This window comes from Brucella sp. NBRC 12953 (assembly GCF_040369775.1).
GTDB classification, from domain to species: Bacteria; Pseudomonadota; Alphaproteobacteria; order Rhizobiales; family Rhizobiaceae; genus Brucella; species Brucella pseudogrignonensis.
In genome coordinates, this window is sequence record NZ_BAABSV010000007.1 from 115,344 (window position 1) to 230,686 (window position 115,343).

Consider the following 115,343-nt stretch of genomic DNA (forward strand, 5'->3'; position numbering starts at 1 on the left):
GAGCGCGACAAGGATGGACGCACCAATCCAATGGTCAATGCCGGAGCGATTGCAACGACAAGTCTAGTCCCGGGAAAGACCGAAGCAGAGAAGTGGCGTTTCATTCAACAAGGACTGTCTCGTTTTGCCGGGCGCGATCTTTCCGTCAATGAAGAGGTCTATGTTTCAGCTTCGGAAACGAATTTCCGCAACCGGAGCATTGCCTGGATGCTGGAAAGCACAGGTCGCATATACAGCAATCCCGTCGAGGCTGTGGAGCTCTACACGCGGCAATGCTCGCTGAACGTGAGTGCCAGAGACCTCGCAGTTATGGGTGCCACCCTGGCGCATGGGGGCGTCAATCCGCTCACAAAGGAACAGGTGGTCAAACCTGATGTCTGTCACTATGCCCTTGCGGTTATGCTCACGGCCGGGCTTTACGAGACGTCAGGAGACTGGCTCTACGAGATCGGGCTACCTGGCAAAAGCGGCATCGGCGGCGGTATTGTCACTGTATCGCCCGGCAAAGGCGGTCTGGGTACCTTCGCCCCTCCGCTCGATGAAGCCGGAAATAGCGTCAGGGGACAACTGACCGCGCAATTTTTGTCGCAGCGGCTTGGGCTCGATCTGCTCATGTCATCACCGGCAAGCTAGAACTGGACTGAATACATTGATCTGGCTGATGGCGAGAGGGGATATCGGCAATGACAGTTTCTACACCCGCTTCACACTCCGAAGAACGCAGTTCTTGGATTCCAATGGTCGCCATCGCTTTCGGTCAGGCGATCATGTCTTTCAATGTTGCCTCCCTACCGGTCGCCTTGGGCGGCATGGTCGAGAGCTTCGGCGTTGCGCCAACGGTCGTGGCTACGGGCATCGTGGCCTATTCGATGATCGTCGCAGGCTTCGTGATGCTTGGTGCCAAACTTGTGCAACGTTTTGGTGCCTTGCAAGTCTTCCGACTGGCCGTCATCCTATTCGGGCTTGCGCAGATCCTGATGACATTTAGCCCCAACGCAACCGCCATGATTGCGGCGCAAGCGCTGTGTGGCTCAGCAGGTGCCGTCATCGTCCCTGCACTCGTTGCCCTGATTGCGGAGAATTACCAGGGCAATCAACAGGCAACCGCGCTCGGGGCCCTCGGCTCTGCGCGCGCTGGTGCCGGCGTCCTGGCCTTCCTGATTGGCGGCGTGCTTGGCACCTATATTGGCTGGCGTCCCGTCTTCGGCATCCTGATTGCTGTATCCGCGCTGGTTCTGGTTCTCAGCTTTCGGCTGAAGCCAGATCGGGGACGACCAGACGTGAAAATCGATATGGTAGGCGTTGTCTTCGCTGCGGCAGCCATCATCTCCATCAGCTTCGGATTCAACAATCTGAACGGCTGGGGACTGATGCTTGCACGCCCGACAGCTCCCTTTGATGTCTTAGGTCTCTCCCCTGCACCGATCCTCATCCTGCTCGGAATTGTCCTGGGACAGGCTTTCTTTCTTTGGACGCGCCGCCGCGAAGCCAATAACAAGACGCCTCTGCTGCCGCTGCAGGTGCTGGATTCACCGCAGGAACGTGCTGCGGTATTCGCCATGTTTGCGGTTGTCGCGCTGGAAGCCGCACTGAATTTCTCGGTGCCGCTTTATATCCAGATCGTCCAGGGACGCTCGCCACTTGCAACTGCCGTCGCCATGCTTCCGTTCAACCTGACGGTCTTCTTCGCAGCAATGCTGATCGTGAGGACCTATGGAAAACTCACACCACGACAGATCGGTCGTTTCGGCTTCGGGCTGTGTGCCGTGGCTCTTATCTGGCTGGCCTTTGTCGTCCGTAACGACTGGAGTTCCGTTCCGGTCCTTTTCGGCCTGATCCTGTTTGGCATCGGACAAGGTTCACTCGTCACGCTTTTATTCAATGTGCTGGTTACCGCATCGCCAAAGGAACTTGCCGGAGATGTCGGTTCCTTGCGAGGAACCACCAACAACCTTGCAGCCGCAGTCGGTACTGCCGTTGCAGGCGCTCTCCTTGTCGGCCTGCTCAGCAGCGCCGTCATGCGGCAACTGGCTCAGAACCCGACCTTGCCGATAGAGATTCAGTCGGAGGTTAATCTCGACAGCATCACCTTCGTCAGCAATGATCAGCTGGAAACTGTCATTAATGCGACATCGGCTAGCCCGGAGCAGAAAGCCGAAGCATTGCGGATCAATACCGAGTCTCGCCTGCTCGCCCTTAAGATCGGCTTCCTCATCATGGCGGGTCTCGCTCTCATATCGATCCTTCCCGCCAGCCGATTGCCAAACTACCGGCCCGGTGAAATCCCCGAGCCATAGACCCTAGCCGATCATGCGCGCGCCGCTATCGACATGTTTTTAGTCGATGACCTCCAGGCTGTTGTGATGGGACATATCGCGGGAACCATATGCAACACAGAAAAATCCTTCGACGAACCATTCGCGCTCCATCTCGCTGTCGTGGAGGACCGGATCACACGACAGCGCCTGGTTGAACAGCCTTTCCGTCGCCGTGACATGTTTGAGGTCAACCGGCGCAAGAGCTCGGTTCTGCATGTCCGCCGGTAAAGAATTCGATCGCCAGTTCGCAAATCGTGGCGTCGAGCGGCGTGCGGCAGGCTTCATCTGGACCCTTCGACGGCAAGCGCAGTCTCTTTGATAGAAATTGATCAATGGGAGCCTGTGGGGATTGCAAAGGCCGCTCCGAAGACCGGATGTCGCCCATTCATTGTGTCCCTATGCGGAAACGACCCGACTATCATTCAACAGCCCCGCTTCCTCCAATATCGGATGCGCGACGGAGACAATATGCGCATTGATGCGTTTGAGATCGCGCAGCATATCGAGATGGATGGAACTTGTCCTCAGGCTCTCGATCCTTCCGTCACGAAGCCTTGCCAGATGTTGTTCGGAGGAAAACTTCTCCATGCGGCGGACTTCGATCTTGATCTCCATCAAACGCTTCGCAAGGTTGAAATCTCGGGTCGCAATAATCGTTTGGGCGGTCCGGAGATTGTCGACCGTCAAATCGAAGAGATGGGTCAGCTCCCCAAATCCGTCCTCTGAAAACGTCAGACCCAATGCGGCTTTCTTGGCCAGGGTCGGCACCAGGCTTTTCTCGATAATGTCACCGATATGTTCCAGATTGACCGCATAATCGATCAACTCTGCGGATCGCCGTTCATTCTCCGTGCTCATTTCCTGGCGACCGAGTTGCGAAAGATACACCTTCACTTCCTGATGTAGAAAATCAACACGCTGTTCGAGCTCTGAAATAGCTGTCGCCGCAGCGGGGTCGCTGTTATGAAATGCCGAAGAGGCGCGCATCAGCATACGCTCGATCAGATCACCGATACCGAGTACCTCGCGGGTAGCGCTCGCCAGCGCCATGACCGGGGTCGTCAGTTGCTGCCCATCAAGAAAGCGCGGGCCTGTCTCATTTTGCTGAGGTTGGGGTACCAGCCGAACCATCAATTTGGAAAACACGCCGGCAAGCGGCCATGCGACCATCGCAAGCGCAATATTGAACACCAGATGGGCATCGACCGGGAGTTTTGCCGGTGACAGCGATAGGTTCGCGGCAAGATCTGCGCCATATTGGGCGAAAGGAAGAGCGATCAGACAACCAACCGCACGAACAATCAGATTGCCCAAAGTAACCCGTCTTGCGGAGGCCTCGCCGCCCAGGGAAGCGATCACCGGTGGCACAGCGCCACCCAGATTGGCGCCAAGAACCAGTACAATGATCAAGGCTTGAGGCAGAACGCCGGTCGTCGCAAGAGACAGGATCAGCACCACGGCCGCCAGACTCGATGATGAAATAACCGCAATTGCCGCAGAAAACAGCAGCGCAACCGGCCAGGCATTGTTCAGCATGGCAATGAAACTTGCCACGGCCGGCGAATGACGCAGCGGCTCCGTCGCCATACTGAGCAGGTGCAATGACAGCAGCATCAGCCCAACACCCATCAGCATGGCGCCAAGGCCGCGCCGGCTGCCTGTCGCCTTCTTTTGTATGACCATGCCGGTGAGGATGAGCAATGGCGACATCCATTCTATTCCGGTGGCGACAATCCACGCCGTGACTGCTGTGCCGACATTAGCGCCCAACAGAACAATCTGTGCCATGCTTTGCTGGATAAAATCGCGTTCCACAAAAGAGGCAACCATCAGTGCAGTTGCAGTGGAACTCTGAAGACCGATCGTCGCGACAAAGCCGGCGAAAAAGGAACGGAGCCGCGTGCTGGTGCCGCGCGCCAGCCCAGCACGCAGACTGGCCCCCAACGCCCGTTGCACCCCATCTTTCACCTGCGTCAGTCCAAACAGCAAAAGTGCAACCGCACCGCACAGGTTGATTATGATTATCGTCGATTCCATAAAACAGCTCCGACAGCCTTCCCCAGACCGTTCGCGCCCATTCGCTCAGCCGATCAGTCTCAATCTCGCCCGATGACAGCCAGGCTCTGCGCGTCAAGCACCGTTTCACCAAACCAGTTCAGGCGACTAACGCAAACATTGCCGCGATCGATCAGGTCATTGTCGTCACCGGCCTGCGCCGCATGCGCGCGTCCGCGCGGGACGATGATCTCTGTCCTGTCCCCTGTCTTCGACAGGATTTCCGCCCGGGTGCCAATCTTATCGCGACCGATACGGGGTTGAACGATTGCCGCGGGCAAAGCGTCCGGCAGATTGACGCTCAACCAGTGTCCTTCCAGGAAAATCGCCTCCCGCTGCGCGACGATCCGGCGGATAAAACCTGCGAGCCATTCGATGTCGCTTTCGGCGTCCGCCGCTTGTTTGACACGTGAGAATCCGATGGCTGGAATACCCCAGAACGTTGCCTCACGCGCGATCCCCAATGTGCCGGAATAAGCGAGATCCTCAGCGACATTGCGACCGTCATTGATCCCGGACAGCACGAGATCCGGCCTCTTCTGTCCGTCAAAAAGCCAGGTCATTGCGGCCACCACACAATCTGCCGGCGTGCCTGAACAGGCGTATCGGCGCTCGGCATGCTCCACCATCGTCAGCGGTCGTCCGATGGTGATCGATGCTCCGGCAGCGGTCCGCTTGCCATCAGGGGCCACCACCCACACATCATCACTCAGGCACCGTGCAGCCTTGATCAGGCGGTCAAGGCCTGGTGCGGCTATGCCATCATCGTTTGCAACAAGAATTCTCATTTCATCTCCATTCAGATCGACAGCTGCGAGCCTGATGTCGCTGTGGTAACAAGGCTGGTCAGATAGGGCTTTAATTCTTCAAGTTTCTCGGATGTGCACGAATGCCCCAGGGCCATGGGTTTTCCAGCTGCCTGCCACAACGCCACGTTCTCGGACCGGGTTGGATGGGTGGGAAGCCGGATCCAGGTTGCGCGCCCTTGTTCGAGCAAGGCCTGAGCCGGCGTGTTTTCGGGAACGTGTCCCGTCAATAGAACGGCTGCCTGTTCATCGACAGCTTGTCTAAGCGCCTCAATTGACGGCCCGGCACTGCCCATTCCGTCATATGTCATCAACGGGCAATCGGGCAAAGCAGATCCTTCCCGCCAGTCCAATGCTCGATCCAGTTTGCGCTGTAAGCTTCGCGCTGTTTGAGCAGACAGTGCATCCGGGACGTCGATCTGGGCAATCAGCGACCGGCGCATGTCGTGATGGATTGCGAAAGATCCGGGCAAAATCGCCATCAGCTCCAGCGGTTTCCCGGATAGCGGCACGGGAACAACCAGCTTGCCGCTGTGCGCGTTCATGAAATCTCCAATCTGGCCGATGCGATCGCGTGCAGAAACCGGGTCGCCACCATAGGAGGCGTCCAGAATGACGAGGTCACAGCGAGGCAATGCGTCCATGACGAAAACGGCGCTGTTTGGAACAACGTCCGCGCAATACACGACACGCTTTGATGGTGTGGTCACCGAAAACCAGACCCCGCCCGCCACATGTCCCGAGCGACCGGATGAAATCTCGCTGTCACCAATACGAATAGATTGCCCTGGCGTGAACAGTTTTATGCACGCGTCTTTCAGCGGATGCGCCCGCTGATGGGACGGATCAGCATATTGGTTCAACATCGCTTCCGCGTCTTCGTGCGTTTCCCGCGTCATGTAGAATGTGCCTTGAAATCCGCAGGCGCGAAGCCAGAACAACGCACCGATATGGTCTTCATGGGCGTGCGAGATGAACACCGCATCCAGCCCCGCAACATCGCGTTCGGCAATGGCCGGATAATAATCACGTCCTTTTGCCCCCACCTTGATGCCCGCGTCGAACAAAAGGCGGCAATCGCTGCGGATGCCGACGCTGGTTCGCCCCTTCTCGCCAAAACCGCCATAAAGATCGATCATCATAGCGCCGCTCCCTGGGGAATGACCCAGCCTGAATTGATCGCGATATGGATCGTTTCACCTTGCTGGCCGCCGACGCCATCGGCAAGATCAAATGTCAGTTCCGTGCTCGGGTGATCGAGAGGACAGGCTTCAATCCGTGCGCCGCCGCCGCGATAGATGCGGCGCCGGACTGTAAGCGCAATGCCCTTATCGTCGCACAACGCGATATTCTGCGATCTTATGCAGATTTTTGCGTCAGCTTGCACCCCCTGCCCCGGCACGCAGCGCATGAGTGCCTTCTGTCCAAACACCTCAACCGCACAGTGTCCATCCCTTTCCGCGCTGACGACTTGCGCGGGAAGCACCATGCCATTGGCAATGAACGAAGCCACCATCTCGCTCCGAGGCCGCTCATAAAGCTCCTGCGGCGTTGCGAATTGTATCAGTTTTCCCTTGTCCATCACCGCAATTCGGTCCGCCAACGCCATGGCTTCTGCCTGATCATGGGTGATGTAGACAATGGTTGTGCCTGTTCGTTTGTGAAAAGATGCAAACTCGTCCTCCATGGAAGCGCGCAGGTGCACATCCAGATTGGCGAGAGGCTCATCAAACAAAACCAAAGAAGGTGCTGCAACCAGACACCGCGCAAGCGCCACGCGCTGACGCTGACCACCCGACAGATTGGCGGGGCGCCGATCACCCAGGCCCGTGAGATCAACCAATGCCAGAGCTTCCGTCACCCGGCGGTCCAGTTCCGGCTTTGCAACGCGCGCAACGCGAAGACTGTAGCCGACGTTTTCCGCGACCGTCATATGCGGCCACAACGCGTAGTTCTGAAACACGATGCCGACCCGGCGGTTTTCCGGCTCAACATGCCTGTCGGCGGCCGACATGACATTGTCACCCACCAAGATTGCGCCGCTGGTGATCTTTTCAAAGCCGGCGATGGCACGCAATAGGGTGGTTTTTCCGCAGCCTGACGGTCCGAGAACCGCTACAAACTCACCATTCTTGATGTCCATCGTCACATCGGAAAGCGCATCGAAGTTTCCGAAGCTTTTGGTGACCTTGTTAATATTTAATCCCGCCATGGGAGCACTCCATCAGGCAGACGCCGCGCGAACAGGTTCGTCGACAGCATGAGAAAGATTGTGACCACGATTGTTACAATCGACGTGGCCGCGGCATAGGTGGAATCGCCCCCCTGTTCGAAGGAGAAGATGACCACACCGATTGTTTCAGAGCCTGACGCCCACAAAAGAGCAGATACCGTCAGTTCACTGAACGCGGTCAGAAAGATGAGAACACCACCGGCAAGCGTCGCGGGCGCGACAAGGGGAAAAATGATCGTCCGCAAGCGCATGAACAAAGATGCGCCTGCGACCTGGGCTGCCTCTTCGAGAGACCGGTCAATCTGGTGGAGCCCGCTCACAGTCGGTCGTAAGGCAAGGACAAAGAAGCGCGCAAGATAGGCGTATAAAATGATCCAGATCGTGTTGTAGATATGAAAGCCGAACAGCGGTACGGGCTTTAGAAACAGCAGCAGCGACGCAATCGCCATCACAACACCAGGCAACGCATAAGGCAGCTCAGCAGTCAGATTGAACAGTCTGGTCCACCAGCGCTTCCGCCAGGTCGTAATATAGGCCAGGGGTACAGCGATCAGCACGGCGAAAAATGTTGCCGCAAGCGACAGTCCAAAACTGTTGAGAAACGCCCGTTTGGTTGCAGCGTGTTCGAACAGGATGAAGGAATAGTTCGACAATGTCAGGCTTTGCCAAGTCAACGATGTGCCATAGGCACTGACGAGTGAAGTCAGGACAAGGCCAAGGATTGGCAATCCAAGCACCGCAATGACAATCAGCATCATCACGATCTCGGTCCATATCCTGTAGCCTCCGAGTTCAAACGGACTCGCCGGAAGCGATGTGGAGGCGATCCGGTAATCACGCCAGCGGGAAACATAATCCTGCGCGACGATCCCGGCGATCGCGATGACGCCGATCAAAGTCGACAAGGTTGCGACATCGCTGAGCACAGCAGGACCGCCACCGCTCAACCGCTGGTAGATCAAGGTTGGCAGCACAAGATAGTTGGCGGGGATCCCCAGAAAGGCCGGAATGCCAAAATTTCCAACACAGGACACGAAAGTCAGAGCGGTCGCTCCAATGATCGACGGCGCCATCAGGGGAATAATGATTGTCCGTAGAACGGTCAGTTTCTTTGCACCACTGCTCAACGCAGCTTCAATCAGTTCACGGGGCAGCTTCCGCAGTCCCGCTCTGACGATTAGAAACACCAGGGGTCCATACTGAACACCAAGAAGCGCAATGATCCCGGTGGATGAATAAAGCGGATTGCGGGATCCCAGTGGCGGGGCCATACCGATCATCTTGAGGAAGGGGCTCGCCGGACCGAACAATTGCAGCCAGGCGAGCGCTGTCACCTGCGGCGCGATCAGCAGCGGGGTGACATAAAGGAAGATGAAAACCGCCCGTCCGCGAATATCGGTCAGACTGACGAGCAGAGCAACACTGGTTCCCAATACCACCGCAAAAAGGGTCCCAAAAATTCCGACATAGATCGAATTCCAGGTCGCAGTCCAGGTCGCAGACGAGGAAAAGACCCGGCTCATTGCCTCCAATGCCGTGCCGTGAGCCGGGAACACAACCTCGACAAGCAAGCGCCCCATTGGCAGAAGCGAAAGCAGCGCCACGACAATGATCGTCACGGCGATCAGAGCCCTGTCCCGGCCCTGACCGCTGGTTACAGCGATTTTCTGCATCTGTCTCTGGTCCTAGCCGCCGAACATTTCTGTGAAACGCGATTTGTCGGCATCCGTGTTCTTCAGAACCTTCTGCGTATCGATCGGCATGATCTTCACAGTCAAGCCGTCCGGAAGCCATGCGGGCTTTCCGACCGATGTCTTAGCCGGCAAATAACCCTGTTTGAGCGCAAGTTCCTGCCCCGCATCGGAGAGGATGAAACGGATGAATTTCTTGGCGTCCTCGGCATTCTTGCTCGAGGACAGAATGGCGACGGGTTCGGTGACCGCAGGAACCCCTTCATCCGGAAAGACAAACTCGACCGGAGAGCCTTTCGCCTTGGCGTTAAGCGCCATGAAATCAACCAGGATCCCATAGGGTTTTTCCCCGCTGGCAATGGATTTAAGCACTGCACCATTGCCACGGACGCTCACAACTTCATTCGCCTTCAAGGCGTCAAAGAACTTCCAACCAAGACCGTCACTGGCAACAAACCCACTGAGAAGGAAAGCTGCCGCTCCCGAATAAAGGGGGCTCGGCATGACAACCATCCCCTTATATTCCGGCTTTTCCAAATCGGACCAATGTTGAGGCTTCTGCTCTGCGGCAGAGTTGTAGGCAATGCCCGTGGTAATCAACTTGCTGCCAAAGTAATATTTATCAGGATCAAATGAACCCGCTTCAAACCCGTCGAGACTTGCCTCGGGAAACTGCAACAAGCGCTTGTCGGCTTTCAGGCTTTCCATACTGACGGCGTCGGCAATCAGAAGCACATCGGCTTGGGGAGCGCCGGCGGAAAATTCAGCAGCAAGCTTGCTCATAATATCGCTGGTCCCAGAACGGTAGACCTGAACCTCCACGTCTGGATTAAGCTTCTTGAATTCTTCAACCGTTCGTGCTGCGTCGGCATCCGGTTGCGATGTGTAAAGCGTCAGCGTTCCAGCGAATGCGGTCCCGGCCATCATCAGACCGACAAATCCTGCCGTGAGGATGCTCATCCCCCAGGTCATTTTCTTCATGGCTTCCTCCCTTAGGAACGACGTGAGACGGCGTTCCTGTTCCTCCCTGTCGCGGGACATTGTTCACGTCCTCGGTAATCATAATAGTGTTCATTTGTTCTTTGTCAAATACAATTGAACAGTTGACGACAGGGGGAGAGTTGTTGCTATAGATCGACGGGTAACGGAAAAACCGGGGAGCGAACGGCAGAAATGGCAGGCAAGAACTGGCCGTTGAGATCCTCTGATCTCAAAGTGAAGACCGTCTGGCTCTACTATGTTGAGGGCATGACCCAGGAGCAGATCGCCGAGCAGCTGGGTGTCAGTCGCGTCAAGATCATGCGCACGCTGGCGGCTGCAACGTCGGAAGGCATTGTTGTCACACGGATCAATGCCGCAACAGCCGAGCAGGTCGAACTGGAACGTCGACTTGAGAAAAGATGGGGGCTCGCATCGGCGATTGTTGTACCCACGCCAGACAATGACGGCAACCTGGAGAAGGTCCTCGGCAATGCCGTCGCTTCCTATCTTGATCAGGAAATGCAGGATGGAATGACGCTGGCTATCGGCGGGGGTGCCACGCTCTACGCCTGCGTTCAATTCCTTGAACATCGAAAGCTCAATGATGCTTGCGTTGTCGCCTTGGTGGGAAGCCTTCCGCATTCACGCTGGATCAATCCATCCGTTGTCGCGGCAAAGGTCGCAGAAGCTTACCAGGTCGACAGTTACCAGATCACCGCACCGGTCATCCTAGACGAACAGGGCCTTCGCAACCTGCTGTGGCGGCAGACAGAACTTCGAGGTTTGAAGGAGCGCGCGGCAAAAGCTGACATCGCTCTTCTGACGGTCGGTGAAATCTCAGAAGATGCCACAATCTTTCGCCATGGCATTGTGCCATCCGACCTCATCAGCCCTTTGCAGGCTTGTGGCGCAGTCGCCAATATTCTGTGTTACTTCGTGGATGAAAATGGACAACTCGTCGATCATGAAATCAATCAGCGGGTGATGTCCATCGAGCTGAGCACGGTCGCGGCCGTCGAACGGGTCGTGCTCGCGGCGGGAGGACCGACGAAAGTCACTGCGATGAAGGCCGCACTGAAAATCGTGAAAGCAAGCGTGCTTATTACCGACAGCCAAACAGCAGCCGCTCTGTTGCAAGACGAATGGTGATGCCGCAAGTGGTGAATTGCTTGTCGCCAACCGGCTAAACTTTGCGACTCCGAAGGAAATCGACAAGTCCGACATGGGTGATCGCTTCAAACTCGCGGGTGGCCTGATCGAATTGGCGTCGCTGTGTCTGCATCATCAGCAGTACTGCGCGCATTTCTGAGGAAACGCCGAACCGTTCCCAACGCTTCGCGACATGCGTGGCGATTCCTGCGGCATGACAAAAATCGGCTATCGTGCTGTATCCAAGTTCCGCCAGCGCGGCTCTCAGTTCAGGCGCGGACATGCGTTCTTCAACGGCATGGTCGTGCAGACGCTCAGCAACAAGCTGGATATCTCGCGGCGACGATTCAGCTATTTTGGTCAGAAATCCTCCGACTTCAGTCAGCAGTCTTGACACTTTAAGATCTCCTCAAATTTAAATCCTCCTGACGATTTAATGGGAGTATCAGGGGTGATCGGACAATAGTCTGACCCGCAATCAAGCGCAATCATAATCGCGATGCAGGGTAGCAGGGCAAGCCGAGTGTTTGGCGATGAGGATGCAGGATTGTCTCGGCAAAACTGGCTCCTTATCCTCAGACCCTGACAGCGTCAGGCAAACGGAATCCGAGCCGCTTGACCGCTCTTGAAGCATCACTGTCCTTTGCCGCAACACTTGCCTGCCTCTCGCCGCGTCATCGCTTCCAAGCGCAGCGAAGCCGTGACATGTGGATTGGCGGTTGGTGATGGTGATCATCGCGCTAGGGTCCTGCAACCGAGGTGCTGCGTCTCAAAAGACAGATATCTGCCGGTCGCCAAACAAGCGCAGTTCGTATTCCAACTCGATTGTTGGTGCTGTTCTTTCCAGCAATGGCGCGCAATCCTATTCGCAGACAGGCCGATCTTGCACGGCTCAGTGATGGCGGCGCCACGCAAATGCTGGCACCACGCCCTGAATCGTTGTTTTTGACCTTTGATGGCGCACCGGCTCAATCATCGGCACAATTGCTGTCAGAGTGATCGCTGGCGATGATAAAATTCACGAAAGCGCACCCCTCACTTCAGCAGACTTTCAGCCTGGATTGCAATCCGCCTCCCCGATCACGATCGACAGACGCACCAGCTCGGCAAGAGAACCCGCCTGCATTTTCTGCATCACATGGGCCCGGCGGACCTTCACGGTGATTTCCTTGATGCCGAGTTGCCCGGCAATCTGCTTGTTGAGAAGCCCCTGGACCACCAACCCGAAAACGTCGCGTTCACCCGGCGTCAGGTTCTGCCATCGTTTCGATATTTCCAGACGAATGCTTTCGTTTTGCAGGCGTTTCTTCTCAGCATCGAGTGCACCATGGACAGCATCCAGCAAATCATGCTCGCGAAAAGGCTTCGACAGGAAATCCACCGCTCCGTCTCTCATCGCTTTCACACCCATCGCAATATCACCGTGACCAGTGATAAAGATGACAGGCATCTCAATGCCAAGACCTGCCATCTGAGCGAAGAACTCTGTCCCTGTCTGAACCGGCATCCTGACATCCAGGATCAGGCAAGCCGGACCGGGCGACCGCGGATGGTCCAGAAACTCACGCACGGAGGAAAAGCTCACCGCTGTCATACCGATCGAGGCGAACAGGTCATCGAGGCCTTGCCGGACGGAGCGATCATCGTCGATGATGTAAACAACCCCATTGTGTTCTTGGCTCGCGGACATGCTCATCCTTTTCCTGCGACTGGAACTTCCACCACAAAACTCGCACCCTTGGGGTCTGCGCCTTGTATTCCATTGGCGTTCACCCAGATGCGACCGCCATTCGCCTCGATGATCGTGCGGCTGATGGTCAATCCCAGGCCGAAGCCATCCTTTTTTGTCGTCCAGAAGGCGTCGAAAAGCCGCTCACGGGTGGTAGTCGACAAGCCCGGCCCCGTATCAGCGATTGTAAATCGCAGAGTGCGGTTATCACCGGACGACGACGCTATCCATAAGCGACGTTGGCTCTTTTCAGTCTGCGCCATCGCTTCGATCGCATTGAGGATCAGATTGCCAAAAACCTGCTGGATCTGCACTCTGTCCGCCGACGCGGCCGGCAATGCTTCAGCAAGCTCGATTTCGAAATGAATATTATTTCGATAAAGCTCGGCAGCAGCAAGCGCGACCATCTCACGAATAGCCGTGTTAAAGTCAAAGCTTGCAACCTGCGGCTTGTCGCCCTTTGACAATCGTCGAACGCGGTCGAGTATTTCGCTGGCACGATGTGAATCGAACGATATACGTTCAAGCGCTGCCATTGCACGCTCAACATTCGGCGGGCATTGTGCGAGCCAACGCTGACCAGCGCCCGCGCTGGTTTCAATCGCAACCAGCGGCTGGCTCACTTCATGCGCGATTGAACCCGTCAACTGCCCCAAGGTCGTCAGGCGAGCAAGGCGCAACAGACGCTCACGCGTCTGATATGTCTCTGCCTCAGCACCCACCAGTTTCAAGCCCAGATAGGCCGTACAGGCAATGGCGAGAATGCTGATCAAGGTATTGATGGCTCCGACATCGTAAGAGCCTGATCGCGTCAGAAAGAAGCTCACAATGGTCAAAATGATACAGCTTGCCGCGACACCAATGACCGTGCGATGCGAAAATACGCGGGTGGAAACCAGCACGACCGCAGTATAGAAAACGGCAGCCGCGATGGCATAATCCGTGAGAGTATCAAAAATGAATATCGCCGCACTGACAATCGAAAGAGCCACAGATGTTGCAAGCATCTGCGGCGACAAAGGGCGATAGATTTTCTTTCCCATTCATATCTTCCGTTCAAACCGCAAGGGCGGCGGTTGCCTGAGACCCGACCGCATCACCGCATCGGTTTTACCACGATCCGTCCATAAGCATACGGACAGATTTTGCGTGCACACGCGTCGCCACGCGCAAGAGGAAGCCTGTCTGCGCTTGATTAACAACGCCAAAGCGCGACAGCGCGTAAGTCGCACTCGCAAGCGTCGTCGCCAGTAAACACAACATCCAGCATAAAAGTCGATGCGGGTGATGTTTGATCCCTGGCCAGGGTCGTTTCTGCCGCGAAGGAAATGGCGTGCGCTGCCGCTTCGGGTCGTTTCTCTTGAAGCGTTTTCCTCCACCGCCCGGTGTCCGCTCCTGACCAGGGGGCGCAAAGGCGGAAGTGAATCCAGTGGTCATGTTTGTTCTCCTGAGAGTGTTGTGAAGCGTGGAGAGAAGACCAGAATTGATTCCGGTCTTCTCGATTGATGCGACTGCTTCACCCTCAAGGTCTCATCCAGCCATCATCATGCGACCCAGATCTTAAACTTAAGGCTGAAGCGCCCCGGTTAGCACCCAGGTTCAGAACCCAGGTTAGAACCATTGACCAAAGCGGCGGATGTAGAAGGTCTTCATCGTCTGCGCCACGACACAATAGGCAAACAAGGTGCCTGCAAGCCATGGAAAGTATTCCCATGGAAGCGGCTGCAGTCCCACCATCGCCCCCAAAGGCGAGAAAGGAATGTAAATGCCCATTGCCATGATGAGGCCGGTCATCAGCATGACGGGCAGCGCAGCCGTGCTCTGGATGAATGGTATTTTCTGTGTGCGCAGCATATGCACAACCAGCGTCTGAGACAGCAGCCCCTCAATGAACCAGCCCGATTGAAACAGCGACTGCATTTCAGGTGCGTTGGCGGCAAACACATACCACATCAGTGCAAAGGTCGTGATGTCAAAGATCGATGAGGTTGGTCCGATCCAGATCATGAAGCGACCAATATTCTTGGCATCCCACTTGCGCGGCTTGGCAAGAAACTCCTTATCCATGCGGTCCCATGGCAACGACAGTTGCGAGATGTCATACATCAGGTTCTGAATCAGCAGATGGATCGCAAGCATCGGTAGAAACGGAATGAACGCGCTCGCCACCAGCACCGAAAATACGTTGCCGAAGTTCGAACTCGCCGTCATGTTGAGGTACTTGATGATGTTGCCAAAGGTCTCGCGGCCCTTGATAACCCCTTCTTCCAGCACCATCAGGCTTTTTTCAAGCAGAATGATATCGGCAGACTCCTTTGCGATATCAGTGCCGCTGTCGACCGAAATGCCGACATCGGCGTCACGCAATGCAGGCGCATCGTTGATACCGTCGCCGAGAAAGCCGACCGTATGACCATTGGCCTGCAGCGCTTTGAGCACACGCGATTTCTGCAAGGGGGTCAGCTTCGCAAAAACCGTCGTTTGTTCAACGGTGACACGCAGGGCCTCATCACTCATTTTTTCGATTTCACGGCCAAGGATTGGCGTCGCCGGTTCAAGCCCGACTTCGCGACAGATCTTCGCCGTCACCACCTCATTGTCTCCCGTCAGAACTTTGACGGCCACGCCATGTTCGGCCAAGGCTGCCAGCGCCGGACGGGCGGTCTCCTTTGGCGGATCAAGAAAAGTGAGCAAGCCCTGAACCACCAGTTCTTTTTCATCTGATATCCCATAGCGCGCCATGGTTTGTGTCGCCGCAATCTCTCGCGTGGCAATGACGAGCACACGGAAGCCATCTCGATTATAGTCACGAGCACGTTCAATCAGCGCATCACGGCGTGCATCGTCGAGCGGCACGAGCTGATTGCCATCGCGGACCGCGGTGGAGATCGCCAACATTTCCTCAACAGCGCCTTTGCAGACCAGCAGATGTTCGCCCTGCCGGCCTTCAACGACAACGGAAAGACGACGACGCACAAAGTCGAAAGGCAACTCATCGATCTTGTTGTAGAACCGTACGGATGCCGCCAGCGAAGGCGCAGCGTCTGCAAAGCGGACAACGGCCTGGTCCATGAGGTTTCTCACACCGCTTTGATGCGCGCTGTTCAGCCATGCCAGACGCAGAACATTCTCATCCCGAACGCCGTTCGTATCGACATGATGCTCAAGAATAATCTTGTCCTGCGTCAATGTCCCGGTTTTGTCCGTGCACAGCACATCCATTGCGCCAAAATTCTGGATCGCATTGAGGCGTTTCACCACGACCTTGCGCCGCGCCATTGCTATGGCGCCCTTGGCGAGGTTGGACGAGACGATCATTGGCAGCATTTCAGGTGTCAGACCGACAGCTACGGCGAGAGCGAACATGAATGCATCCGGCCAATCGCCCTTGGTGAAGCCATTGATCAACAGCACGATCGGCACCATCACCAGCATGAAACGGATCAACAACCAGCTCACACTGTTGACACCGCGATCAAAGGCCGTCTCCGCACGAGATCCGACAATGGCTTTCGCAAGCGATCCAAAATAGGTACGGGCGCCGGTTGCAACCACCACGGCCGTCGCCGTACCGCTGACGACATTGGTCCCCATGAAGCAGACAGTAGGCAGATCGAGCATGTCTGTCAGATCGCCCGAAGCGGCTGTGGCATGCGCGGATTTTTCTGCGACGGCACCCAGCGTATCGTATTTCTCAACCGGCAACGCCTCGCCGGTGAGTGCTGCCTGGCTGACGAAGAGATCGCGTGATTCAAGCAGCCGCACATCGGCAGGGATCATGTCACCGGCAGACAGCTTCAAGATATCGCCGGCAACAAGCTCTGCCATCGGGATCTCTACCGTCTGGCCTTTGGCATGCGGGGCTACCCCACCCTGCTTTTGACGCAGCACCGTTGCCGTTGTGCGAACCATTGCCTTGAGCGCATCCGCGGCTTTTCCGGAGCGAAATTCCTGCCAGAAACGCAGCAATGCGCTGAGAATAACCATCGTCATGATGATCGTGACGCCCGTATATTCTGCTTCTTCACCCTGATGCAGCGGCAGGATGATGTCGGTCACACTGGAAATAGCGGCCAGCAGCACCAGAACAGCGATAAAGGGGTTCTTGAAGGCCATCAAAAACTGGAAAAGCGGGTGCAGACGCTTTTCATGCGCCACATGATTAGGTCCGTCTTTGATGAGCCGTTCTCGTGCTTGCGCCTCGGTGAGACCGTTCAGGCTGGTTTTGAAGTTGGCAAGGGTCGTATCGACGCTGTTTTGCGCCTCGCGCACGGCACGCATCGAGAGTTTTCTGTCATCCTTGCGTGCGCTTAAGGGATGGGGCTGTTTCACGGTTACATTCATGTCTTTATCCTCATGCCGCAACAGACGGCTTGGACACAGACATGCCCACCCGGTTAAAGGATGTGCACCACCATGCCGTAGCGTCGAAGCGACGTCCGGTTCACTTGGGAGTATAAGGCGTGCGAAGTCCGCTCAGGCCGCATCCGATATGCAAACTGAGCGGACATACTGGGGTCGTCATCCATTGTTTCAGTCCTTTGTTGAGACTCTATCGTCTTCATGATCACCATCAGGCAGGCTTGGCTTTCGCTTCGAGCAGAGCCAGAAGCGGGCAACCGTGCCTGCTGCAAGCAAAATGGTTGCGCCTGTCAGCGCAACGCTCTCAAGGCCCCTGCTCACCCGTGCACGCGGTGTGATGCCCTGTTCTGCTGGCTGGCCGCAAGGATAAGTCCAAAGCGCTCCAGAACGGGCAATGCCTGATAGGAGGCGATGTCTTCAGGGTCGGTGGTCCAATGGCACTCGACCTGTCCATTTTTGGGGTTGACGTGCCAGATGGCTGTCAGCCTGGCAGGCTTGCTTGTCGCGTCTTCGATGCAAGCACGGCCTGAAAAAGCATCGTTACCCGGCTGATTTTTACGAAGACTGGCGCGACGCAGCGCAGAGCGCATGCCCATGACAAAGCACGCACCAAACTTGGCGATTGTCGTAATATTCATCTCTTACCTCATGACGCGCCACTCAAGGCGTCTGCGTAAGAGCTTCCATCAACTCTTGCCAGACCACCCCAGTGGCGACCGCTTTCGACTACTGTCGCTGGACATTGTGGTTTCCTGTGTTGAGAGCCAAACCCTTGGCTCAGACAAATTGTCATTACCAGAAGCATCAATGGCAGACTACGCAAAAGCTGCGAGATCGCCAGGTGCGTTGGGCTATGCTGCCTATACCAAAGTATATTTGGAAATTTTTCCCAGGCTGCTTTAACCGGCAAGCAAGTCGCTTTGTCCGATCAGCAAAGCCGCAGAGACACGCGGGACCGGTCATGCGTCGGGTTATGTGAAAGACATGACGGCGAAGTGTGGGATCAATCCCGATCATTCAACAGCGCATCGGCGGATCAGCAGTTTCCGCTAAGAACTGCGCGGCCGCTTTAAGAAAAACAAGCATCATGTCACGGGAAGATGGCAACGCCGATCCAACCACTGTTCAGCTCAGAACGGGCGTGGGTTTGGGTGTCTTGCGCGGGATCGCCATGGCAACAGCACGGACGGCACCCTTTTTTCAAATTGGTCAGAATTCCTGCCCTGACCGCCAACACGTGCCCGCTCGGCTCTGGGCCGACTGTGGTGGGCCTAAGCGGCAACGAAACAACGCTCTGCAATGCGACGCGGACAGCAGGCCCAGGCATATTTTGGGCGCTGTCCGCTTCAGAATCTTTCCGAGGTAGCCGAAAATCGATGCGCGACCTATAGCGTTTCCGTGACCTTGCTGAGATTCATCGGAGTATCAGGATTTAACCCACGGGCCTGCGCGATTTGTTCAATACAACCATAATAGGCCCCCAGTCCGACCAGCGGGTCCAACAGAGTGTTGCCTGTGGCAGCCGTCGGAATGGTTTTTTCCGGCACGATGCCTTCACCAATTGTCACGACATCTCCGCCCAACGCGATCAATCTTTCAACAGCCTGCCGACCGGCATTATAGGCTTCATCCCGATTAAGAAATGCCAGCACTGGAAAACCACCATGGATGAGCCGGATCGGGCCGTGCATCACCTCAGCGAGCGAAAAGGCTTCTGCGTGGATGCTGCAGGTCTCTTTGGCTTTTAATGCTGCTTCCAATGCCACCGCAAAGCCGGTTCCGCGTCCAACCACATACATTTCGTTGATTGCTGCAAGGCGAGAAACCAAAGCGGGATCGACGGTTGAACGGGTGGTCAGTTCCAGCGCTTCCGGCAATCGTGCCAGGGCGTTTTGGTGCGCCTGATCCCGCGTTATTGCTGCGGTAACGGCGGCAAGGGCCGCTGCAGCCGCGATGCATGATTTTGTCGCTGCAACGCTTTGTTCTTTGCCGGCGTGCAGGTTTAAAATAATATCTGCCTGTTTTGCCAGAGGACTATCGGTTACATTGACCACTGCCACGGTGATTGCCCCGCCCTGTTTGGCAGCTTTCTGCAGAGCCACGATGTCGGGGCTTGCGCCAGATTGTGACACCGTAAAGTGCAAACCGTCCTGCAATTGCAGCCGACCGTTGTAAACAGAGGTGACCGAAGGGCCAATCGACGCGACGGGCAAGCCAACACTGATTTCAAACAGATACTTGAAGAACGATGCAGCATGATCTGAAGATCCACGTGCAGCCGTTGTAATCACACGCGGGGCGCGCTGCTCAAAGATGCGCTTGATTTCGTGGATTGTCGCCGCTTCCTCGCTTAACAGGCGAGAAACCACGGAAGACGCCTCATTTGTTTCCTGGCGCATAAAGGATGTTGTAGCCATTGAAACCCCCAATGGAAAATTTAACTTTGTGATGGCTTAACCCTGCAGGGCAGATGCGCCACCGCGAGCCTGAACCGCAAGGCTACCACGCTCAACCCCGGCCTCCAGGCAATCCAAAGCACAGCGTCCATCCATCCAGAGATCAATGAAGCCGGCATTGAAGGCATCGCCCGCGCCCGTGGTGTCGACAACCTCAACCTTATTTGCCGGGAGGTGCATGGCCGTATCCGCCAAACGGACCCACGCCCCCTCTGCGCCCGCTTTCAGTGCGACGACTGGAAAATGTACGGACAAAATATCGAGCGCTTTGCTGGCATCACTCTCGCCGGTCAAAGCTTCCGCTTCTGCGCTGTTTGGCAGGAAGATGTCCACGCCCGCGCAATTGGTCAGGAAATCCGCGTTAAATATCAACGCCTCGTCCCAGCTTGGATCCAGGGAAACGGTCAAACCGGCAGCTTTGGCCTTTTTGATTAGACCGGGAATTTCATGCAATGTCGCATATTCAGCGATATGCAGATGCTTTGCATTTTCCCAGCCGAGCGCCTCTTCAAGTGTCGATGGCTGTACTGTTCCGGCGCGCCGCGACAGGAATGCACGATCATTGCCGATAACGCTTGCCACAGTCACTTGTGGTCCTGCCTCATCGGATATTTCCAGAAAGCGCAGATCGAGACCTTCCATCGTCAGATCGGGTACCAAGCCCTGCGAAAGGCTGTCGGTTCCTAGCCGCGCAACCAGAGCAACCGAGCGCCCCTGATGAGCGAAATGCGCGGCGGAGATGAACGCACCACCACCAGCTGCAATTTTCATATCAGCGGCGAATACTTCGCGGCCTGGCTCTGGCAATGCCTGCAGACCCGTGAAAATCAGGTCGCAATAAATCCGTCCTATGCTCAGGACAGCGGGGGTTTTAAACTGTTTTGACATTATAGACGACCGAGGCTCTTTTCTGTCTTGGCATCAAACAGATACAGGCTACCAGCCGGTGCGAAGACGCTCAGCGTCGCCCCAGCCTTTGGCACGGTTTTTCCCGGTGCTGTCGCAATGATTGCCGCACCATCGACATCAAGATGAACAAGCGTTTCCGATCCCAACGGTTCAACAGCTGTGACAACGCCTTGCAGCGATATCCCACCGGCCGCGCCGCTTTCGCCAACCGTCAATTCATGCGGGCGGATACCGATCAAAACGTCGCCATCCGCGCCAAATCGCACCGTCTCACCGTTGCGGTGGCCCTTGAGCAGGTTCATCGACGGGCTTCCAATAAAGCGCGCGGTAAATACATCCACCGGATGCTCATAAAGCTCTGTCGGCGTGCCAGTCTGCAGAATATGGCCGTCGCGCATCACCACAATACGATCAGCCATCGTCATCGCTTCGACCTGATCATGGGTCACATAGACGGTGGTTGTCTTGAGGCTCTGGTGCAGGCGCTTGATTTCGATGCGCATCTGCGCGCGCAATTGTGCGTCAAGGTTGGACAATGGTTCATCGAACAGAAAGGCTGACGGATTGCGCACCATCGCACGGCCAATCGCCACACGCTGGCGCTGACCACCGGACAATGCCGCTGGACGTCGATCCAGATAGGCGGTCAGTCCCAACGATGCACCAACCTCTTCGATACGCTTGGCTTTTTCCGCCTTGGACAGTTTTGAGGTGTAAAGGCCAAAGCCAATATTCTGGCGCACGCTCATATGCGGATAGATCGCATAATTCTGAAACACCATTGCAATATTGCGTTGTTTCGGATCGCGTTCATTGACCACGTCGCCGCCAATTTTCAGCCTTCCGCCAGAAATATCTTCCAGACCGGCAATCATGCGCAGCGTTGTTGATTTACCGCAGCCGGAAGGGCCAACGAAGACGACGAATTCTCCGTCTTCGATCTGCAAATCGATTGCGCGAACCGCTTCGACCTTGCCGTAACGTTTGACAAGTTTTTCAAGTTCAATGGTTGCCATTAACGTGTCTCCGCAATTGCGCTGAATTTTTCATCAAGTTCTTGCTGGGCTCTGCGCTCATAAGCTTCATGGTCTGCAGCGCGTTCTGCAAAACCCGCAACATCGCGCTGGTAGCGAGCGAGCGCTTCGGCCATCGGTCGCGGTGCCGGCCCCCCCAGTCGATCACGGACGGCCACGAAATGCCGTGGTGAAACCAGATCTTCAAATTTGGCCCGATCAAAGGATGGTTCGCGGCCGGTTGCTTCAGCAAATGCTGCAAGGAACGGCGCAAAGCCGTCCTTCTCAAGCCCGCCACCCTTTGCCACCACCGCGCGCGCCACGGTCGCTGCAATCTCATGGGCCTGACGGAATGAAAGATCCTCAGTGCGCACCAGCGAATCTGCCAGTTCCGTGATGGTGATGCAGGAACGACGGATATTCTCCGCAACGCGCGCCGGATCGATGCGAATGGCGTCAATGAACGCCGCCAGAAGATCCAGAACGCGGCCGGCAGAGGCGAAAGCCTCATAGCCCATCTGCTGGGTTTCGCCCTCGCTGTCATTCATATCCGTGAATGGCGTATTGTGCATCACATCCAGCACCGTGCGAGCACGCCCCATGGTCTGGCTCGACAAATGACGCATATGTTCAATTGGCACCGGATTGCGCTTTTGCGGCATGATCGAGGAAATCTGCACAAAGGCGTTGGGCACATAAATCTGTCCAACTTCAAAGCTTGTCCAGAACTGGAAGTCCTGAATGAGCCGGCCCAGATGAATGAACATCAGTTCCAGTGCGGAATAGGTCGCGGTGACATAATCAACCGCTGCGATACAGCTGTAGGAATTCTGCAAGGGGGCAGCAAAGCCCAACAGCTCCGAGACGCGCGCGCGGTCGATCGGAAAGCCTGTGGTGGTGATGGCTGCTGCCCCCATCGGTGACTGGTTTACAATCGCCCGAGCGGCTTCAAGCCGTTCAATATCCCGGATGAGCACCTCGGTGGCTGCAGCAAGGTAATGGCCGAATGTGGTCGGCTGTGCCGGTTGTCCATGGGTATAGGCGACGATCAATGTTGTCTGTTCGCGTTCGACAGCTGCAAGCAGCACATCCAGCAGGTGGCGTGACTTCTGAAGCAGTGCATCAATGCGCTTTTTCAAACCAAGCTTGAACAGCGTATGGTCAATATCATTGCGTGAGCGTGCAGTATGCAGACGCCCTGCGACATCGGCACCGATCCGGGCTTTGAGTTCCTTCTCGATAAGAAAGAAGAAGTCCTCAACCTCTCCGGTGTAGATCAATTCGGCCGGATTGATTTCCTGATCAATCGCTTGGAGCGCAACTGCGATCTGCGCCGCCAGATCGCGATCGAGAATGGCGGTTTCAACCAGCATCACCAGATGGGCGCGATCGATGCGCCTGAGACCGTCGACATGATGCGTTTTGGCACCATCGAATAAGGGTCGCAGCACGGTTTCCTTGTAGACCGGATCGGGAAAAACACTGTTATCGGAAACTTTCGGATCAAGACCAGACATGGTTTAACCTTTCAGACCAGCAAGCATGACACCACGTACGATGTAGCGTTGAAGCAGCATGAAAACGATCAGCGTTGGCAGCGTGGCAATTGCTGCCCCCGTCATGATCATTTCCCACTGGATCGATTGTTCAACAGCGAAGCTCGATAGTCCCACTGGCAGCGTATAAAGTTCAGGGCTGGTGGAAACAATGAGCGGCCAGAAAAATGCCGTCCAGTTGCCAAGGAAAGTAAAGATCGCCAGCGCCGACAGGGCCGGTGTGACCAGCGGCATCGCAATTTTCCACCAGATCTGGAATTCGTTGAGTCCGTCAACGCGCGCAGCTTCGAGGAAATCATTGGGCACGCCTTCAAAGAACTGTTTCATCAGAAAGGTGCCAAAGGCCGTCATCATGCCGGGGAACATGATGCCCCAGTAACTATCCAGCCAACCGAGCTTGCTCGACATCAGATACCATGGAATGACCAGCATTTCGGTGGGGATCATCAAGGTTGAGAGGATCGCCAGGAAGATGAAATAGCGGCCACGGAACTGAAATTTTGCCAGCGTATAACCGACCAGACTATCAAAAAAGACGTTCGATAAGGTCACGACCACCGCGACGAGCATCGAATTCATGAACCAGCGTAGAAAGCGCCCGTCAGCAAGAATGGTGGCATAGTTTTGAAGCGTCGGCTCCGCGGGAATGAGCCTCAAATCATAGACCTGACCTGCAGTTTTCAACGAGGTGGAAAACATGAAGACAAGTGGCGTGATCATGATCAGACCGCCGATGAACAGCAAAGTCCATGTGATGATACGCCCGGGCTTCAGGTTCTGGAACGGAAGGGATTTGGTCTGTGCAGGCGCGGTCATTTCTTTTCCCTCAGAATCCAGAGCTGTAACAGGGATACGCAGAGCAGAATGATGAAGAGGATAATGGTTTGCGCAGCCGCATAGCCCATCGCATAGGATGAGAATGCCGTTTGATAGATCATCAGCACCAGTGGTTTTGTCGATCCCAGCGGGCCACCTGGATCATTGGTGGTCATGTTGTAGACCTGATCGAAGATGCGCAGGAAGCCGATCGAGGAAAACACCACCAGAAACACAGTTGTTGGCTTTAGCAACGGAATGGTGATTTTGCGCAGAATGGCCCATTCGCCAAGCCCGTCGATACGCGCCGCCTCATAGAATGTGCCGGGAATTGCGCGCAAGCCCGCCATGAAAATGATGATCTGAAAGCCAAGACCTGCCCAGATTGACGTCGCCATGATGGCATAAAGCCCCTGATCAACCGAGCGCAGAAAGCCTTGTTGCGGCAGACCGAGAGAACTCAGGATATTATTGATGAAACCTATGGGTGCAGGCTGATAAAACCAGCGCCATACCCATGCCATTGCTGCGGCCGTGGTCAGATATGGCAGGAAATACAAGGCACGAATAAAGCCGTGCATCAGCCTGACGCGGTCGAGGTAATAAGCGATGACAAAAGCCAGAACCAGACTGATAGGCGTGCCCACCAACAGGTAGATGAAGGTGTTCTTGAACACTTTCCAGAATTCAGGATCGGCAAACAACTTCTCATAGTTCGCAATGCCGATAAACTCCGGCGGACTCATCAGGTCCCAGTTGGTGAACGACAACCAGAAGGCTTCAATCGTCGGATAAAAGCGGATGACGCTATAGAAAAGGATGGGCACAGCCAAAAAGCTCCACACCCAAATCAATCGTCTGGTTTTCATCGACAGGCGATCTGTCAGTCGCGAACCGAAAGGTCTGCGCGCTGTATGATCGGGTTCAGCCGTCATTGTCATAATAAAAATCCTTTGCCCGGCCGATGCGTTGCGGGGCAGCCACAATCGGAAGCGGGCGGTCCGTAAGAACCGCCCGACCGAAGCCAGTTCTACTTCGCAGTGTCGAGAATGGCTTGTTCAGCCTTGGCAGCTTCATCAAGGGATTGCTTGACTGGCTGGTTCTGCAGGATCACGCGGTTAGACATGTCGACGACGATCTGGCGCTGCTTCAGCTCATCGGTGAACATGGTTGTGTGGGCATAGTCCAGTCCCTTGAGGAAGGGTCCATAAACCGGATCAGCCAGATTGGTTTCCGTCAAAGCCGCCGAACGGCGCGCAGGCAACTCGCCAACACCCTTGAGCCAGATTTCCATGGCTTCGGGCGAGGTGATATAGTTGAGGAACTTTGAGGCTGCTTCCAGCTTTTCGCCCTTTGCCGATGCACTGATGCCATTGGCAAAATAGCTGGCATAGTTCGAACGCACGCCCTCAGCATTGGCTGGCAGCTCAGTCACGCCCCACTCGAAGTCCTTGATGGTGTTGAAGGCTGCCAGACGGAACGTCCCATCGACAGTCATTGCCGCCTTGCCGGAACGGAATGCGGCGTGGCCTTCATCCATGAACTTCACTTCGCCGACCTTATACTTGGTCTGCAGGTCGGTGTAGAACTGCAACGCCTTTTCACCGGCGGCATCGTCATAGGCAACCTTGCGATAATCATCGCTGTAAGGCTTGCCGCCGAACTGGCGAACCAGCACTTCGCGCCACCAATGCAGATCCTGGCCCGGCATATCCAGCGTGATGCCTTCACTCAACAGATTGCCGGAAGCATCGCGCTTGGTGGCCTTCTGCGCATAGGCAAGCAACTCGTCGAGGTTTTTCGGTGGGTTGTTGGGATCAAGGCCGGCTTCTTCGAAAAGCTTCTTGTTGTAGAACAGCGCCAGCGAGCGCACAGCGGTTGGCAAGCCGTAATATTCATCGCCGCGCTTCATTGCACCGACGATCGGGAAGAATTCACTTTCGATTTTGTCATGCGGAAATGCGTCCTGCGGCAGTGGCTGCAAGATGCCGCCGGCAGCAAACTTATCAAGCCAGCCGTAGAACAACTGCATGACGTCCGGACTTTTGCCGGCCATCTTCGCCGCAATAACGCGGGTCTGATAATCGTCGTAAGGGAACGTGACCTGCTTGACCTTGATATCCGGATTGGCTTTTTCGAAATTCTCGATCAGCGTGTCCATCGTCTTGACGCGCGATTCAAAGACATATTGCCAATATTCGATTTCAACTGCCTGTGCGGCATTGATTGCGATTGAGCTTAAACCGGCCACAAGACCCGCAAGCAGCAACTTACCCATTTTCATAAGACCTCCCCATTACTCAGTCCCTCTGGCGCCTGAGCAAGGTATCTGCAGATCAATGACCTGCCGGTTCCACCATTGCTGCATTTTGCAGCGTCCTCACCGTCGACAGATGGGCTTCGTGCCATCAATGTCGGCAGAGCGATTTTCGCCCCACCCTAGGCTTCAATTTTGCGAGGCATTTGTCAATAAGATAATTTAGTTGAATTAATATATTGCTGTTAAAACTGACCTGCGCTATCAAATTCGAGGCATTCGGGAGACAGTATGAAATCAAAGGCGGCAACATCACCAGCTGTAGCGCATCCAGACACGCAACCGATTACTCTGGGCAAAAATCCTGAACGAATCCGCGATCATAACCGGCGGGTGGTGCTTGATGTCGTTCGCCGACATGGCCCTGTGGGGCGCATGCATATCGCGCGGTTGACGCATCTGACCGCGCAGGCCATCGCCAATATCGTCGATGAACTGGTTGCAGAGAATTTTCTGATGCAGCTTGGGCGATTGAAGACAGGGCGCGGACAACCCCCTATCCAGTTTGCAGTCAATCCGTCAGGAGCGATGACAATCGGCATCGAAATGGGCTCGACCCATATTGTAACGACGGTGCTTGATCTGTCCGGTGTGCCGCGGCAAAAGCAGGTACATCTGATGGCTGACACGCGCCCGGACGCGCTTTGCAGTCAGCTTCGTATCGAGATTGACAAGATCAAATCCGCGTTTGATGCACGCCTGCTCGGCATCGGCGTCGTCATGCCAGGCCCATTTGGCATTGAAGGTATGACATCCGTCGGCCCGACCACGCTGCCGGGTTGGGCAGGGATTGATGCTGCAAATCTATTGAGTGAAGCCTTCGGTGAACCTGTTATCGTCGAAAACGATGCAAATGCCGCAGCCGTCGGCGAACGCCTGTTCGGCGCAGGACGCACGATTTCAAACTTCGCGATGATCTATTTTGGGGCCGGTATCGGCCTCGGTATGATCCAGGATGGCGCCCCGTTTCGCGGCGCTTTTGGCAATGCGGGTGAAATAGGACATATCTCGATTGTTCCCGGTGGGCGTCCTTGCTCCTGTGGCCAGCGTGGCTGTCTGGAAACCTATTCCTCGGTGCATGTTCTTAAAGAGAGGCTGTCCAATGCGGGACTGTTCGATGTCAGCTTTGAAAGGCTGGAAGAACTTTTGCGCGACCGCAACCCGGTCATTTTGGACTGGCTGGGGGATGCCGCGCAACATCTCGCACAGATGATCGCAATTATCGAAAACATACTCGATCCCGAGACCGTAATCCTGGGCGGAATGTTGCCCGATCCTTTGATAGATGCACTCATCTTGCAGATGGACCAACTGCCCATATCCGTTGCAAACAGAAGTGCGCGTGCGCTGCCGCGTGTGCTTCGGGGACAAACCGGGCAGTTTACCGCAGCGCTGGGAGCGGCTTCGTTACCCATGTTCGAGATGATGACGCCAAAGCTTGATACCAGTCTCTAGGATAGGGGTGAATTGCACCTCTTTGCGGCTTTGGCGTGTTAACAGGTGGTGATCGGCGTGAGCACTTCGCCCCATCATCGCCATCCTTGTCCAAATGTGCCGAAGTTTCACATCCTTGCAAATATCCCGACATATCGCTCAATCATCGTTGCGCAAAAACACCCTCTTCATGCGGTGAGGCGTTTCGGCGTTCTTCAACGCACCATTCCCAATGCCCAAGCAATGGCCTCAATCCGACTTCATCGACACGACCGCCTCCAAGCGGGCAAGATTTTCTGCCGGCGACGAACCCTAGCAAATCAGATGCGGTAATTTTGTCGCGACCTTACATGAACCCGCCCGCTTTGAGCTGGCGTAAAGGACCCGAGCGGCACATTCGTGATCAGCAGACCTTATCTCGATCAATCCCGCATTTAGCCCGGAATTCCATCACCGATGGATAACCTCAAAAACATCACCGTAGCCGCGCAGCACGAAAAAAAATGGCTTTGAATGAAGGGCTGTTTTTGAAACTGTTGCGCGCGCCGCCTGCGTTGAAATCCATCTTAGCATGGGCGATTCCTGCAACCGAGATAATGCAATTTCTTGGGGCAAGGACCAGTCAAATATAATTTCTAAAATATTTTTGAATAATTGGTACCGATATTCGCTAAAGACTCCCATGCTAAAAATATTTCTCTAATATTTATTGACATTTCTTATAGATTATATTAGATAAATTCTATCGATATTTTGTTGAAGAGTTTTTGCTTATTGCACAATTAGCACGGTGCGCTGAACGAACCCCCTTTTTAAAGATCGTATCACTTTGCGCCGCGCGTTAGCGTGTCGTCATTCATGTTTTCACGAAAGGGTTTGTCATGAACACCGGAACAGTTAAATGGTTCAATTCCACAAAGGGCTTTGGCTTCATCCAGCCTGACAATGGTGGATTGGATACCTTCGTTCACATCTCAGCGGTTGAGCGCTCGGGCTTTTCTTCACTCACTGAAGGCCAGAAGTTAACTTATGACCTCGAGCAGGATCGTAAATCTGGCAAGATGTCGGCTTGTAATCTTCAGGCTGCCTAAAGTAGTTTTCTTCTGTTCTTTGACCACGGATGTACTGGCATCGAATTTGAGGATCGCTTTTGAAGGGTCGAGTGCACGCTCGGCCTTTTTTATTTCCTGTTTGCTAACAGGATCAGGATTCCAATCAGGAGGTTCCTTTGCCAAACCCACCAAGTCATTCAATCATAAACCGCATCCCTTCCGAGGGGAAACGGGCCGCTCCCGTCTCCCGTCCGATGATCCTTCGCTACCACAATCCCAACAATGCATTGTCGAGCGAATGGTCCAAGCTGTCCAACGTTTTGCGACGCAGTGGCGGCGGCTGTTCGAAAAGCCGTGCTCGTTAGCGGGATAAATCATGCAACGGGAGATCAAGCGCGATGATAGAACTTACCAAAGATACGCTTTTCAAACCGCTTCTTTCGCGGATGGAAGCGCAAAAATCCGCAAGCGATAAGACGGCCAAAGCGATTTCAAGCCGAGAAAAAACTGTAACAGACGCGAAGACCCTACGCTTGAAGACGGCAAGAATCGCGCGCGATCAAAATACTTAACAGCAATGAGGAGTTATTGTGCAAGTTCTCGTCCGAGATAACAACGTCGATCAGGCGCTCCGCGTCCTTAAAAAGAAGCTGCAGCGAGAAGGCGTTTTTCGCGAATTGAAGGCGCGTCGTGCCTACGAGAAGCCGTCGGAGCGGCGGATACGTGAAAAGGATGCCGCAATCAGTCGAGCAAGGAAGGAAGCCAAGAAAAAGGCGCAGCGCGACGGCTTGTTGCCCAAGCCAAAAAAGAAACCAATTGGCCGACCCTCGCAGCAACGCCCATCAAATCAGGCCGCAGGCACTGGTCTTCTTTCCGAAACATGACGATTTATAAAACCTCGCTTTCCAGCCAATCGGCGGCGCGAAAAAGCAGGAACAAGGGCGAAGACCCATCGCGGCCATGACCGCGCTTGGATGGACTTTGCCCTCAGCGGACCGACAATTTATAGCCTCTGGCCTGCCAGCTTCTGGCGCAACTTCCAAACACACAATACTATGCAGCATGCGATGATAGTGGTCCGGAGCAAAAACGATCTGGCGAAGCATGCTGCTAGAACCTTCAGCGATAGTATCGAATACTCAGCTTTAAGGCAGCTATCTGGCAATCAGATCATAGCCGATGACCAGCCAGGCAACCAAAGCAAGATCGATACTTATTATTAGACCAGCGATGAGATACACTCTTAGACCGACATCGAAAGGTCTTTGAACTTTCATTTCCTCAACTCCATTCTGTCAGTGATCGTTCAGACGGTACCACCCTCGATAGACCCTTACAAAAAGCGCCAGATGGTCACGTTGCGAAGTCGCCGCATTCCTGCTGAGGTAAACCTGCAGCCAAATGAGCTGCGTTGAAGGCATATGTTTGGCCAAGCATCTCGCACTAAACGGTTCCCTCACCCAGTTTTCTGTTCTGACGATGTTGAGAATGATTGGATACAGGATTCTCTGGCCGCGTAACGTTGCCATCTCCTTCACCATCACCTCGCGTGGTGCTCTCGGCAAGTCAATCATCAGCCAACCTGAAAGGAAATTTCGTCGTTTCCGGCGGTCTAAGGATCGAAGAATCCCGAGCGATTTTCAGGGTCGGGCTGCCACCTTCACTTTCCAAGCGTTTCAATGCGGCGAGATGGATTTGAGAGATACGTGGCCTCACAAATCCCAAAACGATTTCCGGCATCGCAACTGGGTCGTTGCAGCGGTCGCAATCAATCTGGGAAAAGGAACTGGCCGCATGCAAAGTCCTCTGCATCGTAGCGGCCCCGTCAACCGCACAGCCTGAATGCTCCAGAAAATTGCGAACTACTGAGAAATTGCGAGGAGCGGCACACCGCAGGCGTGAATCGGAAGACATATGACATCCTCCTTCATTATTGGGGCCGGAGATTGTATTCTCCCGACGACAGCGCCCTTCTCAATTGCTGTTGACAATAAACTTTGCGCTTATATGAATAAAATAGCAATATAAAATTTGTTTTTTCATATATATCTAAAAATATTACTTATGAGTTTTTTACATTAAATTTAGAAATTCATCGCGATGATTTATAATGCTGCATTTTCTCAATTTCGTCGATGAATTGTTCGGCGTATTGAGAGGTATCGACAGTGTCCACTTGCTTCGAACCCGGACGATGCGGCGGAGAGAACACGGCTTTTAGTCGATCCAGAAATCTTGGTTCCGTTTCTGCCATATGTGCAACGCGTACTTGAAGTATTTGTTCATGCGCCAAGACCTTGCGTTCCAACGCTGTGGTATCATCAGCCATTGCTCTTGCCCCGATAAAGGGGTGGATGCGTCGACCGTGTGGAAAAAACCGCCGCATGAGCCTCGCAGAATATTTGCCAGCTGCCTCCAGTCCGTTGAGGGCGAAACCATCGTCTGATGGGCTTTGCTAAGATCGTTATTGCTGGCTGTTCTGCTATCTTCGTGCGTTGGGCCTATGGTGCGCATCCGTTCAGCCGCTTGGGGCAAGTGCGCAATGTTCATTCTATCCTGCTTTTGTTCCGGGGGAAGCTGTATCAACGCGCCTCTGCCAACTCGTTGGCGCATGCAGTGGCCAGGGCCGGATTGGGTTGTTTTTCTCCCAATGGCGTTGCCCAGCCTGTTTTCTCGATAAGCGTGCGTCGCGAATAATTCGATGCTGCTCGAAACTCAGCAAGTATGTTTACAACAGCCGGATCGTTCCTGGATTTTTCAATGCAGTAAGGCATTAAAGCCATCGCCACGCCCTCGGAGGTCCGAGATGCGATCAGACGCTCAGATCCCCCTTGTGTCATCCAGCCGCCAACCGAAAAGCCGAAAGCCACTGTAGCGACGACGCCAGCCAGCGCTCCGCCAAGAGCGGGCTTCACCCAATTCGATCTGTCCATGATGAGATCCGATCTTCAACGATCGAACGCACTTAATTATGCGTTAGATGCTCAGTATAACACCATTGAGTTCAATTTGCGCGCGAATTATTTGACGAAATGTAATTATTAGTTGCTTCAATATTTTGCTCGGGAAAAGCCAACCTGACTTCCAGCATGCTCAGCGCAATCCGACCAGAGCCGACGTCCTATACTTATCGGGGTTCTGTCGCGAAATTTTCACGTCTTCTGAGTAGTGTCACTATCGGTGCACGTAATTCAATGAAATGGAAACGGATGACGGTGGATTTTAAAGGTGCTCACTTTCCCAAAAGTGTCATTCTTTAAGCTGTTTTCTTCTATGTCCGTTATTCAGTTTTCTATCGAGATCTTAAGGAGATCATAGCTGAATGTGGGCTGGTCGTTGACCATGCAACACTGAGCCGTTGGGTTGTTCGTTACGCGCCTAAGATCGCAGAATAGGCTCAGAAGCGAAAATGCGTCGAGCCAAAGCGACACGCAGGCATCAGTAAAATGGAAACGTTCGATCACCCCATTTCCAACGGGTGAATAGGCAAGTCACTCGTCGAGCCGCGCCAAAGCTTCGATGGCGCCCGCTTCGCGAATGCGAGGACTTGCGCTTCGGCTTGACCCAGTGCGTCATCATTTCTGCGGTTCTTTCTGCACTCTTTTGCGGTCTGGTCCAATTGACTTCACTGCAAAAAACTCACAGGCGGCGCGTCTCACTGTAGAAAGACGCTATTATGCAGTGCACCCAAGTATATTATCTCCCATATATCAGAATAAATATCACATAATATTTTCCAGATAATTTGTATTGAGATCATTCAAAAAGACCTTCTAAGATTAAAAAATTATATAATCTGCGGATCGGAACGGTCATAACACGTAAATAAAGAAAACGCCTTTAAATGACCTCAATTTAATTCTTGCATTTGAGCTCTTTAAAGTTCATCTTTAAGTTTCAGCATCAAATTTTTACCTGGGTTCGCTGACAAGATTCGCTTGTCCCCACCCGCAATCCGAAAGGAGGACGCGATGTCTTCCAATATCTATTCCGTCGATTTCCACTCAAGCAATCGTATGCTTAATCAGATGATGGCAAGAGCCGGTTATGTGACCCTAAGAATGAAGCCTTTGTCCGGCCCACTGTTCTGCCAGTCTAAATTGGTCTTGGAGAAGTTTATGACGGGTGTCATGCGTGACCATCGGGTCGACATTGCGCCAACTCCGGACGCCACCTCAGCATATGGCACAGCTTAGTTGATTTGTCTGATCTTCGGTAATCTCAACACTGGCGAGAACTCGCCTATATCAAAATCCACCTTCAAGACCAGTTTTACCATGTTGCATGGGTGGATTGCCCTTGGCGGGTACCGCGCCAGGACAGGCGTCAGTCCAGTTTGGTAACGTCGTCTCCCCAATTCCGCACCGTTTTTGGCTTCGAACATTATCATCCCTTTATCATCTCGACAGCTAAAAGCCTGTTCCTTGCCGTCGCCCCGGCAGGATCTGTGCATTGATGGACACCTTCGACGCATTGGTATCTCACGCGATCGCGCAGACTTGACCGGGGCAAGAGGCGTCATCCCGATCGGATGCGAGCCACAGCAAATCGGCCAAGGCGAGCTTTTTTAGGGGTGGCCATTCAAAGTGGATTTACCGGTCTCGCGGGCGTTCGACATCAGCATGGCTACCCTCGTCTTCGTCAGGGGCGTTATATTTTCGGGCAGGCAACGTCATGGCGAGGACGCCAACAAGGACGCAAGCCATTCCAATCCATGCGGTTGAGGAAAGCTTCTCCTCGAGGAGGACAACGCCGATTGCAACGCCGATCGGCACCCGGAGATAGGCTTGTGCCGTTGTGCCGACAGGGCCAAGCGTTCGAACAAGCCGGAAGTAAATCACCAAGGCAAGCGCTGTTGAGAAGACGGAGAGCGCCAGAAGTGCGACAATGGAATACGCAGTTGGAGATAACGCCCATGGCTGATCGACAATGAGGCTGATCGGCGTGAGGATGGCTGCGCCACAGATGAGTGAACCTGCAGCCGGCATCATCGGATCAAGACCGTTGAAGTTTCTGCCAAAGACTGCGGCTCCGGCATAACAAATTGTGGCAATGACTATGGCGAGTTGCGCCCAAATCTCCCGCCCGACCCCCTCGAGCACTTGAATGCCAACAATCAGGCATATTCCAGCCATTCCTGCCAAAATGCCAACCAGCTTGCGGACCGTTATGCTTTCATCGCGGGCAATCAATACCGTCAGCAAGCAAGCAAAGATGGGGGAGGTGGAATTCAGGATCGTCGCAAGGCCCGCCTCAGTGCTTTGTTCTGCCCATGCGATCAGGGTAAATGGAACGACACTGTTAAGACAGGCCTGAAACAGAAAGCGGGTCCAGACTTGTCGATCACGCGGCAGCTTGAGTCCACGTAGCCAAATCACCGTCACGAGTATCCCCCCCGCGACAAGCGTCCTGACAGCGATCAACGTAATCGGCGGGATCGTTTCGACACCGACTTTGATGAGGGTGTAGGACGCTCCCCACAGCGTCGAAAGTACCAGAAGAAACGCCAGCTCCGTAGCCAGCTTCGTTCTACCCACCATCATAGACCCGTTATTGTTGATGCAATCTCTCGTTCCTTTCTAGCAGGCCCCGTTTGGGGGACGTTTCGGTGCCGGCCGAACTGTCAATGCAGTATGCAATCAGAGTGCGGATTGATTAAACTGTGCTGCGCTCGCCACGCCCAAGCCTCGGTGTCGCATTTTGCCGATTGAGCGCGGTTAACAATGAGGCGCAGCCGCATTTGACCACTCTTAAACCGATAGCGCTGGGGGTGAATGTTCTTCCCATATTCATTGCAAGGACTGAAATGGGCAGCGCACGCCATGCCACTCAAGCTATAGCGACCAGCCTTCTGCAGACTTCATAAGCCCGCCGGGACTTCTGAGACCGATAGATCAACTGAAATCTTGCTTGAAATGAACGAATGATGATAGCTTGCACGCTTCGGATTGAGGGTTGCGCCCTCCTGGTTCCTCATGAGCATTCGCCTGCAATCGTCCTCTTTAACAATCTGCAGATTTTGAGCCACAAGCGGTGTCACTGTGATGAAACAGAATGGCTTCTTTGCTTTATTTTAATCACTTTTCTGGTTAAAAAACAGTCAGATACTGACTTCCCATTTTGAACAAGCTTGGTCTTTCTGACCCTATCCCTTATCGACACGGGCTCGCAATGACGGGCAATTCATCCAGATCCGACATTCCACCCAGCGCATGGGCGCGTAAATCCGATCCTGGTCAACACCCGGCACAACCAATTTTGATCATATCAAGGCAAAGTGACAGAAACTGAAGCGGACTTGCTTGAATGTTCCATTTCAGCGCGATGTTTGGTCACCGCTTCTATTTGACGGAATCTGTCAGAAGCTGTGCAACACAGAAATGACCGATCTTCGCTTTATTGAGCAGACACCGTAAATACCCGCCTGCCGACCTGATCCCAGCAATGCGCTGTAGCAGCCACGCGATGACCACTGCGGTTCTCTCCTGCCCCAACAGCAGCTGTGCCTCGTCATAGGCATGCTGGGCGATGCCCAAGAAACACGAAACGACGCGTCCTGCATCACTTAACTCTCGCCAGGAGCGAATTGGTGCACAGGCATAGTCTTGAATATCAGGACAGGTTCGCAGAACCAAATCCAATGAAACATGCAGGGGCTGCACGTTCTGCATCCCAGCGCCCTGCCCTGTCATTGGCTGTGACGGTTGCGACCGTTCCTCCTCCAAATCAACTGAACTTTCTTTTTGATCTTTTATAAGAGATTCAGCTTGTGATTCATTATGATGCCGCTCAATCTGAGCATGATTGACGCTCAATTCTTCGACATCTTCCTTCAAATTCATGCAGTTAGCAATCTTGTCGCGAAGAACGCACAACTCGTTCAGGATGTTTTCCAACTGCGCGGCTTGCGCACGCCGGGGAATGCGTTCCACGATCGTTCTAAACTGCTGATGCAGGGCCGCGCGTAAAACTCCCTGCGCCAGGATCTCATCGGTTTCGAGCAGTTGTGAACAATCCCTGCGGCAAAGCGTTAGACGCTCTCTCGTGCGCTTAAGACGCTTGGCGTCCTCCTCAATGGTTTCGGCAAGTTTGGAAATTTCGGCAGCGCGCTCGAGCAAAGGAGCGACCGAAAACCCAAAAGCTTCCTCCACCTTGCCTTCGCCAGTCTTATAGGCATAGCGCTTTCCATTGGGACTATCGCGCCGAATAATCAATCCGGCATCGAGTAGGGAAGCCAGATGACGACGCAGCGTCGACTCCGGCATGCCATGGGCACGCAATGCGAGTTGTCGGTTTGACGGAAATACCACCAGTCCGCTGCGCACACTCAGATCATTCTCGGGGTAGAACGACAGCAAGGCACTGAGCACGGCAAGGCAGCGATCATTAATCTTGAACGCGGATTTTGCGACACAAAGCTGCTTATAGACAACCCAGCGATTGACTGTTGCGGTAGGGCAAGTGCGCTGGCTCGCAATTTTCATTTGGGCAAACGAAGCCCTTCGCCCACGAAATGTGGACGTGACATTCTCCTGAATGTGCATTTTCCTTACCTTTCAAAAGGCAAAAGAAATCTGCCCGCCAAATTGACGCCTAACGCTCTTGACAGTGATTCATGGAAATGCGATTCTCTAAGCGACCAAACTTGAGGAAGGCTTCCATGACGGCAACGTTATCGGGGGCCTTTTTCTTTTGCTGTTAATCTCCGCTATTTTGCGTCTTCGCGCTTTTATATTCGTTGTAGAACCGATCCATATTGCCTGAAAGCCAGTCGCTGAATGGCCGCGCTTCCGCGCTACTCAATTCAATGGCCACAGTTTTCGGTTTCTGTTTCATGGAAAAGCGCACCGCTCTGTCATCGGAAGCCCAGGATTTCTCAATCACCGCCTTGGCAGGTGCTTTCGCTGACGAACGCGCACTATATTTCTTGAGATAGTCGTGGAGCGCGTCGAAACGCTCGTCTTCCGGCAATGTCATGAAAGCTTCGGAATCAATCTTTTCAAGCGCCACATTCAAATAGGCCGGATTGAGAATGATCTGGCGTAGCGAGAGCCATTTATCACGACCGATCTTTTTGGAGGCACCCAACGCCATGGTTATCGGCGACGGTATCGTCTCGATGACGCTGAGCATCTTTGACAGCAGTGCATCATCAACACCAATGGCTGATTTGACGGTCTCCTTGCTCATGTCGTTGCTGAGCAGGTTCTGAGCGAAATAAGCCCGTTCAATGAAAGAGAGATTGGAACGGGCCGAGTTTTCCTGTCCCTGTGCGATGGCGGATGCGACATCATCAAGTCTCTTGACAACGGCCTTGACCTTCACGCCCAGATTCATCGCAACGCGCGCACGGCGATGACCAAACACCACCATATAACGTTCCGAATTGTGCGGATTTGGACGCACCAGAATAGGCGAGGTCTGGCCATGATCCCTGATTGCCTCTTGCAGGGCGAGAAGTTCCGCATCTTCGTCCGACAGACGGTCGGAGGCGAAAGAAACGTCCAGCAATTGTGGCTCGATCTCTACAATTGTCTCACCATCCATAAGACGTTTGGTGTTTTCCGCCATTTCCTCGATTGACCGCACCACGGTTTTGGCGGCCCCGGTCATACCGTAGCCGCTCTTTGCCGCTGGACCTGCGCTGCCGATCGAGGAAAGATCAAGATTTGCAAAGGGGTTTTTACGCGACATGGATGACTTCCTTCAGGCTCATTTTGAATAAGTCTCTGAAAAATGGAGAGAATTTAGCAAAAAAAACGGCTGACAAATGCGTCATCTCCGCCCCCAGGTTTGGTGGATGAGTTCTGCGACCTCTCCGTTGGAGGCGTTGAGGCTTTCCATTGCCCGTTCGTAGGTTGAACGGACGAAATCGCCCTTCTCAACCTCATACAGTGTCTGCTTCTTGATCGACGCGTCCGAAATCGCTGTCGATTTCAGGACATGGTTCCGCAACATGTTCTGAGCAAACATCGATTGCATGAAACCCACCATCTGGGCCTGCGGGATGTCGGTGGGTTCAAAACGGGTAATGAGGTAGCGGAACCATTTGACCCTGATTTCAGCGCCTGCATCTGCAACCGAGGTCATGATACCGCCGAGCATCTGCAAGAACTGCGACATCGACATGATATCGAGCATCTGCGGATGAATGGTGATCAGGATGCCTGTCGACGCCATCAGAGCGGTAATTGTAAGATATCCAAGCTGCGGCGGACAATCGATGACCACGACATCGTAGTCGTCTTCGATTTCCTTGAGCGCATTGACGATACGAAGATGAAACAGCCGCCCCTCCTCGCCCTTGCGTCCGGAGATGGCAAGCGGAACGTCATATTCATATTCCTGGAGCAGCAGATTTGCCGGGATGATATCCAGATTGGGAATGTTGGTTGACTGCACCACATCGGCGATCGGCTTTCTGTCCTCGTCAAAACGCAGGGCCTCATAAAGCGACGCGATTTCGTCGAGCTCAGGCTGAATGCCGAAAAGCGATGTGAGCGAAGCCTGCGGATCGAGATCGATCGCCAGCACGCGGTGGCCGGTCAAGGCGAGATATTGCGCTAAATGGGCGGAGGTTGTTGTCTTGCCGGAGCCGCCCTTGAAATTGACGACAGAAAGAACCTGCAGCGGTTCGTTCGCCTTGCGGCGTGGCAGATAGATCCTCTTGTCGGATTTCTTGTTCTCTTCGAGATAGGAGCGCAATTCAAGCATCTGCTCGGCAGTGTAGTAACGGCGTCCGGAAACCACCTCGATCTCAGGACCCTTGCCCTCACTATGCAACTGCCGCAAATGCGATTGCGTGACGCCGATCAGGTCGGCAACCTCTGGAAGCTGGAAGCGCCGCAGGGTCTTCCGCGCGTCAGGCGGATATTGCTGGGTGCGCAACATGTTGAGCGCACCAGAAATCTTCGCTCCCTGGCTGGCAATTTCATGGTCGAAGCGGTTCGCATTGTGCTCGTTCATTTTTAGAACTAATGTCCTTGCTTATGACACTTTCGCAAAAAAGCGCCGGGCATTCATATTTTCGCAACTATAATTCCGATTCTGCCCGTGCTGCAAGGAGTTTAAGGTTAATGAAAGATTAACGCTCTGCCGATAAGCGCCAAATACCAGTCGATGTCTATTCCGTCTTCTTGGCCGCCAGTCTCTCTGGCAGAAAAACGGAAATGTTTGCGATGCAGAAAGCGATGGTATTTGAGCGCTGCTTCCTGCGTTAGGTGCAGCTGCACAATATTTGCTTTGGCGAAACAGAAAGCGTGTATTGGCTAGCATATCAGGGTTTCCCGAAATGTGCATTGCCGCTTGGCGAACAGTTGTCTTTGCAATTCCCTTGGCTTACGAGCCGCAATTATGCGCGCATCCTATGAATTTCCTGGGCAAAGGAATTGAAGTCGCGTCCGCTTTTGTCGAGGCTGTATTGCTCTGCAACACTCCCACCATGCCGCGTCAAAGCGCATTCGCGAAACTGTCCGGAAATTGTCCTGTCCGAATTTCTCAACTGTCTTGCATGACACTTCCTCGTACAGATCATGCGCCCTGCGTTCACCAAATTAGCCCGACGAGCAGGAACGGCAAGTGGTCAATTCTGCTAACTATCGGAAAACAAACAGTTTAATGGCAAAAAGTACGGCTGACAAAAACGGTGATGCCGGCGAACAGGCCAGCAATCGTCTCATCGAACGCCGTCTCTGGATCGACCGTCGATCTTTGACGGAAGGGGCGGCGCATCCGATTGGCTGCTCACGGCAAATGGAGTTCGTGGAGACGGGATTGGGCCGCCCGAGTGGTAATTCGCCCCATTACGCGCCTTCTGCCGGCGGATGGGGTCGTTGTAGGACGCCTGATGCGGATGAGTAGTTGCGCGATGCGCAGTTACGCCCGTGAAGCTCTTGCTTGGTGCATGCTCTGAGAGCAGCCTTTGTCTCAGCCGCCTCTTGCGGCGGTCGAGATGGGGGCGTTATAGAGGCGATCCCGATGGAACGTCATACAGTCAATCCTCTGTTCGCTGATGCCACACACCTATCTCGATGGCGCCCACACATGTCAGCAGCTTTTGTCGATGAAAGTCGCTTTTATTCAAATGTCCCCAGATCAAATCGTCGGTCTTCAAATCCACAGGATGCAGATGAAGGATAGCAAGCGTGGATCGTGTGGGAAAATGCGCGACCGTCGCCGATTTCCCAGCAAGCAACAGACCGATAAAGTGTTCATCGCGGCTGAGAGGTGTCCCAGTTTGGGCAGATCCATTCATTGAGGTTGGAACCCTGTTTCAACCCATCATCATTTGTTTTCAAAGAGAGTGATCGCAATCAGAGTGGCGTTCTGGAGTCTTATTCCACTGGCGCGTCCCGGACGAACAATTGATTTCGCAGATTTCCCGAAGAATGGACTTATCGGGCAACACCATCCGCTAGTGCGGTGCTGAACGGGGTTGATATACGGTTTCAGGCATCAGAAAGACCAAGCAAACTCAAACGGCTTTCTGACCGATCCGCCCCTTGGACGAAGTCGGAAGATGAAAAACCTCGCAGACGAAAGCCCGGGGTGAAACAGATCCGGTCTCACCTTGTCGCTCTGCATTATGAAAGGGCGTCGGCCAAGCGCGACTTTCTATTCGGTTTATATTGCAGGCGCTAGGGAACTTGCCCGTTCTTTCCGACGTCCGTAAATCAATCATGCTGGGGCGGCTCGGACCTATAGCAACCGTGACGCTCGACCGCTTCGCCGTTTGGCGTCGTAGTAATAATCGCACGCCTGCTGGACAGAGCGATGGCGTGATTGTTCCATCGCTTCGGGGAGCGGTATGCCGCGATTGGCGGCTTCGGTGAGATAGCCGGAACGCAGGCCGTGCGCCGAAAACTCACTAGGCTCTAACCCAGCCATTTGCGCGCGCTGCTTGACGATCCGGTTGATGGCGCTCGGTTCGAGCGCTCGAACCGAAACATTGCCCCAGCGATCGATTTTGCGAAACACGCTGCCCTTGTCGATTTTTGCCGCTTCCAGCCATCGGGTGAGGGCTTCGACGGGTCGGCCGGTCAGATAGACGAACTCGTCCTGATCGGCACCGCCGGTTTTGGTGCGGCCAAGATGAATGCCGAGCGAGGCGAGGAGGGAGCCGTCTTCATCGGTGACAGGTGCCTGTTTGACGAGTTGTTCTATGCGCAAGCAGGCCACTTCGCTGCGCCTTCGCCCGCCGGAGGCAAAGGCTACCATCAGGATGGCCCGGTCGCGAATCGCGGGCAGATCATCGCTGGAACAGGTCGCCAACAGCTTGCTCAGGATATCGCTGGTAATCGCATTGGCACTCTTGCGGCTGCGCGGCCGGTTGATGGCGCGCACCGCAAGGCGGATTGCCGATTTGATGGAAGGCGATGAAAATGACCCCTCGAGTCCGCGCCAACGGGTCAACGTCGACCAGTTGGCGAGACGACGACGGACCGTTGCCGGTGCATGCGATCCCGACACACGTAGAAAGCCTTGTCGGCGCAATTCGTCTTCTACGCAGGTCGGCATGCCGTGATCGGGGTGGATCTCGCGTTGCTGCGGTCGCCACAGATGATGCGCAACAAATTTCAGCAACAGGGCTTCGGGCGCAGGCCAGGGAAGGGGGCTGCCACTGGCGGACAAGGCCCAGGCTTCGAGATAGGCCAGATCCGAGGTCAGCGCGCGCAGCGTGTTTTCGCCCATGCCTTCGTTGACCAGATGGCGCAAGGTTTCGAAATCCTGATCGGTCAATAGTCCGGCGAGCCTGTCGCGGCGGTTCAGCGGCAGAACAGCCGCCATCGTATCTAAAGTCTCGGTGCGTTTTTCAATCGAACCTGACAACGAGCTGCTCATTTCGGCAGTCCGTTCTCGTCATATAGTTCATCGTGGTTCGAAGTCTGGTGCGTGTTTGCAGGCCTTCCCTTAAGCGCCAGCGCCCAGACTTCATCCCATGTGCCCTGGCCGTTCTGCGAAATTGGCACGATCGCGGCAATAGGATCGCCAGCTCGACAGATGACAACTTCGTCATCGCGCAAAACGAAGTCAATCAGTTCGTCAAATCGCTCCGCCGCCTCGGCAATGTCCACGAATACCTTCACCGCCACTGCCCTTACCAGACGCGCTCATGCAGAATCGCGTCGAACGCCAGATCCGCCGAGATGAAAGTGCAGTGCTCAAGCCGCGCCTGAGCGGCAAGAATCCGGTCCCACGGATCGCGATGTTCCCATTCAAAATTTGCTGCAAGTTCGGCATGCAGATCAGTGATGGCGAGTGTTTGCAGGCCGCTTTCCGTGACGGCTGCCCGCAGTTCCTGGGGCTTGAGATCAAGCTTGTTCAGGCGCATCATCCTGTTGTCCAGCTCATAAAACGTGACCGCACTGACGAGGATAGCATTTGCCTTGTCCTCGATCAGCGATCGTGCCTTCGTGGACAGGCGATCACTACCGATTGTCCACCAGTAGACGGCGTGGCTGTCGAGCAGGATTTTCATTGCGTGTTTTCGCTATTGTTGGATTTGCCATGCCAGACGCCGGTATCATCATTCCAGTCTCCCGCATCGATCGCCGCCTGCTCTGCATCAACTGTGTCGAACAAGTTGTCGGGCAGGCCACGATGGCGCAACAGGCCAAAAGGGCGCTTGCCACCGTCCGCTGCCGGACCGATGCGGGCGTAAACTTCGTTGCCACGCATGATGACGATCTCTTCGCCCCGGTTGGCGCGCTCGAGGACTTCAGCGAAATTCTTGCGGGCTTCGCTGATCTTGTAGCTTGTCTGGCGCATTCGGACCTCCGAAATCGGTCGTACGCCATTGATACCATTGTTATACAGCACGTACAAGTGCTTTGTACATATACCCTCTGATAACGTATACTTATCGAAGGTTATAAATAAACATGGTTAATGTCACGGTAACGATACTTATGAGAGAATTAGTTTTAATATAGAGGTAATTAATGAGTTATTTCAATTGCGAAATGGGATCCAATTCAGCGCGTATCGCGTAAACCGCAACTGGCCTTGGCGCGTCAGAGCGCCTTTGTCGACCATATCCTGGAGGTCACGGGTTGCGGTGGCGCGTGAGGTTTTTGTCATGGCGCGATAATTGTCAGCACTTAAGCCCCCGACAAAGCCATCGGGCCCGGCTTCAAACAACCGTGCTACCACCTTTTCCTGGCGTGGATTGAGGACGCCGCGAAACCGGTCATAAAAATGCGCTTTGGCGATATAGAAGCGCACCCGTTGCAGGGTGAGCTGCTGCGCTGCCAGCACGGTTTGACCAAACCAGACCAGCCATTGTGTCACATCCAGGGTGCGCTGATGCTGTTCCAGTTGTGTGTAATAGGCTTTGCGGCTTTGTTCGATGGCAAAACTCAATAGGATCAGACTGGGCTGGCCCAGCGATTGGGCGAGGGCTTTTTCGGCCAGTGCGCGGCCGAGACGCCCATTGCCGTCTTCAAAGGGGTGAATGCTTTCAAACCAGACATGGCTGAGTGCAGCCCGGGTCAATGCGGGCAGGGGAGATGCGCCATTGGGTGCCGTCTCATTGAACCAGGCAATGAAACGGTCCATTTCGCCTGGCACCTGTTCTGAAGGCGGCGCTTCGAAATGAATTGTGGGACGGTCCAGATGTCCGGAGACGATCTGCATGGCGTCAGTATGCGTCCGATAGGCGCCGATGGCTTCCAGATGCCGGCTGCCAGCCATTAGCATCTGATGCCAGCGAAACAGGGTCGCGTCGTCAAGTGGCAAGGCATATGTACCGTAGACATCAACCGACATTTCGGCGACGCCGTGTTCACGCGGTTGCAGCGCGCGCCGATCCGTTGCCAGGCCCAACTGTTTTCGTAGAGATGACTGAACACTAAGCCGGTCCAGCGTCTCACCTTCGATCGCACTGGTTTTGATTGCTTCATCGCTCAAGAGTTCGATGCGTAACAGATCTTGTTCACTTGGATGGATATGGCGCACGGCACCAATCACCTCGCCAGAGGATAGCAGGAACTGCTGCTCCAGGCTGTGTAGCGCTGCAGCATCGTAACTGAAATTCGGCCAGTCCGGTTGCGTCCAGTTCCAGGTCATGAGCGACAGTTCCCTTTTCTATAGCTCATAATATCAGATACCATGATTAATAGAAGTGGCTCTTATCGCTCAAGCCATAGGCTTAGGAATGACCGCTTTGCGCGCAATGTCGGACGTTCGCGGTGCCGAAAAGTTTGCTGATAGCTGTCGTTTCGCTTTTCATACTATTAGCGACCGCGATGGGGTGGGGAGCGGTCGGGCGGCTGTTTCCTGTGAAGAATGACAACGGGACATTCGCTCTGAGGTTTACAGCCTGTTCTTCCCCTGCTGATCAATCAAGACTGCCTGCTGCCATCGGCTTGGCGCTTTGTCGGTGCGGTGAATGCAGCCCGCCCAACAGCATGGGCGTTTCTTGCCCTCCAACAGTTCGTCACAGGTTCGTTCAATGCGACGCTGGCGCGTCTTTGGCTGTTTCGCATCATCCACCCAGCAGATGAATTCATTTCGGCCGAGCGGCGTCAGACTTTCCCACAGAACGAAGACATTCGGAGCCGATAGCAGGGCTGCCTGAAGATCCTCGCGTGCCTCGTGAACAGTACCATGTGGAAAAGTGTTCGCCATGCAACCTCCAAATAATTCGGCTAGCAACACGGGTGGTGGCGAGTCATTTGACCGCCTCAGGTGACTTTTTGTCCTGCCCCAATGTGTACGCGACAACTGCGTTGGCGTGCCCGTGTCCCATTCCATGCTCGTTCTTCAACATTTCGACGAGATCCATATGCTTTGCCGGGAGACCCTTACGTACCAACTCCTGCCAATGGACGATGGGACGGCCGTACTTCTTTTCAATTGAAGGGAAGTAGGAGGCTGGGCCCTTGGCCGGCTCGTCGGTCATCAGTGAATCTACCCCATGTTCTCGGTAGCACCAAATATCGCCCGAATCGGGAACGAGCGCAACATGCTGCGAAGGGCAGCTTTCAGCGAAGTCCAACCATGAACTTGACGACTGACATGAGGTCGGTAGCTGCCGGGCAGCAATGCGCTCTATTGCAGACGTTACTGTACAATTCACACGCACTCCAAAGTAGTCATTCCGCTTTTTCTTGCTGCTAACGACCATTATGGGGTGGAAAGCTAAATGACCGCTTTTGGCTGGCGTGGCAAACAACCGGACGGCGCGCGCGACTCCACAGGCCTCATCGCAAATGAACTGGCGAAGTGCCGTCTCCGATGTTCGGCCAAGACCGGACCTTTCCGGGGCGCACGTATCATTTCAAAAAGATGCGCGGCTCGGGGTGCCGGCTTGTGACTTGATCACTGTTTTGGTTCTTGAGCCAGAATTCGAACAAATCGAAGCCTGCGTCGAGTTTTTCGATATGAACGACCTGGTTGGTTTCCTCCTCATCATAAGGCGCAGCAAGCCCTTCAATTATCGAGGCGTCGCCGACCACAACGTAGTCGAAGCGCTTCAACATTCTTTCTGCGATCGTTCCATGGCCGCCGGTATAGATGAGGGCCGCCTTCGGCTTAACTCCAACACGGTAGATCTCGGGACCAACTACCTCGTAGTAGACCTGATCACCCATCGGGCGGTGGATAAGCAAGTGCGGCGGAGCCAAAAGACTGCTCGCCACATTTACCTGCAGCCGTGCGGTTCGAACAGTTGTGTTCTCACGGTAGACAGTCAGCTCGAGAGTTTCCTCTTGAGGGCGGTTGGACGTCGTTTGAAATCTAATGACCCCATCAGAGGACATCGCAATACGAAGCAAATCCTCATCTGACTCTATGGCGGGTAAGCTGGTCAAATAGACGTAGGCGACGTTTGCTAGCTCCCTCGTGCCCTGCAGGTTCCACCGGGACGACCTCAGCTCCTGGCTGCCCACAATACTGGCGAACGCCTTGGGATTGGTAATGTGGTACAGACGAAGATCGAAGTCATTGTCCGCTCGTGGCCGACATGTGCCTGAGGCAAATCGCGTCAGCCGCTTCGGCCCGTTAATAATGCACCGATAGAGCTGCGCCCCGTCGTCGTAGCGCCTCACCAGACCATCAGATCGCACTTCCACAATCAGCCGTGTTAAAATTGTCGCGCGCGGGCTGCCGACGTCCACAGAGAAACGCGCGACATGAATATTCGGACCAACGTTGAACCCAAGTATTGGCGGGCCGAAGAAGCTCAATTGAAAAAAGCGCCAGTATGGCCGCTCGAGGAAGATCAGCTCTGGCAGCAGCACGCTCCCGAAAGTCGCATGCCCGAGTCTCAACTTCACTAGGCCGTGAAAACGGTTCTGAAGGCTCTCATCGAGTGCGGGAGAATGACGGACTAGCGGCCCGGCGAGTCGCCAATCAAACGAGGTGTTCAATTCCTGATTCTCCAGTGGATCATGTGTTTTCGTGAACGAGAATGCGATTGGTGTCGCTCCAGTCCGTGCACAGATTATCAGCTCGGAGCCGTAACATTACGCGCGGATCAAGCGCTGATGAGCCATTGGGCTCGTGAAGCACCGCCCCGCTGCGCGTAATCCAACCCGTAGATCATAAGATCGGCAAGATGCGTATCCACAGCACCTTTGGATATTCCCGGCTGAACGCCAAAGACTTCGAAGGTCAATCCTGTTGGAGGTGCCTCTTCCAATGTCTGCCTAAACGTCTGGAAGTCGCCGATCGCAAACCGGGAGGGACTGCGGTGACGTCCTGCATTTATGCGGTGCTCGATGTGCTGGACCAGTACAGCGGCATCACAATATGTGATGGATTTCAGCATCTGCCCCGAAACTTCGTAGACGTCGTTGACGCGTCCGCCGGACGGGGCGCCGCCAGCGCCTTTGCAGTGATATAGCCTGACCACTACGGTGTTATCGGGGTTTTGTATCGCGGCGATGTAGTCCGCCGCCTCGCCGCTCCGGTGGTCATAGACCAGCGCAATGGTGTTGGGTACGGCCATCAGATGTCGCTCAAGCCATTGATGGACGCTCAGCCTCCCGTCCGGTTGATCTGGTCCGAACTCCAAATCGATCTTGCAATTGTGCCAGTCAAGAGCCTCCGCATCACCGTCGCGCAGCTGGGTCGCGACTGCTGTTGCAGCTGCGATCAAGTTCACGCCGACGAAGGAGGACTTGTCGGCCGCGTAGAAAACCGGCGGATGCTCGGACAGCCATGACGCCAAGTCCGACCATTCGTCATAGCCAGTATGGATCTCGACATCCTTCGCGCCAACTTTCGTGAACAACGCACCACCATCGATACCGAAGCGGAAGCTCTCGTTGAAATTGTCGGAGATGATATCGAAGGTCATAGCGGACCGCGAGCCATCCACCTGCCAATTGCCCAGCTCTAGGTCTGTTATATTGCCATAGGACCACGGTTCGCCCGCTTGGTTTCTCCATCGAATCCGTGGCGCGAGCCGGTAAGCCTGTTTGTGCCAGCCAGCGGCGATGATCCGGTCGGGAAGCTGTCGAAGGGTACGGGCGTGCTGAATAATGTCTAATTGCGAGGCCGAAATGCCGCCCCCTCCGCCGAGTCTTCCGTTGAGCTCGGTGATCCATTCGATGTATTCCGCGACGGTCTGGCGCTGATTGGACCAGATGCGAGAACTGCTGCTGGCGCCGATCGTCTCGCGGACGTCTTCATCACCGACACCGCTGCCGAAAAAGTGCCCTTGTGAATAGGCTCGGGCGTCACCGCTCGTTATCGCGCGCTCCGCAGCCGGACCTGTCATCACTCGGTAAGACTCAGCCTGAGAATTAACCGCAGTGTTTCTCAGGCCGACGTTGTAGAATCTTAGGCTGCTTAGTCCGCTCAACGCACGGCGCGTTCGCTCATAGCTAATAGGCCTATGCTGGTCGGGCAGCGCGGTCTGAATGAGGTCCTGATAGATGCGTGCCGTTCGGCGAGTCGAGCCGATGAAGCACAGATGAGAGGCTTGATTGAAGGCTAGGAGGAAGGCGTCATGGCGCACGTTGACCAGAACGTCGGACGTCGCCCAACTCGGCGGTGAAGTGTCGACGGTTAGGAGAAGCGACATTAGCCCGTCCTCCGATGACCATTGCTTCACCACCCTCAGATCACGGCCTATAGTATCGCCGAACTGCGAGAAGTCCGGTTTCGCGTGGCATTCGAAGATCTGCGCGTGCGCGTAAAGCTCCAACAGGAGCGGCGTCACGGAATCGTAGTCGGAGTCTGTCTGCTTTTTGATCTTGAGCAGGTCCAGGACCTCCCGATCCGCTTCTGCATCCGCGATCTGCGCCCGAGCGACTTCATCGATCAACTCGGCGACGTCGATCCCTTCCTTGAATAGCTTCAGCGACGCCGCCTTAAGTCGCGAAAGTGGCGCCACCAGCGTAGCATCGCCGGTCGTAGCATCGCTCGTCCGTGCGAAGCGGCCGATGAACTGCAATGTACGCACCAGGGAACGATGGGGCGCGTGGAGGGCCGCGATCTTCAGCTTGGGAAAATCGTACCCCTCACCGAACATGTCGACGCAGACCACACCATCGATCTCTCCTGCGAGCAGTTCCATCTCCGCCGTGTCCTGGGCACGCTTAGAAGCGTGGCTATCGATGGTCCTGACGCGGGCCCCGGCCTCGGCATAGACCTCGACCAGCTTCCGCGCAGACGCGATCGTCGCCGCGCGGGCAAAAATGCGATGGTCAAAGCCAATCGCTTGGTCGGCACGCAGCCGCGCGACCGCAGTTCGGGCAACCGAACGATCGATCTCCTCGTCATTGTTTGCGTTCTGCACTGGCGCCGAAGTGAATGTCACACGACCGAATGCCGACTCCTTTGCGGCCTTCGATACCGGATAATAGTAAGCCATTCGTCCCGGAATTACCTTTCGATCACGGCGGAACGGCGTGGCGGTCAGGAAGACGAACTTCGCGTCCGGGTAGTGCGCAAGGAAGGCCGCCCATGTTTCTGCGGGTGCATGATGCGCTTCGTCGAAGATAATGACGTCGAACAAATCCGCTGGCGCCTGCGGCGCGATGGCTGGTGAAAGGCTCTGAGGGGTAGAGATCACTACGTCCTGTTCTGCAAGCTTCGACCACTCGGCCGCATCTGCAGGTGCACCTTTCTGACTGTAGACCTTGGGGTTGGGCGTGGTCTCGGCGACGACCCGGAGCAGCCGAAGGACGGAAAGCTCCTTGAAATGGCCGGTAGTCTGCCGCCGCAGTGCGTCGGACGGCTCGACGACTAGGAGGCGCCGTGCCCTCAGCAAAAATGGCAACGCCATCAGGAGAGCCGTCTTTCCGTAGCCAGTGGGCAACGAAATAATCGCCGGTTCATCGTAGACCGAGAAATGCGCCAGCGAAGAATGCAGGGCGCCCAACTGTCCAGGGCGAAAACCCGTATTGGGCGCACCTATCAGGTTCAGTGCGAGATCATTGTCTATGAAGTATGGCATCGAGTCCCCCTGCAGCATTGGACTACATTCCATTTGATCTCGCAAGTATCGCCTTTTAAACTGAAAATGGTGCCTTCACGAATGACCGCTTTCGGGACGCGACAATAGGTCATGGAACGGCCGATATGAGGGTCGCAACCGGCCGATCGGCAATGCACCTTCCTTTCGGACGTAATCGTCGTTACCGCTCATGCCGAAGAGCGGACACAACTCCATGGCGGCGTCTCGTCGCCTTTGCGCCAAGGGCGGTCAATCCGTCACTACTTAGCGCCCCAGGAGGGTGGTGGTAGCTAAAGCACCGGCACCAGGAGCGGCTGGGCACCCTCATGCCGCAAGGAAACGGGATGTCTACATAGTCTACGCGTTGGTTTCGATCTTCACTTCAATAGCTCGTTCCACCCGAAGAGCTTTCAATTTGTCGGCAAGGGCACCCCGCGCCTGAGCAAGACCCTTCGCCCTAGGCAAGCCAAGCCCGAAGTCTCCCTCCGTGCATTCGAGCGTTCTCTTAAAGAGCGTCGTCACACGCCTGGCACTCATGTCTCGAACACGCATTTGCGTGTCTTCGAATACTGTCTTTGCGTTCAAGACCCTGACACCCCCCGTTCCATATACGAAGACATATGATGCATCGGTGATGCCCAACAATTTCGCGCAAGCATCGCGCAGTTCACCCTCAGCTCGATTAAGATTGCGCTGCAACTTCGCCTGCACCAGAAAGCCTTTGCTTTCCCTTCTTCCACCGCCTCCGACGACCTCGATCCCAACATACAAGTCCGCACCGATGTCCTTCTCAAGTGCACCTTGCCCTCGGTCGGGGATATCTTGTGTCATGATCCGGATATGATTTCCCAAGATGTCCTTGCCGTTAAGTTCACTTTCGAGCATCTGTCCAATCCGCGCGGTTAGCGGAGCCTCTTGTGTCAATCCAGCGATGTGCTCGCGGACTGCGGCGTCTATCGTTTTCCCCAAAGCCGAAGCGATGAGGTCTCTCGCAATTGGATCGTGGCCAAGCATCTCTGGGTCCTTTGTCGCGGTACGAGGCGGTTTCGAGGGCCTCAAGGCTGCTCAATTGGTCGGTCAAGCGCGATCTCTACACCTGCCCTGGCGGCGAGGATCTACTTTCTCGTCAGACAACCTACAAAAAGGGAGCGTTCATTTGTCGACGAGACTGGCGCGAACCAGGTCCGCTTCGCGCCTCCCACTCGGTCATTTGGCAAGTCATGGCATAACTTGTAAGCGGACATTCTCACGGCAACTAGCCTGCCATTGTCCGCAAGGAGCTTCAGCATCCGCCAACGATCGAAATAGTACGCTGTGCATATGTCCGGACTTCGTCGTCTACAAAAGCCGCATTTGGATCGTGGTGGAATGGCGCCGTGAACTGATTGATGTCGTCCAAGTCGTTATACTGCGGCGTTAGAGGATGGCTGGCGTCCGCGCGAATAATCGCCAGCATGTCGCCCAGCCATTTTCCGTCTAGGATTTGGTTGGGAAACCGGTAGCGGATGTATTTTTCCAAGAGCGGCCGCATCGCAGTCCGCATTTCCCGCGCGTTGTTGTTGCGGCCCTCGGCGAACTCCTGAAGTAACATATGTTCTTGAAGATAGCCTTCCTTTACTTCCCACTCGATTTCCCAAGGCTCGATTGACGAGCCGGTTGAGGTCCCGGAAATTTTTATCGTCGTACAGGCCACGCTGTGGATCAGGACGCGTACAGCGTCGAGGAAGAACTTATCGTGGCTCAGGACGATCGTCTGAGCTGCCTCGCCGCCAGTCCTGACGATCTCCTTCGCCGTCATGGCGCGTCGGAAATCGTCGAGGCTCGTGAAGGGATCGTCGAACACTACGAGCTTGCGGGAAAGATCCGCGTCTCGCTTTAGCTGCGCGAGGAAGAAGGCCAACGCGAAGGTATTCTTGTCGCCTGTGCTCATCGTCGTGTCGAACCCTGGATCGTTCTCGCCATTCCGTGTCACGTCGACGTCGTTGGAGTCGAACCGCAAGCAGTAGGTCGACTGCGGCACCTTCCCGATATAGTTTTTGCCGCACTTGGCGAGCCGGAACCCGGCCCCGAATGTGGCTAGGATCTTGTTGATGTCGACCTCATACGCTCCAAGAATTGCCTCGTCATAGATATCCAACTCCTTCTTCTTGGTGTCCTTTTCATCGAACAAAGCCTTCTTTTCATCCAGCAGTTTCTGGTAGCCGGTTGCTAGCGTGAGAACCGGCTCGACATGCCGCTTCCGGACGGCTTCAAGCCCCGCCAAGGTCGCCTCCACCGCGGCTTTATTTGCCGCGGCGCTTCCCTCCTTCACGGCCTGGATAAGCTGATTTGCTGCGGCAACCTTTTCTGACGCGGCGTTGAGTTCCTTTACGGTTAAAGACCATTTCGCATTTGCTTCGATGAAATCGGCAGACTCTGGCATAGCTTCCAGAGGAGCTTCTGTCTTATGTCGTAAAACGGCCTTCGCCGCCTGGAGGAGATCGTCAATCTCGGCAACTATCCGAGTCGCCGCTTCCGGGCCCTGGTATTGGTGGTCGCAGTAGCCTGCCCAGAAAGCCGCATCAGCCTCCGCGTCCTTGAAGGCCTGCTCGCACTTGAGCGCTTCCGCTGCCGACAATGCTCCAGTGAGCGCCTTACTCATGTCGGCAATTGTATCCTTGTGATCCGCATAGGCCTCGCTGAAATAGCCGCGATAGGCATTGACCAGGTCATTGTTCGACATCGTTTTGGCGCAGAATGGGCAATTTTCACCAGTGGCATGTTTCAGCCCCTGGGCTAGCCAAGTTTCACCACCCTCGTGAAAGTCGTGAGCCGCGATCTGTTGTTTGACGCGCTCGGCCGCATCGGCCGCGATCCCGTCAACACCCTTAGCAAGAAGTGCGGCGAAACCTTCCGGCAATGCTGGCAACTCTGGCACGCTCAAGAGCTTACGGGATTTGATGGCGTCTAAATCATTGATGACCTTCAGTTTAAGGGTAGCGTCCTCGATCTTCTTGTCGACCGTGGGATCAGCAGCGAGCTTGAGAAACGCTTCGAGCTTAAAGCCCTTCGGCACATGCTGCTCAAGCACCTTTTTCTCAGTCGTTATCTCGGCCTGCTTTGCGGTGGCGTCGGCATCTAACTTGTCAACCTCCTCCGCAAGAGCTACTCCGGTAGGACCGACGACAATGCGATAAAAATTGCGGCGGTGCTCGACATCCACCTGATCACCGCCATGGACGTTTTCGTTAACAAACTGCTGGTCGAAGATGTGAATGTCTGGGCTGGATCCGCTCCAGGCACCGTTCGAGAACCGTGCCGGACCCGTGTCGAGCAGCAAGCCAATCAAAGGATCGGATGTGGCTTTGAACGTTTTCCGGCGCGTGACGAGCTTCGGGTCGTTGAGCCGAAGGGACCGAAGGATTGCGCCTAGCGTTGTTTTGCCGCGGCCATTACCTCCATAAATCAGCGTGAACGGCTCATAGTTGCCTCCGCCGATGCGCGCCGATTTGAAGCGGCCTACATTCTTTATCTCGGTTATCTTCTTTAGAAACAAACCCGCCCCTCCTCACCATTGGGGCTTCCCGGCCCACCTTCAATTGGCGGAAGCTACTATTGCGCGAGTAATTGATTGTTGCAACACATCACGTGCCCAAGCAAACAGGTGATATTCTCTTGAGCATTTTTAGAAGGCGAAGATAGGATTGCCCTCAACTATTGCGCTGTGGGAACTGCAAAATTCTCCTCCCGCTTTTGGTATAGCGTAAGTGGGCCTGATCCTATTGTGTGCCTCCGCCGGTAATGTCTGCTTTATATGCGGGATGCTCCAACAGCGAACAGTCCGCTCCCGGCCCCATTGCGGTCGTAGAAGCTCCGCAGGATTCACTCCTGACTGGCAATCAGCACGCCGGCCAATGATAGGGATGAATGGTTCGTATCGCTCCAAGGTGGAAAACGCAGTGAATTGGCGGACACAGAAATTTTCTATAGACTATGTAATTCATATGCATTACAATTCAGCTTTAAGTTGGAGAAACTTATGGCTTCTAACGCACTCGTTCAAACTCGCATTGATGCCGAAGTTAGAGATCGTGCCTCTGCGGTACTTGAAAGTATGGGGCTTACGGTGTCGGATGTAGTTCGTATCTTACTCACACGGACGGCGAACGAGGGGGCATTACCGCTCGAACTTATATCAGGCAGCGAAGCGCACGATGCTTGGTTTCGCAGCAAGGTTCTTGAAGCGCTTCACGACACACGACCCGACGTGCCGGATGATGAAGTCACAGCTCATTTCGAAAGACGACGGGCAGCAGCGCGCCTTAAAGCAGCGGCGCTCAAGTCGTGAAGCTCACCTGGTCCGCATTTGCGTTATCAGATCGAGACGCCATCTTCACTTTCATTGAGGCGGAGAATCCCTCATCTGCAATCATGGTCGACGAACGAATAGTCGCGGCTGCTCGTCGCCTAATTGATTTTCCGGCGAGTGGTCGGGTTGGCAGAATTGCCGGGACGCGGGAACTGGTGATAAACGGTACCCCATACGTCGCGGCTTATGCTGTAACACAATCGGTTGTTCGTATCCTCCGCGTACTTCATGGCGCACGGGAATGGCCAGACATGATTCCTACCAGCTAAGCTTCAAACTTTATTTATGGGATCAACGGAGCGCCAATTCGCTTCTCTCCAAGATAGACGGGCGATATTGCCGTTGAGGAGGGGCAATCATCAAGAATCTTGACTGGTACTCTAGATCAGAATCCTGACATTCGATTTCCCTCGGATCCCCGGCGCATTTACATCTTAGATAATGTCCGCCGTAAGCCGATGATGATCGCGTCTGGCGACGTATTTGTGTGGACGACCACTCCGTCGCGCAGTGCAGAACCCAACGATGACGTTTGTCTGCATCGCATTGCCTCCGGGATAGAGAAAACCTACTCAACCCCCGGGCCAGAAACGCCCTATTAACCGCGCTTCATAGCACGTGCTACGATAACGCCGTCCTCATCTGTGATGTCGAATAATCTGAAACTGAATATATATATAATCATTCCAGCTTCTACGGTTTTCGCGCTGCCTGCACTGAAAACGAGTATAGAGTTACACGGCGCGGGCCAAAGTCCTACCAACGCTTGTCGACGCAGGATCAACTGGCCGAGGCTGCTATTCTGACGGGCTTCTGCTGTTGACCTGATTACTAAGTATGATAAAGTGCACCTAAAAGGAGCTTAGACATGTCCTCAGTGGAACGTTTGACCATTACCCTGCCCACAGAAATGGCAAGCACAGTGCGCGATGCCGTTGCTGGCGGAGAATACGCCTCCACAAGCGAAGTCATTCGTGAGGCATTACGCGATTGGGTGCGTGCGCAGGACACCGAACGTCGGGATCTTGAAGCCTTGCGGGAAGCTATTCGTGCGGGGCTGGAGAGCGGCCCCGCTATTCCCGCTGAAGAAGTCTTTGCAGCCCTGCGGGCCCGCTACACCAAGGCGTGACAATAACGCCCTTCATTCGTCCCGCCGCACAGGCAGACCTTATCGAGATCGGCGATTACATCGCGATCGACAACCCGGATAGGGCGCTATCCTTTATCGCGGAACTCGAAGCGCTCATCTTTAGCGCAATTGCATTACGCCCGGACAGCTTCCCAGCGCGACCCCACCTTGGAGAGGGTCTGCGCGTCGCGTGCCATCACCGCTATCTCGTCTTCTTCACGAACAATGCAGAACGCATCGAAGTGCTGCGCATCTTGCACGGCGCGCGTGACCTTCAGTCCCTTCTGAACTGAGCTGGAAAGAGGGCATGCACGAAAGTCGCCCCTCGCTTTTTCACCGCCATCGCTTCTCGACTGAACTCATCGCTGAAGCGGTGTGGCTGTGTTTCCCGTTTCCGCAGAGTTTTCGTAGGGAAGATACAGGCTGGCCTATGAGCGATCATCATTATCCGAGAAACAGTAAGCGAGTGGGCTAATAAGCTCGTACTAGATTACCCAATACGATCCGTGGCCGCACCCGCACACCGCATTTTTGACTGGCAATCAATCCTCGACCTGTTCTCGATTATTGCGCGCAAATCACAAGCGTGAGTAGTTGAGAAAATGAGGTAAAATTGTGCAGCCTTGACGAACCGCAATGGTTCATAAATAATCTGAATGAACCAAGGAGAACCTAATCATGACTGCTGCGTTTACGGTCCGTGTGCAGGACGACGTCGCTAGAAAACTCGATAAAATTGCCGCGCTGTCTGATAGATCACGTGCTTATCTTGCCGCACAAGCTATCGAAGACTATGTGGTCCGGGAAGAATGGCAGTTGGCGGAGATTCAAGCAGGAATCGCAGAAGCGGATCGCCATGAATTCGCGACTTCGGAAGAGCTAGGCAGAGTCATAGGGAAGTATGTTGGGGCTGGTCGTCGCGCATGACTGCTCCTACTTTACGCTGGACGCGCCGCGCCATTCGTCGGCTCGACCAGATAGGTGCCTATATAGCAAAAGACAATCCCGACGCTGCTGCTCAAATTGTGACGCGCATTGTCTCGGCAGTGGATAATTTAGCAAGTTATCCCTCGATGGGTCGGCCGGGGCGTATAATCGGCCGGGGCGTATAAAAGGCACCCGTGAATATGCATTCGCAGATATTCCTTATGTTATCGCATACAGATTACAGTCCGGAGTAGTAGAAATTATTACTGCTATTCATGGCGCTCAGAAATGGCCATTGGAGCTGGACTAATACATAAAAAAACAGGAGTGTACTGAAGCGTTCTGCAGCTCGCTATTGAGACTGCCAAAGGTGCTAGCCCGAACTAATTCTAGGTGCATATCCGGTCGCGGGCGATTCTTGACTCCAACTCTAAATCAGAAACAGGCCAACCAATTCGCACCGTTTAATCGGGCGAACCCAGCCGTATCGTTGGTAAAGCCCAATCAGGACTGCAGCAATTCAGTGTAGATGAGCTCGATACGCGCAGCCTCCTCTTCAGCCAGGCCGGCAAACTCCCTTTCGCGAGCACGCTTCGACAGCTTACCGCCATTCTGGCTTAGAAAGCGGAACAGGAGATCGAGCAGCCTGTCCGGCATGTCAATCATGCGCGAGACCTCATTCTTGAAACTATCATAGGTTTTCAGGAAGGCGGTCTCTGCTGGCAGGTCAATATCAATGGTACGGGCCACGCATTCGAACAGGAATTCCGCATGGGGCGTTGCGTCGAAATATCGATAAAAATCGACCGTCTCGTTCAGCACCTCGACATTGCCTCGCTCGGTCGGTCGCCAGCGGACGAAAGGCAACAGGCGACGGGAATAGGTCTCCAACACGTGCCGGTACTCATCAATGCGGTCGAGAATGACTGCCGAGACAGGAAACACCAACCCAGGCGGATTGAAACCGCGTTCCGCCAAAACATGATGGATGACGTAACGGTGCAGGCGTCCATTTCCGTCCTCAAACGGATGGATATAGACGAAGCCGAAAGCAAGGGTGGCCCCGGCTAATACCGGGTCCAGTTGCCGTGCTGCACCGCGGTCGAATGCGGTCAATCCTTCGATCAGAGTCGGCAGATCGTCATGCCGGGCGCTGACATGATCCGGAATGGGCGCGCCGCTCAGGCGATCATGCTCTCCGACAAAGCCGCTATCAGCGCGCAGGCCAAGGTGCACGAAACGCGCATCGCCAATAACGATGCGCTGCAATCGTTCCAGTTCGGCACGGTCGATTGGATGGCGACCGGCCTCCGCGATAGCCTGTCCCCAGCGTTGAATGCGGTCCCGGGGAGGGTCTTCGCCTTCAATCTGGAAACTCGACCGTGAATCCTTTAGGAGCAGGAAGGCCGCAGTACGGGCAAGCAAATCCGCCGGCACCTCAGCGATCAGGCGCCGAGCCTCCTCGCCGAGATCTCGGGCGATAAAAGCATCCAGCTTGGATGTGCGGAAGATCATCGGGCAGAAGGCGGGTGTGCCGGGCAGATTATTCTTCACCCGATGGCGAGAGGATGTCGTCCCATCGATTGCCCATTGCAGACCGGGATCGACGACCAGGGCGTATGTGCCCTGGGTTGCATCATCGAGATCGAGCCTGGTGTCGAGCAGCCATTCATAGAGAAACCAGAGACGCCGCGCATACGCACCGGTCGGCGCTGCATGCACGATCTCGATAAGTGGCCTTGGCCCAGTAGCCTGAAACAGGGCTTTAAGGACGGCCAGGTCCAGACCTTCGTAACGTAAAGCGAAGGTCAGATGGCCTGTGAGACTAGCGTCTGGTTGGTGGCGTGGCGTATAAAGCTTCCAGTCGTCAGCTTGATAGACTTTGTGGCGCGCACCGATGGCGGCGAGGTTGATCGGCACGGGAACAGCGAGCTCGAAAGCGTCGATTAGGGACGCGTACCCGACCGGGATTGCTCGTTCCGGCAGGCGACGGTCGTGAAAAAAGCTTACTTGGCCTGAAAATGGCTTCTTTTGCCCAAGAAGCATGATTTTTGATACTTTCCCATGAAATTCTTTTTCACTCGCATTGTGTCATGAAAACCAATCCTATTCAATGAATTTCGAATCTGAATGAGGCCACTCCGTGAAAATCAATAACAGACGCCACAGGGGAGATCAGGCTCCGTTCTCCGAATGATCGGGAAATGAGTTCGGGGAGGACCCTGTAGCCGAAGCACTTCCCCGGGTTCAGGCGCGAATTTTTCATTTCTGCTGCGCTGTTGTCGTTTCGGTGGGAATAATTGAGTGAGGTGACTGGCTATGGCGATTGATTTCAAAGGTTTTCATTTCCCCAAAAGTGTCATCCCTTATGCGGTGTTCTTCTATGTTCGTTATTCCGTTTCTTATCGTGATCTTCAGGGATTGCAGAGCTCAGAAGCGTAAACATCCAACCCTTCACTCGTAGCGTGTTGATGGTTCCACCAGAGATTGTCCCGTTGCGCGCTGCGCTAGTGTTTTCAACCCATTTTCCATTCGTGTACGACGATCTTCCAACCATTCCCGAGGGCGCCGGGGAATGGCAAGTCGGGTAGTGTTAGCAAGATGGAAAAGCTGCCCCAGGTGCATCATGCCTTCCATTATGGCACGTCGAAGCAAAAATTTTTGCAATTCTGCTTTTAACGCATTTGGCAACGTGGTTCGTCGACTTTGGGTTGGAGCCAGGATTCTTGACTGGCAATCAGATGATTGGATTGATCATTTTAAATGTTGATCGCAATTTCTTCCTCAAAACCAACCGTGAAATGGATAATGTCGTTTCATAGTTAATTGTGAAGCGGCTCGTAAAGCCGTGCGCCGGCTCTTTCAGCCGCAACCTTTAAGCGCTTGTCTCGGGTCCACAGTGAAGTTCGCCGGTCGAGAAGAACTGATGCCAGCAGTTGGGCATCAGTATAGCCAATGCCCATACTAAAAATGCAGTGCTTTTCAATCATTGTCATGACTTCATGATGTGTTGCGACTGGAGCTTCACGCTGCACATTCAAAAAAGCCAAGACACTCGTCCTGTCCCGGAGGCTGCCCAACGCAAGTTCCCCAATAATCGCTGGATGGCAAAGCAAAAGATCATCACCGATAATCTTCATGAGCTCATTATCGCCGCCGCGGAAATGGTCAATCCAGATTGAAGTGTCTGCCAATATCACTTCGACACTGAGCTCCGGCGGCGAGGGGCTGCCTCAACGTCCGGCATTGTGCCTCCAAGGGCGATAAGGCGTTTACCGCTCTCCAGGCGCACAAGTGTCTCCAGCGCTTGCCGGACTAAAGCAGCTGTCTCTTTCGTGCCGGTCAACAATCTGGCTTTTTCTAAAAGATTATCATCAAGGTTGATGGTTGAGCGCATAATCCGACTCCCTGCTGAGGCGTCATAAATAGCACCAAATGATGCTATTATCAACATATTTCTGGTTGCTCACTCTAACGATCGGTAGTCGCGCTTTCGAAGAACAGTACTCAACGGGTTACAACCGCCCGAGACGCGCCGGATGCTCTTCACTCTTACTCTGGAAATGTGCGGCGTCTGGATGCTCCGAACTCGAGAATAGCTTTTTGTGGTAGCATATGTTCGAAATTGCCATTTTTGGCTTTCTGCATCTAATAGATAGGCCCTATTCAAGAAGCTCAATTAATGGTATGAATTATTCATACCATGTTTGATTTCATCGAAAAGAAAAGTAGAATGGCCAATATCGAAAAACGTACGATTAGCCTGCCCAGTGAGCAAGCAGCCTTCATCGAATCCAAAGTTAGGAATGGGGATTACGCCTCAGTTAGTGAGGTTGTGCGTGCTGGCATCCGTGCACTAAGAGAGCGGGATGAAGTGATTGAGCGCTGGCTACATAATGAAATTGCCGCATCGTATGACGGAATGAAATCCGACCCTTCACGGGCGGTAAGTGTCGATTCTGCTTTTGCGTCAGTTCGCAATCGATATGCTGAACGCATGAAAGTGCGAAAGTGATCGGCAGGATGGTTATCTTATCATCGGAAGCGGAGGCAGATCTTCTGGCTCTTTATGACTGGATAGCCGAAAGAGCTTCGCCTCAGACAGCGCTCGGATACATCGATAGGCTTGAGAATTATATTCGCGGCTTCGAATAGGCTTGTGAGCGAGGCACCTTGCGTAACGATATACGCGAAGGACTGCGAACCGTTGGCTTTGAACGTAGAGTCACGATCGCCTTCAATGTCACTGGGCAAGAAGTTGTTTTGTTAGGCTTTTTTTTATGGCTGCCAAAATTGGCAGGAAGGCCTATCTGAACATTGAAGTCGTGATCATCGTTCTCGGTCGGTTATTTTGAAAGAGAGCCGAGCGCGTTTGCCGGGAATGGAGCGATCCGGTTCTTGACTTGGAATCCTAAACAAAGTCATACCCACCAAATCTCCCCCGATTACTCGGAAAGGACCATGTGCATTGAGACGCGGTGAATGAATATATGCCCCTCGTGACTTGAAGCGAAACCAAAAATCATATGCCTCTTATCGTGCGCTCGGAACACCACCCAGCCTTTGAAGGTCGCTCTGTGTATCGACGTCGACAAGCGCCGCCTCACCGATATCGACTTCGATGATGTCCAAATCACAGTTCTCAATCAATGTCCTCGCGCCGCGATCACCCTCAAGTGTCAGTGCCTGTGCGAAAAGCCTCTTCGGCAGAATGACCGGGTTACCGGAGGTGCCTGCATGTGCTGCTCGAACGATACAGCGCCCCTTTGATGTTGCGAAGGCGTCGATGAGTTGATCCAGATTGTATGTGGTAATGGAAGGCATGTCGGCAAGAAGGATGAGTACGCCGGCATGATCCATTACGCCGGGAATGTTCAATCCCGCGCGCAGTGAGCTTGACATGCCTGAAGCAAAGGCCGCGTTGAAGGCGATCTGCATGTCGAGGTCCACAAGACAGGCCTCGATTTGCTCATGCCTGAATCCGGTAACTGCATAGATATTGACTGCCTTGCTTTCAATGGCCCGCAAGGCCATTCGCCTCACCATTGCAACGCCGTCGAATGTCGAAAGCAGTTTGTGCCCGCCGTCCGGCGACATTCGGCTCGACCGGCCTGCGGCAAGAATGATGATCGCAACCGAAATGTCGGCCTCAACTGATTGATTAAAGAGCTCCTGTTTGTTGGTCATTGCAACGCTCTCCAATCCCGTCTCCACCAACCCGTGCTGCTCATCCGTTCTCCGGCCGGATACGCAGTCCGTCCATGATCAGGCGAACGATCCTATGCGCCCGTTCCCGCCAATCGGGGGTGTCCGGGATCGAGTAGATACCGAACAGCGTGTAAAGAACATCAGATGTTCCGATGTCGCTCTTTATCGTGCCCGCTTGAACCGCCTTGCGCAGAAGCTCGTCGAATGTCGTGTTCATAAGTCTCGACCCCTCCGTAAAAAGGGCGGCGTTTGATGTAAACAGTAGTTTCAGACTGCTCGCCATGCCGCGTTTGGCGGCCATGTAGCTCACGAAACGATGCATCCATTCTTCGAGCGCTATGTCGGGCGCTTTTTCGGCCATGAGCTCGTTGGCGGCGGTGGCGAGCAATTCAAGTTCGCGCCGATAGACTGCTTCCACAAGATGTTCACGGGTCGGAAAATGCCGATAGAGCGTTCCGATCCCGACCCCGGCCTGCCGGGCGATCTCTTCAAGCGAAGCGCCCGCGCCACGCTCGGCGAAAGCACCCGCAGCAACTTCGATCAGCTTCAAGCGGTTACGCAGCGCGTCGGCGCGTAGCCCCGGCTGCTTATGCGGTTGCGAAGTCTGTTCCTTGGCCACCGAAACTCCAACAAAGAACAGGGCTTGACGAAAACGCGCCAATCCCTATGTTTAAACGGAGGCGCCTCCGTTTAAGTGGAGTGCCATCCAACTTCTAATCCAGGAAAGGGGTGGATGTCATGCCCAAAACTACGAGGGAGGCCAGCAAGGCCAAGCCGTTTGGGTCGCTCCTATCAGGCGGTCTTTGTTTTCGAATTACAATCACTGCGATCGGCAGGAGCCTGTTATGACGGTATCGACGCATCCAAGTCATGATAACAACGCGTCTCCAAGCAAGTTCCCTGGCCGGACAAACAATTTCGGGCGGGATGCGACCACTGGGTTCGACGCCGGGATATTGCCGGTGCCCGCCGAGGCCTTTCCGACGGACTCCGCAGTCGAAGTTCTGCATTTTGCAATCCGGGCTGTGGCGGCAGGTCGAAAGGTGGCGCTCTGTACACTGGTGGAAATTCGTGGCGGCTCCTCGCGGTCACTGGGCGCGCACATGGCTGTCGCCGACGACGGGCTTTACTGCGGATATGTGTCGGGTGGTTGCACCGAGGCGGCCGTTGCTGCTGAAGCCCTGCAGGCAATTTCGACAGGCTATGATCGGTTCGTCATGCTGGGCGAAGGGTCCCCTTTCTTCGACATCGTCTTGCCCTGTGGGGGTGGGGTCACCGTCGCAGTTCACGTCCTCAGGGACATTCGGCCTGTCCGGAAAGCGGTTGAAGGCCTGCAGTGTCGTCAAAAGACCGGCCTGTCTTACAGTCCGAGCACGCAATCGCTGTCCTTCGTTTCAGGAAGGGCCGATGCCGGCTGGAATAATGAAACGTTCCTTACCGCTTACCGCCCGGCTGTCAGGATCCTTCTTTCTGGCCGAACGTTGGAAGTCGAGCTCATAGCCAAGGTCGCGCGAGCAGCGGGTTATGACGTTGTCCGTCATGACGCAGCGAGCGGACAGGCCCCCGACGGCGCGCTGATTGATGCTGATACGGCGGTGGCACTTCTGCAGCACGATCTGGAGCTTGAAATACCTGTTCTTGATGCGGCTCTGCATGCCCACCCGTTTTATCTGGGCGCGCTGGGCAGCAGTCGGACCCATGAAAAAAGAATGCAGCGTCTCAGAGATCTTGGGCATTCGCAGAAAGTTATCGATCGGATCAAGGCGCCGATTGGCCTGTTCGCCCGGGCCCGTGATGTTCAGTCCCTGGCGCTTTCGGTGATTGCCGATATTGCCGCCTGTCGACAGGCCGCGCGGTCTGGGGGCTGAACACAGATCACATCCGGCGCGGCTCCTGCGTCGGACCACCGTCCTCAGGGACAGAAAAACCCTCTCAAGGGGATCAGGCAGCCACAGACATTCGTTTCGTCACAGCGATCCATCGTCGCCAATGCCTTTCAGTCAAGGGAGATGTCCTTATGCATTTTATCATCAATGGAGAAGCTATCGAAGTCGAGGCGGATATCCGGACGTCGCTGCTCGATCTCATGCGCAACTATCTTGGCTTTACCGGAACCAAGAAAGGGTGCGACCAAGGTGCGTGCGGCGCCTGCACAGTGCTGGTGGATGGAGACCGTATCAACGCCTGTCTGGCGCTGGCGGTTCAATACCAGGGCCGCAGCATCACGACGGTCGAAGGGCTTGCCGCCAGTGGCAACCTGCATCCGCTTCAGCACGCCCTCATCGAACATGATGGGTTTCAATGCGGATATTGCACGCCGGGCCAACTGTGTTCTGCCATCGGGATGGCCGGTGAAATCAAACGCAACATCCCGAGCTTCGTTACTGCTGATCTCGCCGCTACCGATATTCCGATCGACGAGCGCGAAATTCGCGAACGCATGAGCGGCAATCTCTGTCGATGCGGCGCTTATAATGGCATCGTTGAGGCGATCTCCGAAACTTTGGTCCACCAGAAGTTAGTTCCGACCGAGGAAAGGGTACCGTCATGAACATCTTTTCCTACCAGAAGGCGTCGGATGCCGCTTCCGCCATCGCCCTGAAGAAAGCCAGTCCCGCTGCAAAATATCTCGGTGGCGGCACCAATCTTGTCGACCTTATGCGCGAGACGGTCGAGCAACCGGAAACACTGGTCGATATCACGCACCTGCCCGGGGAGATCGAACAACGTGCGGACGGCACAATCCTGATCGGTGCTGCGGCCAGCAATACGGCGCTGGCCGCGCATCCGGCGGTGCGGTCTGATTTCCCGATGCTGTCGCGTTCCATTCTGGCGGGCGCCAGCGCGCAGATCCGCAATGTTGCAACGGCTGGTGGCAATATCCTGCAGCGCACCCGCTGTCGATATTTTTATGATAACGCGGCGCACTGCAACAAACGCCAGCCGCAGGCCGGATGCGACGCGATTGAAGGGTTCAATCGCTACCATGCCATTCTGGGTGCCTCCGATGCCTGCGTCGCCACCCATCCCTCGGACATGTGCGTCGCCTTGGTCGCGCTCGATGCGGTGGTTCATTTGCAGGGACCGGCCGGTACTCGCAGCTTGCCGCTGTCAGATCTGCATCGCCTGCCGGGCGATCGCCCGGAGGTCGAAACGGAACTGCAGCCGGATGAACTGATCACCGCCATCGAAATCCCGCCGCTCGGTTTTGCTCGGCGCTCGACCTATCGAAAGGTTCGCGACCGCGCCAGTTACGCCTTCGCGCTCATTTCGGTCGCGGCCGCTGTCGATATCGACAATGTTGGGATCGTGCGTGATGTGCGCCTTGCGCTTGGCGGTGTCGCCCATAAGCCATGGCGAGCACTGAAGGCGGAAGCAGCATTGAAAGGGCAGAGGGCGAGTGAGGAGAGCTTCCGGGCTGCAGCAGACGCCGAACTCGCTGATGCCGTCGCCCTGAGTGAAAATGCATTCAAGATTGAGCTGGCGAAACGCACGATTGTCGCTGTGCTCGACGAATTGAAGGGAGAAAACGCATGAGCGTTCAACCTCAAGCCGATACCAACAAGCCGGGCCGCTGGCAGCCGGCTGTGACGCCAGACCCCATACTGCGCAAACACGGCGCGCTGGGGCAACCCGTCTCGCGTATTGATGGGCCTTTGAAAGTGCAGGGGATGGCGCGTTTTGCTGCGGAGTTCCCGTATGAAAACCTCAGTTATGCGGCTCTTGCATTCAGCACTATCGCGCGTGGAAAAATCACCGAACTCGACGTGGCGGCGGCGGAAGCGGCGGCGGGTGTCATCCTCGTGATGACCTATCACAATGCGCCGCGCATGAAATCGCCGTCGCTGATGATGTCGTCGCCAACGGCCGCCGGCGCCAGTGACCTGCCGGTGATGCAGAATGACGAGATTCACTGGAACGGCCAGCCAATCGCGCTCGTTCTGGCCGAAACACAGGAACAGGCGGATTACGCCGCTTCCCTGATCAAGGTGAACTATGCCAGCCTGCCGGCCGTAACTGTGTTCGAGGAGGCGAAGAGGACGCCGCGGCAACTGGAAACGCTGCTTGGCCAGCCACCCGTGCTGGAAATCGGCGATGCCGAAGCGGCGCTCGCCAATGCCGAGTTCAAGGTAGATCTTACTTATCGGACACCGCGTCACAACCACAATGCCATCGAGCTGCATGCGGCAACGGTGGCGTGGAATGGTGACGAACTGCGCGTGCACGATGCGAGCCAGTTGCTCGACCTGACCGCCGGGCAGCTCGGCGATATCTTTGGTCTGGAGCCCGGCAAGGTGCGCGTGACCTCGCCTTATGTCGGGGGAGGCTTTGGCGGAAAGTGCCTCTGGGATCATCAGACCCTTGCCATTGCGGCCTCGAAACTGGCCGAGCGGCCGGTGCGGATCATGCTGTCGCGCGAAGGTGTGTTTCGCATCGTTGGCGGCCGCACGGTAACGGAACAGCGTGTGGCACTCGGAGCTCGTGCGGATGGCACGCTGGATGCGCTCATCCATACCGGCACCGCGGCCATGACATTGCACAATTCCTGTCCGGAACAATTCACCTTCCCGGCGCGGCATCTTTATGCCGCAAAAAACTTCAAACTGGCGCAGGATGTTGCCGACATGGACATGCTCGCCAACACGTTTATGCGCGCCCCTGGTGAATCCGTTGGCACATTCGCGCTCGAATCTGCGCTGGATGAACTCGCGGAGCAGTTGGATCTCGATCCGATCGAGCTGCGTCGACGCATCGAGCCGGAAAAAGATCCGACCACCGGCAAGCCGTTCTCGTCGCGCTACCTGATCGAAGCCTATGCGGCGGGAGCAGATCAATTTGGCTGGAAGAACCGCAACCGGACGCCGCGACAGAAACGCGAGGGCGAATGGTTGATCGGCATGGGCTGCGCCACCGCGACCTATCCATACCATCGTTTTCCGGGTGGCGCTGCTAGGATCAGGATGACGTCGGATGGTCTCATCACAGTCTCAACAGCCGTGCACGACATGGGCATGGGAACGGCGACGGCCCAGGCGCAGCATATCGCCGCCCGTCTCGGCGTGTCATTTGAAAAGGTCACCTTTGAATATGGCGACAGCAGCCTGCCGCGTGGCGTGATCGCCGGCGGTTCGACCCAGACCGCATCAATCGGCGGCGCGGTGATCGCGGCGAGTGAGGTGTTCATCGAGGAATTGATAAAGCTTGCCGGCAACGATTCACCGCTCGCCGGGCTTTCGCTTGACGCGGTCGAACCACGGGATGGCGGCCTTGGCCATCGCGGCGATCCTGATCGCTTCGAGAGCTATCAGTCCATTCTCGCCCGCGCTGGCCGTGATGAACTGCTCTGTCAGGCCGACGCACCACCACCCGTGGAGATGGAGACCTTCTCCATGCATTCCTATGGCGCGCAGTTCTGTGAGGTCAGGGTCAGCGCGCTGACGGGCGAAATCCGCGTCTCGCGTTTTCTCGGGTCCTTCGACGCCGGCCAGATACTCAATGCCAAGATGGCGACGAGCCAGTTCAAGGGCGGTATCGTGATGGGGATTGGTCTGGCGCTTACCGAGGAAACCAATTTCGACGAGCGCACCGGCCGCGTCGTGAACGCTTCGCTCGCCGAGTATCATGTTCCGGTGCAGATGGATGTCCCCAAGATTGATATCCTTTATTCCAATCTAGCCGATCCGCAGGCGCCGATGGGTGCACGCGGCATTGGTGAAATCGGTATTACCGGTGTCGGCGCGGCCGTTGCGAACGCAGTTTACAATGCGACAGGCATCCGGGTTCGTGACCTGCCGATCACGCTTGACAAGCTGCTCTAGGAGGCGACCCAACGTCGGGGGAGACGTCGCATATTCTGATCCAAAAATTCAGTCAAACAGAAGAATGTTGAAGGGTGCATTGACTAACATTTTCTAAAACGAACTGCACAATGATTTCGATAATTGGCCGATTGCCGACAGATTATACCCGGTGGACTGCCGCGAAATTCGAGCCGCCGCTGAGGCAATCGGTGACGGAGACGACACCGCATTTTTGACGCTTGGTGGCGCAGCAGATCAGCTGGTCGCCTCGGGGACGATTGCGCTAAAGTTTGCGACACCAGATGGACCACGCAAGCTTAAATCTCATGAAGACAAGTTCGCAGCGGGGGTCAAAAATCAAAGCATGTACATAGCGTAATCAACGCCGTAATCCGGAACAACTTCATTATGATCTGGTAGCTTTAGGGTTCAACATATCTGTCGATCTCCCTCGGTAGATAGTTGAACCGGAAACAAACTGATTTGAGACGTCATTCTGTTTCATTCAGATTGGCAGAGGTTTCAGTCAGTTGGATATATTCGATTAATGAGTCGAAAAAATATATGATAAAGACGATGATTACGCTATAAGCCATCATGTTGCAGGCGCATAAATGAATCAAGATGTTTTATTAATGCGCTAAACATAATGATGAAGGAAGACTAAGCGATGAAAACTACTAAATTTATTAAAATTATATCTCTGAATATAATGATTTTTACTTCATCATATACAAATGCACTTGCTAGTTATGGTTTTTATGTTGGAAAAAATCTAACAGAAGATGGCTCTGTACTGATTGGTGGTACCGGTGAGGAAGTGTCGGGTCACTGGCTGACGGTCATGCCGGCAAAAAAACATCCAGAAGGCGCGACAATATCTGTGGGGGCAACTGACAAAGCATATATGCCGGGCAAGCTCATTGAAATTCCCCAGGTTCCTGAGACTTTCAAATACATAAATATGAATTACAGCGATTTCGAAGGCTTTCCGGCGCCGTTGACGAATGGTGGTTTGAATGAGCACGGCGTTGCCGTTCGCGATATCTGGTCAAACTCTCGCGATGAACTGGTCGAGATGACCCCCAAGCCACAAACCGGGCCGCAATACAGCGATCTTGCACGCATTGCCTTGGAGCGTGCGACCACAGCGCGTGAAGCCGTTGAAATCATTGGGGATCTGATAAATAGACATGGTTACACGACTTATGGCGGCAATTCGCACCTGATTGCCGACAAGAATGAAGGATGGGTAGTGCTGCAATTCGCAGGCGGCAAAGGTTTATGGGTTGCTGAACGCCTGGGGCCGGATGACGTGCGCGTTTCCTATCCAGGCTATATCGGCGACATTCCAGCGGACATCACTGATAGCCAAGATTATATGGCTTCACCGAATTTCTATGATTTTGCTATCGAACAAGGATGGTGGAAGCGGGATGGTAACAAGCCGTTCAACGTGCATGCCGTCTATAGCGAACAAGACCAGCCGATGCGAACCGGTCAAAAGCACTGGACGATTGAAACCGTGGAAAAAGAACTCCACGATATGGCACCGGTCACACTGAAAAAAATGATGAAATTGGTGCGTGATCCACGTATATCAACAGAGCGCTCCGGCTATGGCGAAGTTGCTCAGTTGCGCGATACAGCGCATTCAGGTCTGAATCTGCTGTGGGTTGCACCAACAGGGTCTGTGACAGCGCCGTTCGTACCCTACCATATAGGTATCAACAAGGTTATTCCAGAATATGGAATTCACAGATACCTGTTTCGCGATGCTGGTTCTACTTTCCTCAACGCTGACTATCAGTCGCAGGAAGCAACACAGTTTGCTGGGCGTTTATTCAAGCGGATAATGTATCATACCTGCGCGAATCCTGAGACATTTCTTCCAGAAGTGACCCAGGCTCTTGAAGCGTTCGAAGCGAAGCAGATTGACGAGATCCCAGAAATTCAGGCAACAGCTGACATTCTCTACAAGGCTGAAAAACCAGATTTGGCATCGAAGTATCTGACTGATTATAGCGTCCGCCAATCGGAACGCGCACTGGATCTTGGTAACGCACTCCTTGCGTCAATCGAAGTTCGTGCGAAACTCCTACACGGCATTGAAACTGCTGAAGGCACCGCTATCAATGCCGAGGGTAATGACATGCCATGCCGTAAAAAGTAAATTCTCCTGATGACAATCGATGCACTAGAGCTGATGCACGGGCCTATTTGATGGTCCGTGCATTCTTGAATTTCGGCAAAAATCGAACGATCAGTCTCAGCATCTCATTCGTAAGTCTGAACGACGCATTTTATAGGTTACGTTAAGTTCAGTCTCTCAGTTCTCGAGCACCACTTGATGGACTATTGGTATTTTGCGATTGTTTGATCCGTCCAGATCACTAAAGCAGCCTTCATCAAATCCAAACTCGGGAACGGGGATTACGCCTCAGTCAGTGCGGTTTTGCGTGCTCGCATTCGTTCTTTAAGAGAGCAGGATGAAGTGATTAAGCGCTGGCTACATAATGAAATTGCTGCAACGTATGACATAATGAAGTCCGACCCTTCCCGGGCAGTCAATGTCACTTCTGCTTCTGCTTGAGTTCGCAAGCGACATGCTGAAGGCCTGAAGTTCGAAAGCGATCTGCAGGAGGGTCATCTTGTCACGGAAAGCCGAGTCAGATTGTGGCTCTTTATGACCGGGTAGCCGAAAGAGCTTCAGCTGAGACCGCGCTGCGATCCATCGACAGGATCGATCATTCTATCCGCGCAGAGGTGGTTGGTCCGATCGCTCGCCAAAAGAAAAGCCCGGGTTATATCGTAAGAAATGGCGCTTTGAGCTTGTGAAAAGATTATTGCACCGCCATGGCGGGAAAGGCGAGGGACGGGGAGACGCTGCGTTGCATGGGGCGCTCTCCACTGCGCGCCGATTGACATATTCCGTTAGCCCAAAGCCCCCTTGCCAGGCCTTCGGGCGCGTTTGGAGTGGATATAAGTTTGCTTGCTAGAGGCAGCGGGTGGGTCGTTTCAGACTCAAGAAACTGCATGAAACAACGATCGGCCATTCAATCGTGTCGAATGTAATCACGCCGGCGCGATACTTATAATCTCCCACTTTCTACAGTCTTGACAGTTTTCCATTTCCGGCTCTACCTTGAATGCACGCTCAAGCTTAATGCTGAAGCGGGGGAGGAATTCATGACTAAAAGTTCAATTGTTAATGGGCTGGGTCTAGGTTCAATTTCGCGACGCCAGTTTCTAACGGCCAGTGCGGCTGGAGCAGGGGTTCTGCTTTTGCCGTCCCTACCGTCTTTTGCAGCGGACAAACCCAAGGTCGGGCTTGTCATGAAGTCGCTTGCAAACGAGTTCTTCAAGCAAATGCAGGCCGGTGCTGAAGATTACGCTGCCAAGAATACCGACAAGTTTACCTTTTCCGCTGTCGGCATGAAAGATGAACGTGATTTCGCCGCCCAGGTCGATGCGGTGGAAAACTTCATCACGCAGCAGTTCAATGTGATCGTTCTGGCCCCTGCCGATTCCAAGGCTATGGTCACACCGGTGAAGAAGGCGCTCGAAGCCGGCATCAAGGTCATTAATATCGACGTGGCGCTTGATGAAGAAGCGAAGAAGCAAGCCGGTGTTGATCTGGCATTTTTCGGCCCCGACAATCGCGAAGGCGCGAAGCTGTCGGGCATGGCCCTTGCCAAGGAACTCGGCAAGGGCGGCAAGGTGGTTATCCTCGAAGGGAATCCTGAGGCCGACAATGCCAAGGAGCGCAAGAAGGGGTTCGATGACGCTGTGGCCGAAGGCGGCTTGACGCTGCTGGATTCCAAGACCGCACATTGGGAGACGGAAGAAGCCAACACGCTCATGACGAATTTCCTTACACAATATCAGGATATTCAAGGTGTCATGGCAGCCAATGACTCCATGGCGCTTGGCGTTGTAAAGGCGCTCGATGCTGCGGGTAAGTCAGGACAGATCAAGGTCGTTGGTTTCGACAATATTCCTGCTGTCCAGCCGCTGATCAAGGACGGCAAAATGCTGGCCACAATCGACCAGTTCGGCGCGCAGATGGCTGCTATGGGCATCGATTATGGCCTGAAGGAACTGGCGGGAGAAAAGTTCTCAGGCTGGGTCAAGACGGATATCAAGCTGATTACCGCCAAGGATCTCTAGCAACCCGCAGGATCGCGAGGTCGCATCGGATGTACTCCTTTGCGGCCTTTCGTGACTTCGACAGGCAGGAACAGTGATGCAGTCAGCCGACGCGATCTTGAAGCTTGAAAATGTCGGCAAGGTCTTTCCGGGCGTGGTCGCTCTGGACGGTATCAATCTGCAACTGTTGCGCGGCGAAACCCATATTATTCTCGGGGAAAACGGCGCGGGCAAGTCAACGCTTATCAAACTGCTTGCCGGTATCTATCAACCCGACGCTGGCGAGATTGTCCTGAATGATCAGCCCTACCGGCCCAAGAACCCGCATGATGCGCAAGTCCAGGGCATTCGTATTGTTCATCAGGAACTCAATTTGCTTCCGCATCTTTCCATAGCGGAAAATCTGATGCTGGAAAGGCTTCCGAGACGTTACGGCATCATGGATCGGGCTTCGCTCAACAGGCGTGCCGCTGATTTGCTGGACGAGGTCGGGCTCGCGCTAGATCCCCGCACTCTTGTTTCCGAATTGGGCGTCGCGCAAATGCAATTGGTCGAAATTGCAAAGGCGCTTGGCTATGATAGCAAACTTCTGGTGCTTGATGAGCCGACAGCGACACTGACACCGCCCGAAATTGAACGGCTCTTTGCCATTATCGGGAGACTGAAGGTTAAGGGTGTGACTATTATTTATATCTCGCACCGCTTGCATGAAGTCTTCGAAATTGGCGAGCGCGTCACCGTTTTGCGCAACGGTCGTCTGGTCGAAACGCGCGCATTGGAGGGGCTGAGCGTGCCCCATCTGGTCCGCATGATGATTGGCCGGGATATTGCAGACGAATACAGCTTCGATTCGACTATCGTGCCGGGTGCGGTTGCCCTCCAGGTTGAAAACGTTACGCGCGCGATGCCGGCCCCCGCAGTCTCCTTTTCAGTGCGTGAGGGCGAAATTTTGGGTGTGGCAGGCCTGGTGGGATCGGGGCGCACGGAGATCATGCGCGCGATCTTCGGCGCCGATCCCAAAGGCGGGGGACAAATCCGTGTTCACGGCAAGCCGGTAGATATTCGCGACCCCAAAGATGCTGTCAGAAATGGACTTGGTTTCCTGACCGAAGATCGCAAGGGGCAGGGGCTGATGCTGGATATGCCTGTCGACATAAATGCGACGATCACCGATCTGAAGAAAATCTCTCATGGTGGATTGCTGGACAAAGGTGAAGAAAAGAAATCCGTTACCGAACTGGTCGAGCGATTGCGGATCAAAACGGCTTCCATCGGCACATCGGTGCGTAATCTGTCTGGCGGTAACCAACAAAAGGTGGTGCTTGCAAAATGGCTGTTTCGCGGTTCCTCAACATTGATCCTGGATGAACCGACCCGAGGCGTTGATGTCGGGGCCAGACGCGAAATCTATCAATTACTTTGGATGCTGGCCGCAAATCAAAAAGCGATCATCATGGTCTCTTCGGACTTGCCTGAACTCATTGGCATGTGTCACCGCATTATCGTGTTCTCCGAGGGCAAGCTGGTAGGAGAACTGCCTCGGTCGCAATTTGATCAGGAGCGTATTCTCTCGCTTGCCTATCAGGAGCATGTTCAATGACAGCCAAGCGGCCTGTGTCCGAGAAATCCGCAATAGCGGACCAGCAGAAGTTGAAACGCTTTTTGCTGCGCGATGCTGGCGTTTTTCTTGCTCTCTTACTCATCACCCTGGTATTTTCTTTTACCGCTCCCTATTTCGCCACGTCCGGCAACGCGCTGAAGATTTTCGTCCAGATCGCGATCAATACCGTTCTTGCGGCCGGGATGACTTTCGTCATCTTGACCGGGGGCATCGATCTCTCGGTTGGCTCAGTGCTCGCGCTTTGCACGGTGATCGGTGCGCTCATCATGACATCAGGTCTGGAACCCGGATTATCGATACCGCTTGCCGTGCTGGCTTGCATCGCAGTTGGTGGGTTTTGCGGCTACATAAACGGTAAGGTGTCGACCTTCTGGAAGATCCCCTCCTTTATTGTTACGCTTGGCATGTTGAATATAGCCGCTGGTGCAGCGCGCGTGGTGTCCAACAATTCGACGATTACCGGACTGCCGCAAGGCTTCGTCGATTTTGGTAATCTGATCATCGGCGGTTTTTTGCCCTCAATTTTCCTGGTGGCAGTGGCAGTCATCTTTGCGGGTTGGTTCATTCTGCGATTTACTGTTTTCGGTCGCATGATCTATGCCGTGGGGGCCAATGATGAGGCGGTCCGTCTGTCGGGGCATAATCCCGACACCTATAAGATTGCTGCATTTGTCATCTCGGGCGTCACCGCAGGTATCGCCGCAATCGTCTATTTGCTGCGGTTAAATATTGGCAGCCCGATCGCCGGTATCGGCTACGAACTCAATGCGATTGCCGCAGTCATTATCGGTGGCACCAGTCTCTTTGGGGGAAAAGGCTCGATCGTTGGCACACTCGCGGGCGCCTGTATTCTTCAGGTTCTGGCGACCGGCCTGCAATTGCTCGGCATCGGCGATAATTACAAGCCGATCATTATTGGCGCGGTGATCATACTTGCCGTGATCGTCGATACCTATCGCGAAAAACTGCTGCGGCGCATCCACTGATGCGCCGCCCAAGGCGACAAGAAGGGCTCTGTTGCAAAAAGTCCGGTCGTCAAGGAAATCCCCTCGTTCACTGCTGTCGAGCGGTCTGACATTGTAGATTCCGGGCGAGCAGTTCCACGACTTCTCTCAACGCACCGGCCTGATGCCAAAAGCGCGTTCAACGATACGCGCTCCCACACGGAGAATAAGACCAGTTTCCGGGTTCGCATCCTATCAAGGCGTAGCGGTGTCCGCTCCGGCGACGGGTGCGGTTCATAACTGGTATTCAATGTCCTCGGCCAGATGGACAATTGAACGATGACGCTTAAAACCCATGAAATGCCATATCGAGCGCTGAGACGATCGCGTCATGCGAACAAGCAAGGTCTGTGACTGGGCTCATTAATTCGAACACCGCAATTGCGGACATAAACTGCATAACCAACACATGCTCCTCTCCTTCAATCTCGACGCTCGGATTGAGCCGCTTCGCCGGGATGGTGACGAGCGATTTGAGGTTGAGAGGGATGACACCACGTGAACGTCCATCACATAACCGCCACCCGGATTGGACTAAAAACCATATCTCGCCATTAGAATTGACGATAACATTCAAGAGGCATGCCATTTTCTTCGAGCCAAGCATGAGCACTTTGCATCGCTGAACGATTGTCTTGTTTCCAAAGTGCCGACTTGGCAGCAGCTGGCGCCTGCGCAATCCGAACCAGGGGTTGGGGGGAGGAGATCGTAAGAATTCAGGGTGAAGCCAATGGGACAGTCGTCAGGTCCGACGATATTTTTGTTTACGGCTGCCAACAATTGAAGCCGCTGCAAGAAAACGTGACTGACACATTAGAACGGGATCTGTCAGATGTTTTTCTCTTTAATCCTTTTCTGTCCAAAAATATAAGCGTTGTATTTCCTCCATTTTCTTGCAAGAAAACATCAGCTGGCAAAGGAGAAGAGGTGCAATGGCCAACATCCCTTTAACGCATGGCCAGTTTCTTCTTCCTTTCATGGGTATACTTGATGAACTGGGAGCGCCCACGAGTGCGCTTTTGCAGAAAGCTCGGCTACCATCCTCTCTCGAGGCGAAGAGCGATCTCTATGTTCCGGTATTGCCGGCAATCCGGTTCATCGAAGCGGCCCAAAGCTCTCAGGGCATTACCGATTTCGGTTTCCTGGCCAGCCAACGACTGCAATTTTCTCATCTGAGAGAAAAAACCAGAGCATTGATCGCGCATTCTCCAACATTGCTTGTTGCGTTGCGGCATGCCTGCAGCGAGGCTTCAAGGGAGGATACGATCCTGAGCATGTGGATCGAACAGGCTGGTGATCACGTCCGGGTTTGCAGCAAGCTCGCAATAACAAATGAGCTCCAGCACCTGGAGCACGCGCAATGGCTTCAGAATATTTTCGCGATCTATATTGTTCGCCAATTTACTGGCCCCAGCTGGACACCCCCGGTAATGGCTTTTGAAGCGCACTATACGCCCAGTGAAGTGACACAATCCTTCTGGCCAAATGTACGCTTTGTGTCCGGACAAAAGGCTGCATGGATCAGCATACCAATATCATGCCTTAGTCTCTCCAACCATTTTGCTGAATCCTTTCACCCGGCGCAAGATCAGGAGCATGGGCCTTCTGGCTATGACATCGTGGAACTTCTCAAACTGATGTTGCCATCATATCTTGATGGAGGCGTTCCCACGCTTGCTGAGGTCGCTGAGATGGCGGGCGTCAGTGCGCGTACCTTCCAGCGCAAACTTGCGAATGTTGATTTTGTGTATTCAGATATTCTCGATGCCGTGAGATTTGAACGTGCAAGCAACTTATTACGTGAATCCGACTCCAAGATCATCGATATCGCATTTGCATCTGGTTATTCTGACCCCGCCCATTTCACCCGAGCATTTCGCCGGATTTCTGGTGTCACCCCACGCCAATTTCGCGAGCAGTCCCGGTTGCTATAACGGTTTCACTCGGAACATCGTTGCCTGACCAAAGTTGGCACGAAATGGCAAGACTGAGGATCTTGCTGTGTTAGAAACAGTTTGAAGAGAACTTGTTCGCCAATCATCAATTGACTGGTCTGATGCCGTTGGCGTTGGCCCAACTCCACGCTCTAGGGAACGGCATCACCTTGCGAATGCAAGGCAGGTTCAGCTTTTGTTTGTAGGGGGGAAGATGCGGGGCATAAATGGTCAGTTTGGTGGGTTCAAACGACCCGGTGCCATCATTCTATCAGTCGCTGGCTTTGTAACATTCAATATTGATGCGGCTTGGTCACAATCCTCGGCTGACGACCTTTCACAACAGCTTGCAAATCCTCTGGCCAGTCTTATCAGCATTCCTTTTCAGAACAATTTTGACTTCAAGGCAGGCCCGAACAAAAGCGGTTTTGGCTATGGCCTCAACATTCAGCCGGTTATTCCGTTCAGCTTAGACGAAGATTGGAACGTGATTTCGCGCACCATTATACCAATTGCTTATCGGGATTATATGCCTGGTGGCAGCGTTTCCGGACTGGGCGATATAAATGCCAGTTTTTTTCTGTCTCCCAGAAAGACTGGTCCCGCTGGTCTGATATGGGGCGTAGGCCCGGTCTTTCTTCTTCCCACGGCCACTGATGAGTATCTGGGCAGTGGAAAATTCGGACTTGGTTCGACAGCGGTCGCTCTCATTCAGGAAAAGGCGTGGACCGTGGGTGCTTTGGGCAATCATATTTGGTCTGTTGCTGGGTCTTCGGGCAGGCAAGACGTGACGGCGAGCCTGTTGCAGCCGTTCGTTTCCTATAATTTTGGCCAAGGAAGATCGATCTCCCTCAGCGTGGATTCAACCTATGACTGGGAGGCCGGGCAGTGGACGGTACCAGTTAATCTGGGTGCTACCCAGGTTTTCAAGGTGAACGATCAGGCTATGAGCCTTCAGCTGGGTGGGCGATATTACGCCGATGGTCCCGCGGGTACTCCGGAGTGGGGACTGCGCACGACCCTGACATTCATGTTCCCTGAATAGGGCAATGGCGGCCGCGAATGGAAATGTCACAAAATGGCAAGACTGGTATCGCGCGCGTGTTAGAAGCGATCTTTATAGGATTTATCAGCTGATCAAAGAGTGATTTGCTGAGGTGTTTGGTTTGATCCCTGCCGCATTCTGTGGAGGGACGTCGTTAGCAAGATTGAATGAAGAGGTATTTCCATGCTCCGTTTGGTTGGGATCAGTCTCGCAGTTGCCTCGATTGCATGGTCCGGTGGAGCATATGCCGAGACCTTGAGCAGCAATATTCCGGTCACCGTTGACAGTTTCGCTCGCGCTGAGACCGACCACTATCTTGCAGCCAATGTGAAGGACATAGGCCAACTGGGCCAGTTCAAGCATGCTCGCGAGCCTGTGGCGATTGATAAGCAGACCGTTATCCGTATGAACCGCGATACGCTTTATTCATTTGCAGTCTTTGATCTTGCTGCTGGGCCAGCAACGATCACGCTACCGGATACGGGCAAGCGTTATATGTCAATGATGGTCGTTGATCAGGATCACTATCTGCCAGTTGTTGCCTATGGCAGCAAGCCAGTTACGCTAACTCAAAAATCCGTCGGCACCAGATATGCTTTCGTCGCTGTGCGGACGCTGGTGGACCCCAACAATCCGAAGGATCTCGACGAAGTCCACAGGCTCCAGGATGCAATAATGATCAGCCAGAAGGAGCCGGGCAAACTCGATATCCCAAACTGGGATGACGAAAGCCTGACCGACATTCGTAATGCGTTGCTCGCGCTCGCAAAACATCAGAGGTCGTATAATGGTTCATTTGGGGCGCGCGGTCAGGTTGATCCGATCCGCCATTTGATCGGTACAGCCTCAGGATGGGGCGGTATTCCAGAAAAGGATGCAATGTATCCAAGTTTTACGCCGGAGAAGAACGACGGGAAAACCGTCTATACCCTCCATGTGCCAAACACCGTGCCAGTTAAGGCTTTCTGGTCGATCAGTGTCTACAATGCCAAAGGCTTCTTCGAGAAAAACCAATACAATGCCTATTCAATCAACAACCTCACTGCCATTAAAAATGCGGACGGATCGGTCACTGCGCAATTTGGTGGTTGTGATGGCAAAATTCCAAACTGCCTACCGGTTGTTGAGGGCTGGAACTACACGGTAAGGCTTTATCGGCCAGATCAATCGGTTGTTAGTGGCCAATGGAAATTCCCAGAGGCTCAGCCGCTTGCAAACTAATGCACATCGCTAAAACAACAAGTCTACAACGACGAAAGGCGCGCGGCGAAGCGTGAAGTGTCAGTTATCTGCAAAACGATGACGACATTCGTCTATGAGCAGTTTGAAACTATAAATCTAGGAGCACTTGATGGTGTCGAAGATCGGTCAAACGGCCTTGCTCACAACTGTAGTATTCGCTGGCCAGGTCGTGAGTTCCGCCATGGCAGAAAATGCCGTTGGCCCGAAGGTAACGGACCCGAATTTTCACCTCACGCCGGGCTATCTGCAGCCGAGCGAGCTTCCCAACAGTCTTGTTTTGCTGGGGTCACCTCCAGCGGAGGGAAGTGCCGCAATGGAACGTGATGAGGCAGCAAGAGAAACGACCATTGCACTACGCGGAAAAGCGCGTTGGGATCAGGCGCGGACAGATGCTGATCTGCAATTTCCCCAGCCTGCAAAGAATTTCTCTTGCGCCATGGGCGTCGATATCAGCGAATCTAAGACCCCTCATACTTATAGGTTGATGCAGCGAGTTCTCACTGATGCAGGGCTCTCCACCTATGGCATCAAGAACAAGTATAACAGAACTCGACCTTTCGTCGTGCACAACGAAGGCACATGCCAGCCGGACGAAGAAGATGTGTTGCGTCACGACGGTTCCTACCCATCAGGACACACCGCTGCGGGTTGGGCGTGGGCGCTCACATTGGCCGAAGTCAATCCAAAACGCGCAGATGATCTGTTCAAGCGCGGATTGTCGTTTGGACAAAGCCGGGTGATCTGTAACGCGCACTGGCAAAGCGATGTCGATGCCGGACGCATAATGGGTGCGGCAACAGTTGCGAAACTACACAGCAATCCCGAATTCCTTGCTGATATTCTGGCCGCGCGCCAGGAATTGGAAGCCGCGAATAGTCCGACTGTTGATTGTGCTTTTGAGGATCAAGTGCTCTCACCGCAAACGCCATGACAACCCATTTCTTCAACCGATCACCCAAGCAGAAATTCGGGGGGATAATGCTTCATTATAGAGTTTTCGTGATTTCGCTGGCGGGTCTGATTGGTAGTCAGTATATGGCCATCGCCGCCGATCTTTCGGCGAACCCTGGCTTGTCTGAGATTGCAGGGCAAGAAGTCAAACCGGATGACTGGCACTTTAGCGCAAGTCCTTACTTCTGGGCAGCAGGTATCAGCGGCACTGCCGGCCAATTTGGGTTGCCACCGGTAAAAATGCAATCCAACTTCGGGGACCTATTCAAAGAACTCGACTTCTCGTTCATGGGTGTCATTGAAGGACACTATGATCGCTATAGTCTGTTCACCGATATCATCTATACAAAAATTTCGACAGGTAGTCAGACCCCCTACGGCGTTTTGAGTAACAGCGCCGATATAAGGTCTGAGACATTTTCCGGCTTTATTGGTGGAGGTTACAGTCTTCTCCAAGTAGGAAGAAACCGCCTTGACGTGGTGGCAGGCGCGCGCGTCTGGTATGCGAGCACGGAAATCTCTTTCGACGGTGCATTATTCGACGGGCACAGCGGGCGCGATAGCGCTGCTTGGATTGATGCGGTGGCTGGGATGCGCGGTAAATACTTTCTGACCGATGGTCTTTACTTCAGCGGCTGGGGGGTCGTGGGGGCTGGGCAGGCAAAAATGGATTGGGATGTTGCCGGAACCCTCGGATACCAGTTCAAGGAAAATCTATCTGCCGTTGCAGGCTATCGCGCGCTTGGTGTCGACTACAGTAAAGATGGTTTTGTTTACGATGTGATTCAGAAAGGGCCGATACTTGGGCTGGTAGTCCACTTCTAATATCCTATCCAACTATTGGCAGATTGTTTGTGATTGGTTGCAGGGAGGCGCGACCGCAGCTTTTTCAAGCAGTCATTTCTGTCGTGTCATCGGACCACAGGCGGAAGGCATCTGAGCTGGTATACCGCCAGGGGCAGGCTGAGCGTTTGTATCGCTTGATGTAACTGCGCAGCATGTGCGTCACGACGACATGCGGTTCACCCCATTGCTTGACCAGTCCGAAGAAAAGCACTTGGCAGCCTTGGCGTTGCGGCGCGCTTGAACCAGAATGTCGACTGTGGCACCATCGGCGTCGATGGCCCGTCATAGCCGGAACTTGCTTCCGCTGGTCGTGATGATAGCCTCATCCCTATGCTACTTATCGTTTGGCGCGGGCCAGCTTCTGCGAATAGAAACGACAAAATGTCGGCCAAAGCGCTTGATCCAGAGACCGACCGATTCCCTGCTCACCATAAACCGCGTCCAGCAAGAAGCTTCTCGACATAGGCCGTGCTCCGAGCGAACCGATGATAGGCCCAGATGGCGCGGGCGACAACTTCACGCAGAAAACCAAGCCGCTCCAGACAGGGGAAGTGCTCAGCAACTTCATGTCGTCTTGATAACCGAAACGCGAGGGGACAAACAACGTGGCAATATCCTGCAAACTTATAGGTCTTGCAGCGTGATGCACGCTTAAAGCGGCTCATTCTAGAGCGCCAAAAATGAAGCATCGAAAGGGTTGTCTTCCGATATCCCACACCAAAGGATAGATACCGAAATCCTTCGTATAATGGTGCAGGTTCCTCTCACCTGCGATTTTGTTTTCAGAGCAGACGTCAAGTTGGCTCAGCAACGACCGCGTTTCAGAGCGCTAAACACAACCGCAATTGTCTGCATCAACGCAGTAACAAAACGAAGGAATAAGACCATGAAAGTTCTCACCGACAAGCTGTTGTCTTTTTCTGCATACTCACATGAAATTGAGGTGCCACTCAATCAGATCGATATTGCAGATTGGCTCTTCAATTTGCCAGAGGCGGAATACCAGCGTTGCTGCCCGCCTGACCACATTGCTTGTGGTGCTACCTATACTGATGAGGGTCGTAAGATGTCGATCAATGTCGAAAAGATCGGCACTGGCCTCGTAATTCAGCATTATGTCGCCGAAGAAGCAACGGCTTCCTACTGCAAGATGAACTCAATCTCGGATGTGTTCACACCAACTGGTGAGCGCACCCAGGTCAATGTTATCTGGGAACTGATCGGTGAAGCGATTGAAGGCAACCGCACGCGCTACACAAATAAAGTGACCTGTCATCCGACCGATGCGTTCATGACGTTCATCGAACAGCACGGTCAAAGCTTTGAAGATGCAGCTGCTGCGCGCCAGGCTGCCGGTGGAGATCATAACCATCGTGAAACACCACTTTTTGCCGAGAGCATCGCTCGCAACGCGCGCGCGAAGACAGCAGCAAAATGAAGGCGATCGGTTTTGATCAATTTGGCAAGGCGGACGTTCTCCGCCTTGCAGACGTCCCACTTCCGGAAATTCGATCAACTGATCTCAGGGTAAAAGTGATGCCGGTCGGGGTTAACCAAGCTGATATATTCCAGCGCGAAGGATACTATCGCGCGCAGTCCTACGGTGAAAGCGATTTGCTGCCGTTGTTACCGAGCTTCAGATAAGCTAAATCTAGGCTCATCCTGATGTCGGCCGAAATCCTTTAACGATTAAATCCTAAATTCAATTGCACTCAGTTCTATTGGGAAGCTGATGTTACAAAAGCCAGCAGGTATAAAAAAAGCAAGGGATATTGATCTTCCCTTGGATCGGCTTCTTGATCTCGTCCAGCGGCATACAATTCGATATTTTCTCGATGCATGTGACCCGACGTCAAAATTGCCTTACGACCGACTGAGTAGAGATGGCACATCACCGAATAAAATAATCTCCGTTGGCGGCTGCGGCTTTGCTTTCATGGCAATTCTCGTTGCAGTCTTTCGCGGCTGGATGAACCGAAGCGCCGCGGTCGATCGAATACTTCTCATGTTGAGCGCGTTGTCAAAGATGCAGCGTTTCCACGGTGCATTCCCTCATTTCGTCCATGCCGGTTCGCTGAAGACCTGTGCATTTTCACGGTACGATAACGGTGGAGATCTTGTTGAGACTGCGTTGCTGCTGCAAGGATTGTTATCTGCTAGCGCTTTTTTTGACAGAGATGACAGGTCGGAAATTAAGTTGAGAGCCTCCGTTTCCGATATTACCAAAGCTGTGGAATGGAGTTGGTACGCATCGAGACGCGCTAGGCCGTCGCTCTATTGGCACTGGAGCCCGACATATCGATGGAAAAAGAATGTTCCGATTACTGGATGGAATGAAGCACTTATTGCTTATGTCCTTGCCGCTGGGACGGACACTTTCCCGATTGATCCGAAGGCCTTTCATATCGGCTGGACGAATGAGCGACGTTTCCTCAATGGTGGGCACTTTTACGACCAATCTCTGCCCGCTGGACGCGACTTTGGTGGCCCATTGTTTCTTTCACAATATTCATTCTGCGGGCTCGATCCAAGGGGAATGACGGATGACTACCTCGACTATGAACAACAGGTACATGCACATGCAACTATCAATTATCGACACTGTTTAGCAAACCCTCGCGGCTACGCGGGGTATGGTATTCATGCCTGGGGATTAACGGCCTGTGACAGTCCTCGTGGCTATTCTGTGCATTGTCCAGTCAACGACAATGGAATTGTGGCGCCGACCGCCGCGCTCTCAAGCATACCATTTTTGCGTGAAGAGGCAGAGATAGCTTTACGCGCATTCATCGATTTTAAAGATGGCTCACTGTTTTCTGATTTTGGCTTTGTGGATTCATTTCGACCCGATGGAAAATGGATTGCATCAACTCATCTGGCAATCAATCAGGGGCCGATCATTGCGATGATTGAGAACTATCGCTCAGGCTTATTGTGGTCTCTATTTATGCGGGATGAAAATGTGAAAACGGGGCTGCTACGCCTCAACATCAAAACCCCATACTGTAGCAATGTTGTTGTTTACAAAGATGTTCGCGACACTCCTTCAATTTATCCAGATTCTACCGAAAGCTAGGTGGAGATGTTCAGTATAAATCTGAACCCGTAACGCGGGTGCTTAAAACATAAATGGGGGAGGGTGTATTTACCCTAAGCGAGATCATATGCCGAGAAAACGTGGCAGCAGAACCGTCATTCCAAAGCCCAGCCATCGAAAGGTCCGGATTTAAACGGCAACATATGACAGCAAAAAACTTGACCACCCTTTTGTTAGGAATGACGGCTCACATCACAGGTTGGGTCGTCCGCGCCGCTCGTAAACTGGAGGCAATGATGGTGTGCAGCTAATCTATCTGGCCTGTAGCTACAGATACTGCAGCGTTCAGCTTCTGCAGCAGCGATGGCGATTTATCCGATCTTCATGATGCGATCGGTTGCGATCTGATGGGCTTGGTCGTGTGTAATTATAATGAGAATTCCGTTTCGCATGTGCGCTCTGAATTTCACAAGAACGTTTGCTGCGCTCGATGGATCCAGATTTGAGCTCGGTTCATCGAGTATCATTATTGACGGCCTTCTCACCAGAGCCCTGCACAGCGCAATACGGCGGCGTTCTCCGCCCGACCAGTTTCTGCCTCTGTCCCCAATTGACGACCAGGAGGACAGTCCCCGCTCGTGTAAAACAGTGTCAATGTGAAGATCAGCAATAGCCTTTTGAATGGTGCTATCACTGATATTCTTCGCACCAAGCCGTATGTTATCGATGAGCGAAGCCGCGAACACATAATCTGTCTGTGGGACATACAGGACTTCCTTTGAGACTTCCTTTATCGGATAATTTCTCCCCTTGACTGAGGCGCAGATCGAACCTGTAAGCGGCGCAATAAACCCCGCGAATGTTCGAGCTAATGTGGTTTTTCCAACGCCACTTCTGCCAGTGATGAACAGGACATCACCCGTGTTTATCTCGATTGAGATTGGAGAAACGAAAGATTCACCCGTATACGGGGGGCGTACTTGATCGATTATCAGATGTTGAATAGGGCCCGGAGATAATTGCAGCGGGTGTGTCCGTCGGGCCGCTTTGTCGAGAAGTTCATATATAGGACAGATTGCGATGAGGGCTTGCGCAATCCGATCATTGGCACGGGAAAGTGCTGTGATGGGTCCAATGATCTGAAAGTAGGAAACTACAAGGGTTAAGACCTCGCCCATTGTGCCGATGATATGGTTTTCCTTCATGCCTAGAAAGAACGCGTAGATTACGGCAAATAGCCCAAGCCACTGCAATGTCTCGAGTTTGATTTGTTTCCAGAAGTAAAGGTTACCATGATTTGAAACGCGACGCCGATTATAGGCCAAGTGCGTTTCCAGCTTCCCGACCATGAAGTTTTGCGCTGAAAAACAGCGAATGAGCTCTTTCAGTTCGTGCGCCCGCCCGATATCGGCGGTGACATTCGCCGAACCCGAATACAACCGCCGGCCAGATAGTTGCTCTTGTTTTGCTGTGCTGCGGTTTAAGACAAAGAACGCACAAGCAATACAGCCCATGGCGAGCCCACTTAAAATGTTGACCCGGCTACTCACCAATGTAAGAGCAAGCAGTAAACCAATGCAGTAGGGAACGATTGTCGCAAATAAATCTCCGATTAACGCGTAGCAACCTTCTCTGCCTCTGTTAAACAGATGAAGAAGATCCGGCGCTGTCTTTTCGGTATCGTCGATGGGTTCCTCAAGTGTTGTAAGAAAGGTTGCTCTGGCGATATCATTACTGATGTCTTCACGCGATTTTAGTGCGTAATATGCAGATGCACCATTCGCAACACCAGCCAGAAAGCCATTCGCGATATATATAAGTGCCCAGAACACGCCCAAGGTCAGTGACAGACTACTGTTATTGAAAGCAGCTCCGAGCACGAACGGTTGTATCGTCAACAAAGTCGTTGAAACCGTTGCCGATAGAGTGGCCAGAAATATTCCCGTCTGAGTGCTTTTGCTCACCAATTGAAAAAGAATAGCCCGCAAAATCGTTAAATTGGTGTGATCGCTCATGATCTATAACATTAATCAGAGAAACGAATTGAAAAGTTTTTACTATAGTAGCGGAGTATATGTTCAAGCCGAACCGCATTGATGATCACATAATGCGATAAATCTGTTTTGGCGCCGTTCTGAATGTTTCTGATTTCATTGGCAAGCACCGCAGAATTAGCAATCATATGAGAATGCAGTAAGCTCTCGCTAAAGTAGGCGTCGCTCCGAAAGTCTAGCAAATCGTCCATGAAGACCCTGCTGAAGTTTTCTTTGAAGCGTGGGGTGATAAAATAGTCGCTTAATCCAGCTCTCGCCAAGGTCAGCTTATTTAGCAAGCGGTTTTGCTTGTGTGCCGGGGGGATCATCTGGCAAAACTGAACCACCCTCGGGTCAATGAGCGGGTTTTTTGGCCAGATGTCGTTATGCAAAAACATACGAGCACGTACGAAAGCAGACGCTAATGCGCTTTGACTGACAAACGTTGTGGGGATGTGACAAGTGGGAATAGAGTGACGAAATAAAAGAGCTTGCGAAGCCTCAGAGCAAGATGGAGCGGTTTCGTCGGGGCCCTTTGTCGTTATCGTTAACTCATCTCCACCAATGCCGGTGATAATTAAGTCAGGCTTCCCGTTTGGCATCGAGTTGATGCATGCGAAAATGCCATCCCAGTAGAGCTCATCATAAGGGCTGATCATGAAATCAGCGTCTAGCGGCGGTCCGTGCAGGCCCGTGAACGGCTTGCATATGCTCGAATGTACCAGACAGTCTATGAGATTGAGGTGTTGGATGAGTTCGTCACGTCTCGCTATTTGCTGATCCCCTCCATTTCCTCGATGGATGAGGGCGTAGGAATGCAATGAATTATGTTCGCCTTTCAATGCAATTGCTACGCATGAGGAATCCATCCCTCCGCTGAGCTCGATCGTTGGGATCAAAGCTTGACTGAGAGCGACTGCGCTGGAGGACTTTATCAGGTCGATAAATGTCGAAGAGAGTGTTGCTCCCGCAATAAGGGTCGATTGTTCGAAATTGTTGCAGTGATTACAGCCGCTGATTTCAATCCGCTCTTTTCCAGGCGACCAGACAGCTCTTTGTCCGGGCAGAAGCTGCTTAACATTTAGAGCAATTGTGTCCTGTGATAGTTCCGGTCCGAACTGAATGTAGCGACGCAATTCGGTTCGGGAAAACGTCGATGACTGACGTTGGCCAACTATGGCGTTAAAATCCCATCCAGCACAGAACTGATGAATTTCACCAGAAACGTAAATCGGTACCGTCGCGTGTGCCGTTCTTATTGTTGTCAACAACCCGCTGTTTGCCAAATGCATCAGTACGCCGTCTCCATCAAGGAAGTTGGCGAAATCGATCATGTATTCCGACAAATTTCGCAAGCTCCTTGGAGGCAAAGGAACCGCTCTTTCGCATGCGATGAAAATCGTTCCATCTTGCTCACAAAACATCTTGCGGGTTAGAAATTTGCTATCAATAACATTGACATAATCTTCGCTTAATGACCAACCGTGCTTCGTTTCCACCCATGCCTTATTTTCAATATTGCTTTTTGTGATGCGAGCCGTAAACATTGCTGATCCTGGATAAGAAGAGCCGCTTTAAGCGGCCCTCCAGTAAATAAAACCTATTCATTCATCGTGCCGAAAGCCTTGGTCTGCTGTACCGGGTGCCTTAGGGTTGGCTCGCTCGATAGTAATGCGTGGGGATGCGAGAAATATATTTCTCCATAATGTCATTTTAATACTCCAAAAAGTTGATGAAATCGCATATCTGATCCGTATAAAGACATGAATTATTACGATAAAATCCGAGTACTATGACATTCTTGCATATTCGGGTGGTTTATAACATCCACTAAAACTTGCTATGATTATGTTGTGGGGTTGCGCTGGCTTCGGCCGAATTGAACAAAGTTTCACGTTTGTTTGCGCAGACGAAATGAACGTGAGTGCATCCGATGCGCTAAAAAGGCCTTGACGATTAGGCTGCTAAGGCAACCTCGAAACCAGCCTGCGTTCAAGCGGTACGGCGAAGGTTTCTGTCGTGAAATTCCGGATGGAAACCACACTGGCGCGCCCGCAGGGAGTTATGGCATATCCCTGGTGAGCGGCTCGGTTGGTCCTATCGGGCTATTCATAAATCGGAGTGGCAAATATGGAGCAGTATTCCTGGAGATAGGACCGAATATCGCTCCAGCGGTTTTAGAGGTTTCTGAACCCAACTCTAAATCAGCAAAGCGCCAACGAATATGCCCTGGTTACGCTTTATGACTTTTCTAAAGGACAGGTTTTGCAGATTGATAATGAAGCAATGAAATAGCGCAAGCAGCAGATGCGGCGTTTACGTTGTATTTCACCATCATTGTCAACGTATCTTACAGGTTCGAACAATGGATTGAGCGAACCGTCCTCGAAGCGGCGTGACAGTAGATAGTGCTGTCCGGCACGGACGCCATCATGGTCTGGTCCCAGTAACGCAGCGCTGCGTTGCACCACATTTTCAACTATGTTTCCGGCGTTGCTCCAGAGAACCTTGTGCGGCAGCCCACTGACATCGGACAGAATTGGAATGACATGTCTCAGATGTTCGTCGACAAGAAATGAAAGACGTTCTGTGGAGTGATGTTTGGTGTTTGGAGCGCCCATAGAGGGCAAAGCGAAACGTATATTGCCACCATCATCATCCAGCGCGATTTGTATGCTCGAAAGATCGAGCCTGAGATGCCAGTCAAATAAAATCGCAGCTGCAGCGGCTGGCAAGATAAGCCGGGAGAAATAGAGTTTAGACCATTGCGACGCCACAGCGCGGGGCTCAGGCTCTTCATAGCGCTTAGCGAAACTTTTCAAAATGCTGTCTAGGCGATCCGGATTAAAGATCTGAAGTGCGGGTTCAAAATCAGTTGCCATTTCACCAATCAGGAAAAAATGGTCAGCCAGTTCTGCAAGTGGCCCTGTAAACTGTTCTCCAAAAATTTTGATCATCGTCGCGCCGCCGCCACGCAGAAAAACAAGCCGCCAACAAATGTGGCGATCAGCCCGGCCGGTATTTCCCACGGGAATGCGATATATCTGCCGATCCAGTCAGCGATTACAAGGATCGAAGCTCCAATCATCGATGAACTAAGCAGAAGCGGAATGGGGCGCTGATTGCCGGTTAATCGGGCGAGATGAGGTGCCAGCAAACCGATAAAACTGACGGGTCCGACAAGGAGAACGGAGGTCCCCGTCAGGAGCCCGGTCAGAACAACGATCAGCAGGCGAGCCCGATTTAACCTCAGTCCAAGTGAGCGGGAAACTTGCAGCCCTAATGGTAAAATCTCCAACCATCGCTGGAGTAGCAATGCCATGCAAAAGCCTGTCACACAGACTGCGGAGGCAATTAGAGCATCGGACATGCGAACGGAATAAAGCGACCCGGACATCCATCCCAGTAGCCGGGTTAACCTGATGTCGCCCAGAAAAATCACAACCGACATAACAGACCCTGAAAGTGCGGTGACCGCAATACCCGTCATCAGCAGTCTTTCCGGCGCAAAGCCTGACCGCGCTGTCAAGCGCAGCGAAAGAGAGAGGAGCAGAATGCTGCCCAGCGCTGCAATGACAATGCTTTGCGTGCGCCCCAGCGGAGGCAGGAAGAGAACGACTGGGATCATCAGAAGGGCGGCTCCGGATGAAATGCCCAGCAATTCAGGGCTTGCCATCGGATTTCCGGTCATCCTTTGCATAAGACATCCCGCTATAGCGAGCATCGCTCCTGCCGCCGCAGCAGCCATTATGCGCGGAACCCGCCACTCAAAATAGCTGACCCATTCGCTGGTGCCGAGAATATGCCAGCCTTCCTCCGAACGCGTCGTCACGAGGACAAGGAGCGTCAAAGCCACCAGTGCCAACAAAAGTCGGAGTTGGACCAACGGCGCCGGGCGTTTATAGGATCCACCGTCAGTTAAAGAGGCGGCTTTTGCTCCGAGAGAGCGTGCTTTTCGCAGAATAATCAGGAGGAGTGGAGCACCAAGCATAGCCGTCAGGCTTCCCGCCGGAATATCCATGGTTGGCAGAAGAAACAGCAACAATTGATCCGTCGTCAGTAATAAACCTGCTGCAATCAGCGGAGCTGCAACCAACTGGTCTTTCAATCGCCTCGCTCCAGCAGAGCGCGCTATTGCAGCGCCACCAAGGCCGATAAAGGCAATGACGCCGCAGGTCGATATGACAATCGCAGCACCTGTTACGGCAGCGACCAGAGTCATAGTCCGGACAAGCACAGGTTTTGAGCCGAGACTGGTGGCCACGCTTTCGTTGAGGCCCATCGCTGTCAGAGGTCGCAACAAGATAGAGGCTATTAAGCTCAGTGCCACAGATGCAATCAGCAGCAACTGCGTGCCATGCCAGTTGTTCTGAGAGAGAGACCCTGATTGCCAGACGATGAGTTCGCCCAGATCTTCAAAATGCGCAATCAAAAGCATTGTGGTCACGGCTTCAAAGCAGAGCGAAAGTACCATGCCGTAGAGCACGATCCTGAGCGGAGCGAATTGCTGTTTTTTCGTGAAGAATAAAATGACTGCCAGCGCGAGGCCGCTGCCAATGAGGGAGGGAATAATAAAGCCCGAATTCGCTGCCGCTGGAAACCAGAGAACCGTGATCGCAACGCCAATGCGCGATGCTGAAAAGATACCCAGAGTACCCGGCTCGGCCAGCGGATTGGAAAGCACCTGCTGCAGAAGCGTTGTGCTGAGACCTAACAATATTCCGGCCAGAATTGCGAGGCTCACGCGGGGAAGATAGCTATAAGAAACAAGCATTTCTGCGAGGTTGGATGTATCAGGGACAAATATCGCCCCGATATTGACAGGCCATATGCCGCCTCGCTGTAGGTTAAGCATAAAGAGAAGCAGCCCCAGCCCGATCAGAGCACTGGCAAGGACAATGCTTATATTGCGGGGCTGACCTTTTTCTGTCACCGCAGGGATCGTGGCGTCAGACATTGGAAAGCCCTTCGCGCATTTGCTCCGCCAATCGTTCAGCGGAACGCACGCCACCATTGGGGTAAATGACAGGCATACGCACAATGCGGCCTGCACGTATCGGCGGAAAAGCTTGCCATATAGGATTTCGAGCGAGCCGGTCTAAAGCCGCGTCTGTTTCTGCGCCTCTGTCAAAGTGGATAATAACTGCATCGGGATTCTCTGCAAGGCGGTTAAGCGCAACAGAGGTTACGCCCGATGCATTGACGCGCCCTTCAAATGCATTACGCAAGGAAAGTCGCCTCAACATGTCGCCGATCAGGCCGTTGCCGGCAAACATCGCTACACTCCGTCCATCGCGATTGAATCGGCACACATAGACAGGGCGATCAAAACCGGACAGCGCGCGCGCCGCTGTTTCAATTGCTCGTTCGCAGTTGTCGATGATGGTGTCTGCAACACGACGACGATCTGTTTGCATAGAGAGGCGGCGGAGAAGCCCTTGAACATGTTCGACGGCAGGTGTTTTACCCGCAAAGACCGGATAGGCTGTCACCGGAGCGATTTTCTCCAGCACTTCAAGCGATGAGGCTTGCCAGTCCGCCATCAGAATATGATCGGGTTTAAGCGAGAGCATATATTCGATATTAGGCTCATTCAGTGGGCCAAGATCGGCAACGGTGCTATCAAGTGCGGGCTCACCGACGAGACGCTGATAAAGCGGTACATTAGCGGTCGCGATGGGTTGCAGATCAAGCGTCACGAGTAATTCAGTGAGCAGCAAATCCATGCTGACGATGCGTGAGATGGACGGCATGCCGTCTGGTTGACTGGCTTGAGCGGGCGGGATTTCAAACGCGAAAGGAGCGGCAAGTGCCGCCCCCAGCAAGCTTCGACGCGTGATGGTTTTATTGGTTACCATTTATATCCGAGCGTAGCGGTGACGGTTAGAGGCTCGCCATAGCGACATCCATCCTGAGCAACGCAGGTGTAATATTTTTTATCAAAAAGATTACGTGCATTGATCGTCAACGAAGTTCCTTCAAGCTCATGCTGGAAGGCTCCCAGATCGAAACGCAGCATCGCATCGACCATTGTGTAAGCCGGAACATCCTGCTCCATGTCTGGCAGATTGGTCTTTCCGACATAACGAAGGCCTGCTCCGACATTCACGCCCTTAACGCCGACCTTATCGAGATCGTAGTCAGCCCAGACAGAGAAACTATGGCGTGGAACCAGAGCAACCTGTTCGCCGATTTCGTAAGGCTTGGCGCTCTGTTCAATGGTTGCATCGGTAAAGGTATAGGCTGCAATCAGACCAAGATCGCCAACCTGTCCCCGCGCTTCCAGTTCGAAGCCGCGCGAGTGAACTTTACCCTGTTGAAATGCGTCACCAAATGAATTGTAGGTAACGACATTTTTTTGCGTGAGATCGAACACTGCCGCGCTCAACATCAAGTCGGTTCCATCGGGCTGAAACCGAATACCAGCCTCGTATTGCAGTCCCTTGTTTGGCTCCAGCGCATCACCGTTCACATCTGCACCAATCTGCGGATCAAACGACTGACTGACACTCACATAAGGAGCGAGGCCATTGTCAAACACATAAACAAGGCCAGCGCGTCCGGTGAAAGCGCGGTTTTTCTGATCTGTAACCTTGCCATTCTGATATGCAGTCGTTGTGCTTTCCGACCAGTCATGTCGGCCGCCAAGCAGCAGAGTCCAGTGCTCGTCGAACTTGATCTGATCTTGCAGATAGAGCCCATACTGATTGCCGATGGCTTTCTGACCACGATTGACGGCATAACTCACGGCAGGGCTGCCAGTATATTGACCTGTTTCAAGATCAAGTAGGCTATAAGCGGTGCCTCTGTAGCGGTCTGAATCGTAAGACCGGCGATAATAGTCAAAACCACCAATGACCCTGTGTTCGACTAAGCCTGTATTGAAACCATATTCGAGCGACGTGTCCGAGGTCGCACCATAGGATGTTTCATTGCGTTCACTGGCAAGCCGTGTGAGCTTGCCATTGCTGGATGGTGCGAGATTGCCGAACATGTAGTTCCACGCAACATCAGAGTGGAAATAGCGATTGTTGCTGCGCAGCTTCACACCATTTTCGAACTGGTGTTCGAACAATCCGCCTATCGTATACATATCGACATTGTATTTATCGAAACCTTCAATCCCTAAAAAGCGATCACGCGGGATATTTCCCTGGCTGACATCTTCATAGCGCAGCGGCGTGGCAAAGCCTGTCTTGATATGCTGATAGCTTCCAAGCATGGTGAATGATGTTGCCTCATCCGGCTTCCATGTAAGAGCAGGGGCGATGTAGAACTTATCATCAGGTGTATTATCAACCCAGTTGTCTGCATCGCGAAACAGCCCGGTCAGACGATAGGTCAGGCCGCCATCACGGGTAACTGGGCCGGCAAAATCAGCAGAGAGCTGCTTTCGATTATAGCTGCCATATTCGACATTCACTTCGTGCAATGGTTGGTCAGTCGGGCGTTTGGAAACACCATTGACCACCCCGCCCGGCGAGAGCTGGCCATAAAGCACGGAAGACGCGCCACGCAGAACTTCCACGCGTTCCAGGCCATAGGGCTCCTGTCCACCGTCATAAACATTCGATTGCAGTTTCATGCCATCGCGCAAAGTTCCGCTATTGCCGGAGGCAACATTGAACCCGCGAATAGTCAGGTCATCGACCATGCGGCTGAATGAGCCTGATTGGGCAGACACACCCGGTGTGTAACTCAGCGTCTGAGCGATCGATGTTGCTTTCTGATCTCGCACCTGGTCGGCAGTGACTACCGTGACTGATTGCGGTGTTTCAATCAGTGGGCTGTCCATTTTTGTTGCAGATGATGTGCTGGCTGCAAGATAACCCTCTACCGGGCCAAATGCGCTTTGCCCGCCATTGCCCTCAACGGTAATCGTGTTAAGCAACAGCGAACCATCAGGAGCAAATGCGCCTGCATCGGTTGCTTGCGGCGCCGATATTGTAACGGTACTGCCGCGCAGACTATATGTGAGGCCAGAGCCGGAAAGAATATGGCTCAGTGCTTCTGAACGTGTCAGCGAACCTTGCGCACCACCGGAAGTTTTGCCACGCACAATGCTTGCATCAAAGAACAGTTGAACACCGGTTTCGTTTGAATATTGAACCAGCGCTTTGGACAATGGCTGTGCTGCTATATCAAATGACGTGCGCTGCACCTGACCATTTGCGGCGGTTTGCGCCCAAACTTCACCCGGCGCGAATGCGGTAACCGCAACCAATGCACTTGCGGCGAGCAGGTGCAGAGAGAATCCGGTTTTAAGAGCCTGAGAACTCTGACCAATTCCCTGCCGAACTGGGCTCTTCATATCGACGCGCATAGTTTAATTCCCGATGTCTGTCCCCCTGCTTGTGCAGGATGTGGGATTACTTCTCGGCTGCAATGCAGCCCCTCAAAGGATTAGACACTTCGGACACGCAATCTAATGATCGGCATCGTAAAACTTTTTTAAATCCGGTTATTATCGCCGTGTAACGACAGTGACCCAGCCAGAGTTGTTCAGAACTCTTACCGGCAAGGTTTCGGCAATGGTTGCAAGAGCTGCTTCAGCATCGCGCGTATCGAAAATGGCGGTCACTGGAATGCTGCCGATTTCCGTGTCGGTCAGGAAAATCCTGCCCCGACGATAACGTTCCAGCTCGTTAAGGACACGGCGGAGCGGAACATCCTCAAAGATAACGCGGTCGTTGCGCCATGCTTCCACCGTCTGCTGGTCGGCGCGCTGAGGCGAAGCTGCCTCGTCGCCCCCATAGGTCAGCTGCCAACCCTCATTAAGACGCACGGGCTCGCCCTGATCGAAAGCCACTGAAACCGCATGCTCGACAACGGACACCGTGACGGCCTGATTTGCCAGTTTCACATCAAAAGCGGTTCCGAGTGCGGTTATCGATCCGTCGTTGGCGCTGACCACAAAGGGACGCGATTGATCGGAGGCGACCTGAAAGAATCCCTGCCCCTCATGGAGCACGAGGTGGCGGCTCCTATCCGAAAAATTGACGGAGAGAGCCGAATAGCTGCCAAGCTCCACGACGCTGCCATCGGCAAGCGTGAAGCTGCGGCGTTCACCGACACCCGTTTTATAACTCGCAAACAGACCATCGCGCGACAGGACATAGGCACCAGGCAAGACAACGAGCGCCGCAAGCCCACCCAACACCACGCCACGCCGACCCACACGCCGGCCCACACGCCGGCCCGATGGGCGGTCTGATTGGCGGAAACGGTCATATTCAGGCTTAACAGCATCGAAGCGTTGCCACAGCCTTTGCGCACGCTCATAGGCGACCCGATGCGCAGGGTCCGAAGCGATCCAGACTGAAAACGCATGCCGATCATCAGCGTTGACCGTTTTGTCCTGCAGAAGGACAAACCATTCCAGCGCTTTCATGTAAACCGGATCGGTTTCAAACTCCTGCATGCGCGTCCTGATGTTTTCGCCGATAATTATTCTGAAAGCCGCCTGTCGAGTTCAGCTAAGGCTGACACGATCTGCGTTATAACCGTATTTCGCGAAATGCCCATACGCTCTGCGACTTCATCATAACTTAAGCCTTCGATCCTGTTGAGAATGAAGGCCTCGCGTCTGCGGGGTGGAAGCTGCGCAATCGCGTGTAAAAGACGCTGAAGCTCACTGCGGTAGAGCACAGTCATTTCTGGCGATGGTCTTGTATCGGCAAGGCTCTCCGGCTCATCAACTGCTATTTCGACATCAGCCCTGCGACGAGTGTTGCGTAAATGATTAAGTGCCAGATTACGCGCTGTTCGCTTCACATAAGCGGGGCCGGGTGCTTTCTCTGTATCTTCATATCTGGAGAGCAGGTTCAGGAACGCTTGTTGAACGACATCTTCGGCTGTGGCGCTGTTTCCGACAATACGGCGCACAAAGGCACGCAGATTAATCTGCTCACTTTCATAGAGTTCTGTCAGATCCCACAATCGGGAAGTCATTCCTAAGCGCACTCCGGATAATACTATGTGGCATCTGCCGGCCGAGAGAAGCCTCCTCACGCCTTAAAGGTTTAAAAAATGTCGCGCAATCACAGTGATTTAGAGAAATTCCAAGCTGGCAGATAAAATATGTGTAATCCACTCATCTTTTGTTCTGACAAAACAGAGGCTTCGACCGGCGAGATCGCTCCTCGACTTGTTTGAAATTGAATGACATCGACCATCTTTCTTAAAAAGATGTGCCTGAAATGTCACATTGGCATTCGCTATGTCCTCCCTCACATTGCTGGGAAGGCGAAGCAAGAAGACGGGATTGACATCGGCATCGATCGGTAAGGATGACGAGCAGGACACGGCCGAGGCAAAACTGCCAAGACAGAAACGATGTCGTTGATCCAGACGGTGCCAGTTTCTGATGAGGGATATTCTCGCAAACGTTGCCGTCGGCAAAGGCCTGAGGGCTGCGCCGGCCTAAAGCGGCGGCCTCTTTCATGCCGGTCAATGACCTGGCTTTTTCCACTCGATTGTCATCAAGGTTGAGCGCATAAGCTGGCTCCCTGTTACGCCACCATAAATAGCCCCCCGAAATGATAGAAATATTAACAGGCTTCTGTTTGCTCAGTCTGACGATCTGATGACTTAAAGAGACAGTCGCATTTCCTGCATGATCGGTACTGCTTGGCATCCTCAATGCAGTTGCGGTTCGCTATGCCTTTACCCCGCACTGACGAAACGCTTGACAGCGTGGATAAAAGCTTGTTCTATATTCGAAACGCGGGGGCAACGCTGCCCATAATTGCGTAGAAAAATAATCTAAGGGAACTTGGTGGCAGTGAAGCCCGCAACACTTCGTGTTAGCGGGATTTTTGTCGTTTGTGAGGTGGAATGGGTGAGCTGACCTGCAAGATCGGCATATTGATTTCAACAACTGGCGCCTACGCAGCAGTTGGACGTGCGATCTTGAATGGAACCCTGCTGGCATGTGCGCAGATAAATGCCGATGATGATCTGCGGGTCACTCTGGAGCCGGTGCATTACAACCCCGGCGGTGATCTGGAAGAATATTCGGTTGCGACCAAAAAGATGATGGATGCCGGTTATCGCCATATCGTGGGGTGCTATACCTCATCCAGCCGCAAGGAAGTGATCCCACTTTTTGAAAAATACGACGCTCAGCTATGGCATCCATCCCATTATGAAGGCTTCGAAAGCTCTCCCAACGTAATCTATACAGGTGCCTCGCCCAACCATCATATGTCACCATTGATGGACTACCTCCTAACACGATATGGTCGCAAAGCCTTTTGTGTCGGCTCCAATTATATCTGGGGTTGGGAAAGCATCCGTGTCCTGCGCGAATACATTCATGTCCGCAAGGGGCGTGTTCTGGCTGAGCGTTATCTCGGCGTTGGCGAAACGGATTTTCACAAGATCATCCAAACCATCTTTGAAGAGCAACCGGATTTCATATTCAATGCCTTGATCGGCGACTCTTCATACGCCTTTTTCGAGCAGTTTCGACAGGCATGTGAAGCACGCGCTATCAATCAGACCGAACGCTTCCCGATCGCCAGCTGCAATCTTTCTGAACCCGATCTTACCGAAATAATGCCCGCGTGCAGAAATGGGCATATCAGTTCCTCCGTCTATTTCTCGACGCTCACCAACCCCGAAAATGGTTGTTTTGTGGCCGAATACAATCAGGCTTTTCCTGACGGACCACCTCCTGCAGCAGAGGGGGAAGCCGCCTATATCGCCACAATCATGCTTGGAAAGGCGATCGCTGCCGCCAACTCCATCGATGCCATGGCGGTCAGAAACGCGGTTGCCGGTATGCAGTTACAGGCACCGCAAGGACTCGTCACCATAGACCCCGAAACACATCATGCCTATTTGACGCCGCGGATCGGACTATCGACCCGGGACGCCAAATTTGAAGTGCTGATCGAGGCACCGGAACCCGTGCGGCCCGACCCCTATCTGGTATCCGCAGATAGCCTCGCTATAAGCTCAATTGGTCAGGCGAGCTTGAGGGTCGTACAATGAGCAGCCGCTTCATACAGAATTTCAAGAACCGCCGCGGGATCATTGTCTCGCGTGATTTCAGAGCAATCGGCGCTTTGGATTCAACCCTGCCAAAACTGGGCCTGTCTGCGTCCTATGTGCCGCTCAAGGCTGACAGGGCGGACCTGGTGGAATCCGAGCTCAATGCCGACCGTGATGTGTTGTTTGTGGACGGTGATCTCGATAACCCCCTTTCACTTCCAGTCAGTCCGGTCAGCGGTTTGGCTTGTGTTCCGATTATTGGCCTGGTTGGTGTCGAAGCACCAAGCCGCTTGAAAGGGCTTGTGCAGTCAGGTGCGACAGCCTTCCTGCGTAAACCCGTTTATGGATCGATCGTCTATTCGGCAATTACGCTTGGCATCAACGCCTACCAGCAACGACAACAGATGGAGACCACAATTGCTCTGCATGAAATGCGCCGCCAGCAACGCCGTAGTCTGATCAAGGCAATTGTCGAGATTATGCGTCGTCACAATGTCTGTGATGACGAGGCCTACAACCTTCTTCGCAAGCAAAGCATGAAATCGCGAATGAATGTTGAAACATACGCAGAATACTTCATCAGCGAACTGATGAAGGTGGACGACCGCGAAACAGAAACCACACAAAGGTCAACAATCGCGAACTAACCTCCGAGGAGAATAAAAATGTCTATCATCACGAAAACCGCAGCTTTTGCGGTCACGGGAACGCTTGCGCTTTTTGCAGGGGCGGCACTTGCGCAGGACCCGATTAAGATCGGTGTTTTGGAAGATCAGTCTGGCGAATTTGTCGTACCCGTTATCGGCAAGGTCCATGCAATCCAGCTCGCCACCGAAGAAATCAATGCCAAAGGTGGCATTGCAGGACGCCCGATTGAACTGGTCATCTATGACACCCAGTCGGACAATACGCGCTTTCAGGAGTTTACACGGCGCGCGCTGCAACGCGATAAGGTCGATGTAATTTTTGCAGGTTTTTCATCGGCGTCCCGCGAGGCCTATCGGCCGATCGTGCGCCAATTTGACGGCTTCGCCTTTTACAACAATCAGTATGAAGGCGGTGTCTGTGATGCCAATATGGTGATCACGGGTGCTGTGCCGGAACAGCAGTTCTCGACCCTCATCCCATGGATGATGGAAACCTATGGCAAGAAGGTTTACACCATCGCCGCGGATTATAACTTCGGCCAGATTTCTGCCGAATGGGTCCGCAATATCGTCAAGGAGAACGGTGGCGAGATGGTGGGTGAGGAATTCATTCCGCTCGGTGTGTCGCAGTTCTCGCAGACCATTCAGAATATCCAGACGGCAAAGCCAGATGTCGTCGTGACTTTGCTGGTTGGAACAGCGCAGGCCTCCTATTATGAACAGGCTGCATCTGCCAATCTGAAATTGCCGATGGCTTCATCGGTCAATGTCGGACAGGGTTATGAGCACAAGCGCTTCACGCCGCCGAGCCTTGCCAATATGCATGTGACGACAAACTATATCGAGGAAGTTGATACGCCTGCGAGCAAGGAATTCATAAAACGCTTCCACGCCAAGTTTCCGAATGAACCCTATATCAATCAGGAAGCTGCCAACTCCTATATCGCGGTCAATCTCTATAAGCAGATGGTTGAGCGTGCCGGTGGTTCAACCAAGCGGGATGACCTGCGCAAGATAATCGCCGAAGGCGATGTTTGCTTTGATGGCCCGTCGGGGAAAACCTGTCTTGATCCAAAGAGCCAGCATATGTCGCATACCATCTATCTCGCCAAAGTGGGCGATGACCACAGTGTTTCCTTCCCGAAAGTCTGGAACGATGTGAAGCCTTACTGGCTGGGTGACGCTGGTTGCGACCTGACGAAAAGCAATCCGGGCGAACAGTACACACCATCTAATCCACCTTCGAAGCAGTAAGGGTCTGATCCGGCACGCAGCTGCTGCGTGCCGGATCAGACGTCTCTTGATTAAGGATTATTATGATGGAGCTATTGGGTTCTCTTTTCGCGGCCTTTTATCAGTTTGGCGACGCTTTTGCGTTCCTCGTTCTCTCGGCGTGCGGACTGGCGATTATTTTCGGCATGATGGGGGTCATCAATCTCGCGCATGGAGAGTTCATCATGTGCGGTGCCTATGTGACCGTCATGACCACAAGGGCCGGTTTGCCATTACCTTTGGCGATAATCACCGGTGCTTTGGTGGCGGGTCTTGTCGGTATGCTGCTTGAGCGGCTTGTAATTCGCCATCTTTACGGACGCCCGCTTGATACGATCGTCGCGACATGGGGCATCAGTCTGATTGCGACACAGGGAACGCTCATCGTTTTGGGTTCAACGATGCAGGGGATCGGTACGCCGTTGGGCTCATTCACTCTGGGCGCTCTGTCCTTCTCGATCTACCGCATGGTCTTGATGCTGGCTGCACTGGCGATCCTCGCCGGTCTCTATCTCATCTTTAACAAGACGCGTTTCGGCATCCTCGCCCGCGCAACCATTCAGGTCCCCGACATGGCCAGGACGCTTGGGGTGAACACGAACTATATCTATGCACTGACATTTGGTCTGGGCGCTGGTCTGGCAGGGCTCGCCGGCGGGCTGTATGCCCCCACTATGACTCTGGTTCCGACAATGGGCTCAAGTTTCATCGTGGAGTCGTTCGTCACCGTTGTGGTCGGGGGCGCAGATGTCTTTCTGGGTACGGCACCGGCTGCGGCCATTCTCGCGGTCGTCAAGGCAAGTCTTACGTCCCTATATGGCCAGCTGTTTGGGCAGATTGGGCTGCTCGTGGCCGTAATCATTGTCATTCGTGTGCTGCCAAATGGCCTTTCAGGGCTTTTCATCAAAGGAAAAGGTTAATGGCACTCAAGCTATTGGGGCATCTTGAAGGCCCGCAAACCAAGGGAAAAGGCCCCGCCTTCTGGACTGGCTTCTTTGCCGTTGTCCTGCTCGCGATCATCTATCCAATGTTTTCTGACGGCTACACAATTGGCAATAACGTCTACTTCCTGATCTGGACATTCATGGCCATGGGGCTCAGTCTCATATGGGGCTACGGGGGCGCCTTGTCGTTTGGCCAAACAGCATTCTTCGGCGTTGCGGGCTATGCTTATGGCGTCCTGACAGTCAATGTCGGCGATGCTTTCGGTTTCACCGTCGTGGCGCTGGTGCTGGCAATTCTCCTTGCCGGTCTGTTTGCTGCAATCATTGGCTATTTTCTGTTCTATGGGCGGATCACCGGTGTGTTTCTGGGCATTGTCACTCTCTCCGTAACCCTGGTTCTCGAACGCTTCATGGCGCAGACCGCAGGTCCGGAATGGGTGATCGGAAAGGCGCGTCTTAACGGTTTCAATGGCATGAGCGGTATGCCGCCAATTACCATTCCGTGGCTTGGTGGCGATATTGCCCTCTATCCAGACATTGGGCTCTATTATGTCGTTCTTGGTCTCGTCTTGTTCGTCTATCTGGGCTTGCGGATCCTACTGAATTCGCCATTTGGCAATGTGCTCGTCGCCATTCGCGAAAACCCGCAACGGGCGGAGATGCTGGGCTATGATGTTCGCCTCTATCAGTGGGGGGCCTTTATCACAGGTTCAATGCTGGCCGGTCTTTCGGGCGTTCTTTATACGGCATGGGGGCAATATATTACCCCATCAAGCATGAGCATTACCGCCGCCGCACTGCCGATTGTCTGGGTTGCAGTTGGTGGGCGCAGCGACATCACAGCGACGCTGATTGGTACAGTTCTGGTGCTCGCAGGATTTCAGGCACTCACAATTTATGGTGCTCAATACGCCCTGATTGTCATGGGAGCTTTGCTTGTGTTCACAGTGCTGCTTGCGCCGCAAGGCATTGTGCTGGGACTGGCTAATCTGGTTGGGCGCTTCCTGTTCTTCAAACGGAAGAGGTCAGCGTTATGAATATTCTTGAAACACGCAACCTACATAAGCGTTTTGGTGGTCTGCATGTAACCAATGATGTCAATCTTCACCTCAGAAAGGGGGAGATTCATTGTTTGATTGGGCCCAATGGTGCGGGGAAAAGTACGCTTTTCCGGCTCATTCTCGGCGAGTATCTGCCGAGCGAAGGTGATATTCTCTATAAAGGCGAGACAATCACCCGACTGAAATCGTTTGATCGGATCGACCGCGGTATCAGTGTGAAGTTCCAGGTGCCGGGTATCTTCAAGGAACTGAGTGTCTACCAGAACCTCGAAATAGCCGTTCAACGAAAGCATCGCGGTTCAGATCTCAAACGCGAAATCGACCGTCTTCTAAGCTTCCTGAAGCTTGAGGATTCCACCACAAAACTTGCCGGTAATCTCAGCCATGGCCAGAAACAGTGGTTGGAGATCGGTATGGCGATCAGCCTTGAACCGGAACTGCTATTGCTCGATGAGCCGACGGCAGGCATGACCCCGGACGAAACCTTCGCCACCGGCGAAATGGTTCAGCAATTAAATGCGCAGGGCGTGACGGTGCTGGCCGTTGAGCATGACATGGCATTCGTTCGGCAGATCGCACAACAGGTCACAGTTCTGCATTTTGGCAAAATCTTTGCGCAAGGCTCGATCGAAGACATCATCAAGGATGACCGGGTCGCCGCAATCTATCTGGGGCAGGCAGATGCATAAGGAAACTTTACTTCAAACACGCGGATTGTGGGCTGGATATGGTGGAAAGCCAGTGCTGCAGGGTGTCGATATCGATGTGCAAAAAGGCGAAATCGTAGCCGTCATCGGTCGTAACGGCGTTGGTAAGTCGACACTTATGAAGTCGCTCATCGGGCTGTTACCAGCTGACCGAGGATCAATAAGTTTCAAGGAACAGGCGCTTACGCATTTACCACCGCACAAGCGGGCACGCCACGGTATCGGCTATGTTCCGCAGGGTCGGGATGTGTTCCCGCGCATGACGGTTGAAGAAAATCTCGCGGTTGGTGAATCGATTACTCCGGGTGCCAGTAAACAGCTTTATGACGATATCTATGCCCGGTTTCCAATTCTCGCGGAAAGACGGCATCAACGCGCCGGAACAATGTCGGGCGGGCAGCAGCAGCAATTGGCAATCGGGCGTGTTCTGATAGGACGCCCCTCTCTTATTCTTCTCGATGAGCCGTCGGAAGGAATTCAGCCCAACATCGTGATGGATATCGCAAAGCTATCCGTCGAACTCAACCAGAAAACCGGCGTGTCTATCATTCTCGTTGAGCAGAATATCGATATGATCCGCGCCATGGCACAGCGCTGCTACGTCATGGACAAGGGACGTATCGTTGCAACTCTCACAGCAGAGATGTTGGAGGATCGTGACACGGTGCGCAGATATCTGGCCGTCTGAATCGCAGTCTCGCATCTGTCTGGCCGCCCCAACATTGTGTTGCGGCCCGCGAGCAGCTCGGCAACGGGAACCATTTCAAAATTATTAAAGGAGACTTCTATGTCCTGGTTTGATGAATCGATCATGGTCCGCAAAGGCGTTGCAAAAGGCATCGCTGGAAAAAGCCATCACCTCAGCGAGGAAGTGCAGGGCAAATATCAATATGTCTATGGGACCTATGTAGAGCCTGTTCTGCATGTCGAGCCAGGCGCGGTCATTTCTGCCGAGACGCACGACGCATTTGAAGGAAAAATCCGCAAGGAAACGGACAAGCCTTCCGAGATTCTGAACTTTCCATTTCTCAACCCCCAGAATGGACCGATCTATGTCGAGGGTGCCGAGAAAGGCGACACTCTGGCGGTGTATATCCAACAAATCCGTCCGCGCGGTGCGCAACCGTCGGGCACCACAGTCATCATGCCCGAATTTGGCGGTCTCGTACCAACCGCAGACACTGCGATGCTCAATCCAACATTACCGGAAGTGGTCAAAAAGTTGGAAATTGATGCTGAGAAAGGCGTCAAGTGGAGCGATCGTATCACGCTGCCATATGAACCCTTTATCGGTACAATCGGTACCGCACCAGAAATCGAAGCGATCAGTGCTCTCGTTCCGGATTATTATGGTGGCAATATGGACTTGCCTGATGTTGCACCAGGCGCAGTCATCTATCTCCCCGTACAAACCAAGGGTGCCTATCTGTTTCTTGGAGATTGCCACGCCGCACAAGGTGATGGCGAACTCTGCGGTGTGGCCGTCGAACATCCGACAGTAACAACGATTCAGGTCGATTTGATCAAGAACTGGACGATCCGTACGCCACGTCTGGAGAATGAAAAATTCTATATGACGGTCGGTTCTTCCCGACCGATGGAAGACGCTGCTCGACAGGCTTACAGGGAGTTGATCCGCTGGATGGCAACCGATTTCGGTTTCGATGAAATCGAGGCCTATATGCTTTTAACGCAGGCAGGGCGTGTCCGCCTTGGTAACATGGTAGATCCAAAATATACACTTGGTGCTTCCATCTTGAAGTCGATATCCGGCATTGCCCAATAGCATCACGCTATGGTGGCGCACAGTATGAGGCGCCACCACAATTCTCAGAATACAAGCCATGGTTCGGTGGTCTCAACGGGAGCCCTCTAAAGGATATGTTGTCAAAATTAAAGCCGCGTGTCTTTCTGGGGGCGTTGTTCGATGCAGCGGTTGCGGCTGCTGATCCCGAACGGGTGCTCCGCGCCAATCTGCCTGCCAAGCCCAAGGGCCGGACGATTGTTATTGGTGCGGGCAAAGGCTCGGCACAGATGGCAGCCGCTTTCGAACGCGCATGGGCAGAGCGGCATGAGGGCGAGGACGCATCAATCGAAGGCGTTGTCGTCACGCGCTATGGCTATGGCGCACCTTGCAAAACCATCGAGATCATTGAAGCATCGCACCCGGTGCCTGATGATGCCGGGCTTGCGGCCTCAAAACGGCTGTTCGATGCAGTGGCCAATCTGACCGAAGATGATCTTGTTGTGGCGCTTATTTCTGGTGGAGGCTCGGCTTTGCTGCCATCGCCGCCTGAAGGTCTGACACTTGCCGACGAGATTGCGGTCAACAAAGCTTTGCTTGCCTCTGGTGCGCCGATATCAGCCATGAATGCGGTGCGAAAACATCTGTCGACCATTAAAGGCGGGAGGCTGGCAGCGCACGCACATCCGGCAAAAGTCTTCTCGCTGGTGGTTTCCGATATTCCCGGCGACAATCCTGCTTTTGTCGCTTCTGGTCCGACCGTGCCTGATGCAACATCGCGCGATGACGCGCTCAAAATCATCGAACACTACAAGCTTGAACTTCCCGATGCGGTGCTCGCGCATATCAAAAGCGAGAAGGCTCATGCACCGAAGCCCGATGATAAAATCTTTGCCGATAACGAAGTGCGGGTGATTGCGTCCGCTGCTGTTTCGCTGGAAGCAGCCGTAAAGGAAGCCGAGCGTCATGGGGTCGAGGCGGTAATTCTGTCCGATTCAATGGAGGGTGAAGCACGCGAAGTAGCGCATGTTCATGCAGCAATCGCGCGTGAAGTGGCGGATCGTGATCGCCCGTTCAAAAAACCGGTTGTTCTGCTTTCCGGTGGTGAGACCACTGTGACCATCCGCGCCAAAGGCGGCAAGGGTGGCCGCAACAGCGAGTTTCTGCTGTCCTTTGCGCTTGATATTGATGGCTATGCAAATATTCACGCGCTGGCTGCAGATACCGATGGCATCGATGGTTCGGAAGACAATGCAGGTGCCTTTGCCGATGGCACAACGGTTTCGCGGCTGCAAAAGGCTGGTGAAGATGGTGCAGCACGGCTCAACGCCAATGATGCATGGAGCGCATTTGATGCGATTGGTGATCTGTTCGTGCCGGGGCCAACCGGCACCAATGTCAATGATCTCAGAGCCATTCTGATTATGCGGTAAAACCCTATCTGCCGGGCGACCCTTTTAAACCCAGCATCATGGTTCTTGATAGGCTTTCGTAGAGCCCAATCAAACTTTGCTGCTACAGACGGGCAGGAGGCAGTCGAAACGAGCACAGTACGCGCGTTTCGAGATTCTATCAGGACGGAGCCAGGCTCTTGAAAAGAGCCACCACACTATGGGGGGCCTTACTGCCAAGGAACAGCTGCAGATTTCGTGCCGACATTTCCGCTATGGGGTGGGTCCGCTTGAACATCTCATGCTCGAACAGTTCCACGGCTTCATCGAGATTGTCGGGATTGGTGATGATCGCGAGGGCGAGGCGGGCGCCATCATACATAGCGAGGTTGGCGCCTTCTCCTGCGAAAGGGGACATGAGATGCGCTGCATCCCCGATAAGCGTGAGCCCAGGTTGATGCAACCATTTGTGCCCGACAGGCAATGCGTAGATCGGTCGAAGCGTAGGATGGTGGAGTGCGCTCGTGGTAATCAGCTCGACAAGGTGCGATACCCAGCCTTCAAACTGGGCCGCAAGAAATTCTGTTCCTGTCCGAGGATCGCCGAAATCGATGGCCCTCATCCATTCCTCCGATTTGTTCAGCGCCACATACCCAGAGATGCTCCCGTCCGCGTTACGATGAGCGATAATAGCTTTTCCCGGTTCGACAGCCATCAGCGTTCCTGTGCCAATAATTGCGGCATGCTTCTCGGTGTCGCTTGCTTCCACTGGATGTTCAATTTCAATGAAGCATGTGCCCGTGTATTCCGGTTGAATATTGGTAAGAAGTGGCCGGACCTTGGACCATGCGCCATCGGCACCAATAATGAGATCAGCGGTGAACATGCTGCCATCGGCAAAAGTGACGTGGTGACGACCATTTCCCTGCGGCTGAACAGTTGTCGCCTTCCGACCCCATTTGATCGTAGCTTGGGGCAACGCCGCCAGAAGCAACGAACGAAGCTCGCCCCGATCAACCTCAGGCCGCTTGGTGGATTGATTTCCTAAGATGTCGAGGAGAAGGGTCGCTCGCTTATCAACGATCCGCTTGGCGTCCTCTGCCGGTCGAACTAGCTTTGTGAATGCGCCGTAGAGACCGGCCAACTTAAGAGCCTTCTGACCGGTCGCTTCATGAATATCAAGCAGGCCGCCTTGCGACCGCACCTGGGGCGAGGGCTCCGCTTCGAATAGAGCCGTCTTGATTCCATGCGCATGCAGGACACACGCCAATGTCAGACCACCAAGGCCAGCGCCTATAATGCCGATAGTTGCAGTCACAAGTTTGCGCTCCATATCTCACATGAGCACTCATGCGCCATGTGTGGGTTTTTGGGAGACGCTGGACGGTATGTCTTGCCACAACCGCCTTGTGTGTGGCCTCAACAAAGCGAGATGCGCATTGAGTCCGTTTTTCGCGACGTGTTTGATTAGCGGCATTTTCTTGTCGGGTCAACGGATCGCACCCACGAACTGCCTTGCTGTGAACTCGGAGATCATGCCCCGACTGGCTGTCAGAGAAAGGCGATTGTGGTTGCAAGTAAAACCGAAACTGACCGCAAATTTCGAGGGGAGGCGGCCGAACTATTCCATTACCCAAAAACAAGACATGTGTTTTCTTGGCTGATAATCAGGGGTTTAAACGTCACGCGGTAGCGCGTGCACGTCAAACCAGCTTGATAGGTCCCGTATTCGATCGCGATGATCCTTGCGATCTGGAAACAGTGCATAATATCCGTATCCGGTATCCAGTATGCGCGGAAATGGCTGTACAAGCACCCCACTGGTCAGATCGTCTTTTGCAAAGGTGCGGTCGCCCATCGTTACGCCGAAGCCGCTTGCAGCTGCTGTCATTGCAAAATCCTGCGTGTCAAAAACCTGATTACGAGAGCCTCGCAGTGAATATGCACCTTCAGCCTGTAACCACAGCATCCAGTCACTGTGTCGTGGGTTTGAGTGGATCAGTACACATTCAGCCAGTTTGTCTATCTTTGCAGGACGACCCAATATCGATAACAATGATGGTGCACACATGGGCGTCAGGCTTTCTCTGACCAAAGGGATAACAACCATGCCGGGCCAGCTGCCATTTCCATAAGTAATCAGCATGTCAATATCGTCGATTGAAAAATTCGGGCGGGCGAACCACGCAGTGTCGATATTTATATTCAGATCCGGGTGCTTCTTTAAAAGATCTGGAAGGCGGGGCAGGAACCAGCGACGTGCCAGCGTCGGAGGCATGCGAATGGTCAAAGTTCGGCTGGGCCGCTTTGTGGCTTCAAATGAGCTTTTAAGCGACGCCATCAATCCATTGATGATGGGTAGCAAGGCTCGTCCCTGCTCCGTCAGAAGCACTTTCCGCGTATGTCTGTCAAAAAGGCTGCAGCCGAAATAATGTTCGAGGAGCTGAATCTGACGGCTGATGGCGCTTTGGCTGATATTGAGCTGGTTTGCGGCGGCCGTGAAGCTTCCAGTATCGGCCACGACTGAAAAACTTTGAAGTGTCTGCAATGGTGGCAGACGATTGTTTTCCTGCTTGAGATCCAAGGGTCGCTCAGTTTCTGATGATTAAGAAAGTACCCAGACTATCATTACTGGCTAAGAATGGCGAATATTATCGCATGATCGACAAGCGCTTGTGCTTGATCTCTGCTTGCCATTTCATTCAGCAAGCGGATGAAGAGTGGTTGTGGGGCGTCGGATCGTCCCACAACCTCCGCAATTACAGCAAAGCACGAACTTCTGCTATCGCAGCATGCACCTGTTTGGGCGCTGTACCGCCGCGATGATTGCGGCTTGCAACCGAACCCGCCACCGACAGAATATCAAACACATCTTCATGGATCACAGAAGCAAAAGCCTGCATGTCTGCCAGTGGCAAATCTGACAAAGTGTTCAGCTCTCTTTCCCGGGCATGACCGACGATAGCAGCAACCGCGTGGTGAGCATCCCGGAAAGCCAGGCCTTCACGCACAAGATAGTCAGCGAGGTCTGTTGCAGTTGAATAACCCTGATCTGCTGCCAGCAGCATTTTCTCTTTCTTCACCTTTATCGAAGGGATCATCTGTGTTGTAACAGATACCGCCCCGCGGACCGTTTCGAGACTGTCCGTAAGCGGGGGTTTGGATTCCTGCTGATCCTTGTTGAAGGCAAGAGGCTGGCTTTTCATCAGGCTCGCTGAGAAAGCGAGGTTCCCAATCAGGCGCGCGGCCTTGCCGCGCAACAGTTCAGCGAGATCCGGGTTCCGCTTCTGTGGCATGATCGAAGATCCGGTGCAGAATTGATCTCCCACTTCAATGAAGTCGAACATCGGGGTGCACCACAGAATGATTTCTTCCGACAGCCTTGAAAGATGACCCATTATGATGGCGCCAAGACTACAGATATCCACCACGTAGTCGCGGTCGGAGACGGCATCAAGTGAATTTCGGAATGCGGCGTTGAAGCCGAGCTTTGTGGCGCTGAATGCCGGGTCGATTGGAAAGCCGGTGCCGGCGAGCGCGGCAGCACCCAGAGGCGATATGTTGAGGCGCTCACGCGCTTCTCTCACCCGTTGCCGGTCACGCAGGAACATCTCGGCATAAGCCATCAGATGATGACCAAAGGTAATTGGCTGTGCCACCTGAAGATGCGTGAAACCAGGCATTATCGTTTCCGCATGCTGTTCGGCAAGATCAACAACGGCGCGAAGAAGGGCTGAAATTTCCGTATCAAGCTTTTCCAGCTCACTGCGGGCGTAGAGGCGTATATCGGTTGCGACCTGATCGTTACGCGAACGTGCCGTGTGAAGTTTCTTGCCGGGCTCACCCACAAGCTCAGTCAAGCGTTTCTCAACGTTCATATGAACGTCTTCGAGCTCCTTCTTCCAGACAAATTCTCCTGATTGCATTTCCCGAGCGATTTTCTTCAGGCCGGACTGGATCGCCAGATTTTCTTGGTGCGTTAGAATCCCCGCACGCGTCAGCATGTCAGCGTGTACCAGCGAGCCATGAACATCGTGCAGCGCGATACGCTTATCCTGATCGAGGCATTCATGAAAATCGCGGAAATCGTCAGCAACTGCTTCTTTAAACAGTGGTGACCAGGTTGAAGCCGTATTGGTTGACATTTGACATTGTCCTCAGTTTTGCATTGGGGATTGCAGGAGGGGAAGAAGCGCCCGGACGTCCGCCATGTGTTCGAGGTCGGCGACCAGTTCCGCGATAGCGTCAATCTGCGCCAGTGGCAGTATCCCTTTGCCAAGGTCGTAATATTTGCCGGTAATCTGCACCTTAGAGAGCGGATTGTCTGGACTGCCTAGAGGCGCTTCAACCCTTTGCCGGTGCTCCTCACCGCTATGGGTAATAAGCTTGACTTCCGGTTCATCCTCATCCGCCATTGTTTTGTCGATGGCTACGGTCATTTTGTCGAGCCAGTCAACGATTTCGGGGGCCTCCCAAGCATTGTGCGCAAGCTCATCCAGGAAAACCTTGCCATAATGCAGTCTGGCCGCCATCGCATAAGGCAGGCTCATCTGCGCCTGTGCACGGGTGGTCACCAACTTGCTGCCACACATTGCAAACTGAAAGGCACTCATTCCGACTTCAACCTTCGCCACATTGGTGGCCTCCAAGCCGCATCTGGCGAAAATCAGGTTGATAGCGTCAATCGCGGAGTGGGTTCCGCGACACGTAGCATAGGGCTTGATCGAGCAGCGATTGATACGCCAGAAGACACCGTAATCGCGGATAAGCGCCTGCGGGTCAGCCTGGCTGCCGCAATAGGTTGCAAAGAAGCTTCCCCATTGATCGGATTCAAATACGGTCGCCGGTCCCTGAAACTCGCTACGAGCCAGAAAGGAGGCCAGAATTCCGGCTTCGGCAGCGCGTCCGGAGTGCAGCTTTTTCGCAGAGCTTCCATTGCCGATGAAGGCCCATGTTCCCGCAGCGAATGAACAGGCCGTGCCAAGCGCCGATGCAAGAGCCTGCCTTTTGAGTTTGAAAAGAGAGCCGACGGCGGTCGTTGCCCCAAAGACGCCACAGGTGCCGGTTGAATGCCAGCCCCGACCGTTATGGGTCTCATAGCCACCCGCCGCCTCAAGGACCCGCCGCCCAACCTCATAGCCCAGAATAATACTGCGCAGAAAGGCAGCTCCGGTCACCGGTTCGGAAATATCGGCAAGAGCAGCAATTGCAGCGGGAAGCACGACAGCACCCGAATGATCGCAGCCACCGCTGTCATCGAGTTCATAAGCATGCGCTGAGACGCCGTTGATGAAAGCCGCCGTGCGGGCGTTGGTGGAGTAAGATGTTCCCCAGACCGCACAATGACCTTCGTCAGGAAATGGCTGCAGGACTTCCAGCATTTTTTGTGTCTCGAATGATCGTGCTCCTGCAAGAGAGACCCCGATCGTATCGAGAATATGGGCCTTTGCTTTTTCGATTGTCGCGTCCGAAAAGGCGCATTCAGACGTTTCTGTGAGAAGACCTGCAAGCGCATCTGTTATCATTGTGCGGTCTCCTGCACATAATCTCTGTACACATTTATCGGATGTTGCGGATTAGAAGGCTGCAGATGCTGAAGGCACCATTGTGCAATTTCAGATGCTGTCGCAAACCAGACATCATCATGACACCGGATGTAGTCTATCATTTCTTCAATGATACTGATCCTGCCTGCCGTGCCGCTCCATTCCGGATGGATTTGCAGGACAAAGCAGCCCCCATAACGATGGTAGGCATCGAATTCAGCTTTCCAGTTTTCCAGAACCGCATCATATGCCGGAAGCCTGCTCTGGCCCTTTGGAAAGGCCGGAGTGAAGTTGAACTGAAAATAGGGGCGGTCATCAAGTTCGATATGCACGGGGATTTCCACCAGCCGCGATGGATGAAGGAATGGGACGTCATCGCCATTCAACGATGCTGACCACTTAAAACCAGCTTCAAGAAGTTGTCGGTCAAAGCCATGAGGCCAGTTGCCCGCCGGGAGGCGAAAGCCTGTGACCTCCTGACCAATGCAGGCTTCAAGAAGTGATTTCGATTGCCTGATGCGGTAAAGCGCTTCCTGCGGACTGAAACGATCGTAACGTTCGATAGTCAGGCCATGGCTGGCGAAGTCATGGCCGTCGGCGCGTATATCGCGAAGAAGTGTTTCATGCGTCTGGGTGAGCGTCGCCGGGACGAACCAGCTGGTCGCCAGATTTCTGTCTTCAAATGTGCGGCACAGGCGTTCGACACCGCGAGCCGCTCCATATTTCCATACAGAAAAGCTTTTGTTTCGATCCGCAAGATCAGGTGCAGCGGCGAGTGCATCCAGCCCGTCACTGAACAGAACTGAGACCGAAGCGGCGCAGCCCTTGCCTTCAGGCCAGAACGATTGAGAGCCGGCGAACTGGGTTAGATTAGATTTCGATTGTATAGACATCAGCTCTTTACTCTGTCTGTTCGTGCACCATTTGTTGCGATCCACCACTGAGCAATGTCTGAGAGTCGTGCGCACCACACGTCATCACCATGCGCTCTGATCGCGCGAAACAGACCTTCGAGGATTGAAAGACGCCCCGGACGGGCGCAAACCTTTGGATGGAGTATGGTCGTCCAGCACAGACCATCCCGATGATAACCTTCGAACTCGGCTTTCCAGTTGGCTTCAACCGTCCGGTAGTCGGAAATGCGATCCAGCCCTACAGGAAAATCGGGTTCTTCGGTATAGGCGAGCGCAGTATAGTCATCAATGTCCCATCGGGCCGGGATTTCGACGAGACCGGGACCCTTCAAGGATGTGTCGTGAAAGTAGGGCCTGTCATCACCACGCATGGAACTCGAGTAAACGATGCCAAAGGCTTCTAGCAATTCTGCCGTTTCATTGCTCCAGTCACCCGATGGTGTGCGGAAGCCAACTGGCGTCACGCCAAGACAGCGTTGGAAAATTGCCTTGCAGGTTTCCATGATATCAAGCTGTTGCTGTGGCGTGCAGTCGATGAAAACCTCATGCCGGTGGCCGTGATAGGCAACTTCGTGGCCCTCCGTGACAATGCGGGCACAATGTTCGGTCCAATTTAAAACGACCCAGGTTGGAATGAAGAAGGTTGCCTTCAGCTCATATCGCGCCAACAATTCCAAAAGGCGAGGCAGGGCTTTCCATGGGCCATATGCTCCTTGGGTGAAGTATCTCGGATTGTCCCGCAGCGAGCCGTCAAGCATTGCGTCTCCGGTCGGGCCATCCACGTCAAAGGCTAAAGCAACCGCCGAGCGCCGCCCTTCTGGCCAAAGGATTGGGCTTTGATGTAGGGAAGACTGCAACATTGAGAGGCTCGCTACCTTGTTTGCGTTTATTGAAATTGTGCGCGCAGTTGAACTGCGGAACGCGCAAACGCGTTCCGTTGCTTCGTTTCTGATCGGCTTAAGCTTCGTAACGCTTACTTGACGCCGTTGATGATCGCCTTTTCGACGGCGTTGTGCGTCAAACCCCACTTCTTGAGAATTTCAGCGTAAGTGCCGTCTTTGATAACGTCATCAAGCGCTGTGGCGACCGCATCGCGCAGAGCGGTATTCGACTTTTTAAAGCCCATGCCGAATGTATCATTGCTCAGCAGCGGGTCGCCGATAAGGGTAAACGTGTCAGGTTCGAGACGCATTTGATAGGCGATGGTTTCAATTCCCTGTACCACCGCATCGTAGCGACCTTGCTTCATCCCCAGACGTGCAGCATTGGAATCTGCGGTGCCTTCAAATACGATTGCTGGCTTGCCCTTGGCTACACAATTGTCTTTGCTCCAGTCGGTAACATTGGTTCCGAAGGTCGTGCTGCGGCTTCCTGCAACTTTCTTACCACAAAGATCCTCTGGTTTCTTATATGCCGCTGCATTCGCATTGGTCGTGAAGAGAATTGGTCCGCTGGTCAGGTAATCGACGAAATCCATGCTTTCCTGCCGCTTCGGATTGTCGCTCATGCCGGAAACGATGATGTCACCACGTCCGGTTTGCAGTCCACTCTGCAACTCCTGAAATGCAGAGGTTACAAGAAGTACATTCAGGTTGAGCTTCTTTGCCACCGCATTGATGAGATCAATATCGAAGCCGTCAAGCGTGCCGGTCTCCGGATTGACGAACTCCATTGGGGGGTAAATGGGATTAACCAGCACCCGCAGTTCGCCTTCATTGACCAGATTGAGATTGTTGTCTGCCATCGCGACAGATGCCGATAGCAGCGTCATAGCTGTTGCGACCAGAGTGGTGAGCTTCATGATGTTCTCCTCTTGCGTGATTATTGTCTGTTATAGGACTGCCGACACGAAATTTCGGATTCGCGGGTTCGTCGGATTATTGAGCACCTGATCAGGGGTTCCTGTTTCCACAATGCGGCCTTGGTCCATAAAGATCACCCGATCAGCCACCTCGCGGCAGAAGCCAATCTCGTGGGTGACGACGATCATTGTCGTGCCGGATGCGGCAAGTTCCTTCATCACGCCCAGCACCTCACCAACAAGTTCCGGGTCCAGCGCCGAAGTTGGCTCATCAAACAGCATGGCTTTGGGGCGCATGGCGAGGGCACGGGCAATGGCAACACGTTGTTGTTGTCCCCCAGAAAGTTCAGCTGGATAAGAATCGGCCTTATCCAAGAGTCCGACCCGGCTGAGCAGTTGCTGTGCTTCCACAACACATTCCGACTTTGGGCGTTTTTGCACGCCGGTGGGGCCGGCTATGATATTTTGCAGAACGGTCAGATGCGGAAACAGATGGAACCGCTGGAAGACCATGCCAACGGCCTGGCGCTGTTTCGCTTTTTGCTTGTCGCTGAGGGGGTAGAGTTTTGTGCCTTCAAGGCTGAAGCCAACGATTTCACCATCGACCGAAATATAACCTGAATTGACCTTCTCAAGCTGATTGATACAGCGCAGAAAGGTGCTCTTGCCTGAACCGGACGGACCGATGATACAAACCACTTCTCCTTTATGAATATCAAAGTTGATATCTTTGAGGACGTGAAAGCTGTCATAATATTTTTGAAGTCCGCGAGCATGAATGATCGGTCCCATCACGCTTCCTCCCCGGCAGTCGTTTGAACAATTGGCTGCTTTGGATTGCGCCTGCCCCAACCTTTCGAGAAATGCCGTTCGATGTAGAACTGGATAATACTCAGCAGTGTAACGACCGCCATGTACCAAATTGCAGCGACAATAAGCAGTTCGATAACGCGCGAGTTGACATAATAGATATCCTCAACGCTTCGAAGCACTTCTGAATACTGGATAACGCTTGCAAGAGACGTCAATTTAACCATGCCAATCGTTTCATTGCCAATTGGCGGAACGATCACACGCATTGCTTGCGGAAGCACGATCTTGACCATCGCCCGAAGCCTGGTCATTCCAATCGACTGTGCGGCCTCCGTTTGTCCCTTATCAATGGACATGATACCGGCTCTCACAACTTCGGCAGTGTAGGCGCCCTGTTGGATTCCGAGCCCCAGGAAAGCGGCGACAAAAGGGGTCATCATCTCGACAGTCTTGACAGAAAAAAGACCCGGAATGCCGATCGTTGGAAAAATAAGCGCCAGATTGAACCACAAGAGCAATTGAAGCAAGGCTGGAACGCCGCGAAACAACCAGATATAGCCAATTGAGATGCTGCGCAGCACACCATTATCCGACATGCGCATCATCGCCGCGACCACGCCAAGCAATATGCCAAGCCCCATCGCGCAAAACGTCATGATGATGGTATTGACCACTCCAGAGAGAACCGCCGGTGCAAACAGATTGGAGGAGACATATTGCCAGGCAATGTCACCTTTCCAGAAAGCTCTGACAAGAAACAGAACTGCGACGACACAGGCCACTGCGAGCGCTTTCGTTGCCCAGCGACGCGGTGGGACGATTTCCAGTTTTGTCGGGTCTGCGATCATTGACGATATCATGAAGTTCCCTCTGGCTTTTTTGCGCAGTGCTTTTGTTAGGATTAATATTGAAAGCGCGCATTCGATTTAACAAACGCCAATTGGTTATGGGATTTATGCAGTTCTGGCATAAATACGCGGTATTGCTATTCAGGGCGGCGGCGAAATGGAAACTCTATTGCCGCCCTTGCCACAGGCTTTGTTGCCGGATTGCCATTGCTGCTGGCCTCCGATAAGGGAAGGTTCAACCCGTCATTTCCTTCACGTTAATAATTGGAGGTTCCAGCTTTGCCAGGGGTCGCTATGCCTATTTATGAACTGGCAGCCTTAGGAGCCGCCATATGCTGGGCGCTTACCGGTCTGATTTCTGCTGGACCTGCCGGTCATCTCGGTGCGTTCACATTCAATCAGATGCGCCAGATATTTGTGAGTTGCCTGCTGATTATCTACGTGGTCGCCACCGGAACATGGCATCAATTGACCTTTGCCGCAGCAATACCTCTCGTCCTGTCTGGCGTCATAGGCATATTCCTGGGCGATACCATGCTCTTTGCAACCCTCAACAGATTGGGGCCGCGTCGTGCAGGGATTTTGTTTGCTATGAATGCACCAATCGCGGCGTTTCTCGGATGGGGCGTGTTGGGTGAGGAACTGAGATTTCGGATCGTTGCCGGTATCACAGTGACGATCGCAGGGGTCTGCTTTGCGATATTTTTCAATAGTCGTCGTGTGATAACGCATACACTGGAGACCGTTCATGGGTCCTGGACAGTGGGAATATCATTGGGTCTTCTGGCTGCGACCGGTCAGGCAGTTGGATCCATCATTGTACGGCCGGTGATGGAAAGCGGAATCGATCCATTTCTCGCTTCATTGCTGCGTGTTGGTACGGCGGCCTGCTGCCTCAGTGTTCTCTCCGCCTTTCCGCTATCAGTTGTGCGGCCGCGTAATCGTTTGTCTATGCCTGTGGCATCCATGACTGCGCTGTCGGGCATTCTTTCGCTGGCCATGGGTATGACGCTGATGCTCTTCGCTCTTTCAGGCGGAGAGACTGGTATCGTTTCGACGATTTCCGCAACAACACCAGTCATTATCCTTCCAATGTTAT

105 protein-coding genes and 3 pseudogenes (2 of these 108 cut by a window edge) are annotated in these 115,343 nt (G+C 53.6%); 45 read left to right on the forward strand and 63 right to left on the reverse strand.

The features are described 5' to 3' along the window. Together glsA and ABWV94_RS17340 are read left to right on the forward strand one after the other, a co-directional pair. Positions 1-633, forward strand: the 3' portion of a protein-coding gene (glsA, locus tag ABWV94_RS17335) for a glutaminase A (protein ID WP_113497107.1). The gene continues 369 nt to the left of window position 1, outside the view; 633 of the gene's 1,002 nt are visible here — the last part of the coding sequence; the start codon falls outside the window, past its left edge; the stop codon is at positions 631-633. Positions 634-683: 50 nt separating this feature from the next. Next, on the forward strand, positions 684-2,297 hold the full coding sequence (locus ABWV94_RS17340) for an MFS transporter (protein ID WP_353414674.1): 1,614 nt from the start codon (positions 684-686) through the stop codon (positions 2,295-2,297). 39 nt (positions 2,298-2,336) lie between these two features. Here ABWV94_RS17340 and ABWV94_RS17345 read toward each other — a convergent pair whose 3' ends face one another. From ABWV94_RS17345 to ABWV94_RS17375, 7 genes are all read right to left on the reverse strand, one after another. Continuing rightward, on the reverse strand, positions 2,337-2,603 hold the full coding sequence (locus ABWV94_RS17345; protein ID WP_353414676.1) for a hypothetical protein: 267 nt from the start codon (positions 2,601-2,603) through the stop codon (positions 2,337-2,339). 111 nt (positions 2,604-2,714) lie between these two features. Beyond that, positions 2,715-4,355, reverse strand: coding sequence for a Na/Pi cotransporter family protein (locus tag ABWV94_RS17350; protein ID WP_113497113.1), 1,641 nt, complete (start codon positions 4,353-4,355; stop codon positions 2,715-2,717). A gap of 59 nt (positions 4,356-4,414) precedes the next feature. Further along, positions 4,415-5,161, reverse strand: coding sequence for a 5'/3'-nucleotidase SurE (locus ABWV94_RS17355; protein ID WP_113497115.1), 747 nt, complete (start codon positions 5,159-5,161; stop codon positions 4,415-4,417). An 11-nt stretch (positions 5,162-5,172) separates the two neighbouring features. Then, a complete protein-coding gene (locus ABWV94_RS17360; RefSeq protein ID WP_353414679.1) occupies positions 5,173-6,321 on the reverse strand; it encodes an MBL fold metallo-hydrolase in 1,149 nt (382 codons plus the stop codon). Next, positions 6,318-7,391 carry an ABC transporter ATP-binding protein gene (locus tag ABWV94_RS17365; RefSeq protein ID WP_113497120.1) on the reverse strand — a complete coding sequence of 358 codons (1,074 nt, stop codon included), beginning with the start codon at positions 7,389-7,391 and terminating at the stop codon, positions 6,318-6,320. The genes ABWV94_RS17360 and ABWV94_RS17365 overlap by 4 nt, the downstream gene beginning before the upstream one ends. Then, positions 7,379-9,085 carry an ABC transporter permease gene (locus ABWV94_RS17370; RefSeq protein ID WP_113497122.1) on the reverse strand — a complete coding sequence of 569 codons (1,707 nt, stop codon included), beginning with the start codon at positions 9,083-9,085 and terminating at the stop codon, positions 7,379-7,381. Before ABWV94_RS17370 ends, ABWV94_RS17365 begins: the two co-directional genes overlap by 13 nt. Positions 9,086-9,097: 12 nt before the next feature. After that, positions 9,098-10,063 (reverse strand): ABC transporter substrate-binding protein, encoded by a 966-nt coding sequence (locus ABWV94_RS17375; protein ID WP_353414848.1) that lies wholly within the window; start codon positions 10,061-10,063, stop codon positions 9,098-9,100. A 213-nt stretch (positions 10,064-10,276) separates the two neighbouring features. On the opposite strand from ABWV94_RS17375, the gene ABWV94_RS17380 reads away from it, so the two are divergent. Further along, a complete protein-coding gene (locus tag ABWV94_RS17380; protein WP_113497124.1) occupies positions 10,277-11,233 on the forward strand; it encodes a sugar-binding transcriptional regulator in 957 nt (318 codons plus the stop codon). Positions 11,234-11,267: 34 nt separating this feature from the next. Here the strand turns inward: ABWV94_RS17380 and ABWV94_RS17385 are convergent, their stop codons facing one another. Beyond that, positions 11,268-11,630: a hypothetical protein gene (locus tag ABWV94_RS17385; RefSeq protein ID WP_113497126.1), complete on the reverse strand. Its 363-nt coding sequence runs from the start codon at positions 11,628-11,630 to the stop codon at positions 11,268-11,270. A gap of 362 nt (positions 11,631-11,992) precedes the next feature. On the opposite strand from ABWV94_RS17385, the gene ABWV94_RS17390 reads away from it, so the two are divergent. Beyond that, complete coding sequence (locus ABWV94_RS17390) at positions 11,993-12,232, forward strand: hypothetical protein (protein WP_113497129.1); 240 nt, start codon at positions 11,993-11,995, stop codon at positions 12,230-12,232. Positions 12,233-12,284: 52 nt separating this feature from the next. Here ABWV94_RS17390 and ABWV94_RS17395 read toward each other — a convergent pair whose 3' ends face one another. From ABWV94_RS17395 to ABWV94_RS17450, 12 genes are all read right to left on the reverse strand, one after another. Then, entirely contained in the window at positions 12,285-12,923 is a 639-nt protein-coding gene (locus ABWV94_RS17395; protein ID WP_113497131.1) for a response regulator transcription factor, read from the reverse strand. Between the two features lie 2 nt (positions 12,924-12,925). Continuing rightward, complete coding sequence (locus ABWV94_RS17400) at positions 12,926-14,005, reverse strand: sensor histidine kinase (protein ID WP_113497133.1); 1,080 nt, start codon at positions 14,003-14,005, stop codon at positions 12,926-12,928. Positions 14,006-14,072: 67 nt separating this feature from the next. After that, the gene (locus ABWV94_RS17405) at positions 14,073-14,399 is read right to left on the reverse strand and encodes a hypothetical protein (RefSeq protein WP_353414684.1); all 327 of its coding nucleotides are present in this window, start codon (positions 14,397-14,399) and stop codon (positions 14,073-14,075) included. Positions 14,400-14,573: 174 nt separating this feature from the next. After that, entirely contained in the window at positions 14,574-17,306 is a 2,733-nt protein-coding gene (gene mgtA / locus ABWV94_RS17410) for a magnesium-translocating P-type ATPase (RefSeq protein WP_353414686.1), read from the reverse strand. Positions 17,307-17,641: 335 nt separating this feature from the next. Continuing rightward, positions 17,642-17,962, reverse strand: a complete 321-nt coding sequence (locus ABWV94_RS17415) for a hypothetical protein (protein ID WP_113497137.1) — start codon at positions 17,960-17,962, stop codon at positions 17,642-17,644. A 747-nt stretch (positions 17,963-18,709) separates the two neighbouring features. After that, on the reverse strand, positions 18,710-19,741 hold the full coding sequence (locus tag ABWV94_RS17420) for an SIS domain-containing protein (protein WP_353414688.1): 1,032 nt from the start codon (positions 19,739-19,741) through the stop codon (positions 18,710-18,712). A gap of 36 nt (positions 19,742-19,777) precedes the next feature. Then, a complete protein-coding gene (locus ABWV94_RS17425) occupies positions 19,778-20,668 on the reverse strand; it encodes a carbohydrate kinase family protein (protein ID WP_353414690.1) in 891 nt (296 codons plus the stop codon). Further along, positions 20,668-21,705: an ABC transporter ATP-binding protein gene (locus ABWV94_RS17430; protein WP_353414692.1), complete on the reverse strand. Its 1,038-nt coding sequence runs from the start codon at positions 21,703-21,705 to the stop codon at positions 20,668-20,670. Before ABWV94_RS17430 ends, ABWV94_RS17425 begins: the two co-directional genes overlap by 1 nt. Further along, a complete protein-coding gene (argH, locus tag ABWV94_RS17435) occupies positions 21,705-23,219 on the reverse strand; it encodes an argininosuccinate lyase (RefSeq protein WP_353414694.1) in 1,515 nt (504 codons plus the stop codon). The genes ABWV94_RS17430 and argH (ABWV94_RS17435) overlap by 1 nt, the downstream gene beginning before the upstream one ends. Positions 23,220-23,222: 3 nt before the next feature. Further along, positions 23,223-24,074 (reverse strand): carbohydrate ABC transporter permease, encoded by an 852-nt coding sequence (locus tag ABWV94_RS17440; protein WP_113497149.1) that lies wholly within the window; start codon positions 24,072-24,074, stop codon positions 23,223-23,225. Continuing rightward, complete coding sequence (locus ABWV94_RS17445; RefSeq protein WP_502905189.1) at positions 24,071-25,015, reverse strand: carbohydrate ABC transporter permease; 945 nt, start codon at positions 25,013-25,015, stop codon at positions 24,071-24,073. The genes ABWV94_RS17440 and ABWV94_RS17445 overlap by 4 nt, the downstream gene beginning before the upstream one ends. Positions 25,016-25,104: 89 nt before the next feature. Continuing rightward, positions 25,105-26,352: a sugar ABC transporter substrate-binding protein gene (locus tag ABWV94_RS17450; RefSeq protein ID WP_113497331.1), complete on the reverse strand. Its 1,248-nt coding sequence runs from the start codon at positions 26,350-26,352 to the stop codon at positions 25,105-25,107. A gap of 270 nt (positions 26,353-26,622) precedes the next feature. Between ABWV94_RS17450 and ABWV94_RS17455 the strand changes: the two genes are divergently transcribed. The 3 genes from ABWV94_RS17455 (at position 26,623) to rpsU (ending at position 29,761) form a co-directional block, all read left to right on the forward strand. Further along, positions 26,623-27,846 carry an ROK family protein gene (locus tag ABWV94_RS17455; RefSeq protein WP_113497151.1) on the forward strand — a complete coding sequence of 408 codons (1,224 nt, stop codon included), beginning with the start codon at positions 26,623-26,625 and terminating at the stop codon, positions 27,844-27,846. A gap of 860 nt (positions 27,847-28,706) precedes the next feature. Next, positions 28,707-28,916, forward strand: a complete 210-nt coding sequence (locus tag ABWV94_RS17460) for a cold-shock protein (RefSeq protein WP_113497153.1) — start codon at positions 28,707-28,709, stop codon at positions 28,914-28,916. A 551-nt stretch (positions 28,917-29,467) separates the two neighbouring features. Next, entirely contained in the window at positions 29,468-29,761 is a 294-nt protein-coding gene (gene rpsU, locus ABWV94_RS17465) for a 30S ribosomal protein S21 (protein WP_113497155.1), read from the forward strand. A 682-nt stretch (positions 29,762-30,443) separates the two neighbouring features. Here the strand turns inward: rpsU and ABWV94_RS17470 are convergent. The 3 genes from ABWV94_RS17470 to ABWV94_RS17480 form a co-directional block, all read right to left on the reverse strand. Further along, the gene (locus ABWV94_RS17470; RefSeq protein ID WP_113497161.1) at positions 30,444-30,791 is read right to left on the reverse strand and encodes a hypothetical protein; all 348 of its coding nucleotides are present in this window, start codon (positions 30,789-30,791) and stop codon (positions 30,444-30,446) included. Positions 30,792-30,969: 178 nt separating this feature from the next. Next, positions 30,970-31,206: a hypothetical protein gene (locus ABWV94_RS17475; protein ID WP_353414698.1), complete on the reverse strand. Its 237-nt coding sequence runs from the start codon at positions 31,204-31,206 to the stop codon at positions 30,970-30,972. A 253-nt stretch (positions 31,207-31,459) separates the two neighbouring features. Beyond that, complete coding sequence (locus ABWV94_RS17480) at positions 31,460-31,810, reverse strand: hypothetical protein (protein ID WP_113497165.1); 351 nt, start codon at positions 31,808-31,810, stop codon at positions 31,460-31,462. Positions 31,811-32,086: 276 nt separating this feature from the next. Here ABWV94_RS17480 and ABWV94_RS17485 point away from each other — a divergent pair. Continuing rightward, positions 32,087-32,266, forward strand: a pseudogene (locus tag ABWV94_RS17485) (IS6 family transposase); the annotation flags it as partial. Between the two features lie 582 nt (positions 32,267-32,848). Beyond that, on the forward strand, positions 32,849-33,073 hold the full coding sequence (locus ABWV94_RS17490) for a hypothetical protein (RefSeq protein WP_079210498.1): 225 nt from the start codon (positions 32,849-32,851) through the stop codon (positions 33,071-33,073). A gap of 396 nt (positions 33,074-33,469) precedes the next feature. On the opposite strand, the gene ABWV94_RS17495 is transcribed toward ABWV94_RS17490, so the two are convergent. From ABWV94_RS17495 to repA, 4 genes are all read right to left on the reverse strand, one after another. Beyond that, entirely contained in the window at positions 33,470-34,417 is a 948-nt protein-coding gene (locus ABWV94_RS17495) for a DMT family transporter (protein ID WP_113497333.1), read from the reverse strand. A gap of 801 nt (positions 34,418-35,218) precedes the next feature. Continuing rightward, positions 35,219-36,421, reverse strand: coding sequence for a plasmid replication protein RepC (gene repC, locus ABWV94_RS17500; RefSeq protein WP_113497170.1), 1,203 nt, complete (start codon positions 36,419-36,421; stop codon positions 35,219-35,221). 154 nt (positions 36,422-36,575) lie between these two features. Beyond that, the gene (repB, locus tag ABWV94_RS17505) at positions 36,576-37,571 is read right to left on the reverse strand and encodes a plasmid partitioning protein RepB (RefSeq protein WP_113497172.1); all 996 of its coding nucleotides are present in this window, start codon (positions 37,569-37,571) and stop codon (positions 36,576-36,578) included. 81 nt (positions 37,572-37,652) lie between these two features. Further along, positions 37,653-38,843 carry a plasmid partitioning protein RepA gene (gene repA / locus ABWV94_RS17510; protein ID WP_079210503.1) on the reverse strand — a complete coding sequence of 397 codons (1,191 nt, stop codon included), beginning with the start codon at positions 38,841-38,843 and terminating at the stop codon, positions 37,653-37,655. 651 nt (positions 38,844-39,494) lie between these two features. On the opposite strand from repA, the gene ABWV94_RS17515 reads away from it, so the two are divergent. Then, complete coding sequence (locus tag ABWV94_RS17515) at positions 39,495-39,737, forward strand: hypothetical protein (protein ID WP_113497174.1); 243 nt, start codon at positions 39,495-39,497, stop codon at positions 39,735-39,737. 837 nt (positions 39,738-40,574) lie between these two features. On the opposite strand, the gene ABWV94_RS17520 is transcribed toward ABWV94_RS17515, so the two are convergent. The 11 genes from ABWV94_RS17520 to ABWV94_RS17570 all read right to left on the reverse strand — a co-directional run bounded on the left by ABWV94_RS17520 (position 40,575) and on the right by ABWV94_RS17570 (position 52,819). Next, complete coding sequence (locus tag ABWV94_RS17520) at positions 40,575-41,717, reverse strand: site-specific integrase (protein ID WP_353414703.1); 1,143 nt, start codon at positions 41,715-41,717, stop codon at positions 40,575-40,577. Continuing rightward, positions 41,714-41,962, reverse strand: coding sequence for a type II toxin-antitoxin system Phd/YefM family antitoxin (locus tag ABWV94_RS17525; protein ID WP_374844116.1), 249 nt, complete (start codon positions 41,960-41,962; stop codon positions 41,714-41,716). The genes ABWV94_RS17520 and ABWV94_RS17525 overlap by 4 nt, the downstream gene beginning before the upstream one ends. An 11-nt stretch (positions 41,963-41,973) precedes the next feature. Next, positions 41,974-42,354 (reverse strand): type II toxin-antitoxin system VapC family toxin, encoded by a 381-nt coding sequence (locus ABWV94_RS17530; RefSeq protein ID WP_113497178.1) that lies wholly within the window; start codon positions 42,352-42,354, stop codon positions 41,974-41,976. Next, a complete protein-coding gene (locus tag ABWV94_RS17535; RefSeq protein WP_113497180.1) occupies positions 42,351-42,644 on the reverse strand; it encodes a type II toxin-antitoxin system Phd/YefM family antitoxin in 294 nt (97 codons plus the stop codon). The genes ABWV94_RS17530 and ABWV94_RS17535 overlap by 4 nt, the downstream gene beginning before the upstream one ends. 183 nt (positions 42,645-42,827) lie before the next feature. Further along, the gene (locus ABWV94_RS17540) at positions 42,828-43,943 is read right to left on the reverse strand and encodes a Fic family protein (protein ID WP_113497182.1); all 1,116 of its coding nucleotides are present in this window, start codon (positions 43,941-43,943) and stop codon (positions 42,828-42,830) included. Between the two features lie 246 nt (positions 43,944-44,189). Then, positions 44,190-44,504: a YdeI/OmpD-associated family protein gene (locus ABWV94_RS17545; RefSeq protein ID WP_353414706.1), complete on the reverse strand. Its 315-nt coding sequence runs from the start codon at positions 44,502-44,504 to the stop codon at positions 44,190-44,192. 43 nt (positions 44,505-44,547) lie between these two features. Further along, entirely contained in the window at positions 44,548-44,778 is a 231-nt protein-coding gene (locus tag ABWV94_RS17550) for a DUF4287 domain-containing protein (protein WP_353414708.1), read from the reverse strand. Between the two features lie 373 nt (positions 44,779-45,151). Then, the gene (locus ABWV94_RS17555) at positions 45,152-46,246 is read right to left on the reverse strand and encodes a hypothetical protein (protein WP_353414710.1); all 1,095 of its coding nucleotides are present in this window, start codon (positions 46,244-46,246) and stop codon (positions 45,152-45,154) included. 107 nt (positions 46,247-46,353) lie between these two features. Next, positions 46,354-49,302: a DEAD/DEAH box helicase gene (locus ABWV94_RS17560; protein WP_353414712.1), complete on the reverse strand. Its 2,949-nt coding sequence runs from the start codon at positions 49,300-49,302 to the stop codon at positions 46,354-46,356. Positions 49,303-49,641: 339 nt separating this feature from the next. Beyond that, positions 49,642-50,298, reverse strand: a complete 657-nt coding sequence (locus ABWV94_RS17565; protein ID WP_353414714.1) for a hypothetical protein — start codon at positions 50,296-50,298, stop codon at positions 49,642-49,644. A gap of 268 nt (positions 50,299-50,566) precedes the next feature. After that, the gene (locus ABWV94_RS17570; RefSeq protein WP_353414716.1) at positions 50,567-52,819 is read right to left on the reverse strand and encodes an AAA family ATPase; all 2,253 of its coding nucleotides are present in this window, start codon (positions 52,817-52,819) and stop codon (positions 50,567-50,569) included. Positions 52,820-53,302: 483 nt separating this feature from the next. Between ABWV94_RS17570 and ABWV94_RS17575 the strand changes: the two genes are divergently transcribed. The 6 genes from ABWV94_RS17575 to ABWV94_RS17600 all read left to right on the forward strand — a co-directional run bounded on the left by ABWV94_RS17575 (position 53,303) and on the right by ABWV94_RS17600 (position 55,873). Continuing rightward, a complete protein-coding gene (locus ABWV94_RS17575; RefSeq protein WP_064322969.1) occupies positions 53,303-53,611 on the forward strand; it encodes a type II toxin-antitoxin system RelB/DinJ family antitoxin in 309 nt (102 codons plus the stop codon). After that, complete coding sequence (locus ABWV94_RS17580) at positions 53,608-53,901, forward strand: type II toxin-antitoxin system RelE/ParE family toxin (protein ID WP_353414718.1); 294 nt, start codon at positions 53,608-53,610, stop codon at positions 53,899-53,901. The genes ABWV94_RS17575 and ABWV94_RS17580 overlap by 4 nt, the downstream gene beginning before the upstream one ends. Before the next feature lie 599 nt (positions 53,902-54,500). Continuing rightward, on the forward strand, positions 54,501-54,761 hold the full coding sequence (locus tag ABWV94_RS17585) for a type II toxin-antitoxin system ParD family antitoxin (protein WP_113497200.1): 261 nt from the start codon (positions 54,501-54,503) through the stop codon (positions 54,759-54,761). Further along, the gene (locus ABWV94_RS17590) at positions 54,758-55,054 is read left to right on the forward strand and encodes a type II toxin-antitoxin system RelE/ParE family toxin (RefSeq protein WP_353414720.1); all 297 of its coding nucleotides are present in this window, start codon (positions 54,758-54,760) and stop codon (positions 55,052-55,054) included. The genes ABWV94_RS17585 and ABWV94_RS17590 overlap by 4 nt, the downstream gene beginning before the upstream one ends. A 385-nt stretch (positions 55,055-55,439) precedes the next feature. Continuing rightward, positions 55,440-55,688 carry a CopG family ribbon-helix-helix protein gene (locus tag ABWV94_RS17595; protein ID WP_113497204.1) on the forward strand — a complete coding sequence of 83 codons (249 nt, stop codon included), beginning with the start codon at positions 55,440-55,442 and terminating at the stop codon, positions 55,686-55,688. After that, positions 55,685-55,873: a type II toxin-antitoxin system RelE/ParE family toxin gene (locus ABWV94_RS17600; RefSeq protein ID WP_353414723.1), complete on the forward strand. Its 189-nt coding sequence runs from the start codon at positions 55,685-55,687 to the stop codon at positions 55,871-55,873. The genes ABWV94_RS17595 and ABWV94_RS17600 overlap by 4 nt, the downstream gene beginning before the upstream one ends. A 319-nt stretch (positions 55,874-56,192) precedes the next feature. On the opposite strand, the gene ABWV94_RS17605 is transcribed toward ABWV94_RS17600, so the two are convergent. Continuing rightward, positions 56,193-57,734: a Fic family protein gene (locus ABWV94_RS17605; RefSeq protein WP_353414725.1), complete on the reverse strand. Its 1,542-nt coding sequence runs from the start codon at positions 57,732-57,734 to the stop codon at positions 56,193-56,195. 273 nt (positions 57,735-58,007) lie between these two features. Between ABWV94_RS17605 and ABWV94_RS17610 the strand changes: the two are divergent. Beyond that, a pseudogene (locus tag ABWV94_RS17610) lies at positions 58,008-58,106 on the forward strand (IS6 family transposase); the annotation flags it as partial. A gap of 404 nt (positions 58,107-58,510) precedes the next feature. On the opposite strand, the gene ABWV94_RS17615 reads toward ABWV94_RS17610, so the two are convergent. Together ABWV94_RS17615 and ABWV94_RS17620 are read right to left on the reverse strand one after the other, a co-directional pair. Beyond that, a complete protein-coding gene (locus ABWV94_RS17615; protein WP_353414727.1) occupies positions 58,511-58,888 on the reverse strand; it encodes a type II toxin-antitoxin system VapC family toxin in 378 nt (125 codons plus the stop codon). After that, complete coding sequence (locus ABWV94_RS17620; RefSeq protein ID WP_353414729.1) at positions 58,885-59,085, reverse strand: type II toxin-antitoxin system VapB family antitoxin; 201 nt, start codon at positions 59,083-59,085, stop codon at positions 58,885-58,887. The genes ABWV94_RS17615 and ABWV94_RS17620 overlap by 4 nt, the downstream gene beginning before the upstream one ends. A 336-nt stretch (positions 59,086-59,421) precedes the next feature. Here ABWV94_RS17620 and ABWV94_RS17625 point away from each other — a divergent pair, with 336 nt between their 5' ends. Next, positions 59,422-59,703, forward strand: a complete 282-nt coding sequence (locus tag ABWV94_RS17625) for a type II toxin-antitoxin system ParD family antitoxin (RefSeq protein WP_353414731.1) — start codon at positions 59,422-59,424, stop codon at positions 59,701-59,703. Positions 59,704-60,221: 518 nt separating this feature from the next. Here the strand turns inward: ABWV94_RS17625 and ABWV94_RS17630 are convergent. Further along, positions 60,222-60,875 (reverse strand): nucleotidyltransferase family protein, encoded by a 654-nt coding sequence (locus tag ABWV94_RS17630; RefSeq protein ID WP_353414733.1) that lies wholly within the window; start codon positions 60,873-60,875, stop codon positions 60,222-60,224. A 40-nt stretch (positions 60,876-60,915) separates the two neighbouring features. Further along, the gene (locus tag ABWV94_RS17635) at positions 60,916-61,515 is read right to left on the reverse strand and encodes a TetR/AcrR family transcriptional regulator (RefSeq protein WP_353414735.1); all 600 of its coding nucleotides are present in this window, start codon (positions 61,513-61,515) and stop codon (positions 60,916-60,918) included. A 226-nt stretch (positions 61,516-61,741) separates the two neighbouring features. Between ABWV94_RS17635 and ABWV94_RS17640 the strand changes: the two genes are divergently transcribed. The 9 genes from ABWV94_RS17640 to ABWV94_RS17680 all read left to right on the forward strand — a co-directional run bounded on the left by ABWV94_RS17640 (position 61,742) and on the right by ABWV94_RS17680 (position 73,453). Then, complete coding sequence (locus ABWV94_RS17640) at positions 61,742-62,764, forward strand: XdhC family protein (protein ID WP_353414737.1); 1,023 nt, start codon at positions 61,742-61,744, stop codon at positions 62,762-62,764. 149 nt (positions 62,765-62,913) lie between these two features. Further along, on the forward strand, positions 62,914-63,447 hold the full coding sequence (locus ABWV94_RS17645) for a 2Fe-2S iron-sulfur cluster-binding protein (RefSeq protein WP_353414739.1): 534 nt from the start codon (positions 62,914-62,916) through the stop codon (positions 63,445-63,447). Then, complete coding sequence (locus ABWV94_RS17650) at positions 63,444-64,433, forward strand: FAD binding domain-containing protein (RefSeq protein ID WP_353414741.1); 990 nt, start codon at positions 63,444-63,446, stop codon at positions 64,431-64,433. Before ABWV94_RS17645 ends, ABWV94_RS17650 begins: the two co-directional genes overlap by 4 nt. Next, the gene (locus ABWV94_RS17655; RefSeq protein ID WP_353414743.1) at positions 64,430-66,715 is read left to right on the forward strand and encodes a xanthine dehydrogenase family protein molybdopterin-binding subunit; all 2,286 of its coding nucleotides are present in this window, start codon (positions 64,430-64,432) and stop codon (positions 66,713-66,715) included. Before ABWV94_RS17650 ends, ABWV94_RS17655 begins: the two co-directional genes overlap by 4 nt. Positions 66,716-67,367: 652 nt before the next feature. After that, positions 67,368-68,870, forward strand: coding sequence for a C69 family dipeptidase (locus ABWV94_RS17660; protein WP_353414745.1), 1,503 nt, complete (start codon positions 67,368-67,370; stop codon positions 68,868-68,870). Between the two features lie 234 nt (positions 68,871-69,104). Beyond that, positions 69,105-69,290, forward strand: coding sequence for a hypothetical protein (locus ABWV94_RS17665; protein ID WP_353414851.1), 186 nt, complete (start codon positions 69,105-69,107; stop codon positions 69,288-69,290). A gap of 596 nt (positions 69,291-69,886) precedes the next feature. Beyond that, entirely contained in the window at positions 69,887-70,867 is a 981-nt protein-coding gene (locus ABWV94_RS17670) for a sugar ABC transporter substrate-binding protein (RefSeq protein WP_353414747.1), read from the forward strand. A 76-nt stretch (positions 70,868-70,943) separates the two neighbouring features. Next, the gene (locus tag ABWV94_RS17675) at positions 70,944-72,446 is read left to right on the forward strand and encodes a sugar ABC transporter ATP-binding protein (protein ID WP_353414749.1); all 1,503 of its coding nucleotides are present in this window, start codon (positions 70,944-70,946) and stop codon (positions 72,444-72,446) included. After that, a complete protein-coding gene (locus tag ABWV94_RS17680) occupies positions 72,443-73,453 on the forward strand; it encodes an ABC transporter permease (RefSeq protein WP_113497232.1) in 1,011 nt (336 codons plus the stop codon). The genes ABWV94_RS17675 and ABWV94_RS17680 overlap by 4 nt, the downstream gene beginning before the upstream one ends. 304 nt (positions 73,454-73,757) lie before the next feature. Here the strand turns inward: ABWV94_RS17680 and ABWV94_RS17685 are convergent, their stop codons facing one another. Then, entirely contained in the window at positions 73,758-74,078 is a 321-nt protein-coding gene (locus ABWV94_RS17685) for a CcdB family protein (RefSeq protein ID WP_353414751.1), read from the reverse strand. Continuing rightward, positions 74,026-74,187: a type II toxin-antitoxin system CcdA family antitoxin gene (locus ABWV94_RS17690; RefSeq protein ID WP_353414853.1), complete on the reverse strand. Its 162-nt coding sequence runs from the start codon at positions 74,185-74,187 to the stop codon at positions 74,026-74,028. The genes ABWV94_RS17685 and ABWV94_RS17690 overlap by 53 nt, the downstream gene beginning before the upstream one ends. Positions 74,188-74,403: 216 nt before the next feature. On the opposite strand from ABWV94_RS17690, the gene ABWV94_RS17695 reads away from it, so the two are divergent. From ABWV94_RS17695 to ABWV94_RS17715, 5 genes are all read left to right on the forward strand, one after another. Further along, the gene (locus ABWV94_RS17695; protein ID WP_353414753.1) at positions 74,404-75,405 is read left to right on the forward strand and encodes a helix-turn-helix transcriptional regulator; all 1,002 of its coding nucleotides are present in this window, start codon (positions 74,404-74,406) and stop codon (positions 75,403-75,405) included. A gap of 214 nt (positions 75,406-75,619) precedes the next feature. After that, positions 75,620-76,450, forward strand: a complete 831-nt coding sequence (locus ABWV94_RS17700) for a transporter (RefSeq protein ID WP_353414755.1) — start codon at positions 75,620-75,622, stop codon at positions 76,448-76,450. A gap of 183 nt (positions 76,451-76,633) precedes the next feature. After that, on the forward strand, positions 76,634-77,671 hold the full coding sequence (locus tag ABWV94_RS17705; RefSeq protein WP_113497237.1) for a DUF1254 domain-containing protein: 1,038 nt from the start codon (positions 76,634-76,636) through the stop codon (positions 77,669-77,671). A 130-nt stretch (positions 77,672-77,801) separates the two neighbouring features. Continuing rightward, on the forward strand, positions 77,802-78,623 hold the full coding sequence (locus ABWV94_RS17710; protein ID WP_353414758.1) for an acid phosphatase: 822 nt from the start codon (positions 77,802-77,804) through the stop codon (positions 78,621-78,623). Next, positions 78,620-79,468 (forward strand): hypothetical protein, encoded by an 849-nt coding sequence (locus ABWV94_RS17715; protein WP_353414760.1) that lies wholly within the window; start codon positions 78,620-78,622, stop codon positions 79,466-79,468. The genes ABWV94_RS17710 and ABWV94_RS17715 overlap by 4 nt, the downstream gene beginning before the upstream one ends. A 64-nt stretch (positions 79,469-79,532) precedes the next feature. On the opposite strand, the pseudogene ABWV94_RS17720 reads toward ABWV94_RS17715, so the two are convergent. Then, positions 79,533-80,031: pseudogene (locus tag ABWV94_RS17720) on the reverse strand (DDE-type integrase/transposase/recombinase). Positions 80,032-80,375: 344 nt separating this feature from the next. Between ABWV94_RS17720 and ABWV94_RS17725 the strand changes: the two are divergent. The 3 genes from ABWV94_RS17725 (at position 80,376) to ABWV94_RS17735 (ending at position 82,565) form a co-directional block, all read left to right on the forward strand. Continuing rightward, positions 80,376-80,927 (forward strand): hypothetical protein, encoded by a 552-nt coding sequence (locus ABWV94_RS17725; protein WP_353414762.1) that lies wholly within the window; start codon positions 80,376-80,378, stop codon positions 80,925-80,927. Beyond that, complete coding sequence (locus ABWV94_RS17730; RefSeq protein ID WP_353414764.1) at positions 80,924-81,133, forward strand: hypothetical protein; 210 nt, start codon at positions 80,924-80,926, stop codon at positions 81,131-81,133. The genes ABWV94_RS17725 and ABWV94_RS17730 overlap by 4 nt, the downstream gene beginning before the upstream one ends. A gap of 88 nt (positions 81,134-81,221) precedes the next feature. Next, positions 81,222-82,565, forward strand: a complete 1,344-nt coding sequence (locus ABWV94_RS17735) for a glucoamylase family protein (protein ID WP_353414766.1) — start codon at positions 81,222-81,224, stop codon at positions 82,563-82,565. A 332-nt stretch (positions 82,566-82,897) separates the two neighbouring features. On the opposite strand, the gene ABWV94_RS17740 is transcribed toward ABWV94_RS17735, so the two are convergent. From ABWV94_RS17740 to ABWV94_RS17775, 8 genes are all read right to left on the reverse strand, one after another. Then, a complete protein-coding gene (locus tag ABWV94_RS17740; protein WP_353414768.1) occupies positions 82,898-84,541 on the reverse strand; it encodes an ATP-binding cassette domain-containing protein in 1,644 nt (547 codons plus the stop codon). Positions 84,542-84,552: 11 nt separating this feature from the next. After that, positions 84,553-86,106 carry a hypothetical protein gene (locus ABWV94_RS17745; RefSeq protein WP_353414770.1) on the reverse strand — a complete coding sequence of 518 codons (1,554 nt, stop codon included), beginning with the start codon at positions 86,104-86,106 and terminating at the stop codon, positions 84,553-84,555. A gap of 693 nt (positions 86,107-86,799) precedes the next feature. Continuing rightward, a complete protein-coding gene (gene fhuF, locus ABWV94_RS17750; RefSeq protein WP_353414772.1) occupies positions 86,800-87,516 on the reverse strand; it encodes a siderophore-iron reductase FhuF in 717 nt (238 codons plus the stop codon). Next, entirely contained in the window at positions 87,513-89,516 is a 2,004-nt protein-coding gene (gene fhuB / locus ABWV94_RS17755; RefSeq protein ID WP_353414774.1) for a Fe(3+)-hydroxamate ABC transporter permease FhuB, read from the reverse strand. Before fhuB ends, fhuF begins: the two co-directional genes overlap by 4 nt. Beyond that, positions 89,509-90,417, reverse strand: coding sequence for an ABC transporter substrate-binding protein (locus ABWV94_RS17760; protein ID WP_353414776.1), 909 nt, complete (start codon positions 90,415-90,417; stop codon positions 89,509-89,511). Before ABWV94_RS17760 ends, fhuB begins: the two co-directional genes overlap by 8 nt. Then, positions 90,411-92,882, reverse strand: coding sequence for a TonB-dependent siderophore receptor (locus ABWV94_RS17765; RefSeq protein WP_353414778.1), 2,472 nt, complete (start codon positions 92,880-92,882; stop codon positions 90,411-90,413). The genes ABWV94_RS17760 and ABWV94_RS17765 overlap by 7 nt, the downstream gene beginning before the upstream one ends. A 141-nt stretch (positions 92,883-93,023) precedes the next feature. Then, positions 93,024-93,980 carry a FecR family protein gene (locus tag ABWV94_RS17770; protein WP_353414780.1) on the reverse strand — a complete coding sequence of 319 codons (957 nt, stop codon included), beginning with the start codon at positions 93,978-93,980 and terminating at the stop codon, positions 93,024-93,026. A gap of 26 nt (positions 93,981-94,006) precedes the next feature. Next, the gene (locus ABWV94_RS17775; RefSeq protein ID WP_113497258.1) at positions 94,007-94,510 is read right to left on the reverse strand and encodes an RNA polymerase sigma factor; all 504 of its coding nucleotides are present in this window, start codon (positions 94,508-94,510) and stop codon (positions 94,007-94,009) included. 885 nt (positions 94,511-95,395) lie between these two features. Here ABWV94_RS17775 and ABWV94_RS17780 point away from each other — a divergent pair. The 9 genes from ABWV94_RS17780 (at position 95,396) to ABWV94_RS17820 (ending at position 104,364) form a co-directional block, all read left to right on the forward strand. Then, positions 95,396-96,556 (forward strand): transporter substrate-binding domain-containing protein, encoded by a 1,161-nt coding sequence (locus ABWV94_RS17780; protein WP_353414783.1) that lies wholly within the window; start codon positions 95,396-95,398, stop codon positions 96,554-96,556. Next, positions 96,553-97,203, forward strand: coding sequence for an ANTAR domain-containing response regulator (locus ABWV94_RS17785; RefSeq protein ID WP_353414785.1), 651 nt, complete (start codon positions 96,553-96,555; stop codon positions 97,201-97,203). The genes ABWV94_RS17780 and ABWV94_RS17785 overlap by 4 nt, the downstream gene beginning before the upstream one ends. Positions 97,204-97,221: 18 nt before the next feature. Beyond that, positions 97,222-98,457, forward strand: coding sequence for an urea ABC transporter substrate-binding protein (locus ABWV94_RS17790; RefSeq protein ID WP_353414787.1), 1,236 nt, complete (start codon positions 97,222-97,224; stop codon positions 98,455-98,457). Positions 98,458-98,522: 65 nt separating this feature from the next. Beyond that, positions 98,523-99,395 carry an ABC transporter permease subunit gene (locus ABWV94_RS17795; RefSeq protein WP_113497266.1) on the forward strand — a complete coding sequence of 291 codons (873 nt, stop codon included), beginning with the start codon at positions 98,523-98,525 and terminating at the stop codon, positions 99,393-99,395. Then, complete coding sequence (locus tag ABWV94_RS17800) at positions 99,395-100,456, forward strand: ABC transporter permease subunit (RefSeq protein WP_113497268.1); 1,062 nt, start codon at positions 99,395-99,397, stop codon at positions 100,454-100,456. The genes ABWV94_RS17795 and ABWV94_RS17800 overlap by 1 nt, the downstream gene beginning before the upstream one ends. Beyond that, a complete protein-coding gene (locus ABWV94_RS17805) occupies positions 100,453-101,169 on the forward strand; it encodes an ABC transporter ATP-binding protein (protein ID WP_113497270.1) in 717 nt (238 codons plus the stop codon). The genes ABWV94_RS17800 and ABWV94_RS17805 overlap by 4 nt, the downstream gene beginning before the upstream one ends. After that, positions 101,162-101,875: an urea ABC transporter ATP-binding subunit UrtE gene (gene urtE / locus ABWV94_RS17810; protein WP_113497272.1), complete on the forward strand. Its 714-nt coding sequence runs from the start codon at positions 101,162-101,164 to the stop codon at positions 101,873-101,875. Before ABWV94_RS17805 ends, urtE begins: the two co-directional genes overlap by 8 nt. Positions 101,876-101,974: 99 nt before the next feature. Beyond that, positions 101,975-102,973, forward strand: a complete 999-nt coding sequence (locus ABWV94_RS17815; RefSeq protein WP_113497274.1) for an acetamidase/formamidase family protein — start codon at positions 101,975-101,977, stop codon at positions 102,971-102,973. 95 nt (positions 102,974-103,068) lie between these two features. Further along, positions 103,069-104,364: a glycerate kinase type-2 family protein gene (locus ABWV94_RS17820; RefSeq protein ID WP_353414791.1), complete on the forward strand. Its 1,296-nt coding sequence runs from the start codon at positions 103,069-103,071 to the stop codon at positions 104,362-104,364. A gap of 139 nt (positions 104,365-104,503) precedes the next feature. Here the strand turns inward: ABWV94_RS17820 and ABWV94_RS17825 are convergent, their stop codons facing one another. The 9 genes from ABWV94_RS17825 to ABWV94_RS17865 all read right to left on the reverse strand — a co-directional run bounded on the left by ABWV94_RS17825 (position 104,504) and on the right by ABWV94_RS17865 (position 114,256). Then, positions 104,504-105,640: an FAD-dependent oxidoreductase gene (locus ABWV94_RS17825; protein ID WP_353414793.1), complete on the reverse strand. Its 1,137-nt coding sequence runs from the start codon at positions 105,638-105,640 to the stop codon at positions 104,504-104,506. A gap of 357 nt (positions 105,641-105,997) precedes the next feature. Then, a complete protein-coding gene (locus ABWV94_RS17830; RefSeq protein ID WP_353414795.1) occupies positions 105,998-106,906 on the reverse strand; it encodes a LysR substrate-binding domain-containing protein in 909 nt (302 codons plus the stop codon). A 175-nt stretch (positions 106,907-107,081) separates the two neighbouring features. Then, a complete protein-coding gene (gene argH / locus ABWV94_RS17835; protein ID WP_353414797.1) occupies positions 107,082-108,467 on the reverse strand; it encodes an argininosuccinate lyase in 1,386 nt (461 codons plus the stop codon). Positions 108,468-108,479: 12 nt separating this feature from the next. Continuing rightward, a complete protein-coding gene (locus ABWV94_RS17840; RefSeq protein WP_353414799.1) occupies positions 108,480-109,847 on the reverse strand; it encodes an MmgE/PrpD family protein in 1,368 nt (455 codons plus the stop codon). Next, on the reverse strand, positions 109,844-110,761 hold the full coding sequence (locus ABWV94_RS17845) for a polysaccharide deacetylase family protein (RefSeq protein WP_353414801.1): 918 nt from the start codon (positions 110,759-110,761) through the stop codon (positions 109,844-109,846). Before ABWV94_RS17845 ends, ABWV94_RS17840 begins: the two co-directional genes overlap by 4 nt. Beyond that, a complete protein-coding gene (locus ABWV94_RS17850; protein ID WP_353414803.1) occupies positions 110,761-111,540 on the reverse strand; it encodes a polysaccharide deacetylase family protein in 780 nt (259 codons plus the stop codon). The genes ABWV94_RS17845 and ABWV94_RS17850 overlap by 1 nt, the downstream gene beginning before the upstream one ends. Positions 111,541-111,755: 215 nt before the next feature. Continuing rightward, entirely contained in the window at positions 111,756-112,583 is an 828-nt protein-coding gene (locus ABWV94_RS17855) for an ABC transporter substrate-binding protein (RefSeq protein ID WP_113497288.1), read from the reverse strand. A gap of 30 nt (positions 112,584-112,613) precedes the next feature. Then, positions 112,614-113,375, reverse strand: a complete 762-nt coding sequence (locus ABWV94_RS17860; protein ID WP_353414806.1) for an amino acid ABC transporter ATP-binding protein — start codon at positions 113,373-113,375, stop codon at positions 112,614-112,616. Beyond that, complete coding sequence (locus ABWV94_RS17865) at positions 113,375-114,256, reverse strand: amino acid ABC transporter permease (RefSeq protein WP_162761703.1); 882 nt, start codon at positions 114,254-114,256, stop codon at positions 113,375-113,377. The genes ABWV94_RS17860 and ABWV94_RS17865 overlap by 1 nt, the downstream gene beginning before the upstream one ends. A gap of 282 nt (positions 114,257-114,538) precedes the next feature. Here ABWV94_RS17865 and ABWV94_RS17870 point away from each other — a divergent pair, with 282 nt between their 5' ends. Further along, on the forward strand, positions 114,539-115,343 hold the 5' portion of the coding sequence (locus ABWV94_RS17870) for a DMT family transporter (protein WP_353414808.1). It continues 89 nt past the right edge of the window; 805 of the gene's 894 nt are visible here — the first part of the coding sequence; the start codon lies at positions 114,539-114,541; the stop codon falls past the right edge of the window.

Excerpts from the sequence above, each read along its gene's own strand:
- urtE (WP_113497272.1), top strand. The coding sequence starts at position 101,162 with ATGCATAAGGAAACTTTACTTCAAACACGCGGATTGTGGGCTGGATAT.
- ABWV94_RS17545 (WP_353414706.1), bottom strand. The coding sequence starts at position 44,504 with ATGGCGAACACTTTTCCACATGGTACTGTTCACGAGGCACGCGAGGAT.
- argH (WP_353414797.1), bottom strand. The coding sequence starts at position 108,467 with ATGTCAACCAATACGGCTTCAACCTGGTCACCACTGTTTAAAGAAGCA.
- ABWV94_RS17425 (WP_353414690.1), bottom strand. The coding sequence starts at position 20,668 with ATGTCAAAACAGTTTAAAACCCCCGCTGTCCTGAGCATAGGACGGATT.
- ABWV94_RS17795 (WP_113497266.1), top strand. The coding sequence starts at position 98,523 with ATGGAGCTATTGGGTTCTCTTTTCGCGGCCTTTTATCAGTTTGGCGAC.
- ABWV94_RS17405 (WP_353414684.1), bottom strand. The coding sequence starts at position 14,399 with ATGACCACTGGATTCACTTCCGCCTTTGCGCCCCCTGGTCAGGAGCGG.
- ABWV94_RS17365 (WP_113497120.1), bottom strand. The coding sequence starts at position 7,391 with ATGGCGGGATTAAATATTAACAAGGTCACCAAAAGCTTCGGAAACTTC.
- ABWV94_RS17855 (WP_113497288.1), bottom strand. The coding sequence starts at position 112,583 with ATGAAGCTCACCACTCTGGTCGCAACAGCTATGACGCTGCTATCGGCA.
- ABWV94_RS17445 (WP_502905189.1), bottom strand. The coding sequence starts at position 25,015 with ATGACAATGACGGCTGAACCCGATCATACAGCGCGCAGACCTTTCGGT.
- ABWV94_RS17805 (WP_113497270.1), top strand. The coding sequence starts at position 100,453 with ATGAATATTCTTGAAACACGCAACCTACATAAGCGTTTTGGTGGTCTG.
- ABWV94_RS17775 (WP_113497258.1), bottom strand. The coding sequence starts at position 94,510 with ATGACTTCCCGATTGTGGGATCTGACAGAACTCTATGAAAGTGAGCAG.
- ABWV94_RS17785 (WP_353414785.1), top strand. The coding sequence starts at position 96,553 with ATGAGCAGCCGCTTCATACAGAATTTCAAGAACCGCCGCGGGATCATT.
- ABWV94_RS17605 (WP_353414725.1), bottom strand. The coding sequence starts at position 57,734 with ATGCTTCTTGGGCAAAAGAAGCCATTTTCAGGCCAAGTAAGCTTTTTT.
- ABWV94_RS17575 (WP_064322969.1), top strand. The coding sequence starts at position 53,303 with ATGGCTTCTAACGCACTCGTTCAAACTCGCATTGATGCCGAAGTTAGA.
- ABWV94_RS17710 (WP_353414758.1), top strand. The coding sequence starts at position 77,802 with ATGGTGTCGAAGATCGGTCAAACGGCCTTGCTCACAACTGTAGTATTC.
- ABWV94_RS17670 (WP_353414747.1), top strand. The coding sequence starts at position 69,887 with ATGACTAAAAGTTCAATTGTTAATGGGCTGGGTCTAGGTTCAATTTCG.
- ABWV94_RS17440 (WP_113497149.1), bottom strand. The coding sequence starts at position 24,074 with ATGACCGCGCCTGCACAGACCAAATCCCTTCCGTTCCAGAACCTGAAG.
- ABWV94_RS17400 (WP_113497133.1), bottom strand. The coding sequence starts at position 14,005 with ATGGGAAAGAAAATCTATCGCCCTTTGTCGCCGCAGATGCTTGCAACA.
- repA (WP_079210503.1), bottom strand. The coding sequence starts at position 38,843 with ATGAACGAGCACAATGCGAACCGCTTCGACCATGAAATTGCCAGCCAG.
- ABWV94_RS17845 (WP_353414801.1), bottom strand. The coding sequence starts at position 110,761 with ATGTCTATACAATCGAAATCTAATCTAACCCAGTTCGCCGGCTCTCAA.
- ABWV94_RS17395 (WP_113497131.1), bottom strand. The coding sequence starts at position 12,923 with ATGTCCGCGAGCCAAGAACACAATGGGGTTGTTTACATCATCGACGAT.
- ABWV94_RS17550 (WP_353414708.1), bottom strand. The coding sequence starts at position 44,778 with ATGACCGACGAGCCGGCCAAGGGCCCAGCCTCCTACTTCCCTTCAATT.
- ABWV94_RS17815 (WP_113497274.1), top strand. The coding sequence starts at position 101,975 with ATGTCCTGGTTTGATGAATCGATCATGGTCCGCAAAGGCGTTGCAAAA.
- ABWV94_RS17820 (WP_353414791.1), top strand. The coding sequence starts at position 103,069 with ATGTTGTCAAAATTAAAGCCGCGTGTCTTTCTGGGGGCGTTGTTCGAT.
- fhuB (WP_353414774.1), bottom strand. The coding sequence starts at position 89,516 with ATGTCTGACGCCACGATCCCTGCGGTGACAGAAAAAGGTCAGCCCCGC.
- ABWV94_RS17640 (WP_353414737.1), top strand. The coding sequence starts at position 61,742 with ATGACGGTATCGACGCATCCAAGTCATGATAACAACGCGTCTCCAAGC.
- ABWV94_RS17355 (WP_113497115.1), bottom strand. The coding sequence starts at position 5,161 with ATGAGAATTCTTGTTGCAAACGATGATGGCATAGCCGCACCAGGCCTT.
- argH (WP_353414694.1), bottom strand. The coding sequence starts at position 23,219 with ATGTCTGGTCTTGATCCGAAAGTTTCCGATAACAGTGTTTTTCCCGAT.
- ABWV94_RS17740 (WP_353414768.1), bottom strand. The coding sequence starts at position 84,541 with ATGAGCGATCACACCAATTTAACGATTTTGCGGGCTATTCTTTTTCAA.
- ABWV94_RS17490 (WP_079210498.1), top strand. The coding sequence starts at position 32,849 with ATGTCTTCCAATATCTATTCCGTCGATTTCCACTCAAGCAATCGTATG.
- ABWV94_RS17790 (WP_353414787.1), top strand. The coding sequence starts at position 97,222 with ATGTCTATCATCACGAAAACCGCAGCTTTTGCGGTCACGGGAACGCTT.
- ABWV94_RS17705 (WP_113497237.1), top strand. The coding sequence starts at position 76,634 with ATGCTCCGTTTGGTTGGGATCAGTCTCGCAGTTGCCTCGATTGCATGG.
- ABWV94_RS17730 (WP_353414764.1), top strand. The coding sequence starts at position 80,924 with ATGAAGGCGATCGGTTTTGATCAATTTGGCAAGGCGGACGTTCTCCGC.
- ABWV94_RS17595 (WP_113497204.1), top strand. The coding sequence starts at position 55,440 with ATGACTGCTGCGTTTACGGTCCGTGTGCAGGACGACGTCGCTAGAAAA.
- ABWV94_RS17600 (WP_353414723.1), top strand. The coding sequence starts at position 55,685 with ATGACTGCTCCTACTTTACGCTGGACGCGCCGCGCCATTCGTCGGCTC.
- ABWV94_RS17650 (WP_353414741.1), top strand. The coding sequence starts at position 63,444 with ATGAACATCTTTTCCTACCAGAAGGCGTCGGATGCCGCTTCCGCCATC.
- ABWV94_RS17630 (WP_353414733.1), bottom strand. The coding sequence starts at position 60,875 with ATGACCAACAAACAGGAGCTCTTTAATCAATCAGTTGAGGCCGACATT.
- ABWV94_RS17520 (WP_353414703.1), bottom strand. The coding sequence starts at position 41,717 with ATGAGCAGCTCGTTGTCAGGTTCGATTGAAAAACGCACCGAGACTTTA.
- ABWV94_RS17375 (WP_353414848.1), bottom strand. The coding sequence starts at position 10,063 with ATGAGCATCCTCACGGCAGGATTTGTCGGTCTGATGATGGCCGGGACC.
- ABWV94_RS17585 (WP_113497200.1), top strand. The coding sequence starts at position 54,501 with ATGTCCTCAGTGGAACGTTTGACCATTACCCTGCCCACAGAAATGGCA.
- ABWV94_RS17680 (WP_113497232.1), top strand. The coding sequence starts at position 72,443 with ATGACAGCCAAGCGGCCTGTGTCCGAGAAATCCGCAATAGCGGACCAG.
- ABWV94_RS17380 (WP_113497124.1), top strand. The coding sequence starts at position 10,277 with ATGGCAGGCAAGAACTGGCCGTTGAGATCCTCTGATCTCAAAGTGAAG.
- ABWV94_RS17660 (WP_353414745.1), top strand. The coding sequence starts at position 67,368 with ATGAAAACTACTAAATTTATTAAAATTATATCTCTGAATATAATGATT.
- mgtA (WP_353414686.1), bottom strand. The coding sequence starts at position 17,306 with ATGAATGTAACCGTGAAACAGCCCCATCCCTTAAGCGCACGCAAGGAT.
- ABWV94_RS17860 (WP_353414806.1), bottom strand. The coding sequence starts at position 113,375 with ATGGGACCGATCATTCATGCTCGCGGACTTCAAAAATATTATGACAGC.
- ABWV94_RS17495 (WP_113497333.1), bottom strand. The coding sequence starts at position 34,417 with ATGGTGGGTAGAACGAAGCTGGCTACGGAGCTGGCGTTTCTTCTGGTA.
- ABWV94_RS17450 (WP_113497331.1), bottom strand. The coding sequence starts at position 26,352 with ATGGGTAAGTTGCTGCTTGCGGGTCTTGTGGCCGGTTTAAGCTCAATC.
- repB (WP_113497172.1), bottom strand. The coding sequence starts at position 37,571 with ATGTCGCGTAAAAACCCCTTTGCAAATCTTGATCTTTCCTCGATCGGC.
- ABWV94_RS17340 (WP_353414674.1), top strand. The coding sequence starts at position 684 with ATGACAGTTTCTACACCCGCTTCACACTCCGAAGAACGCAGTTCTTGG.
- ABWV94_RS17515 (WP_113497174.1), top strand. The coding sequence starts at position 39,495 with ATGGCAAAAAGTACGGCTGACAAAAACGGTGATGCCGGCGAACAGGCC.
- ABWV94_RS17800 (WP_113497268.1), top strand. The coding sequence starts at position 99,395 with ATGGCACTCAAGCTATTGGGGCATCTTGAAGGCCCGCAAACCAAGGGA.
- ABWV94_RS17760 (WP_353414776.1), bottom strand. The coding sequence starts at position 90,417 with ATGGTAACCAATAAAACCATCACGCGTCGAAGCTTGCTGGGGGCGGCA.
- ABWV94_RS17715 (WP_353414760.1), top strand. The coding sequence starts at position 78,620 with ATGACAACCCATTTCTTCAACCGATCACCCAAGCAGAAATTCGGGGGG.
- ABWV94_RS17350 (WP_113497113.1), bottom strand. The coding sequence starts at position 4,355 with ATGGAATCGACGATAATCATAATCAACCTGTGCGGTGCGGTTGCACTT.
- ABWV94_RS17470 (WP_113497161.1), bottom strand. The coding sequence starts at position 30,791 with ATGTCTTCCGATTCACGCCTGCGGTGTGCCGCTCCTCGCAATTTCTCA.
- ABWV94_RS17780 (WP_353414783.1), top strand. The coding sequence starts at position 95,396 with ATGGGTGAGCTGACCTGCAAGATCGGCATATTGATTTCAACAACTGGC.
- ABWV94_RS17535 (WP_113497180.1), bottom strand. The coding sequence starts at position 42,644 with ATGCGCCAGACAAGCTACAAGATCAGCGAAGCCCGCAAGAATTTCGCT.
- ABWV94_RS17455 (WP_113497151.1), top strand. The coding sequence starts at position 26,623 with ATGAAATCAAAGGCGGCAACATCACCAGCTGTAGCGCATCCAGACACG.
- ABWV94_RS17655 (WP_353414743.1), top strand. The coding sequence starts at position 64,430 with ATGAGCGTTCAACCTCAAGCCGATACCAACAAGCCGGGCCGCTGGCAG.
- ABWV94_RS17850 (WP_353414803.1), bottom strand. The coding sequence starts at position 111,540 with ATGCTTGACGGCTCGCTGCGGGACAATCCGAGATACTTCACCCAAGGA.
- ABWV94_RS17480 (WP_113497165.1), bottom strand. The coding sequence starts at position 31,810 with ATGGACAGATCGAATTGGGTGAAGCCCGCTCTTGGCGGAGCGCTGGCT.
- ABWV94_RS17540 (WP_113497182.1), bottom strand. The coding sequence starts at position 43,943 with ATGACCTGGAACTGGACGCAACCGGACTGGCCGAATTTCAGTTACGAT.
- ABWV94_RS17430 (WP_353414692.1), bottom strand. The coding sequence starts at position 21,705 with ATGGCAACCATTGAACTTGAAAAACTTGTCAAACGTTACGGCAAGGTC.
- ABWV94_RS17700 (WP_353414755.1), top strand. The coding sequence starts at position 75,620 with ATGCGGGGCATAAATGGTCAGTTTGGTGGGTTCAAACGACCCGGTGCC.
- ABWV94_RS17360 (WP_353414679.1), bottom strand. The coding sequence starts at position 6,321 with ATGATGATCGATCTTTATGGCGGTTTTGGCGAGAAGGGGCGAACCAGC.
- ABWV94_RS17695 (WP_353414753.1), top strand. The coding sequence starts at position 74,404 with ATGGCCAACATCCCTTTAACGCATGGCCAGTTTCTTCTTCCTTTCATG.
- ABWV94_RS17725 (WP_353414762.1), top strand. The coding sequence starts at position 80,376 with ATGAAAGTTCTCACCGACAAGCTGTTGTCTTTTTCTGCATACTCACAT.
- ABWV94_RS17565 (WP_353414714.1), bottom strand. The coding sequence starts at position 50,298 with ATGCTTGGCCACGATCCAATTGCGAGAGACCTCATCGCTTCGGCTTTG.
- ABWV94_RS17415 (WP_113497137.1), bottom strand. The coding sequence starts at position 17,962 with ATGAATATTACGACAATCGCCAAGTTTGGTGCGTGCTTTGTCATGGGC.
- ABWV94_RS17460 (WP_113497153.1), top strand. The coding sequence starts at position 28,707 with ATGAACACCGGAACAGTTAAATGGTTCAATTCCACAAAGGGCTTTGGC.
- ABWV94_RS17620 (WP_353414729.1), bottom strand. The coding sequence starts at position 59,085 with ATGCGCTCAACCATCAACCTTGATGATAATCTTTTAGAAAAAGCCAGA.
- ABWV94_RS17685 (WP_353414751.1), bottom strand. The coding sequence starts at position 74,078 with ATGCTTGGCTCGAAGAAAATGGCATGCCTCTTGAATGTTATCGTCAAT.
- ABWV94_RS17675 (WP_353414749.1), top strand. The coding sequence starts at position 70,944 with ATGCAGTCAGCCGACGCGATCTTGAAGCTTGAAAATGTCGGCAAGGTC.
- ABWV94_RS17560 (WP_353414712.1), bottom strand. The coding sequence starts at position 49,302 with ATGCTGCAGGGGGACTCGATGCCATACTTCATAGACAATGATCTCGCA.
- repC (WP_113497170.1), bottom strand. The coding sequence starts at position 36,421 with ATGCACATTCAGGAGAATGTCACGTCCACATTTCGTGGGCGAAGGGCT.
- ABWV94_RS17475 (WP_353414698.1), bottom strand. The coding sequence starts at position 31,206 with ATGGCTGATGATACCACAGCGTTGGAACGCAAGGTCTTGGCGCATGAA.
- ABWV94_RS17765 (WP_353414778.1), bottom strand. The coding sequence starts at position 92,882 with ATGCGCGTCGATATGAAGAGCCCAGTTCGGCAGGGAATTGGTCAGAGT.
- fhuF (WP_353414772.1), bottom strand. The coding sequence starts at position 87,516 with ATGATCAAAATTTTTGGAGAACAGTTTACAGGGCCACTTGCAGAACTG.
- ABWV94_RS17530 (WP_113497178.1), bottom strand. The coding sequence starts at position 42,354 with ATGAAAATCCTGCTCGACAGCCACGCCGTCTACTGGTGGACAATCGGT.
- ABWV94_RS17370 (WP_113497122.1), bottom strand. The coding sequence starts at position 9,085 with ATGCAGAAAATCGCTGTAACCAGCGGTCAGGGCCGGGACAGGGCTCTG.
- ABWV94_RS17865 (WP_162761703.1), bottom strand. The coding sequence starts at position 114,256 with ATGATATCGTCAATGATCGCAGACCCGACAAAACTGGAAATCGTCCCA.
- ABWV94_RS17745 (WP_353414770.1), bottom strand. The coding sequence starts at position 86,106 with ATGTTTACGGCTCGCATCACAAAAAGCAATATTGAAAATAAGGCATGG.
- ABWV94_RS17735 (WP_353414766.1), top strand. The coding sequence starts at position 81,222 with ATGTTACAAAAGCCAGCAGGTATAAAAAAAGCAAGGGATATTGATCTT.
- ABWV94_RS17645 (WP_353414739.1), top strand. The coding sequence starts at position 62,914 with ATGCATTTTATCATCAATGGAGAAGCTATCGAAGTCGAGGCGGATATC.
- ABWV94_RS17625 (WP_353414731.1), top strand. The coding sequence starts at position 59,422 with ATGGCCAATATCGAAAAACGTACGATTAGCCTGCCCAGTGAGCAAGCA.
- ABWV94_RS17420 (WP_353414688.1), bottom strand. The coding sequence starts at position 19,741 with ATGGCTACAACATCCTTTATGCGCCAGGAAACAAATGAGGCGTCTTCC.
- ABWV94_RS17345 (WP_353414676.1), bottom strand. The coding sequence starts at position 2,603 with ATGAAGCCTGCCGCACGCCGCTCGACGCCACGATTTGCGAACTGGCGA.
- ABWV94_RS17770 (WP_353414780.1), bottom strand. The coding sequence starts at position 93,980 with ATGCAGGAGTTTGAAACCGATCCGGTTTACATGAAAGCGCTGGAATGG.
- ABWV94_RS17840 (WP_353414799.1), bottom strand. The coding sequence starts at position 109,847 with ATGATAACAGATGCGCTTGCAGGTCTTCTCACAGAAACGTCTGAATGC.